This window comes from Fodinicola feengrottensis, assembly GCF_010993775.1.
Classification (GTDB): Bacteria; Actinomycetota; Actinomycetes; order Mycobacteriales; family HKI-0501; genus Fodinicola; species Fodinicola feengrottensis.
This window is the reverse complement of record NZ_WOTO01000037.1, coordinates 1-88,338: the sequence shown is the minus strand read 5'-3', so window position 1 is coordinate 88,338 and position 88,338 is coordinate 1. Positions and strand designations below refer to the sequence as shown.

The window sequence follows — 88,338 nt, the reverse complement described above, 5'->3', positions numbered from 1 at the left end:
CCGACGAAAGACAGCAGGCCGACCACAAAACCCTGCCGATATCCGTTGAGCCCGAACAGCACCATGACAGCGAGCAGCACAACGTCCACCATGCTGCCGCTCACCGATCGTCCCTCCCCGAGTCATCGCTACCGGCGGTGCACAACGGCCGAAGCCGCGCACCTGCGGGCGCTCAGACCGCGATCGTACCGACCGTGGGGGTGTTGGCAACAAACCCGGCTCACCCTGCGAGACGGTCCGGGTACGATCGGGCAGGTGGAGCTGCGCCATTTTCGCTATTTCCTGATCGTCGCCGAGGAACTGCAATTCGGTCGAGCGGCCGCCCGGCTGCACGTCTCCACTCCGACATTGAGCCAGCAAATCCGTGCCGTGGAGCGGGAAATCGGTACGCCGCTGCTGGTTCGCGGTGCACGTGAGGTGACGCTGACCGCGGCCGGCAAGGTCCTGTTGGTGGAGGCACGCAAAACCGTCCAGGCAGCCGAGGACGCCATTCGCGCTACCCGTACGGCCGCCGGAATCGTGGATCCGGTGCTGCGGTTGGGATTGCTGAACGGCTCACCGGACTGGCTGGTGTCCCGGTTGGTCGACCGTGCGGTGGCCGGCGCGCCGGGCAGTCAAGTGATTCTGGTCAGCGGCACGACGGCGGAACAGGTACGTTTGCTCGGCCGCGGCGAGGTGGACCTCGCGGTGGTGCGACTGCCCGTCGGCCTGCCGGCAGGCTGCGAGCAAGTGGAGCTGTACGACGAGGAAATCGGCATTTTTTTGATGTCGTACGAACATCCGCTCGCCGCCCAACAGGTGTTGGCGCCCGCCGATGTGGCCGGCGTCGAAGTCATCATGTATCCACGCGAGCTTGGCCCGGGCGCGTACGACGCAGTACTGGAGCGCCTGCGGTCCCTCGGCGCGGCGGTGATTGTCAGCGACAGCAAGGTAAACGCGGCTCAATGGCAGCGTGTCCTGCCGCTGCGACCAAAAGCCGTCGTGCTGAGTTCGGCCCGGGCCGCCGCCGAGCCGGAGGTGGTATGGCGCCCGCTCGCCGGCCGGCCACTGTCCATTGTGTACGCCGGAGCTTGGCGGCCCGGTAGCCGCAATCCGGTCCTGCGGGCGCTCGTCCAGCAGTTGCGGCGAAAGCCATTAGCCCAGCCCTAACGGCCGTGAGGCACTACGACATGAACAACGGCGGTCATGGGTGATTGGCTCGGGATGTCCTGGAGAACAAGGAGAAACATCCCATGGAACACCCACAGGTCGTGGTCATCGGCGGCAGTTCGGGCATCGGGCTGGGCATCGCTGGCAGGCCTGCTCGCTGACGGCGCGAACGTGACCATCGCCGCCCGGTCGGCGGACCGCCTCGCCGCCGCCGAGCGAGAACTGGGCGCCGGCGAGCGCCTGCGCACCATCGTCACCGACGTTTCCCAAGAAGGACAGGTCGAGCGGCTCTTCGCCAGCACCGGCCCGGTGGACCACATCGTCTGTACGGCCGTCGACGCCGTCGGCGCGTACCAACCGATTCGGCGCTTGGACCTCACCAGCATCCAGAAACTGGTAAATGCCAAGCTCTACGGCGCCTTGCTGATCGCCAAACACGGCACCGCCCGCGGCTCGATCACGTACACCTCCGGGATCGCCGCCTATCGGCCGGCGGCCGGCGGATCCGTGGTAGCGGCGGTAAACGGCGCGCTCGGCTCGCTCGCCGCCGCGCGCTCGCGATCGAGCTGGCCCCGGTCCGGGTGAACGCGATTTCGCCTGGCTGGGTGGACACTCCGGTCTGGGACGCCATCGCCGGCGACGCCAAGGCCGAGCTGGCTGGCTGGCGGCGATGGCGGCCCGGCTGCCGGCCGGCCGGATCGGCTCCCCCGCGGACATTGCCGAGGCGGTCCTCGCGCTGGTCCACAATGGATTCATCACCGGCACGGTGTTACATGTGGACGGTGGGCATCGGCTGGTCTGAAACAAACTCTCGCCCGGCCGTCAAGGGAAGCGACGGCCGGGCGGGTGCTCAGAGTAAGGCCTGACTGCCCATGGAGGCTACTACCCAAACAGCCCAGCGTGTCTCAACTTATCGCCGATGCAGACATTTCACTCCGGCTCGGCGGACCGGGTAGGGTTAGTCGACTTCGCTGGAGGGACAATGGATCTGGGCCTCGCCGGCAAGGCCGCCTTCGTCACCGGCGGCAGCCGCGGGATCGGCCTCGCCATCGCCCGCGGACTGGTCGCCGAGGGTGTCTCGGTGGCGGTGTGCGGCCGAGACCCGGAGAGTTTGCGCAAGTCCGGCGAATTGTTCGGCATCACCGCGGACGTGACAGATCCTGAACAGTTGGCATCGGCCGTACGAGCCGCCGCTGACCACTTTGGACGGTTGGACCTGCTGGTTGCCAACGCCGGCGGGTCCACCGGCGGCGGGCTGCTCGAATCGTCGTACGAGGACTGGGAACACACCTACCGCCTCAATGTTCTGCACGCTGCCCATGCGGTCCGCTGCGCTACCCCCGCACCTGGAGAAGGCCGGCGGCTCGGTGCTGATCGTCTCGTCGGTGACCGGCTGGAAACCCGGCCCTTCCTCGTCGTACGCGTCAGCCAAGGCCGCCGAGATCCATCTCGCCGCGACCCTCGGCCAGGAACTCGGCCGGCGCGGCATCCGGGTGAACGCGCTCAGCCCCGGCTCGACGCTGTTTCCGGGCGGTGGCTGGGAAGATTTCGGGCGCCAGCAGCCCGAGCGGATGGCCGCCTTCGCGGACGGCGAGTTCCCGACCGGGCATCTGGTGGAGGTCCAGCAGGTCGCGGACACGGCCTGTTTCCTGTTGTCGCCGCGAGCCGCCGGTATCAATGGCGCGAACATCTGTGTCGACGGCGGCCAAGGCCGCCCGACCGCCGGCCGTTTCTGGTAGTCAGGCAGGGCAAACTCGCACCTGGGCACCACTGAACAAGAGGTCTGGCTGCGGAGTCGTCGGTGTGTCGGCTGGAATAATCCGCGCCTGGGGCGCATGGTGGTGCAGCTCCTCAAGAAACGTCTGCACCGCGATCCGGGCGATCCACTGACCCGGGCAGACATGCTCGCCCTGTCCGAAGGTGAGCGGCTGCGCGCCCCTGCGATCGGGCTGAAAGTCGTTCGGGTCGGCGAAAAATCCGCGGGTCCCGGTTGGCCGCCTCGATCATCGTCAGGATCGGCCCACGCGGCAGCTTCGTCCCGCTCTTCAGCGTCACCGATTCGCGGGCACCGGCCTTCCAGCCCACCAAACCCGGATACATTCGCAGGCCCTCACGGCCGATAACCCGCGCTCTGGCCGGATCCCCGAGCTGGTTCCACTGGTCCCGAACCGGACCGGATCGGACAACAAGCCATGGACTGTCTTCTCGATCGTACCGCTGACCGTGAAAACCCCGGCCGCCAACGAATTCGCGAGCGCGGCGACCACATATCGCGGCGGAATATCCCTGGCCAGCAGATGACTGGCGAAATCATCAGCCGGCTCACGCATGCGTCGCCGGACAATCCGGTCGCTGACCGTGAAAAGGTTGCCGAGCCCGCTGACTGCCCGCGCCTGCTCCCGGAGGTTCGCGTACGTCCGGCCCAGCAGCCCGGACTGCGCGCGGCTCCAGACCTGCACCAACTCCGCACTCTCAGGCGGCAGCCCGGCCCACTGCGTCATCACCTGGGCGGAGAATTTCGGTGCCACCATCCCAGAAATGTCAATTTCTGCGGCCACGCTGCCGCTGTCAAGCGCCTCGGCGAAGTGCCGCTTCATGTCCGCCTGCGCGGCAGCCGAGTCCGGTACCCGGAAATACCCCTCCGGGCCAGCCATCGCACCCCAAATCCGGCCATGCAGCTCCGGATCGGTGTTGTTCGCGGTCGCCGGCGCCGGCGGCGGGACGAGGTGGCGTACAAACGGTGGGATGGCGAATGGATTCCGCGCGATATTGCCGTAACCGTGCAGCGGATCGAGCGAGTTCTTCTTTGTCAACCCGGAAGTTCTGGCCTCCAGCACCTCCTTCACGTCCTCGTAGCGCCATACGAACGTCAACCCGCTGCGGGAGTGGTAGTAGGTGGATTCCGCCAGCTCATGCAGCCGCTCGTAGCATCTGCTCAGCTCACCGGCCGGCACAGTGTTCGGCGTGGCCTCGGCAAAGGGAAACGGCTCACTCACGGGCTCTCCAGCGTGGGGCGATCACAGATCCCCCAAACTACTGCCTCCACGCCAGCCAAGACCAGTCCCATCGCCGATCGGCCACACCTTCAACGCAACTCGTCCAGGGAATTGGCAGCCCAGACCAGACGACATGCCTCTCGCCGATCGAGCGCGCTCAGCCGAGCGGCAATCAACACAATCCCAGGATCGGCCCCAAAAAAATGCTCCTCCAGCATGGTGACTATCATCTCGGCACGTCCCTCAGCACGTCCCTCAGCACGTACCTTGGCCACTCCCTTCGCCACTCCCTCCGCGTATACATGACGATAGATCTTTCCCTCGCTAAGGGGCCACATCTTCACCGCAGGTCGTCCAGAGATTCGGCTGCCCAGACCAGACGATATGCCTCTCGCCGATCGAGAGCGCTCAGCCGAGCAGCAATCAACACAATCCCAGGATCGCCCCCAAAACGCTCCTCCAGCATGGCGACTATCATCTCGGCGCGTTCCTCGGCACGTCCCTTGTCCTCTCCCTCCGCGTATACATGGCGATAGATCTTGCCCTCGGTCATCGGATACAGCATCGCGCTCTCCTTCCAAGCGACCTCTACCTCTTCAAAGGTGAGATATATTTCCGCCAACGTGGCGGCCATCTCGACGAGAGTTTTCCGCCGTCCCTCGTCATCAGTCGTCGAAGTCCCAAATGGCCTTCAAAACCCTGGTGAGCAGAGCCAGCCTTCCGGCGGGCTCAGCGCAGGCAAGCACCGCAAAAGGAGCGGTCGCAGGCCGGGCAAGCAAGGAATCCGGGTCCTGCTCGCGCAGCTTGTGAACCCGATAGCGCACCCGAGCGCCACCCAGCTCCCATTCCTCAGGTGGGTTCCCGTCAGCCAGGACCACTACGAACTGCTCGATGTGGTAACCGCGATGCCGTTCCTGCAATCTACCGAGGTAGCAGAACATCCGGCGGCCAAGGTCAGCAGTCGGTCGACGCTCGAACTCCACGTGCGTCAACTGACGCTTTCCGGTGTGCATTAGGTAGTCCACTCGCAGCGGGTTCGCGGCGAGATCCTCGCTGGCAACTCGCGCCAAGGACGGCACAGTCGCTCCCAACCACCGACACAGCTCTGCCCGCTCATCCGCGCTAAGAAGCTTGGTGGCGTTGTCGTACCGAGATCCGTGGCCTTTCACGTCGTCGAACTTTGGTTTTCCGGTGGTTTCCATGGTCTTCATGGCAAAATCATCTCCTTTCTACTCGCTATGGCCGGCCAATGACAAAATGCGAACGCTGATCGCTCGTCCGATGAACCGGGGTTCTCTCAGGGATGGGAAGGCGGAGAAGCTCTTCCAAGTCGCCGGCAGATTCGATAGCGGCCACCGCGTCGGCCGGAGCCAGCCGGCCGAGGTGGCGCGCTGCCCGCTCAGTTGTCGGGTCATCGGGGAACCGGGACCGCAGCATCGCCTCGAAAATGGTCTCCGCGGCCTCCACGCCACCATCGAATGCGCCGTCGTCGTACATCTGTTCCAGCAAGGTGGGACGGGACGTACGCGCGTCCTTCTCCGTACCCAGGAAATCGTCGAATTTCTCGAACCGCACGAATATCTGCGCGATCCACCGGGTCTCGTCGTCGCGGAAGCGCAGCGCGACACGGCGTGCATACGACTCGATGTCTGGCCTCGCATGCATGAAATCGCGCCCGCACCAGTTCGGTCAGCAGTTCGACTATCCCGTGGGTTCTCCCCTCGGCGAGACCTTCCAGTCGGCCGAGGGCGCGGCCACGGCTGAAAGCCTCATACATTGGGTCTGGACTCTCCCTCACGACCGACATTCCGTCTCCCCTCCCTTGACTAAGGCGATCCCCATTGAGGCACCAGCGTATCCCAATGACGTCTGCCGAACTGCCGGCAGTATCCAAAGTTTCCTGGACTTTCCTGGGAAACTCGGGCATCTATTAAGACCTACTGCTCCTCGGCCAACACCTCGCGCGGCCAGGCCGCCAGACCAGCGACAAATCCAGCCTGATCACGCGGAGAGAGCCTGTCCAAGGCACGCCACAAGGCCGCTGAGCGGAGTGCGACGAAGGCCTGGAACGGTCGGCAATATTCCGGCGCCAAGGAAACCAGGACACGCCGGCGGTTGGCCGCCGGATCCGCGTGTCGTTCGGTCACCCCGGCGCGACTGAGGTCAGAGACCAGCTCGCTCGTGGTCGACGGCGTGCCGCCGAGCCGCTTCGCGAGGTCACCGACACTGAGCGGCTCGATCCGCGTTTTCCAGCGGCGGTCGTCGCGACACAGCCACGGATCGACCGACGGCCCACGGTCGGCCTTGTCCTTCGAAACATTCCGGCCAGATTTGGCAATGACCAGACTTTCCCAGATACAGACCGGCTACATTTTCTCCATTTACATCGTGGGTACGTTTATTCACGAGTCGAAATATGGCGAATAGTCGGTTGGGAAGATCTTGCGCGCTTTGCGTTGCCTGGGTAGCTTTGCTCCCGACCGAGTGATGACGGTCACCTCGGAATTCCGGTCCGCGTCTCCCCTTTCATTTCGGTGGCCACCGCAGGGACTGCAGCCCTTGCGGGTGAGCTCCGCTGACGATGGGAAGTGTTGCGTCATGTCCACTCTCAAAGAAAAATTCGTCAAGGTCGCTGCCGTACTCGCCTTCGCGACCGCGGCCGTCGCGACCGCACCAGCGATGGCCAGCGCGCATACCACGATCGCCGCCTCGGTCATCGCCCCGAACTCCGCTGCCGACGGCACGCCGTCCGGAGCCGTGCAGTGGTATCAGAACCACATCGGCTCCACCGGCTGGGAAGGCTATTGCGAGATGGCGGCCGAAAACTCGTACGGCACCACCGGCGTGTGGGCGTCCGCCAACGCACATTGGTTCGGCGCTCCCGAACATCCCGGCGACTACAGCCCGCCGCTGGGCGCCTTTGTCTACTGGAATGTCGGCTCGTACGGGCACGTCGGCATCTCCGACGGAGCCGGCGGCTTCTACGCGAGCAGCGTGAACGGTGCCATCGGTCATATCACCAAATCCGGTGGCGGCTACGACTACTGGCGCAATGTCGCCGGCTGGAACGCGACCTACCGCGGCTGGACCCCGGGCGCCGTTCCCCACCAGTAGCCAACCCCAAAATCGGGGGACCCGGCCACCACCGGGTCCCCCGACTACTCTGACAAACAAAGTGACTCCAGCCCGATCAGTGCGGCGTCTGGCCGTATTGCCACGCTGCGGGTCTATCACCAGCCTATTTGGCTCGGAGTCCGTCGAAGGCGACCGCGCACAGGTTCTCCGCCAAATGCTCAGCGGTCAGACCGCCGCGCGGGCGATACCACTCGATCAGTGAGTTCACCAGGCCGAAAAGCAACCGCGCGGTGACGGACGGATCGATATCGGGGCGTACGTCCCCTTCCGCGGCGGCCTGCTTCACGAGGTCCGTGACGAGATGATCGAATTCCCGCCGGCGCGCCAGCGCGGCCCGCTCGACCTTCGTGTTTCCTCGTACGCGCAGTAGAAGTGTGACGAAGGGAAGCTGGTCAACCAGCACGGCCACGCTGGCGCGGACCAGTCGTTCGAGTCTCTCAATGGACGGGCCGTTGGAGCCCTCGATATCGGCGGCGGCCGCGAAGAGGCCATCCAGGGCACGGTCAAGCGCGAGCCGCAGCAGCTCCTCTTTACTGGAGACGTGATGATAGATCGCCGATTTGGTGATGCCCAGTTTGCGGGACAAGTCCTCCATGCTGGTGCCGTCATAGCCGCGCTCGTTGAAAACCCGCACGGCTACCCGCAGCAACGACTCCTGGTCGTAGCCGGGCCTTCCGCGTCGCACCGGGATGGTCGTCATGTCAGTCGACTTTACGGCGGTCGACAATGCGCTTCAGCTTGCCGACCGACCGCTCCAGCGTGTCCGGGTCGACGACCGCCACATCGACCGTCACGCCGATCCGGTCCTTGATCTGCCGGACCAGATTTTCGCTGGCTTCGCCCCGAAGGTCGGTGGACGCCTCCGGCCGCGCCTCCACTCGTACGGTCAGGTGGTCCATTCGGGCCTGGCGGCTCAAAACCAACTGGAAATGCGGCGCCAGACCAGCCATCGGAAGCACCAACTCCTCGATCTGGGTGGGAAACAGGTTCACCCCACGCAGGATGATGATCATGTCGTCCGTACGGCCAGTTATCCGCTCCATACGGCGAAACGAGGGTCGGGCAGTGCCAGGCAGCAGTCGGGTGAGGTCACGCGTACGATAGCGGATCACTGGCATCGCCTGTTTGGTCAGCGAGGTAAAGACCAACTCGCCCTCTTCGGCGATCTCGGCGGTCACCGGATCGATCACCTCGGGGTAGAAGTGGTCCTCCCAAATGTGCGGACCGTCCTTGGTTTCCACGCATTCCTGCGCGACGCCAGGGCCGACCACTTCGGACAGTCCGTAGATATCGGTGGCATCGATGCCGACCCGTTCCTCGATCTCTCTGCGCATCTCGTCGGTCCACGGCTCCGCACCGAAAATCCCCAGCCGCAGCGAGGTTTTCCGCGGATCCAGGCCGGCTCTGACAAACTCGTCGATCATGGTCAACATGTACGTGGGCGTCAGCATGATGATGTCCGGCTGGAAGTCGGTGATCAGCTGCACCTGCCGGGCGGTCATGCCACCGGACATCGGGATCACCGTGCAGCCCAGCTTTTCGGCTCCGTAGTGAGCACCCAGGCCACCGGTGAACAGCCCATACCCATACGCCACGTGGACCCGGTCGCCGGGTCGACCGCCGGCCGCCCGGATCGAGCGGGCCATCACAGTCGCCCACATGTCGATGTCCTGCGCGGTATAGCCAACCACGGTTGGCCGGCCAGTGGTGCCGCTGGACGCGTGCACCCGACTGACTTGTTCCATCGGCACCGCGAACATGCCGAACGGGTAGTTGTCTCGCAGGTCTTGCTTGCTGGTGAAGGGAAAACGCGCGAGGTCAGTGAGATCGCGACAGTCGTCCGGATGGACCCCGGCGGCGTCGAATTTGGCTTTGTACGCTGGCACGTTCTCGTACGCGTGCCGGAGCGTCCACTGTAGACGTTGGAGCTGCACAGCGCGCAACTCGTCGACCGACATCAGCTCAGCGTCATCCCAGGCTTTTGGGTCCGACGGGCTCATTTCACTTCTCCCTCACGCCGGATCGTCCGACTGCGACCACGAAACTCCGCGATAACATCCCCGTCGACACGGACCACGGTGACGTCATAGACGCCACTTCGGCCGTACGTCACCCTTTCCTGCGCGGTCGCGGTGAGCACATCGCCTTCCCGGGCCGGTGCGACGAAAAAGTGATGTCGGCGCCGGCCGCGACGGCGACCGGCCCGTACGAGTTGCAGGCGCAGGCGAAAGCTGTGTCCGCCAAGGTGAACACGAAGCCGCCGTGCGCGATCCCGTGACCGTTGACCATCGCGCTGGTGATCGTCATCCGGGCCGCGGCCCGGCCGGCGGTGACCTCCACCAGCTCGATGCCCAGGCCTGCCGATGCGCGGTCGTCGGCCAGCATCCGTCGAACGGCGTCGTTCCCGGTTCCCTCCAGCACTCGCCCAGGGTAGCATCAACTGAACGAACGGACGGTCAGTAATTCAGACACGATCGAGGCATGGGAGGCGGGTCGGATGGCGCCGCTGCGCAGCTATGTGGCCGGAAACTGGTACGAACCCACCGAGTCGGGCAGCCCGCTGCACGATGCGGTCACCGGGGAAGAAGTCGCCCGGATCACCTCGGCCGGGATCGACATGGCTGGCGCACTGGACTACGGTCGGCGGGTCGGCGGGCCGGCGCTACGCGAGCTCACGTTCCACCAGCGGGCCGCGCTGCTGAAGGCGCTCGGGTCGCACCTGCGCGAGCACCGCGAGGAGCTTTACGCACTGTCCGCGAAAACCGGCGCCACCGCCTTCGACTCGAAGTTCGATATCGACGGCGGCATCGGCGTTTTGCTTTCGTACGCCAGCAAGGGCCGCCGTGAGTTGCCGAATGACACCGTCTACGTCGACGGCGACGTCGAGCCGCTGAGCAAGGGCGGCACCTTCCTGGGCCAACACATCAGCACTTCGCTACGCGGAGTTTCGGTGCAGGTCAACGCATTCAACTTCCCGGTCTGGGGGCCGCTGGAGAAGTTCGCGCCAGCATTCCTGGCCGGCGTGCCCAGCCTGTCAAACCTGCCAGCCTGACGGCATATCTGACAGCTCGGATGATCGAGTTGGTGATCACCTCCGGGTTGCTGCCGGAAGGGTCCGTGCAGCTCGTTTCCGGCGGCGTGGGCGACCTCTTCGACCATCTGACCGAACAGGACGTGGTCGGCTTCACCGGCTCGGCGTCGACCGCCGCGCGGTTGCGGTCACATCCCTCGGTGATCCGCAACGCGGTCCGGTTCAACGCCGAGGCCGACTCACTGAACATGTCCATCCTTGGCCCGGACGCGACCCCGGGCACCGCCGAGTTCGACTTGTTCGTCAAGCAGCTCGTCACCGAGATGACCGTCAAGGCAGGGCAGAAATGCACCGCGATCCGCCGGGCGTTCGTGCCGGCCGCGATCGTCGACGACGTGGTCGCCGCGACTTCTGAGCGGCTGGCCAAGATCGTCATCGGCAACCCAGCGAGCAAAGACGTGCGGATGGGCCCGCTCGCCGGCCTGGAGCAACGCGAAGAGGTCCGGCGGTCGCTGAAATCGCTGCTGGAGGCCGGAAAGCTGGTCTTCGGCGATCCGGAGCGGACGGACGTGGTAGACGCCGACTTCGAGCGTGGCGCTTTCCTGTCGCCGCTGCTGGTGCGTTGCGATGACCCGAATGCGGCCGCCCCGCACGAGGTCGAGGCCTTCGGCCCGGTGAGTACGGTGCTGCCGTACGAAAACGTCGAGCAGGTCATCGATCTTGCCGCCCGGGGCAAGGGAAGCCTCGCCGGCTCGATCGTCACCGCCGATTCGGACTTCGCCCGCCAAGTGGTGCTGGGTGCGGCTCCATGGCACGGTCGCCTGCTGGTGCTGGACTCCACCGACGCGGCCGAATCAACCGGTCACGGCTCGCCGATGCCAGCGCTGGTGCACGGCGGACCGGGCCGGGCCGGTGGCGGCGAGGAAATGGGTGGCATCCGCGGAGTCATGCACTACCTGCAGCGCACCGCGGTCCAAGGAAGTCCCGCCCTGCTGGCAAAATCACCGGACGCTGGGTGGCTGGCAGCGACCGGTCCATCACCGACGTGCATCCCTTCCGCAAGAGCCTCGCACAGTTGCGGGTCGGGGACGCGGTGGTGGCTGGCCCTCGTACGATCACGCTGGCCGACATCGATCATTTCGCCGAATTCACCGGCGACACTTTCTATGCGCACACCGACGAACAAGCCGCCAAGGCCAACCCGTTGTTTGGCGGGATCGTCGCGCACGGCTATCTGATCGTCTCCATCGCCGCCGGACTTTTCGTCTCGCCCGAACCAGGGCCGGTGTTGGCCAACTACGGTCTGGAAAACCTGCGGTTCCTGACGCCGGTCTATCCCGGCGACGAGCTGACTGTGACGCTGACCGCCAAGCAGATCACGCCGCGGGAAAACGCTGACTACGGCGAGGTTCGCTGGGACGCGGACGTGACCAAGCAGGATGGCTCGTCGGTCGCCAAATACGACGTGCTGACTTTGGTGGCCAAGTCATGACTTCCGCGCTGCAGGAGTATTTCGACGCGACCATCGCGAACGAACAGCGGATCGAGCCGCGCGACTGGGTGCCGGACGGCTATCGCAAGACGATGGTCCGCCAGATCGCCCAGCACGCGCACTCCGAGATCATCGGCATGCAGCCGGAGGGAAACTGGATCACCCGGGCGCCTTCGTTGCGGCGCAAGGCGATCCTGCTGGCCAAGGTGCAGGACGAGGCCGGTCACGGCCTCTACTTGTACGCAGCGGCCGAGACGCTCGGCGCGGATCGTACCGAGCTGACCGAAAACCTGATCGCCGGACGGCAGAAATACTCCTCGATCTTCAACTACCCCACGCTGACGTATGCCGATGTCGGAGTGATTGGTTGGCTGGTCGACGGCGCCGCCATCTGCAACCAGGTGCCGCTGTGCCGCAGCTCGTACGGGCCGTACGCGCGGGCCATGATCCGGATCTGCAAAGAGGAGTCTTTCCACCAACGGCAGGGATACGAGCTGCTGATGACGATGATGCGCGGCACCCAAGCGCAGCGGGATATGGTTCAGGAGGCCACTAACCGCTGGTGGTGGCCGGCGCTGATGATGTTCGGGCCACCGGACGCGGATTCCACCAACACCGCGCAGTCCATGGCCTGGAAGATCAAGCGGCACACCAATGACGAGCTGCGGCAGCGGTTCGTGGACATGTCGGTGCCACAGGCGCGGGCCCTTGGCGTCAGCCTGCCGGATCCCCAGCTGCGCTGGAATCCCGAGCGCGAGCATCACGATTTCGGGGATATCGACTGGGTCGAGTTCAAGCGGGTGGTGAGCGGCCACGGGCCGTGCAATGCCGAGCGGGTCGCGATTCGCAAGGCAGCGCATGAAGAGGGCGCCTGGGTCCGCGAGGCGGCCAGCGCGTACGCGGAAAAACACGCTCGTGAGGAAGTGATGACGTGAAGAACGAGTGGCCACTGTGGGAGGTTTTCGTCCGCGGCAAGCGTGGCCTGAACCACGTCCATGTCGGATCGCTGCGCGCTTCGGACGGCGAGATGGCCGTCCGGCACGCCCGCGACCTCTACACCCGGCGCAACGAAGGCGTCAGCATCTGGGTGGTGCCGGCCGCCGCGATCGTCGCCTCCAGCCCAGATGAGAAAGACCCGTTTTTCGCCCCCTCGGCCGACAAGGTCTACCGGCACCCGACTTTCTACGACATCCCCGACAACGTTCCTCACATGTGAGCAGACCAATGGGCTTTGACAACGCGTACGAAGCGATCATCGAGGAGAACGACGAGGCTCGTTGGGCGTACGGCACCGGCTTCACCGACCCGCTCGCCGGGCTGGACACCACCGTGCCGTCCGATGTGGACGGCGGTGACCTCGCGGCGTACTGCCTGATGCTCGGCGACGACGCCCTGATCGCCTCACACCGGCTGCAGGAGTGGTGCACTCACGGCCCGGAGTTGGAGGACGAGGTCGCGCTCGCCAACATCGGGCTCGACCTGCTCGGTCAGGCCAGGTTGTTGTGACACGCGCCGGAAAAGCCGATGGCACCGATCGCGACGAGGACGCTTTCGCGTACTTCCGGGCCGAAGGCGGCTTCCGCAACACCCGCCTGGTCGAGGCGCCCAACGGTGACTTCGCCTTCTCCATGGCCCGGCTGCTGGTCTTTTCCGCCCACCGCCTGGCACTGCTGGACCGGCTCACGGATTCCCGCGACCCGGTGCTGGCCGCGGTCGCCGCCAAGGGCGTCAAAGAGGTGACCTACCACCGTGACTACGCGGCCGGCTGGGTCGTGCGGCTCGGCGACGGCACTTCCCTTTCCCATCAACGCATGCAGGACGGCCTGGCCGCGCTCTGGCCGCTGGTCGACGAACTTTTCCAGCCGCACCCGGTGGAACACCGGCTCGCCTGCGCTGGTGTCGGTGTCGATCCCAGCACGCTGCGTGCTGAGTTCGATGCCGTTCTCGCGCAGATCCTCGACAAAGCGACGTTGAACCGTCCGACCGTGGACCCGGCGCAAGCCGGTGGCCGCGACGGGCAACACAGCGAGGCACTGGGCACGCTGCTGACCGAAATGCAGAGTGTCGCCCGCGCACATCCGGAGGCGACCTGGTGAAGACCCTCACAGATCCCCGCGCAGTAGCCGAAAAAGTCACCGATCCCGAGCTGCCCATGCTGACGCTCGCCGATCTCGGTGTGCTCCGCGACGTACGAACGGCATCTGATGGCACGATTGTCGTCTCCATTACCCCGACTTATTCCGGCTGTCCGGCTATGGACGCGATGCGCGACGACCTGGTGTTCGCCCTGCACACAGAAGGCTTTACGGAGGTCGACGTGCGGGTCGTGCTGCGGCCGACCTGGAGCAGCGACTGGATCAGCGACGAAGGGCGCCGCAAGCTCTCCGCCGCCGGCATTTCTCCTCCTGGCAAGGCTAATCGGCGGGCAGCCGGCCCGATCCCACTCACTCTCGGCCCGACCGCTCGCTCGCATGGTCCGGTGCCCTCTGTGCGGGTCGCCGGACACCGAGCTGATGTCCGCTTTCGGGGCCACCGCTTGTCGGTCGCTGCACCGATGCCGGACCTGCGCCGAGCCTTTCGAGCACGTCAAGGAGATCTGACCGATGACCACAGTGGACAGCCGCCGGCCGGTGTTTCACCGCCTGACGGTGGCGGCCGTGCAAACTGTCTGCGACGATGCGGTGGCGGTGACCTTCGAGGTCCCCGCCGACCTCGCCGGCGCGTACGAGTTCCGGCCCGGTCAGTCACTAACCCTGCGCCGGAAAGTCGAAGGCCGAGAAGAGCGCCGCTCGTACTCGATTTGCTCGCCGGCCGGCAGCGCGCCACGGATCGGCGTTCGCGAAGTGCCCAACGGCCTGTTCTCTCGCTGGCTGGTCCGGGACGTGCGGCCGGGCGACGAGGTGGAAGTGCTGCCGCCGACCGGAAACTTCACCCCCGACCTCGGTGTGGCCGGCCATCACGTGCTGATCGCGGCCGGTTCGGGAATCACCCCCCCCATCCTGTCCATAGCAACGTCGTTGTTGTCTACTGTGGACACTCGGGTGACATTGCTCTACGGCAACCGCCGGACCGACACGGTAATGTTCGCCGACGACCTCGCCGACCTGAAGGACACTCATCCCACCCGGCTGGAGCTCGCGCACGTCCTTTCCCGCGAGCCAAGGGAAGCTGAATTGTTCTCCGGCCGGTTGGACGCTGAGAAGCTGCGTACGCTGCTGCCCCTTTTGTTGGACGTCACGGACGTAGACCATTGGTGGATGTGTGGCCCGTACGCGATGGTGACCGAGGCGCGGGACGTGCTCGCCGAGCTGGGCGTGACCGACGAACGCATTCACCAGGAGCTGTTTTTCGTCGAAGAGGCCCCGCCTGAGCCCGCGCGCCATCACGATCCCACGGTCGAAGGACCTGTCAGCGAGGTCACCGTATTGCTGGACGGGCGGTCGACTGTGGTGCCAGTGGCCCGAGACACACGCCTTCTCGACGGGGCGCAGCGGGTACGACCCGATCTGCCGTTTGCCTGCAAGGGCGGCGTTTGCGGCACCTGTCGAGCCCGGGTGGTCACCGGCGAGGTGGATCTGCGCCGGAACTTCGCGCTTGACCAGTCCGAGCTGGACGCTGGATTCGTGCTGACATGCCAGTCATACCCGGTGTCGGATACGCTCACGGTGGACTACGACGCCTGAGGGGATGCACGGTGACATCAAAGGAAGCGCCTGAGCTCGAGAAGATTCCCCGCAAGGCGTACGAAACCGAGCTTCTACGGCTGCAGATGGAGCTGGTACGCCTGCAGGAATGGGTGCGAACCGAGAATGCCCGGGTGGTCATTCTTTTCGAGGGCCGGGACGCCGCCGGAAAGGGCGGCGCCATCAAGAGGATCACCGAATATCTCAACCCGCGGGTCGCCCGGATCGCCGCGTTGCCGGCGCCCACCGAGCGCCAGCGCGGCCAGTGGTATTTCCAGCGATATGTGGAACATCTGCCGGCCGCCGGCGAAATCGTGCTCTTTGACCGTAGTTGGTATAACCGCGCCGGTGTCGAACACGTCATGGGCTTTTGTACGCCCAGAGAGCACCAGCGGTTCCTACACCAAGCCCCGATTTTCGAGCGAATGCTGGTCGATGACGGGGTGTTGCTGCGCAAATACTGGTTCTCGGTGAGCGAGCAGGAGCAGGAGCGCAGGCTGCGGTCGCGGCTGGACGATCCGATGCGACAGTGGAAACTCTCGCCGATGGACCTCGAATCGGTGTCGAAGTGGGAAGCGTATTCCCGCGCGAAGGACGAGATGTTCGTCCAGACCGACGTGCCGGAGTCGCCGTGGTTCGTGGTGGACAGCGAGGACAAGCGCCGCGCACGGCTCAACATCATCTCGCATCTGCTGTCCACCATTTCGTACACCGACGTTCCGCACCCAAAACTCAAGCTGCCACCGCGACCACCCTCGACGGGCTACCAGCGCCCGCCGCAGGATCTGCAGACGTACGTGCCGGATCACGCCGCCGCCGCTACTCAAGTGACCCTCGCGAACTCGACGTTTTCGTCGCCAGTATCGGCGTGTCGGCAACGAAAACGTCGAGTTCGCGATGGGTTAGGCGAGCTTGGCGCCGGTCCAGGTGGGGGTGGTCGATCGCCAGGCTTCGCCGCTGGCGAATGGGTCGTGGTTGGGATTCACGTTCGCGTTGTTCGGGTAGTAGTTGTATGGGTGTGATCGTCAGGTGCTCGCAGGCGGCGTTTGGGCTCGGCCCTCGTCGCCTGGGCTTTAGAGACACTAGGAACCCATCGCTGCCCCACCGTCGACCGGGAGCACCGCACCGGTCACGTAAGCCGCGCCGATCAGATAATGCACGGCGTCGGCGACCTCCGCGCCTCGCCCGCTCGGCCCGCCGGGATCCGCTCGGTGTATGACGCGAGCCGGACTTGCCGTTGATCATCAGGAACAAATGCCCACCAGGGTGTGTCGATGACACCAGGTGACACGGCATTTACCCGTACCGGCGCCAACTCGGCCGCGAGCGGCGGCACGATCCGTTCAATGGCCCCGTTGACCGCCGCGAGTGCCACGGTGCCAGGCATCGCGGCACGGGCGGACACGGCCGACACCATCGTGATGGATCCGGTCACCTTGGCGCGCTGAATTGCCGACAGGTAGCCGAAAAGCTTTCCTTCGAACGCCAACCGTATGTCCGCGACCCGAGTGTCAGACAGATTTCCCATGCCAACCGCGCCCGGACTGAAGGCCAGCACTAAATGGTCAATCACGCCGGCACGGTCAAAAAACGACGCCACCTCGGATTCGGATGCCCCGTCCACCTGCTCGGCGGCCGCGACCCGATCCCGGACCGCCGCCAAGCGGTCCGGATCGCGACCTGTAACGATCACGTCGGCACCGGCCGCGGTCAGCTTTTTTCCGCGCTGGCGAGGCCGATTCCGGACGTACCACCCATGATGACTACCCGCATGACAAAACTTCCATTCCAATACGCCCCGTCTCGTTATCAATCCGGCTATAGCGAGACCCAGCGTCTTGTAAAGTGGCGGGATGACTGGTGATCGACAGCCCGGACGGCCGCGCAGCGAGGCGGTCCGGCAGGCGATTCTGGCCGCTGCCGCCGACGAGCTGACAGAAAAGGGATATGCCGCGCTGACCGTCGAAGGCATCGCCGCCCGCGCGGGCGCGGGTAAAAACAGACGATTTACCGGTGGTGGCCGTCCAAGGCGGACGTCGTTCTGGACGCCCTGCTGGAGGCGGCGGCAAGCAGGATTTCGATCCCAGACAACGGCACCCTGCGAGCCGATCTGACGGCATTCCTCGCAGCCACTTTCCGCCAGCGCAGCCAACGTCCCATCCTGGTCGGGCTGATGGCCGAGGCACTGCTGGATCCGGTGTTCGCCCAGCAGTTCCGCGATCGGTTCCTGTTCGGCCGGCGGGCCGCGCTGCGCGGCATTCTGGACCGGGCCGCGCAGCGGGGCGAAATCTCAGCGGATGTACGGATCGAGCTGCTTCATCGACGTTGTCTATGGTGTGCTGTGGTATCGGTTGTTGCTCGACCACGCGCCGCTAAGCGAGGCGGCCGGCCGGGAGCTGGCCGCACTGGTCGTACGAGCCGCGGGTCAGCAGGTTTCGTAGCGATAGGCAGGATCCGCCTTCGGTGCCACGTGCCGGTCGCGGAGAATGACAGAGGCGTGCGCTCCATGGTCCTGGCAGGCCGCACGAAAGGGCGACTCACCCTGGTCGCTGTATTCAATATCGATGTAGTTGTTTCCGTACGCGGCCGCGTATTCCCCGCATTCGTGGTAATACGAGCATTCCTCGGCGATCGCGAAGTCGAACCCGACGACCGTTCGGCCGAGCCTGCCGTATTCGTGGTTCGCGTTCTTCTGTCCGACGGCCAGCCCGCGAGAATGCGCATATCGCACGAACGCGACCATGAAATCGCGGTCCGCCGCAAACGGAAAAGTCCCGTGCGAGCGATTGTACGAGTCGAGGTTGTCCGGTTCGATCGCCTGGAAGCCGGACCTTCGGCAGCCGTCTATCCACGGCTTCTCAATCTCCAGGATCTTCGCTCGTTTATCCGCGGTGGACACGTCCAGAACAGCCTCGTTCCACTCCTGGTCGATCACCGGGTGCCCATCCTGGCCTTTCACCACCAAATCCGGATGCTGGTCGGCCCACCACGACAGGGTGCCTTCCGCCGGTGCGCTGGAAGAATCATCGGGATCCGGTTGGCTCTGCAGCGCGTTCAGGTAGCAAATGTTGTATTTTCCGGAAACCGGGCTGACTAGTCGGTCGCGGTCGACGATCGCCACCGACGCGTCCGGCTGGTACGGTCCGCCGATCTGGTAGTCGAACCGGCCATGCACCGGCGGCGCGACCACCGTTGCCCGATCTGTCTGCGGCGCCGTGACTGCCGGACCTGTGGGTGGCGTGGCTGAGCATCCGGCCAGCACAACCACACCGACCAGTGTCACAAGGAGTTTTCTGGTCATGCTTAGCTAAAGACTCCTCAGTGCAGTGAGGCCGCTCTTGAGCTGCTCCAGTGCTGCCGCTATCCAGGGCAACTCTGTCGGGTGGTCGCTGCTCAGCGCGGTCCAGCGCTGCTCGTCGGTCTCACCGTAAAGCAGGCTCGTAGCGACCCGGAACCGGAATGCGCCCGGGTTGTCACCGAAGGCGGCGCCGGACAACACGCCTATTCCGTACTGGTCTAGCAAAAACTCGGCAAGGTCGTCGGAGCCCTTGACCCCGCGAGCGGCAAGAGCCGGCCGGAAACATTCCAGATCCGGATACGAGTAGAAAGCCGCGTTCGGCTTTCGTACGGCCGCCCCTGCAGCGGTCAAGATACCGTAAACAGCAAGGGAAATACGCTCGTGCAGCCGGCGGCTCGCGGCGACCTGGATCATCACCGAGTCGGGATCGTCCAGCACGTACGCGGCAACGTCCTGCATGGGCGCGGCAAGACTGGACCATAGTTCGCTGGCGATGCCGATCACCCGCTCACGAAATATCCTCACCGTGTGGGCCAACCGGGAATCGGGCGAAGCCGATCCGCCAGCCGCCCAGTGCCATCGCCTTGGAAAGCCCGTTGGTGACGAAGGTCCGGTCCGGCACGTACGAAGCCGCGCTGACCGCCTCTTGTGGACGGTGGCAGAGATCCCGGTAGATCTCGTCGGAAATAATCGCGAGGTCGTGGTTTTCGGCTATCCGGCATACCTGTTCGACCAGGGCACGGTCAGCCATAGTGCCGGTCGGATTGTCAGGCAGGGTCAGCAACAAAACGCCAGGGCGGCGGCCAGCTTTTCGGGCTTCTCGAAGGGTTTCCTCCAGAAGTGCCGGATCGGGCATGCCACCGGCCGCGGCCGGAGCCGGCACCCCGATGACGTGTTTTCCGGCGAGCGCCGCTTGCGCCGCGTACGTCAGCCATGCTGGTTGTGGCAGCACGACATCGCCAGGCAGAGCCGCGATCAGGGCGTAGAGCAGAGGTTTGCTTCCTGGCGCGAAAGCGATCTGCGCGGCATCCGTTTTTTTGAGCCCCCGCCTAGCGAAATAGCCGGCCGCGGCCGTACGAGCCGAGGGCGACCCGATCACCGGGCCATAGCCGTTGCGGCCAGCGTGCGCGGTCAGCACTTCGGCGATCTCCGGCAGCACCGGCAACCCGGCCTCGCCGAAACCGAGATGCACCACCTGCTGGCCGGCGGCCCGCATGGCCGCGAGCCGCTCGTTGACCGCCAACGTCGCCGAGTGGACAACCACAACCGTCTCCGTTCCTGGACAAATCACGTCACTGCCAGGCTCGCACATCAGGGACGGACAAACGCCTTCTGTGGCCAGCGCCTCTTCACTGGCGGGTCAAGGCAGCACCGGAAGGATCAGGCCGGACGGGCGGTCCGGATCGTGATGGATCTGGAAGCGGGTGGGTCGCATCGCCACCGCGGTGGCGGTCGGCTCGCCGAAGCCGTGGTTTCGGGGATAACGTGGGAAAGAGCCGCCCGCGACCTGCACGCGGAGCCGGTGACCGGTGCGGAAACGGTACGCCGTGGGCCACAACTGGAGGCGGACCGGCTGTTGGCCAGCTGCCATCTCCGGTGTCAGCCGAATGATGCGGTCGCAAACGTTCAGTGAACGGCCGGCCCGGTCCACATCACACAGCCGTACGACCAGATCACCGAAACCGTTGTCCGTCTGGACGAAGACCTCGGCGACGACATCACCCACCACGTCGAGCGGCTGGGTGAGCGCCGGACCGGTGAAGGTCAGCACATCGGACCGACGCTCCACTGTGGACTGGTCCTGCTGCTTCGACTTGCCGGCGAAGACCGCACCGCCCACGTTCGGCGTGGGATCTGCCGGATCGTACGTGAAAACGTCCGGCCCGCTCTGCGCTGGTACGTCCGCACCGAGGCGGCCGGCCGGCAGCAAGTGCAGCCGCCGCTCGGTGACTTCGGCCGGGGGCCATTGCTGGAGGTCGAGCCAGCGTTGTGCGCCCTGTAGGAAAATCCGAATCGGCGCGCGCCGCAGCCCGGTGGTATCCCCTTGCAAGTGAGCGGCGAGGAAGGAGATCTGGTCGTGCACCATCGTCTTGGCGCTGCCCGGATCCCCGTGGTTCCACGGCCCGACGGTCAGTCGCGGCGACCGGCCGGCGGCGGCCAACGTCTTGAAATCCGCCAGCTGCAACGGAAGGAAGATGTCCCACCAGCCCGTCACCATGCTGATCGGCGCGGTGGTGCCGGCGACCGCGGCGGAATGGTCGATGTCCGACCAAAACTCGCTGCCCGGCCCGTTGTGCTCGACGACCTCTCGCCAATAAGGCGACGGTTTTCCCAGCGACACCACGTCAGCTTCGCCCAGTGGCAGCGAACGGAGCCCGGCGTCGATCCGCCGGTTCACCAGGGGTCGGGCCAGCGGCCCCCATTTGTTGGTCTCCTGTAAGCCGGTCTGCACCGTCCACACCAGACTGGTCTGCAGGCCGAGAGTGCCGCCGTCGTACTGAGCGAGGTCGAAATTCGACCCGGTGACGCCGAGGCACATCGCCGCCGGCGGTTCTTCCAAGTACGGCGCGAAAGCCCACTGGGTGTAACCGAGATAGCTCGGGCCCGCGGTGGCGATCCGACCGTCGCACCACGGCTGGGCCCGGATCCATTCAGCGGTGGCCAACCCATCGGCCCGCTCCCGATGGAAGGCCTCAAAACGCCCACCGGAGCCAAAAGTTCCCCGCACGCTCTCTGCAGGAAGACCTGGAATCCACGGCGCGCCAACACCATCCCGAAGGCCTGCCGGGTCAGCGCACCGCGTCCGTACGGCGTCCGGACGATCACCACCGGCAGTGGTTCGTTGCCGCGCGGGCGAAATCGGTCCGCGAGCAACACGACACCGTCGGGCATCGTGGTCCGCTCCCGATGCGTTTCCACGTCTTGGGTGGTCGCCGCCGGCAGCCCGAGCAGCCGGTCGACAGCGTTATCACGCCAACTCAACGCCTTCGCGGCTACCTGACCGTCAAATCCAGGACCTCGCAACGCCTTCACCCTTGCCTCCCTCGCGGTCTCCCTTTCGAGTCTCGCCGATGAAGATCGCGATGGCGAGTCAGACTGCTAGGACGTGTTTCTGAAGTCCGGGTGGATGAGGGTCGAGATCCAAGCGTCGTCCTGCGAGTGCCGGGCGGTCGCGCTCATACCTTTGTTGTATGGGTGTGATCGTCCGGTGCTCGCAGGCGGCGTTTGGGCTCGGCCCTCGCCGCCTGGGCTTTAGAAGCGCGTCCTAGGACGCGCTCAGCCGCAGGTGGGCGGCCGGGAGCGTACGCCGACGATCGGTGACGACGACCGTGGCGACCACGCCGAGGAACAGCCACCCGAGCAACTCGGTGATGCCGGCCGCGGTGCCGCCGGTGCCGGTGGCGATGGCCCGCAATGCCTCGTTGGCCCCGTGGGTGGGCAGGATCGCCTCCACCGCCGAGAAGACCTCGGGCACGGTGGAGACGATGCCAGTGGCCAGAGTCAGTACCAGCACGGCGATCGCGGCGAATCGGCCTGGGCGCTGGAAGATCGCCACGATCGCTTGATTGATTGCGGTGAAAGTCAGCGCTGACAGCAAAGTGACCAGAAAGAACGACCCTCCGCTGGCTAACCCCAGGCCCAGGACCGGAATGAACACCACGCTCAACACCGCGGCCGCGATGACGGCCACCGCCACGCCGGGCTCCGCGGCGTGCAGAATCGTCCGCCAGGTGGGTTCTCGAGACATCAGTACGCTGGTGGGCACCGCGCGGGTGACGAGGTACGTGGCGAGCGCGCAGCACCACAGCGCGAGCGTGATGAAAAGGGCCGCGGCCGTACGACCAAAGTCGGGTGCGTCGGTGGCCTGGCCGGAAATCGGGGTAGCCGCGACGGCCTTGAGATGCGTCCGCTGTTCCGGGGTGTAGGTGGGCAGCTGGTCGCGACCAGCATCCAGGCCGGTGGCCAGTTTTTGCGCGCCAGCGTTGGCACTCGACACCCCGCCGGCCAGCTGACTGGCTCACCGCTCAAAGTCGAGCCGCCCTTGGCCAGTTGTCCAGCACCACTGGCGAGCTGGTGGGCGCCGATGTCCAGTTTCCGGGCTCCGCCGGCCGCACTCGCGATGCCACCAGCCAGTTTCCCGGACTGGCCGGCCAACTGGGCCGTGCCGTCGGCGACCTTGCCAGCGCCGGCGGCGAGCGCCTGAATGTTGTTCTTGATCGCCACCGCGGCGGCGCGGATGCTCGTACGGCTGCCATCGATGAGCTTCGCATCACTGGAGAAGCGGTTCGCCACCTGGGAAAGTTGCCCGCAGAACTGCGGGTCACCGCCATCGGCACGGCACCGGGCCGCAAGCTGTTGGAATTGCGCGGCCGCGGTCTGCGCGGACGGCAGCGTGTCGATCGCGTGAATCACCTTGTCAGCCAACGGTACGATGGCCGCGGCGAGTTGTTCGTTGCCGTTCGCGACCTGCCGGGCGCCGGCCGCGAGCTGTTGGGTGAGCGCGGGCAGGTTCGCGGTTTGCTGCTCCGCTTGGGAAAGCCCGGTGGCCAGTGTCGAGGTGCCACCGGCCAGCTGGGATGCGCCGGAAGACAGCTGGTTCGCCGCCGAGCTCAACTGCTGGGCACCGCCGGCCAGCGCATGCGCGCCAGTGGCCAGTTTTGCGGTGCCAGCGGCCAACTGGTCGTCGGCGCCGCCGGCGGCTTCTTCCAGCTGGCTGTGGATCGTCCCGAAGCCTATGTAGATGTTGTCGAGGTATGTCTGGACAATCTGGGTGTTGAGGGTCGCCATGGTGGCTTGCGCGACCTGCCGACTGGCGAGCGGATCCAGCAGTCCGGAGTGCTGCGAGGTTTCGATCCGCAGGGTGGCCTGGGTCGCCTGCAGCGGGTTCTTCTTACTGGTCGAGGTGGCTTGGGCGGAGAAGTTCGGCGGGATGGTGACCGCCGCCGCATACGTACCGTCGCTGAGGCCCTGCCGGGCGTCCGCGGCATCGGTGAGCACCCAGCTGTAGCTGGAATCCTTGCTATGGGTGAGTTTTCCGGCCAGCTCTCGGCCGATGGGGATGATCTGACCATTCACGGTGACCGGTACGTCGGTGTTGACGACGGCGGCTTTGGCCGCGCTGTGGTCGCCGAGCGGATTCCAGAAAGCCCAGGTCAGCAACCCCGCGATCACCACTGGCAGGGCGATCAGGCCGGCCCAGGTCCGCCAGGTCAGTGGGCCCGGAGTGATGGCGCGAACAGCGTACGCGAACGGCGTGTACATCAGGCGACCTCGACTGGCTGCGCCGCGAGCGCGACGGTGGTGAGTTTGTCCGGTGGCAGGATGTCCTGCAACAGCAGCGGATTCTGGCAGGTGAAGACGAAAGTAACCTGACTGGGTTGAGCGAACAGTGCGCGGAAAATCTCCCGCTGTGCGGTGTTCACCACGGTATCGAGATCGTCGAGCAGTACCAGAGTGATGCCGGCGGCCACCGCCGCGCGGGCCTGATCGGCGGCCGCGTCGGTGTCCCGGCAGGAAATCAGTGCGACCTTGGTGCGTACGGCGTGAGCATGCTGCGGAAGGACGTGGCCGAGGACCTTCAGATCACCGTCCACTCTCGACACCCGACCGGCCAGGGTGAACAGCAGCGCGGACTTCCCGGACGGCCCCGGGCCGTGCAGACCGAGCAGCTGCCCGGGTGCCACGTGCAGTTCCACACCACCGAAAACGGTACGGTCGCGGTCATCGCCAACCCGCAGTTCGCGGGCGCTAATAACCTCACCCGACCGCGGCGACGGCCAGTCGGCCAGCCGCAGCTCGTGCACCATCGCGTCGCCTTCCGCGTCGAAGATCGGAAGTTTGCGATCCAGCCAGGTCGGCAGCCACCACGCCCGATGCCCCAGCAACGCCAACACGGCCGGCACCAAAGTCATTCGTACGATAAAAGCGTCCACGAACACGCCGACCGCGAGGCTGAAAGCGATCGGCTTGATGGTCGCGCTGCCTTCGGGTACGAACGCCGCGAAAACCGCGAACATGATGATCGCCGCGCTGACCACCACCCGGGACGCGGAAACGAAACCGGACTCGATGGCGTGCCGTGGATCACGGTGATGGACGTAGTCCTCACGGATCCGGGAAACCAGGAAGACCTCATAGTCCATCGCCAGGCCAAAAAGCACGCCCATCAGGATGATGGGCAGAAAACTGATGACATTGCCGACATGCGACACATTCAGGATCCCAGCCAGATGACCCTGCACGAAAACGAACGAGGTGGCACCAAAAGCCGCACCAACGGACAACAGATAGCCCAAGGTTGCCTTGATCGGCACCGCGATCGATCGGAACACCATGGCCAGCAGGACGAGCGAAAGCCCGACCACCAGCAAGCCGAAGGGCAGCAGCGATCCGCCCAACTTGGCCGACACGTCGATGCCGACCGCGGTCAGGCCGGTGACGGCGGTCGCGGTTCCGTACGCGGCAAGGAAATGCGGCTCCAGCGCCCGCAGCCGGGTGACGAGTTGTTCGGTCTGCGGCGAATCCGGGGCCGTCGTGGGCACCACCTGGATAATCGCGGTGTCGGCCTTCGGGTTGGGCGTGGCCAGCGGGACAGCGGCCACTCCGGGAACCCGCCGGATCTCGTCGGCGATCTTGTTGGTGACTCCGATCGGGTCGGTGCTGGCGATGATATCGACGGTGACCAGCAGCGGACCGTTGAAGCCCTCGCCGAAATGTTTCGCGACCAGGTCATAGGTCGTACGGGAGGGACTGCCCGGTTCCTCGGTTCCGTTGTCCGGCAACGCGAGTCGCAGGCCGAGCGCGGGGGGATCGTACACAGCGCCAGTAAGGCCACCACGATGACAACCGTCACGGCCGGCGCTCGCGTCACCAGGGAAACCCAGCGATGGCTCCAAGATGGGCGCGTACGGCGTGGCTTCTTGCGACGTTTCGGTGCCCTGGGCCGCAACCGCTCGCCGGCGAAGCCCAACAGCGCCGGAATCAGCGTCACCGCGATGAGAACCGCGAAACACACACACGCCACCGCGGCCGCTATCCCCATCGTGGTCAGGAAGGGAATGTCTGCGACGGCGAGTCCCAGCAGCGCGATAACCACGGTCAGACCAGCGAAAATGACCGCGGATCCGGCGGTCGCGGTGGCTCGCGCGATCGACTCCTCGACGTCCAGACGTCCAGGCCCTCGGTGAGCTGATCTCGATGGCGGGACAGGATGAACAGTGCATAGTCAATACCCACCGCCAATCCCAGCATCACCGCCAAAAGCGGTGCGGTCGACGAGATCGGAGTCAGGACGGTGGCAGCGAAGATGAGTCCGACCGAGATCCCCACGCCAAGGATCGCGGTGAGCAATGGCATGCCAGCGGCGATGAACGATTTGAAGACCACCAACAACACCAGCAGCGCGACCAGGATGCCGACCGCCTCGGTGGCGCTCACTTTCGGTATATGATTGGAGAAAGCGTCACCGCCGGGATAGACACCGGCGCCTGGACCAAGCCTTTTCTGTAAGTCGGCGGCGATCCCGGACACGGTCGCCTTGGTGGTCGCGGACACGTGCGCGAGATTGACCTTGAGCAGCACCGCGACCAGGGCCGCCTGGTGGTCGCGAGAGACCGCGTTCTTCACGTTTTTCGCGAAAGGATCGACGACGGTCGCGACCTGGTCGACCTTTTTCAAGCGGGCCACCGCATCGGCGACCGCGGCCTCTGCCGCCGGGGTGTCCACCCGCTGGCCGGCTGGTACGAGCACCACCAACTGCGCGGAAGTGCCGCTCACCTCGGGAAAAACGTGCCCGAGATAGTCGAGGGCGTCCTGGGACTCCGAACCGGGGATGGCGAAAGCGTCGTCGGTGCCGCGGTTGGCCAGCAGTGCCGTCCCGCCGACGGCGACCAGCGCGACTACCCACACCACCAGCACCAGGCCACGGGCCCGTGCCGCGGCCCGGCCCAGCCGGTAGAGGAACGACGACATTGTCCACACTCCACACGCTGCATCGATACATTGTGTATGCTGATGCAGAGGGTATCGAATACACCGCGCATCGCGCCACAGGGAGTGACCGACGGCATGCCAGAGCCGAACCGTACGACCAAGCGACGAGCCGAGACCAGACGACGGCTGGTCTCGGTCGCGTACGAAGTCTTCGCCGAACACGGCATCGGGGACGCGCCGGTCGAGCTGATCTGCGAGCGCGCCGGCTTCACCCGCGGCGCCTTCTACTCCAACTTCACCAGCAAGGAAGCGCTTTTCCTGGCGGTGTACGAGGAACAGATGCAAGTACGGCTGGACCGGCTGCGGGCCGCCGTCGACGAGGTCATCGCCGATCCGGCCAGCCGCCACCCGGAGTCACTCCGCGAGACGCTCGGCCGGATCGGCGAGCGTTTCATGGCGCCGCTGATGTCCGACAAAACCTGGTATCTGGTGTGCGCGGAGTTCCGCGTACAGGCGCTGCGCCAGCCGCCGTTGCGGGCCCAAACCGAGGCCGCGCAGGAAAAGTTCCGGCAGGCCACCGCCGAGGTGTTGACCCGAGTCGTTGCGGCGACTCGGCATGACGTTGACGGTGAGCGCCCGGGACGCGGTGCTGGTCATGACCGCCACCTACGAAACCGCGCTCGAAAGAGCCATTTTCGAGGAAATGGACTCTCCTTTGGACAACCGGTTCGTCACCGAGGTGCTGCCCATCCAAATGATGGGCCTGATTACCCCGCTATAGCCGCGAGTTGCCGCCATTCCGGCAGCGGAATCCGGCCGGAGCCGGCGGTCAACACCTGCAGGCAGACGTGGTCAGCACCGGCCTCCAGATGCTCTGCTACCCGTTTTTCGATCGCCTCCAACGGATCCCGGCCGGTGTGACCGGCGACCAGAGCGTCGATCAACCGATCGCTGGCGCCGTTGGCGAAATCAGCCTCGGCGAAGCCGAACCGGCGCATGTTGTTCTGGTGGTGCCGGGCGATGGCGAAGTACGGGCCGACGTTCGTACGGGCGATGTCCCGCGCCTTCGCTCGGTCCGGCTCCACCACAACACACCCAGCTCGACCCCGAGAAAGGCGTCCGGGCCGACGATTTCTCTTGCGGCGGCGGTGTGTTCCACCGGCACCAAATACGGGTGCGCGCCCCAGCCACGCTCGGCGGCGAGCCGCAGCATGTCCGGTCCGAGGGCGGCCAACACCCTCGGAGGCCGTGCCGGCAGCGAAAAAAAAGTCTCTCGGCAGCGGATGCGGCCTCATCCATCGCGTCGAGGTAGCCGGCCATCGCCGACACCGGCTTGGGCGTACCAGACCGGTCGATCAGCCGCGGGATCACTTGCTGGTCGCTGGCGATTTTGCCGCCCAGCCCCAGCAAAAACCGGTCTGGGTACGCCTCGGCCAGCGTCAGCTGTGCATGTACGGCCGCGGCCGGCTCACGCCAGAAAACCCGCGCGATCCCGGTCGCGACGACCATCCGCTGGGTCGCGCCCAGCAGCAGAGCGGCCTGAGTGAATGCCTCCCGGCCAGCCGCCTCACCAAAAACACAACGCACCAAAACCGAGTTTTTCGATCTCCGCGGCCGATTCTCGTACGAGACCGGCCGGCTGTCCATCAAAGGCAAAGGTCCACAGTCCGACACGTCCGAGGTCCAGGCTCATTCTCCCATCACCGCCGGCGCCAGTTTTTCCAGCTCGGCAAGGGTTTCGGCCGCGAGCACCAGTCGCTCGGTCTCGGCCAGTGCGACGCCGAGCCGGGCGAACACGTCCTTCCCGCCGACTCCCTCGCCGACCCCCAGCGAGCCGTACCCGAGCCGCTCCACCCCCGCGACGAAGTGGCGTTCCTCGGCCACCGGGATCCCGCCCAGTGCCCCAGCGCCGGCACCGAACACGCCGCCGACCGGACCCAACCGGCGCCGGGTCTGCTCGACCAGCGCAGATGCAGTCATAGAGTGCCTTTCCAAAGCGCTAGGGTTAACATGAGGCTGCCTCCGATTAATATACGGAGGCTACCTCCGATTGGCCAGGAGTGCACTCATGGACACCAGGCGGCCGATGCGTGCGGACGCGCGCCGCAATTACGACCACCTGCTGGTCCAGGCCGGGGAGGCGTTCCAGGCGCATGGCGTGGACGCGTCCCTGGAGGACATCGCGCGGGCGGCCGGTGTCGGCATCGGCACGCTCTATCGGCACTTTCCGAACCGCGACGCCCTGTTGCTGGCCCTCACCGAAGAGCGTTTCGACCGGTCCCGGGCCAGCGCCGAGGCCTTGCTGGACGCGGCCGACCCAGTGGCGGCATTGACCAGCTGGCTGCGGAGGTTCATCGCCAACTCGGCCACCTACCGCGGGCTGCCGGAGTCGGTCACCTCGGTGCTGACCAACCCCGACTCCAGTCTTTATGCGACCTGCCACGCAATGCAGGACGCCGGCGGGCGGCTGCTGGCTCGCGCGCAGCAGGCCGGCGCGGTCCGGCCGGACGTGTCGGCGCGGGACGTTTTCCTGATGGCGGCGGCGATCGGCTGGGCCAACTCGCAGGTGCCGGACGACCCGGAGCGGATCGAGCGGCTGCTCAGCCTCCTGATCGACGGACTATCGAGGCCCTACGCCGGGCCGGGCCTGCCGGAAAGGGCACATATTGTCTCCTAGAAGGACACCCGCTGCAGGCTGTCCGTACGCAACACCGACTCCTGCTGGAATGCCTTCTTGTAGTCCGTACGGATGTGCTCGATCTTGCCGTTGGCAGCCCGGTCCGTCACCGGGTAGAGAATGATGATCACGTACGACGTCTCCTTCTCGATCTTGCCGGAGTCGTCCTTCCACTGCCCTCGGCCGGTCAGCAGGGTGAGCCCGTCCGGAAATGCCGGGGTGATGTCCTTGTCGACGAAGCCGTCGAACTGGGCCGGCGTGACCGATCCGCCGTTTGGCTTGCTGGAGCCAAAATAGAGCTCGGTCCTGTCATACAAATTGGTCGCGGTCTGGGCGTTCGCGGCCGGTACGGCGTCCAAAGCACTCGACGCGACCGCGGGAGCCGCCCCGCCGACTCCGAGCAGCACGGCCGCCGCGCCGACTCCCAGCAGGACATTTCTCGACTTCATGACCGGATTTCCTCTCGATGAACAAACATCAAACAGCTGAAGCGTACGTTGCAGAAAATACCGCAAATAGCCATAAAACTGGTGAGGCTAGCCATCTGGAACGATCGGTTACCCGAAAGGGAAATACCCCGCCACCGCCGGCTATGTTGGACAGGCCGCCCAGTGCGCGGCCCACACCGACCGCGCGGGGAGGCGCCGATGCAGGTCCGACTAGTACTGCAGGGCTACTCAAGCGGCGATAGCCGAGCCCAAGTGTCGTCTAGCGGCACGGCGAAACCGCCCACGTGGCGCTGCCACGCAGGGCGGCCCCGCCGCACCGCCAGACGACACTTGGATCTCGACTCTCATCCCCATGAGTAGCCCTGCAGTACTAGTCGGACGCGACGCCGAGATCGCGCTGCTCGCGACCGCCGTACGGGCCAGCGCCGAACGGGTCGGCCGGGTGGTGCTGCTGACCGGCGACCGGGCATCGGGAAGTCCCGGCTCGCCGCGCATACGCTGCGGTCCGCGGCCGATCAGGGCTTCGCCACTCTGGAAGGCACCGCGCATCCGCTGCACGCCGGCCTCGCGTACGCACCGGTCGTGCAGGCGATTCGGCGCTATCTCAGCGATTTGCCGGCGAACGACTCGGTGCCGCTGCTGTCCGGGCTGGCTGACCTCGGCCGGCTGCTGGACGATCCGCGGCTGCCGCCGGCGCCGCCGCTGGGCGACCCGGAGCTGGAACGTACCCGGATGTTCGAGGCGGTCGCGCAGTTGATCGAGCGGATCGCCGACCGGCGGCCAGTGGTGCTGTTCGTGGACGACCTGCACTGGGCCGATCGCGGCACCATCGAGCTGGTGCACTACCTCGGCCGTGGCGCGCGCACCGCCGGATCCTGGTGCTCGGCAGCTATCGCAGCGGCGAGCAGAAGTCGCCAGCGCTGCGCGCCTTCGCCGCCGCCGTCCGCCGGCACGACGTGGACACCGAGATCGCGCTCCGTCCGCTCGCCGACAGCGCTGTCGCTGAGCTGGTGAAACAGCTGGTCAACGAGCCGGTACGGGCAGACTTGCTGGCCGGTGTGACGCGTCGCGCCCGAGGCATCCCGCTGTTCGTACGAGCCCTCATGCAGAGCACCACTCGGCTGCAGGGCCCGCCGGCGGTGGTACGGGACGTGGTGCTCGGCCAGCTGGACCGGCTGGATCCACCCGCGCGTGGCCTGCTGAACGTCGTCGCGGTCGCGTCCGAAACCAGCCCGGAAGTGCTTGCCGCGGTCTGGCCGGGTGAGCTGGAGGGACCTCTTCGGGACCTGGTCGGGCACGGGTTGCTGACTGAGCAGGTCACCGGCCGGTCGGTACGCGTACGGGTCGCCCATCCGCTCTACGCCGAGGTCGCGTACGCCGAGCTCACCGCCGCCGACCGGCGCCGGCTGCATGCCCGACTGGCCGACGCGATCGAGAAGCTGACGCCCGCCGACACGCTCGCGCTGGCGCCGCACTACCTGGAGGCCGGCGACGCGATCGACTCCAACCGCGCGCCCGACGTGCTCGGCACCGCGGGCGAGCGTGCGCTCAGCATCCATGCGATCGAGGAGGCTGTACGATATTTCCGTGCCGCGCTCGCTGGCGCCGAGCCGTCCACTGACATCAACCGGCGGATGGAGTTGCTCACCGGCCTGGGCCGCGCGCTGCAGGAGAACGGGAAGCTGACGGACGCGGCCTCGGTGTGGAGTGAGGCGCTCGCGCTGGCGCAGCGGGCCGGGCTGGCCGCACAGCACGCCTCGCTGCGTTATCGGCTCGCGCTGCTGGAAACCGAGCGAGGCAATTTGTCGTTGGCTGAGCAACATTCCCGGGCCGGTGCCGAAGTGGCCCGGCCAGACGCCGGAGACGCGCAGGCTTTGGCTCTACGGCTGGTTTATTCGATGCGTTCGGGCGACGAGTCACGGATGCGCGCGGCCGCCGATCACACCGCCGCGCTGGCCGCCCCCTCGATCCGTCGCCGACCGTACAAGCCGCGGCACACATCGGCCGCAGCGTGCAGGCCTGGGTGAGCGGCGATTTTCGGTTGGCCCGCGCCGAAAGCGAGGAGGCGCTGGCGTACGCGGACCGGGCCGCCAGCCAGTCGCCGATGGTCGGCGCCACCGCGAACCGGATGCTGATCACCATGTCCACCGCGGCCGGCGACCTCCCAGCCGCCAGCCGGCACGCCCAGAGTGGGCTGGACACGCTCACCGAATACCATTTGCCGGCGGCGATGGCGTCCGCGTACTACAGCGTCGCGATGGTTCACCACCTTGCCGGCGACCTGACTGCCGCACTCGCCGCCGTCGACACCGGCCTGGAGGTGGCTCGGCGGTCCTCTGGGGCCCGCGCGATCGCCCGATTGTTGTTGTGCCGCGCCTTTTTACTGGCCGAGCAGGGTCGCGGCGGCGAGGCCGCCGACTGCATCGCGGACGCCGAGCAGACAGACCCCCACCCCGATCGGCACCGCCGGCGATGTTCCGATGACCTCGATCTGGGAGCTCAGCCGGATGGCCGTCGCCCTGCTGGTTGGCCGCCCGCAGGCCATTTTTCACCGTTGTACCACTGGACGAAGACGCGATCGTCATGTGGCAGCGCCCGGTTTTCGCCACGTACGCTCACCTTGCCACCGGTGACTTCGACGCGGCCGCCGCGATGGTCGCGAAACTCCGCGAACACGGCCCGGTCGGCCGCTATATCGACACCCTCGCCGACCGCCTCGACGGCCTGCTCGCCGGCGCCACCCACTCCCCAGACCGCGCCCGCGACCTGCTCGCCCGCGCCGCCAAGGAATTCGCCGCGATGGGCATGCCCCTGTTCGCCAGCCAGGCCCGGCTGGAATGGGCCGAACTCACCCCCGACGACCCAGCATCCGCCGACGCCGTCACCAGCTCCCTGGAAGTTTTCCAGCGCGCCGGCGCCGTCCCCTGGGTCGACCGCTGCCGCCGCATCGGCCGCACCCTGGGCCTGCGGGTCGCCACCACCCGCCGCGCCGGCGACCTCAGCAACCGCGAAACCCAGGTCGTCCACCTCGTCGCCGACGGCCTCAGTAACGGCCAAATAGCCGGCCGCCTGTTTTTGAGCGAGCGTACGGTGGAAACCCACCTGCGCAATGTCTATCTGCGGCTCGGGATCAATTCCCGGGTAGCTCTCGCCCGCTGGGCCGCCGAGAATTTGTGACTCCTTTCCCGACGCTCACCCCGCACCCAGCGTCGAGTGCGGGACTTTAACCCACACTCGACGCCCAGGGCGGAACAAAGTCCCGCACTCGACGAAAATCTCGCCCGCCCCACCCGCGAAGACCCGGCCACCCAAACCGGACAAACGGGACGCCGCCGGAGCCGCTTGCGGCGGCTCGCCTAGTGCCGTGAGATGACAGGTATGACTGTTCTGCAGAGCTTCGACCTGACCGGAAAGCGCGCGTTGGTCACCGGCGCGAACCGCGGCCTCGGCAAGGCCTTCGCGCTGGCACTGGCCGAGGCCGGCGCCAGCGTGGCCATCACCGGCCGGGACAGCGCACGAAATGCGGCCGTACTCAAGGAAATGACCGACGCCGGCCACCAGGCGGTGGCGATCACCGCGGACGTCACCCAACGCGCGGATGTGGAGCGTACGCTCGCCGAAGCCATCGACGGCCTCGGTGCGGTGGACATCCTGGTCAACAACGCCGGCCTGTGTTTTCACCAGGCGGCATTCGACGTGCCGGACGACGAGTTCGACCAGATTTTCGACCTGAACGTGCGCGGACTCTGGCTCTGCAGCACGGTTTTCGGTCGGCACATGGCCGATCGCGACGGCGGTGTCATCGTCAACGTCGGTTCCATCTCCGGGCTCATCGTGAACCGGCCGCAGTTTCAGGCGTCCTACAACGCCTCGAAAGCCGCCGTTCACCAGCTGACCAAGTCGCTTGCGGCCGAGTGGGCGCCGCACCACATCAGGGTGAACGCTTTGGCTCCAGGCTATGTGAAAACCGAGATGGCGCCGGTCGACCGGCCGGAGTTCCGCCGGATGTGGATCGAGGACTCGGCCCAGCAACGCTATGCCACACCAGCCGAAATCGCGCCCAGCGTGGTGTATCTGGCCAGTGACGCATCGGCATTCATGACCGGATCCGTCCTCGTTGTCGATGGTGGCTACACAATTTTCTAAGCTCAGTCTTATCAACGGCGGGCCTGTCTCGACGTACCGTCGGAAAAGGTTGCCTTCGTACGGCTTTCCGGTGGCAGCCGCCGACGATCGACGGGGAGACCTGAATGAAACCCGCAAGCACCGCGCTGGTCCTGGCGATTGCTGGGCTTTTCGTGGCTATGTCCGGATTTTCCCTCGCCGCTTACGCCGCCCCAGCCAGTGGCCCGAACGACCCGGCCCAACAGTCGCTCGGCTCCCCGCCGCCCGACTGCGGTTCGCTGACCGCGCTGAGCCCATCGCCGTCCGCGTCCGTCTCTCCCAGCCCACCCAGCACCCCGGCAACCCCGACGGTGTCGCCATCCACCTCCATCTCCCCAAACGCGACGCCCACCGCCACCCCGACGGCTTGTACGTCTGCGCAGCTGCAGCAGGGCGGCGCGCCACCGGCCGGACTGCCCAAGGCCGCCCCCACCGGCGACGGGCCGGGCGCCACCGTGCAGCAGCCGCCGGCCGCCGCGGCCGACCCGACCACCGCCAGTCCCACTCCTTCGACGACAACCACGACCACCGCGAGTCCCACCGGCACCCCGTCCGCGTCCGACTCGCCCACCGCCAGCCCGACCGCGAATGGCAGCCTCCCGGTCACCGGCTCGCAGAGCCTCGCGGTGGCGAGCACCGGCATCGTGATGCTGGCCGCCGGCGTACTGGCGTTGTTGCTGGTAAGGCGCCGCCGGACCGGCCAGTCCCAGTGACCTCAACCTTGGCTGACGTACGCTGGACGGTGTGACCGAACATCCGCAGATCGCGCGCGCGCGAGCTGAGCGTTGGTCAACTGGCCGAGCGCAGCGGTGTGGCCGTGTCGGCGCTGCACTTCTACGAGTCCAAAGGGCTGATCAGCAGCCGCCGGACCAGCGGGAACCAGCGCCGCTACCCGCGTGACACGCTGCGCCGGGTGGCCTTCATCAAGGTCTCGCAGCGGGTGGGGATCCCGTTGAAGACCATCCGGGAGGCGCTCGGGCGGCTGCCGGAGGAGCGCACCCCGACCCGCGCCGACTGGGCCCGGCTGTCCGCCGGCTGGCGGGAGGAGCTGGACACCCGCATCGACCAGCTCACCAAGCTGCGGGACGACCTCAGCGACTGCATCGGCTGCGGCTGCCTGTCCCTGAGTTCGTGCATGCTCCGCAACCCGTACGACGTCTACGCCGAGCAGGGCCCCGGCCCTCGCCGCCTTCTCGGAACCGGCAAAGCCCGCTCTTAAGGTAGTCAAGAGGCCGTTCACAGTCGGGTCACAGCAAGGCCGCCGACACTGTCCTTATGGCAGTTATTCGGAGCCTTGGTCCGTACGGTGGATCGCCGCTGGGTACGGGCTGGCCGTGGTGGTGTTGATCGTGTGGACCACCGGTCTCGCGATCGACATGCTGAGCCAGTCGCCGCCGGCCCGGCACGTGGTCACCTGGGTGGGCCTGGACATTGGCCTGATCTTCGCCTTCGTGGTCGCCGGTTGGCTCGCTCTTCGGCGCGACCCGCGGCTGGGGCTGGTGGCCGCCGCCTCCGGCACCGCGGTTCTGTTGGACGCGTGGTTCGACGTGACCACCGCCGGCCCGAGCTGGCTGTCCGACTCGATCCTGCTCGCGGCCACCGTCGAAATGCCGTTCGTGCTGGTCAGCGCGGCCGTCGCGGCCTGGGCCTACACCCGCCGCTATCGGTCGTCGAACACCTTCGACGAGTCCACCACCAGTGGCCTCGGCGTCGCGGACGCCAGCAGCGCGGAGGTCGCGGTGGCCAGCTCCGGTCGCGGCTGATCGGCCCCCACCAGCCACAACGGCGTCGGCTTGGGCGCCGCCCTCCCGTTGGAACAACGCTCCCGACCGCCGATGGGCCAGGTCCATCGTGCGTACGTGGGTGAACTCCTGACCGACGTAATACCGCCGGAGCCCGTCGTTGGTCTTCCAGGCATCCAGCCGCAGCCACTGGGCGTCGCGCTTGTACGCCTGCTCCTGCGCCCAATCCAGGACCTGCGCGCCGAGCCCGCGACAGCGCCGGTCGATGGCCAACTTGCTCACATAGAGCGCCGGCTCCAAGCACTCGTCCCGAGACCAGAACTCCTTGTCAGGGCTCTCGTCAAGCGTCACGGTCGCGACCGGCGTGCCGTGGTCGACCACCAGATAGGTCGACTGCTGGTCGATCGCCTCCATCAGCCGCTCCGCCGGGAACCGGTCCGGCCACTGGTCCAGGTGCTTGTCCCGGTGCAGCCAGGCGGCAGCGCCCGCGAGCAGGTCAGAGACCGCGGTCACCTCGGCCGGCCCGGCCGGGATCACCCATCTCACGCGGGGACTTCGTACACGATGCGGTGCCGGTCGCCGGGAAAGATCGAGCGGGTCCAGCGGACCGGACCATGGTCGGTGAAGCCGGTACGGTTGTGCGCCAGCACCGGGATGCCCTGGCCGATCTCCAGCCGCTGAACCTCCGGTGGGCGCGGCATCCGTACGGTCAGCTCGTCCACGTAATGCGTCTGGACATGCCCCATCTCAGCCATCAGCTTGATGACCCCCTGCGGGATGTCGCTCGGGCTCAGGATCTGACTGCCCTCCACCAACGCCAGCGGATAGTACGAGTCGGTCGTCGACCACGGCTGGCCGTCAACGTACTGCAGGCGCCTGCGGACGACGACGTTGTCCCCCTTGGAGATCTTCAACGCCGACACGATGTCCTCGTTGGCGATCACGATCTGCACCTCGATCTGCTGCGACGCCCGCCGGTTCTGCTCGGCGACATGCTGCAGGAACGCGTCGGTGTCGCTGACCTCGCGGCTACGTGTGCGGACTCGGATCGGGACGCGTGTAGATCAGCGGTTCCACCCGGCGTACCACCCGGCCACGGCCCCGACCGCCGGTGATCAGGCCTTCGTTGGTGAGCGCGCTGAGCGCCAGCCGGACGGTGTTGCGGGAGACCTTGTAGTTCTCCGACAGCTCCTTCTCGGTCGGCACGGTCTGGCCCGGCGAGAGGTCGCCGCGGGTGATGCGAGCCCGCAGGCGAGAGGCGATTTGGCGGTATTTGGGGCCGGTTTCCGGCTCGATTGTCACGTCCCACTCCCAGCCACGGTGCCCTCCTGGATGAACACCATCTAAGAATTGTACCAACAATACCCTCAGTGCCTAAAGGGTAGTGCGCGGCGTGCCGTCGTACTGTACTGTCTGCCTTGTTGGTACATAGAGTACTGACAAGCCACTTAGCACATCGTTCATCAGTTGTTTGGGGGGAGCCCGAGGGCATCGCGGCGTGGCGCGGCGCTCGGCGTGGAGTCGAGGAGAAAGTCGGGGAGGCAGATCATGAAGACCGACAAAGGCTCAGCGTTCATCGGCCGCAAGCGTCCAGTACGCGGCCAACGGGGAATTTTTCTGGTCCCCACCGTGCAACTGAGCATCAGCACCGTGGTGCTGCTGTTCATCGGCCGTGGCTTTCTGAAGCTGCTGGCCGCGATGGCCCGCCGCCCGATCGCGACGATGATCGTCGCCGTTCTGGTGGCCGGCTGGATCGCCTGGGGTCCGGTGACCCTGCTGACCGTCCTGGGCATCACCGCCCTCACCACCGTCGCCGTGGTCATGACCTGGCGTTATGCCGACCCGGTCAGCTATGGCAAGTGGTTCCGGGCACCAGTGCGATCGCGCTGGCGCCGTCGCTGGGTGTACGGCCGGAACTGGCAGCCGGCGATGGTGCTCACCGGTCTCGCCCGGACCGTCAACGACATCGAGTACGCGCCGTACGTACGCCGGGTGCACAGCTCCAACCGTCGTGATCTGGTGCAGATTTCCATGCTGGCCGGCCAACTTCCCGCGGACTACTGGCAGTCGCCGACCAACTCGCCGCCACCTTCGGCGCGGTGCGGATGACCGTACGACGCGACTCGGACCCGTCCCGCGTCTGGCTGGACTTCCACAAAACGGCCGAACTCGCGGCCCTGCCCCCGCTGGACCACCGCCCGAGGCGATCCAAAAGCTCTGTGGCGTAACTAGCGTCTGGCTATTCCGTCGGAATAACCAGACGCGACCAGGCCCTGTCTCCTTGGTCAGTTTCTATCGGGGGATCAAGGAGACAGGACCTGGTTCTTTTGTTACGAGGCCATTTCGTTAAGAGACTGCACAAAGGCCGATTTCCGGGCCTTCCCAGCGGCGCCGGAACCACCGGTCGTGGGTCGCCACCACAATGGCGCCGGGTGCCGACCGGAGCGCTTCTTCCAGCTCCTCAGCCAATTTCAGGGACAAGTGGTTGGTCGGCTCGTCCAACAGAAGGACGTGCGGCGGCCGCGCGATCAGCAAGGCCAACGCCAACCGGCGCCGTTGTCCGACCGACAGTGCGCCGACCGGACGATCCAGGTCGCGGGGTGCGACCAGGCCGAGTCCAACCAGTCGAGCGCTTTGCTCGTCACTGTTCTTGTCGTAAAGCTCCCGAGGCGTACGATCCGGCTCGGCGAACACCACATCTTGTTCCAACAGGCCAATCCGCATACCCGGTGCCAGCTGGACAATGCCGGCGTCGACCGGCAGCCGACCGGCCAGCACCGCCAACAAGGTGGACTTCCCGGACCCGTTCGGCCCGGTCACCAGCAGCCTGGTGGTGTTGAAGACATCGAGCCGGTCGATTTCCAAGCGGCCGTCCACCCGTACGTCCCGGGCCGCGATCCCCAGCAACTCCCGGCGCACCTTTCCGGTCAGGGTGCCGGAAAACTGCAGTGGCGCCGGCGGTTTCCTGATTTGGTCACGAGTCAGGTCGTCCAGTCGCTGCTGGGCGTTGCGTACGCGCCGGGAAATCTGCTTCTGGACCCGGCCGCCGTGGAAGTCGTATTCCACTTGCTGGTGTTTCCGCGGGGTTTGTGGTGACTGACGCCTTCCCGGGCCGTCACCGCGACCGAACGGCGAAGTTCTTTCAGCTCCTCCTGCTCGGCCCTCGAACTGCTCCTGCCAACGAGCCCGCTCGGCCCGTTTTTCGGCCAGGTAGTCGGTGTACGTGCCGCCGTAGCGCTGCGGCCCACCACGGGCCGGGTCCAAGTCGACGATGTCCGTACAGACGGCGTCGAGAAAAACCCGGTCATGCGACGCGACCACCACCACACCCGGCACCTGGCTGAGCTGTTTTTGCAGGAACTCCAACGCATCATCGTCGAGATGGTTGGTCGGCTCGTCCAGGATCAACGCGCTCGGCTGCCGGATCAGCAAAGCCGCCATGCCGAGCCGCGCGCGCTGGCCACCGGACATCTCGTCGAGCCGGCGGTGATGGCTGAGGTCGTCCACGCCGAGACCGGCCCGGACCAGCTCGGCACGCCGGTCGGCGTCCCACAGGTCGTGTGTGCCTGCGCCCATTCCAGCACGTCACCATACTCGTCCAGCAGGTCAGGACGGTCCGGTAGCGCGGCCGTCAGCTCATCGAGTTTCGCTTGCGCCGTACGGATTTCCGACAGCGCGTCATCGATGACCGAGGCGACTGTGGACCTCGGATCGTACGGCAGCTCCTGGGCCAGGAAGCCGTGATCCGGCGGTCGCACGACCGTGCCGGAGTCCGGCGTTTCGGCCCCGGCCAGTAGCCGGAGCAGAGTGGATTTGCCGATGCCGTTCTCGCCCACCAGGCCAAGGCGATGACCTGGGGAGGCGGTGACGGAGATACCGTTGAGGATGCGGCGGTCGCCGTACCCCTTGACGAGATCTGTGGCAATAAGGGAACTATGGAACATCGGGACACCACCGAGGAAAGTCGGTTTGGATAGTCCACCGGGCAACAGACGCCTCGGGCGCGGACTGGGTCTCGATGTCAGCTCAGCATGATGCCACGAGTTTAACCACGCACTTACAGGCTTCGTCAAGCCAACTATTGCGCCCGTCACGTGTTCGCCAATGCCGGGTTCGGCTCTCGGCGGTCCATTCGATCAGCGAGGCAGTACTGCAGAGTGTGCGCTCTTTGCAGTCTCTGCATTTCATGCGTACCATGCACTTCATGGCCGCGTAGGCCTGCCCTGAGGAGGAATCATGCGAGAGATTCAGAACTTGTTGGACGAGCTGACCAGTGCTGGCGACGAGATCGGCGTCCAGGTCGCCGCCTGTATCGACGGCGAACTGGTGGTCGACCTATGGTCCGGGGTCGCGGACGTACGCACCAGCCGCCCAGTCGACGGCGACACGGTCTTCGCCTCCGCGTCCGCGCTCAAAGGCGTCGCCGCCGCGGTCGTCGCGGTGCTGGTCGACCGCGGCGTACTCGACTACGACGCGCCGGTCGGGAAATACTGGCCGGAATTCGCACGCAACGGCAAGGAAAACACCACGGTCGGGCAGGTGATGTCGCATTCGGCCGGGTTACCGTGGGTGCCGGACGGCATCGGCGTCGATGACCTTTTCGACGTACCAGCACTGACCAGGTGGCTAGCCGAACAGCCTCCGGCCTGGGAACCGGGCACCGCCAGCGGCTATCACGGCTGGACGTACGGATTCCTGGTCGGCGAGATCGTCCGGCGGGCCAGCGGGCGGACCATCGACGAGGTCCTGCGCGATGAGGTTTGCGCTCCACTCGGAGTCGCACTGTCCTTTGGCACAGCCAGAACCGAGCGCGACGCGGTCATTTATGACGGCGGCTGGGCAGCGTGGATCCGGTCGCTGCCAGCCGAGTTCCCGCTCCTTCGGGCCGTACCAGTGGACCTGCTGGCCGAAATGGCCGAGCGGAGCATGGATTCAGCGCAGGCCAGCATCGCTTCCATCGGCTCGATGACGGCCCGTGGCGGGGCTCTTTTGTACGCTGCACTGGGGAACGGCGGCGAGCTCAACGGCGTCCGGCTGATGTCCGCGCGGACCGTCGCGGCGGCGACGGCCGTACGCACCACCGACCTCGACCGGGTGTTGCTGAGCCCAATCGCCAAGTCGTACGGTTTCTTCCTCGGGCAGCCGGGCGGATACGAGGTGGGCAGCCGAAACACGTGCTTCGGCATGAACGGATCCGGCGGCAGCCTCGCCTTCGCCGATCCGGACCTGCGATTTTCCTTCGCTTTCACGCACAATCGGCTGACTGCCGGATCGGACGACCACGCCGGCCAGCTCGTCGAGCTGGTCCGGGCCGCCCTCGGCGTACCGGATTTTTCCGATGACCGCGCCGGCCAGCCAGCAAAGTGCCCTTGACACTCTGGGGACAGGCGGCGATTCTGCTGCTCGGCGGCTTCGCGTCGATGTTCACGTCGACCGTCGGCACGGTCACGCTGGACACGGTCGCGCACCAGCTGGGCGCCCCGCTGGCCACCGCGCAGTGGACGGTCAGCGGCTACTTGATAGCGATGGCCACGATCGTACCGGCCAGCGGTTGGGCGGCGAAAAGATGCGGCGGGAAGCCGATTTGGCTGGTGGCGATCACACTCTTCGGCATTTTTTCGGCCTTCTGCGCGGTTTCCACCAGCGTTGAAATGCTCATCTTCAGTCGCGTATTGCTGGGACTGACGGCCGGCCTGCTGGTGCCCGTCGGCCAGATGATGATCGCGGTCGCCGCCGGCCCGCACCGGATGGGTCGGCTGATGTCGATCGCCAGCATCCCGCTGGTGCTCGCGCCGGTGCTCGGCAGCACAGCCGGCAGTCTTCTCACTCGCGCGTACGGCTGGCCCTGGCTGTTCTGGATCAATGTGCCGTTCGCAGCTGTCGGCCTGGTCGCCGGCCTGCGTTGGCTGAAGCCCGCGATGAAAACGTCCACCGGACCTTTGGACGTGCTCGGTTTGGCGCTCGTTCTGGTTGGCCTGCCAGCGATTGTCTACGGCGTCGAACAGTGGGCGGCCGGTGGCACCGGTGGTCTGGAGTCCACAGTGGTCGGAGTGGTGCTGCTGATCATTTCGCCGTACACGAGGTGCGTACGCGCCATCCGCTGCTGAATCTGCGCCTTTTTCTCGACCGAGCGTTTTCCTCGACAGTCGTGGTGATGTTCGGCATGGGGATGGCGTTGTTCGGCGGCATGATCGTGCTGCCGGTGTATTTTCTCCAAGTCCGACACGAGGATCTGGTCACCACCGGTCTGCTGACCGCACCCACCGCGGTCGGGACCGTGCTCGCACTGCCGTTGGTCGGCCGGTTGACCGACCGGATCGGCGGCGCCCGGATCGTCGTGGCGGGCATTGTGGTGACGATCGCGGGAACACTGCCACTCGCGTTCATCGGCACCACCGACAGTTATCTCTGGCTGGCCGCTGTCCAGTTGGTCCGCGGGCTCGGCATCGGGATGACCACCATTCCAGCCATCGCGACCGGGCTGGCCCGGCTGCCGGCCGATCAAGTGCCGGACGCCACTCCGGTCTTCAACATGATCCAGCGGATCGGCAGTTCTTTCGGCATCGCGATCCTGACCGCGTTGCTGAGCTCTCGCCTCGCTGACGGCCCGCACACCGCCGCCGCGGCCACTGGTGCGATCGGATACGTGCACGGCTGGGTTGTCGCGGCGACCGCTGTCGTTCTCATCCCCGCGTTGCTGATGCTGCGCCCCGGAATATCATTGCAACACAAAGAAGCCCCCGAAAGGACCAAGTTGTAACACTAGCATATCCGGCTGAGTAGCGATTTGTTCAGCCTTTTCTTCATTATTTGGTCGATGAGGTGCCTGCCCTGCACCCGCGGGCAATGAAACGGGCGAGCCAGCACAGCGGTCGGTAAGTTCTTCCTGCGAATACATGTCAGGAGGAATTGGTGGAGCCAGAAGTAACGATCGCGCAGGGCCGACTGCGGGGACGCACCGACGGGAATGTCACGGCATTCCTGGGGATCCCGTACGCGGCGGCACCGGTCGGACCGGCCCGGTTCGCGTTGCCGGCGCCGGCGGCGAAATGGGATGGCGTACGCGATGCGACCTCTTTCGGTCCGACCGCGCCACAGGCGCCACTGCCGCCGCCGATGGACGTGATCATCGGCAACCCGCACATCGACGGCGACGACTATCTGAATCTCTGCGTTTGGACACCCGACACCGGCGCCGCCGGACTGCCGGTCATGGTGTGGATCCACGGCGGCGGATATCACCTCGGCTCGAATGCGATGCCGGGGGCCAACGGAACCGCGTTCGCACGTGACGGGATCGTCCTGGTCAGCATCAACTACCGACTGGGGGTGCATGGTTTCGCCGTGCTGCCGGACGTACCGGCCAACCGTGGCATCAGGGACCAGCTGGCCGCTTTGCGGTGGGTGCAGGAAAACATCGCCGCCTTCGGCGGAGACCCTGCAAATGTAACGGTTTTCGGTGAGTCGGCCGGCGCGATGGCCACCTCCACCCTGCTTTCGCTGAAGGCCAGCGACGGCCTTTTCCATCGCGTCATCGCGCAAAGCGGCCACGGCCATTTGGTGGGCACGTACGAAGACACCCATCGCATGCTTGCCGAGTTGAGCGGCAGACTCGGTTCCCCGGCCACCGCCGCATCGCTCGCCAAGGTCGACGACACGGAGATCACCGCGGCACTGGATGCCATCCTGCAGGATCTCGCCGCGGATCCGGACCCGGCTCGCTGGGGCCGGTCAATCACCACCTGGACACTCCCCTTCCCGCCGGTCGTCGACGACCTGATCACCGACCGCCCAGTCGACACGGTCGCCGCCGGCGGCGGACAGCGGGTGCCGCTGATGATCGGTACGAACACCGACGAATGGCGGCTTTTCGTGGTCCCCAGCGGGATCGCCGCGTCACTCACCCGCGAGACCCTGGACGCGACCGCGGCCCAGAACGGCTGGGACCCGGCGATCGTCGACCATTACGCGACGAACCGGCCGGAGGCCCGCCCCGGCGACTTGCTGGCGGCGATCCTGACCGACTCGTACTTCCGCGCGCCCGCCGTCCGGCTCGCCGCCGACGTCCACAGCGCCACCGGTCTTCCCACGTACGTCTACGAATTCGGCTTCGGCCCGGACACCGTGGGCGCCGCCCACGGCCGTGAGATCGGCTACGTCTTTGACAATCTCCCGCCGACCGCGCCAGAACAGGCTCGGCCGGTGGCCGATGCCATGCACAAGGCGTGGATTTCCTTCGCCACCAACGGAAATCCGGGCTGGCAGCCGTACGAGTCAACCAGTCGCCCGATCATGCTCTTCGACGCCCCCGACTCCACTCTCATCCACAACCCGCGCGCCGACGAGCTCGCCCTCTGGAACAGCGCCCTCTAGCCGGACTCCTCGCGTATCATATATGAGACATCAGATGCCAGAGGGAGACGAGATGCCGAGGATGCTCGTACCGCCCGCGTCCAGGACCGAGTTTGTGCTGGTCACGATCCGGCAGCTGATCCTGTCCGGCGAGTTGGTGCCCGGCCAGCAGCAGCTGGTGGAGACCGAGCTGGCCGAGAGCTTCGGAGTGTCCAAGACGCCGGTACGCGAAGCGTTGAAGACGCTGGCCGGCACCGGGCTGGTGACGATGAGCCAGTTCAAGGGTGCGTCCGTACGGATCGTCGACGCCGACATGGCGTATGCCGTCTACGACCTGCGGCTGGCCGTCGAGCCAGCCGCAGTGCACCGGGCCGTACGCGTCGGCGCCGACCTGACCGCCGCCCGGGCTGCCCTGCGAAAGGCCGCGAAAACCCGCTCGAAGGCCGAGCTGAGCCTGGTCAACCGGGATTTCCACCGCGCGCTCTACGCCGGCTGCGGCAACCCGCTGATGGTCCAAGCGCTGGACGACTTGCGCGACCAGGCGGCCCTGATCACCGTCGCCGGCTGGGGCCTGGTGCCCAGCTGGGACGAGGAGGCGAGCGAACACGCCGCGATCCTCGCCGCCGCCGAGAAATCCGACCCGGACCTGGCCGCTTTTCTGCTCCAGCAACACATCCAGACCTTCGTCGACCGGATCGCGCGCCGGCTGCCGACCTGCCGAAAGGACAGCATGGACGCTGACCAGCTCAGAGCCGCATTGTCCACTGTGGTCGCCATTCCGGTGACGCCGTACGGCGGCGACGGGTGGGTCGACACGCAGGCTTATGCGCGCCTTCTCGAGCGGCTGGTCGACGGCGGGATCGGCGTGGTCACCCCCAATGGGAACACCAGCGAGTTCTACGCACTGACTCACGCGGAGGCCCGGTTGGCCACCGAGCTGACCGTGAAAACCGTTGGGTCCCGCGCAAAAGTGCTGGTCGGCGTCGGCCACGACGTGCCGACCGCGGTCGATGCCGCGCTGCACGCCAGCGAGATGGGCGCCGAGCTGATCATGATCCATCAGCCGGTGCACCCGCACGTGTCGCTGGCCGGTTGGATCGACTACCACGCCGCGATCGCCAACGCTGTCCCGGAAATCGGCGTCGTCCTGTACGTACGCAGCGCCCGGATCGGCGGCGCCGAGCTGCGCGAGCTCGGTGCGCGTTTGCCCCGAATGTGGTCGGCATCAAATACGCGGTGCCCGATCCGGTCCGGTTCGCCGGCACGGTGGCCGACGCCGGCGCCGACCGGTTCACCTGGATCGCCGGGCTGGCCGAGCCGTACGCACCGAGTGCCTGGAGCGCCGGTGCCCGCGGGTTCACCTCCGGGCTGGCGAACGTGGCCCCGGAGATCTCGTTGCGCATGCTGGCAGCGTTACGGGCCAACGATTTCCCGGCGGCGATGAAGGTGTGGGACTTGATCCGGCCATTCGAACAGCTGCGCGCGGCTTCGGAGAACGCGAACAATGTGAGCATCGTCAAGGAAGCGCTGGCCCAGCTCGGGCTGTGCCGCCGGGACGTACGGGCACCGAGCACGGTTCCCTCGCCGGAAGATGCGGCCGCGGTCACCGACATCCTGAAACGCTGGGCTCTGCGATGAAAAAAAAACGAAGACCTGCGCAGCCAGGCGTGGTACGGCGGAGACGGGCTGCGGTCCTTCAGCCACCGGTCGCGCAGTCGCCAGCTCGGCCTCAATCCCGAGGAACACCTGGGAAAACCGGTGATCGGGATCCTCAACACGTACAGCGGGATCAACCCGTGCCACCTGCATTTCCGGGAGCGTGCCGAGGAAGTCGCTCGGGGAGTGTGGCAGGCCGGTGGCTATCCGGTGGAGTTCCCGGTCGCCACTTTGTCGGAGACGTACCAAAAACCAACACCGATGCTCTACAGGAACCTGCTCGCGATGGAGACCGAAGAGCTGCTTCGGTCGTACCCCATCGACGGTGCCGTGCTGATGGGCGGCTGCGACAAAACCACCCCGGCGTTGCTGATGGGCGCCGCGAGTGCCGGCCTGCCGGCTATCTACTTGCCGGCGGGGCCGATGTTGCGCGGAAACTGGCGCGGCGAGGTGCTCGGCAGCGGCACGGACATGTGGAAATACTGGGACGAACGCCGAGCCGGCAACGTCAGCGACTGTGAATGGACCGAGCTGGAATCGGGCATCAACCGGTCCCCGGCCACTGTATGACGATGGGCACCGCGTCCACGATGACCTCGGCCGCCGAGGTGCTGGGGATGACGCTGCCAGGCGCTGCCTCGATCCCGGCGGTCGACTCCGGACATCACCGGCTGGCTGCCGCGACCGGGCTGCGGATCGTCGACATGGTGTGGGAAGACCTGACGATCAACGAAATTCTGACCGCGGACGCGTACGCCGACGCGGTGGCCACCGTCATCGCGCTCGGCGGCTCGACGAACGCGGTCATCCACCTGATCGCGATGGCCCGGCGCAGCGAGATCGGCCTCAGCCTCGCCGATTTTCGACCGCATCGCGCGGCAAACCCCGGTGCTGGCGAACATCCGGCCGGGTGGCGAGTTCCTGATGGAGGATTTCTATTACGCCGGCGGCCTTCCCGCTCTGCTCGGGCAAATCAAGGATCTGCTGCACCTCGACCGAGTGACGGTCACCGGGCGTACGCTCGGAGAGCACCTGGACGGCGCGATCGATCGTGCACCGCCCGGAGGTGATTCGGCCTCGGTCGAACCCATTGTCCACGGACGGCGGTTTGGCCGTGCTTTCCGGAAACCTCGCGCCGGACGGCGCGGTCATCAAACACATCGCCGCGCAGGAGAGCGGCTGCTGCAGCACACCGGACCGGCGATCGTTTTCCGGGGACTACAAAGACATGCAGAACCGGGTGAACGACCCCGACCTGAAGGTGGACGCCGATTCGGTCCTGGTGCTCCAAAACGCCGGCCCACTGGGTGGTCCCGGCATGCCCGAGTACGGGATGCTGCCGATCCCGGACGTACTGCTGAGGCAGGGCATTCGGGACATGGTCCGGATTTCCGATGCCCGGATGAGTGGCACCAGCTATGGTGCCTGCGTGCTGCACGTGGCGCCGGAATCGTTCGTCGGTGGTCCGCTCGCACTCGTACGCACCGGCGACCTGATCACTCTGGACGTGCCGGCGCGCCAGCTCACCCTCGACATCAGCGACCGGGAATGGGCCCACCAGCGCAAGGCGCAATGGCAGTCACCGCCGGACCGGTACGAACGCGGTTATGGCGCCCTCTACCAAGCACACGTCACCCAGGCCAACCATGGCTGCGACTTCGACTTCCTGGCCCGGCCGGGAAAGAATCCGGACCCTAATCCGCGGTGATGGGAGTGGCCAGCGCCGCCTCCGGGATGGCGAAGCCGTCGACGAGTATCTCGGCGGACGAGCGTAGCTCGGCGCACAACTGATTGATCAGGCGGGTGACCGATTTCGACCGGCTCGGGGTGAGCCGGCCGTGTTCCAGGAACCAGCCGCGATCGGCCTCCACAGTGCACAACACGTGCAGGTCGCAGACCTTTCCCAACAGGGCGGCCACCTCCGGGTCGGGGCAGCTTTCCATGCCGGCCACGAAAGCTTCCAACACGATGCGGTCGATGTGGGCTCGCCCGGTCGCCAACAGGTGATCCTGAGCCGCGTTGAAGACCTCGAAGGCGTTGTCCTTGCCAGCTCGGCGAAGCCGGCGCGCGACCCCGTCCAGGAGGTGGTTTTCGCGGTCCTCAAAGAGCTTCAGCTGGAAGACGCGGTCGGTCAGATCGGCGTCTCGTAAGCCTTCCCACAACGGCCGGGTGGCGGTTGCCTCGATGACGGTTTCCATCACGTGGTCGGCCACGAACCGGACCATGCCGAGCATGTCCAGGTCGCCGAGATGGTCGCGATAGCTGGTCAACAGCCCTTTCGCGGCCAGCTGCAACAAAACGGTGTTGTCGCCCTCGAAGGTGGTGAAGACATCGGTGTCCGCTTTGAGCTGCGGCAACCGGTTCTCGGACAGGTAGCCAGCGCCACCGCAGGCCTGCCGACAGGTCTGAATGGTAGTGGTCGCGTGCTCCGTGGCGACGGCCTTGATGCCGGCCGCCCGCGCTTCCAACTCACGTTGCGCGTGATCGTCGACCCGATCGGCGGCGTGCAGGTCGTGCATGGTCGACACGAGCTGTTCCTGGGCGAAATGCAACGCGTACGTTCGTCGCCAGCGCCGGCAGCAGCTTTCGCTGGTGGGCGAGGAAATCCAGGATCGGTGCGTCGAACTGGCGACGCCGCTGGCCGTACCGGATCGCGATCGCCAGCGCCATTTTGGTGGCGCTGCCGGCGGCCCCGGCCACGCTGATCCGGCCGCGGATCAGCGTACCGACCATGGTGAAGAACCGCCGGGACGGGTTCTGGATCGGGCTCCAATAGTCGCCGTCCGGCGAAACATCGCCATAACGGTTGAGAAGTGCCTCGCGGGGCACCCTTACGTGATCAAACTTCAAGCGCCCGTTGTCGACCCCGTTCAACCCGGCTTTTCGACCGCAGTCACCGATCCATACGCCGGGGACCGTCTTGCCAGCGGAATCCCGGATCGGCACCAGGAAGGCGTGTACGCCGTGCCCTTCCCCCTTGGTCGTCAACTGCGCGAAAACCACCGCCATCCGGCCGTGCATGGCAGCATTGCCGATGTAGTCCTTTCGGGCGCTCTCATCAGGTGTGTAAATCACGAATTCCCGCGAAGCGGGATCGTAAAGCGCGGTTGTCCGCAGGTTTTGTACGTCTGAGCCATGCCCCGTCTCGGTCATCGCGAAACAGCCGGGGGCAGGTCGAGGCTCATCACCGCCGGCAGGTATTCGCGGTGGTGTCGCTCGGTGCCCAGAGCCTGAATGGCGCCACCGAAAAGTCCCCATTGGACGCCGGCCTTCACCATCAGGGACAGGTCACCGTACGCGAGCATTTCGAACGACGCGACCGAACCGCCAAGGTCATCGTCGCCGCCGACCGCGGCCGGAAACGCCAGCCCGGCGTAGCCGCTGGCGGCCAACGACTTCATCCGCCGGAAAACCTGCTCGCGGTGTGCGTCCGTCTCCAGGCCGTCCGTCGGCTCGAACCGGTTGAGATGGTCGCGGGTTTTCGCGCGTACGTCCGCCCAGCGACCGTCCACCAGAGTCCGCAGGCTCCGCACGTCCACCGGCTTCATCGGCCCTCCGAAATGTTCCGCCTCGCGAAATGTGCCGTTTCCCAGCGTAAAACGATCGCACCCGGTCCGCCTGTCGCAGCGCTCACGCATAGGGTGCAGGCATGCATATCGTCAGATTCGTCGACCAGTACGGGGACGTGCGGGTCGGGCTCGCCGAGGCCCTGCAAGCCGACGCTGGACTGCGGGTTTTCCTCGACCAGCTCAAAGTCGGATCGTTGCTGCGGCTGGGCATCGATGACCTGCGCGAGCTGACCGAGCGGACGGCCAGCACCCCGGCGGTCTCCGCGGTCGGCGACGTGCAACTACTGCCGCCGGTGGACGGCCGTACCGAGATCTGGGCAGCCGGCGTGACGTACCAACGGTCCCGCGAGGCGCGCGTCCAGGAGAGCACCGAGCAGTCGGTGTACGAGAAGGTTTACGACGCCCAGCGGCCGGAGTTGTTCTTCAAGGCGCTGCCGTGGCGAGTGGTCACCGAAGGCGAGCCGATCGCCGTACGCACCGATTCCCCGCTCAACGGCCCGAACCCGAGCTCGCGCTGGTCGCCAACCGGCATGCCGAGATCGTCGGCTACCTGGTCGCCAACGACGTGAGCTCGCGCTCGATCGAGGGCGAGAACCCGCTTTACCTCCCGCAGGCCAAGGTCTATGCGGGCAGCTGTGCCATTTCCGCCGGCATCCGGCCCGCCTGGGAGCTGCCCGCGGTGCCCGACCTGACCATCCGGCTGCAAATCGACCGAGCCGGCAACTGCGTCTTCGACGAGTCGATCACCACCGCGGCCTTTCATCGCAAGCTGCCGGAACTGGTCGACTACCTGTTCCAGTGCCAGCCCTTCCCGGACGGCGCCGTGCTCTCCACCGGCACCGGCATCGTCCCGCCCATCGACTTCACCCTGACGGCCGGCGACCTCGTACGCATCTCGATCGAGGAGGTCGGCACCCTGCGCAACACCGTTGTCGCCGGCATCGACGCCCTCAACTGGCTGGTAGACGCCGCCGCCGACCCCCGCCGGCGGCCGGACATACAGCTTTCCTAAGAGCCGGCCTGCCTCTGGCAGCGGTCAGGCGAGCCCGAATGATCGATGGTGTGACGGACGGTGAGCGGGCACAATCATTCCCGTGGCCGCACCTTTCCCGCCCGCGCCGCTGGCGCCCGATTTCGCGCTGTGGCCGGCCGAGCGGTTCCTTCGCCGCTGGTACGTGTGGGTTGTGGTGGTGATGCTTGTTGTTCTGGTTGGTGCGTACGAAGTCATCCCGATCGGCTTCGACCTGGTCCACTGGGACTGGCTGTTCGTCAGCGGGATGGTCGTGCTGCTGGTGGCTTTGCGGATGGCGCTGGACCTGCCGGGACCGGGTGCAGCAGACCCTCAGCCGGCTGGCCAACCGCGGGATTCTGGTCGCCGACCCGGCCGACCCGGACGACTTCGCCGATTTCACGGACACGCTGCACAAATCCGTCCGGCGGGCAAGTGTGGTGCCGGCCGCCGGCATCGCATCGCGCTTTGTGTGCTGGGCAGCTGGCTTTTCGCCTACGGCGCGATGATCGTCACCCGACCGGCGGTCATTGTCGCGGAGGTGGCCGGTGCCGCGCTCGCCGGACTTTTCATTGGCAGGGCTGTGGGTTACGGCCGACTGGGCCGCCGGCTGGAGCACAGCGCGCTGACCGTCAAGCCCGAGCCGGACAACTTCGACGGCGCCGCCGGGCTGCGACCGATCGGCAATCTCTACTTCTTCCAGGCCGGGATTCTGGCGCTGCCGGCCAGTTTTCTGGCGATCTGGTGGCTGATCATCCCGGCGCTGGGCAAATACGCGGTGTGGCGCGGCCCGTACGCGGCCTTTCTGGCTTTAGTGTTGTTGCTTGAGGTCCTCGCGTTTGTGGTGCCATTGCTGGCTTTCCACCGGCTGATGGTCCGCGAGAAGGCGGAACTGATGGTGCAGGCGGACCGGCACAGCCAGGAAGCCGCGTCCGTACGAAGGCAGTTGTTGAGCGCGGCGCCGGACCAGCGGCTGACATTGGAGATGCGGCTGGCCTGGCTCGGCGAGCGTTATTCCGTCATCGAGACCATGACGACATGGCCAGTCAGCGCGCCGATCCGGCGCCGGTTCACGATCAACAACGCACTGTTGCTGCTGCCCATCGCCATGCAGGCCTTCGGCGTTTCTCCGAAATGGCAGGAACTACTGGAAAACCTGCACAAAGCGATGAGCTAGTGTCCCGCCGGCGAAAAATGCCGCCCCCGAACTCGAGTCTTCCCGCCGGGTGTGACAGATCCGGCGACCCGCGTACTTCGGTGGATCCTGGTAGGAAGTGATTAGTCGACCTTCACGCCGTCGACCTCGACGGTGACCTTGGAGGTGTCGAAAGCGACCGCGCCGGCGATCGGCAGCGACTCGGCGAGCGGCTGCTCGTAGAGCCACGCCACGTCGTCGATGGCGGCGGTGCGTACGTACGAAGCCGTCCCCTTGTACGGGCAGACAGTCGACGTTCTGGTCGCTGACAACACATCGTTGCGTACGTCGTCGCGCGGGATGTAGTAACGGTTCGGCAGTCCGGTTTCGGACAACACGAACGGGCGGCTGCTCTCGGCCAGCACCACATCGCCGGCCCGCACGACGACTTTGCGGCTGCTCGTACGAATGTCGACGCGGTGGTACGGGTCGCGGAGGTGGCCGAGCACTTCCTCGTCCTCATCCAGCCACTGGTCGATCTTTTCCCAGTAGAGCGCCGCATAGCCCTTCAGCCACGACGCGGTCTCGATGGGCGCCGGATAGTGCCAGACGGCGTTCTCTTCGACGCGATCGCCGACGGTGATGGTGCGGTACGAGGCGTCGCCCTTGAATGGGCAGTGCGTCGTGTGGTCGGTCGGGGTCAGCAGGGCGGCCCGCAGATCCTCTTCCGGCACGTAAAGCGTGGGCAGCAGGTTGCTCTCGTACAACAGCATGCCGCGGTCGGTGTCCACCACCGTCTCGCCGTTCAGCACCGCGCGCACCCGGCGCGGGAACGGGCGGCGGAAGAACAGTTTGTGGGCCGGTCCGTCTATCCGGTAGTTCACCGTGCTCGGTGCGTTGGCGGCCAGTGGCCCGCCGCCCAGTGTCAGACTCACGCCGATCCTCCTCGCGAGAAAAGTGTCTTCCGCGACAACATCATCGGCCGCGAGCCTGTTCCCGGCCACCGCCCATAGGCTGCCGAGTATGAAGGACCTCAGCGGATTCCGGCAGCTGGTCGCCGGCGAGCACGGCCTCGTCACGGTGACCACTCTGCGCAAGGACGGCACAATCCAGGCGTCGGTCGTCAACGCCAGCGTCGTCGACCACCCCTTGACCGGCGAGCCGGTGGTGGCTTTCGTGGCGATCGGCGGGGTGAACAAGCTCAGCAACCTGCGCGAGCGGCCCCGCGCGAACGTGGCGATCCGGGTGGGCTGGAAGTGGGCCGCGGTGGAGGGACCGGTACGGCTGATCGGGCCGGACGACCCCGCCGAAGGCGTGGATGCCGAGCGGCTGCGGCTTCTGCTGCGGGAGATCTTCACCGCGGCCGGCGGCACGCACGACGACTTCGACACGTACGACAAGGTCATGCGCGACGAGCGCCGGGTCGCCGTGTTGGTCACCCCGGAGCGATCCGTCGGGCACGTCTAAAAAGACACCTCTCCCGAACCGTGTTTCGATCACCGGCTGGCTGGGTAATCAGCGGCTGATCAGATCGGGTCGAGAGAGGGAAGGCGCTGACATGCCGAACGTGAAACTCCTGCCAGCAGCCCTGGTGTCCCAGTGGGAGTGGCAGCTGAGTGCGGCCTGCCGCGACATGGACAGCTCACTGTTCTTTCATCCCGACAACGAGCGCGGAGCGGCCCGGGCCAACCGGGCCGCCGAGGCGCAGCAGATCTGCCAAAGCTGCCCTGTCCTTGCCCAGTGCCGCAAACACGCACTGTCGGCCCAGGAGCAGTACGGCATTTGGGGCGGTCAGACCGAGGACGACCGCCGCGCGCTGGTCGCTGGCCGGCTGAACCCCTCGCGAAGGTGACGTTTTCGCCGGTCTCCTCGCCGGATCCATCCGGCGAAAACGTCACCCTCACGGAGGGTTCAGGCCGGTAACCAGCGTACGAACGAGCGGGAGGTCGACCGGCTCGGGCTCGGCGGCGAAGGTGGCCAGGAAGGCGGTCTGCAGGCAGCCGCCGAGCAGCAGCTGAGCGGCGGCCACCGGGTCGGCGTCCGGGTGCAGTCTGCCCAGTGCCTGCTCAGCGGCCAGATAGCCGGCCAATGCGGCTCGCGGGCGGTGCGGCCCAGCGCCCCTTTCCAGCAGCGCCTTACGATGCGCGGCGAGCAGTTGCGGCTCCGAGTAGAGCGAGGCCGCCATCGGGAACGTCTCGCGGTAGTACGCGATGGCCGTACGAGCGACTCGCTCCAGCACCTCGGCCAGCGGCTCGCGACCGACCAGTCCGGCCAAGCCCGCCAGCACCACCCCGAAGTCGCTCGGGACGCGCTCGTTCAGCACGGCCAGGAACAGGTCGGTCTTGTCGCGAAAGTGCTTGTAGAGCGCCGCTTCGGAGAAGCCGGCCTCCTTCGCGATCTCCTTGGTGGTGGCCCGGGCCAGGCCGCGCGTACGCATGACGTACGCCGCCGCGTCGACCATCCGGTCACGCGTACTCATGCGGATCTCCTCGCTTGACAGTTAGTGGGTGCTCACTCACTATAGTGGTTAGTGAATGCTCACTAACCACTATAGGAGACAGCCGTGAAGATCACCGTTTTCGGCGCCACCGGCGGCACCGGCCAGCAGCTCGTACGGCAGGCCTGCGCGGCCGGCCACGACGTGACCGCCGTGGTCCGCGACCCGGCCAAACTGACCGAGACCCACCCGCTGCTCACCGTCGTACGCGCCGACGTGATGGACCCTGAGTCCATCGGCTCGGCCATCGCCGGCCGGGACGCCATCGCGTCCGCGCTCGGCGGCCGCGCGCGGCGGCCCGCACCGCGTCTGCACCGACAGCGCGACCAGCATCGCCAAGGCAATGGCAGCGCAAGGCGTTCAGCGGCTGGTCGCGGTCAGCAACAGCGGCATGATCCGCGACGCCGCCGACGGCCCGATCACCCGATTCGTCGCCAAACCCATCCTCAGCCGGCTCCTTCGCGAAGGCTGGGCGGACATGGCCCGGATGGAGGACATCATCCGGGCCACCGACCTGGACTGGACGCTGATGCGGCCGCCAATGCTCACCGACGGCCCGCGCACCGGCACCTACCGCACCGCGGTCGACCACACCATCCGCGGCGGCAACCGAATCTCCCGCGCGGACCTCGCCGACGGCATCCTGCGCGTCCTGGCCGACCCCGCGTCCGTACGCACCGCGGTCGCTCTCGCGAACTAGGCCCTGTCTGGTTATTGCGACGGGCGATAGCCGAGCCCAGGAGCCGCCTGGCGGCACCGCGGAAAAGCCCCCATAGCGCTGCTATGAAGGCTTCCCCGCGGCACCACCAGCCAGCTCCTGAATCTCGACTCTCATCCCACCGCAATAACCAGACAGGACCTAGGACGACCAGAGCGCGCGTGCGGTTGCCGTACGGGAGAAGATGTGCCGATGAGGCGCAGGTTCATGCTGGTCGCCATCGCCGTCACCGCGATGATGGCCGTGGTGTTCCTGGTGCCGTTGGCGTCGCTGCTGGTCGCCACGGCGGAGCGGGCGGCCGGGTCGGCGCGGCCCGGTCGGAGGCCGAGCGCCAGGCGTACCTGATCGGCAGCGCGCTGCTGGTGACGACGGACCGTGGCACCCTCAACCGGGCCATCGCACAGACCGCGGCGGGCCGAGACCATCGGGTGGCTGTCTCGATGACGGACGGCTCGGTGCTGGGCGCCAACCTGGCCCCGGCGGCGGCCGCCGCGCTGCCGCGAGTACGAGCCGCCGGTACGCCGCTGACGGTGCCGACCGACGGCGGCGAGATCCTGCTCAGCCCCGTCTCGATGCCGCAGGGTGGGACCGCGGTGGTGGCCGTCTACGTGACCGACGCCCAGCTGCACCAGAGCCTGCCACTGGCGCTGGCGATCTGCGCGGTCAGCACGGTGTTGCTGGTCGCGGTGGCGGTCTTCGTCGCGGACCGGCTGGCCACCGGTACGGTCCGGCCGACCAAGCGGCTGGCGGCGGCCGCCCACGCGCTGGGCACCGGCGCGCTGGACACCCGGGTCCGGCCCGCCGGGCCACCGGAGATCATGGCCGCTGGTCAGGCGCTGAACGAGCTGGCGGACCGGATCGTGGCGCTGCTCGCGGCCGAGCGGGAGATGGTCGCGGACCTCTCCCACCGGCTCCGGACCCCGCTGACCGCGCTCCGGTTCAGCGCCGAGGCGCTGCCGGCGGGACCCGATCGCGAGCAGATCCTGGACGCGGCCGTGTCGTTGGAACGCGAGGTGGACGCGTTGATTGCGGAGAGCCGGCGGGCCCGTACGCCCCGGCCGCCGGCCCGTACGGACGTGGCCTCAGCGGTCGCCGACCGGACCCGGTTCTGGTCGGCGCTGGCCGAGGAACAGGGGGCCGGCACTGGGCGTTTCACCGTACGTCCGACCAGCCGGCGATCGTGGCGGTGGCGGAGAAGGACCTGGACGCGGCGCTGGACGCGCTGCTGGGCAACGTCATTCGGCACACCCCGCCGGGCGCCGCCGCGCACATCCAGGTGATCCAGGCCGCGGCCGGCGTGTCGGTGGTGTGTCGACGACGCCGGCCCGGGCATCGCGGCGCCGGCCCGGGCACTGCGCCGCGGGACCAGCGCGACCGGCTCGACCGGGCTCGGGTTGGACATCGCCCGGCGGACCGTGGAGTCAGCCGGCGGCCGGCTGGAGATCGGCCGCAGCCCGGCCGGTGGCACTCGCGTGCGGCTGGTTTTCCCGTACGCGCAGAAGCCCGGTCAGCCGGTGGCCTGAGGTGGCTCCAGTTTGATGCCGACACCGCGGACGGTGTGCAGGTAGCGCGGCGCCTGCGCGGTCTCGCCGAGCTTACGGCGCAGCCACGACAAATGCACGTCGATGGTCTGATCTGATCGTCGTCGCCGCTGGGCAGATGCCAGACCTCGCGCAGCAGCTCCCGCCGGGACACCACCTGACCGGCCCGCCGGGCCAGGTGCGCCAGCAGGTCGAACTCCTTGCGGGACAGGCTGAGCGGCTCGCCGGCCAGGCTCGCCACCCGACTGGCCAGGTCCACCTCCAGAGCGCCGACCGCGAGCGGCGCGCTCGGCGTGGACATCCCGGCCCTGCGCAGCACCGCCTCCACCCGGGCGCCCAGGTGCGGCGGCGAAAATGGCTTGATCAGGTAGTCGTCCGCGCCGGCGTGCAGCAGCCGGATCGTGGTCTCCTCGTCCGCGTGCGCTGTCACGATCAGCACCGGCGCCGAGTAGATCGCCCGGATCATCCGCAGCAGAGACTCGCCGTCCAGGTCTGGCAGGCCCAGATCCAGCACGATCAGGTCAGGTCGCCAGGACACCGTCTCGGACAGACCGGCCGATCCGGTGGCCACCGACCGTACGTCGTACTTACTGCTCCTCGTAGTCGGTGAGTAGGCGACGTACGTTCGGGTCGTCTTCGACGAGGAGGAGCTTCATGGCGGGGATGATTCCAGCAATGTTGGCGAACAGGGTGCGTTGGTCAAGTATTGTGCTGTCGTGAGCAGCGCGCGGCACTTGGGCTTGGTTTGGGTCATTTTCACCCTCCTCGCGACCGCTGCTGTCTGCTACGCAGTTAACCAGGTTCTCGGCCCGCGACCAGTCGACCGGACAATTTCCGTCACCAGCCCGGCGAGCGGCCCCGCGGGAGCGTCCGATCTGTCCCATCAGCTGGCCAATCGGGCATCCGGTGGGGTGGGCACACCGGCCGGCGGCAGCACCGGCGGGGCGGCCGCCGATCCGCCGGCCGCACCCCCCCCGACCAGCGGCAAGCCGGCCGCGGCCCATCCGGGAGTGGACGACCGTACGCTCACCGGCGCGCCGGCCACCGGACGGACGGACGTCACCTTGGGCAACTCGCCGACCTCCGCGCCCTCGTCGCGGCCCCGGACCCACCGCCGTCCCAGTACGTGACCCAGCCGACCCGGCATGTGGACGCCCGGCACGGCAGCGTCACGTTCACGTACCAGAACGGCCAGATGGGTGTGCAGGACCCGCAGCCGGAGTCGGGCTACTCGGCCACCATCACCAAGCTGCAGGCGCGCAAAGCGATCGTGCAGTTCACCAACCCGGACACCGACACCACCGAGACCGTGCTCGCGCAGGTCAGCGACACCGGCAGCTGGGTCGTCGACCTCACCGAGGCGTCCTGACCGCGGCTGGGATCGTGTTGGCCGGGGGCCGGTCGGCGCGGATGGGCCGGTCGAAAGCCGACCTGCCCTGGCACGGCTCGACACTGCTGCGGCGGACCGTGGGTGTCCTCGCGCGAGCCGTCGATGGGCCGGTGGTGGTCGTACGAGCGGCCGGCCAGTCGCTGCCGTCCCTGCCGGCCGGCGTCGAGGTCAGAGACGACGACGCGGAGGGCCTCGGTCCGCTACAAGGGGCTCGCGGTCGGGTTGGCGGCCGCCGGCACGGACGTGGCGTATGTGTCGTCGACGGACTTGCCGTTCCTGCATGTCGCGTTCGTACGCCGAGTGCTCGCCGCCTTCGACGCCGACACCGCTGGGGAGGCTGGCCCTGACGTCGTTCTGCCGATCATCGGCGGGTTCCGGCAGCCGCTCGCGGCCGGCTATCGCACCTCGCTGGCGCCGCTGGTCGCCGGCCTGGTGGCTGAGCGGCAGCTGCGGCCGGCATTCCTGTTCGAGCGCTGTCGGGTCGTACGCCTGGACGAGCCGGCGCTGCTCGCCGATCCGGTGCTCGCGGCCACCGACCCGGAGCTGGCCTCGGTGGTCAACGTCAACGAGCCGGCCGACTACCGGGCAGCGCTGGCCCAGCCGGCGCCGCTGGTCACCGTTCAACCCGGCGGTGCGCTCGTACCCGCCGCCACCCTCGCCGAGGCCGGCTTCCCGCTCGCCGACCACTTCGCCACCGTCAACGACTCGCCGCCCATTGACGACCCTTCATATCCCCTCGTCACCGGCGACACCGTCCACTTCCACCCCCGTCACTCTCCGTCCCGGCCGTGACGTCCGCATCGACGCGATGCGTGCGTTCAGCGCACGCATCGCGTCGATGCGGACAAGACAGGGTTACGGAGTGTTGTTGGCGAGGGCGAGCAGGCGAGCCTCGCTGCCGTTGAAGGTGTCGCGGTCGACGGCACCGCTGATGCCGCTGACCGAGCCGGAATCGGTGTACTGCCACATCGTGTACGCGCCGAAGCCCCGCGGCATGGTCGGGCTGGAACCGCCCCAGCTGGCCACGTCCAGCGGCGTGAGGGACGCGAAGGCGCTGCTGCCGCCGGTGCACGAGTTCCACCAGCTGGCGGACGTGTAAATCACCACGTCCCTACCGGTCTTTGCCTTGTACGTGTTGTAGAAGTCGCGGATCCAGGCGACCGAGGCGCAGGAGCCTTCAAGATCCAGCATGCCGGGCAGCGTGTGGTTGTCGGCGCTCCAGCCACCGCCGTGGGTGGCGAAGTAGGTCGCCTGGGCGGCGCCACTGGAGTCAGCGGGCCGGGCGAAGTGGTACGCGCCGCGAATGAGGCCGGCGTTGTACGCGTTCGTGTAGTTGGCGTTGAAGGTCGGGTCCTTGTAGGTCGTCGACTCGGTGGCTTTGATGTAGGCCCACTTGATGCCGGCGTTCTTGACCGAGGTCCAGTTGATGGTGCCCTGGTAGTGCGAGACGTCGATGCCGGGAACGCCGGCCACCGCTGGCTGCACGGCGTTGGACACCGCCGGCGGCGGGCCCTCCATCCCCTCGTGACCAGGCCCGCGCGGCGTCGCCGCGGAAGCCGGTGTGACGGTCACCAGGGTGACCACCAGAGCCGCGGCGGCCGACGCTGCCACGAACGCCAGTCTCTGCCATCCTCCTCGTCGAGCGCGGTCGAAACTTCCCTTCATGTTCCCTCCCTCTCTCGAAACTCCCGTGCGGGAACATACGCGAGGGATGGTGACAATCGCCATAGTTTTCGGGTGACATTTAATAATGAATTTCCCGGCAAAACAAGGCAAAAGCCGCTACCGGCGGCAGCGGCTTCGATTTACTGAAATGTCGTGTTACCACGTTTACCGAGAAGTCTTCCGACAGAATAACAACCCTCGCCGAGGCCGCCGCGCTCTCCCGTGACAGCGGCCTCGGCGAGGGTGCGGATCACGGAGTGTTGTTGGCCAGCGCCAGCAGCCGGGCGTCAGGCCCGTTGAACGTGTCCCGGTCGACGGCACCGCTGATGCCACTGACCGAACCGGAATCGGTGTACTGCCACATCGTGTACGCACCGAAGCCACCGGGCATGACCGGGCTGGAACCACCCCAGCTGGCCACGTCCAACGGAGTGAGCGACGCGAAGGCGCTGCTGCCGCCGGTGCACGAATTCCAATAGCTGGCGGACGTGTAAATCACCACGTCCCTACCGGTCTTTGCCTTGTACGTGTTGTAGAAGAAGTCCGAATCCAGGACACCGAGGCACACGTACCCTCCAGGTCCAGCATCCCCGGCAGGGTCAGGTTGTCCGCGCTCCAGCCACCCCCATGAGTGGCGAAATACGTCGCCTGCGTCGCGCCGCTGGACTGCCCCGGCTGGGCGAAGTGGTATGCGCCGCGGATAACCCCGGCGTGGTACGCATTCACGTAGTTGGCATTGAATGTCGGGTCGTAATAGGTCGTCGACTCGGTGGCCTTCATGTACGCCCACTTGATGCCGGCGTTCTTCACCGCGGTCCAGTTGATGCTGCCCTGGTAGCTCGAGACGTCAATGCCGGGCAGGCCCGCCACCGCTGGCTGCACGGCGTTGGACACCGCCGGCCGCGGGCCCGCCATACCCTCATGCCCCGGCCCGGGCGGCGCGCGCCGCGGAGGCCGGCGAGACGGTGACCAGAGTGACCACCAGAGCAGCGGCGGCCGAGGCTCCGACGATCGCAAGTGCGCGCCACCGACCTCGTCGTACCCGGTCGAAACTTCCCTTCATGTTTCCTCCCTCTCTCGAAACTCCCGTGCGGAACATACGCGAGAGACGGTGACAATTGCCATAGTTTTGGTCGACATTTAATAGTGATTTTCCGGGAACAAATCTACAAAGCGGGCTATAAACGGTAACGGGTGGTATCTAACGTTATAAAGGAATTACCATGTTTACCCGGGAGGTCTGCCTGCAGGATGACGCCTCCGGTAAGAGGCCGACGCAGGTAAGGCCGGATACCGTCATGAGAGTGCAGCTCCCCGCCCCGACGCGAGCCCGAACCGCGACTCGCCGCCGCGAGATCCGGATGCTGGTTCTGGACGCGATCACCGCGATCGCCGCGGTGATCCTGCTCGCGTACGCGACACTGGAACCACCCGGTCTCGACGAATCGCCCAAGCCGGTGTTGGTCTGTTGGCTGGCCGCGCTCGTCGTCGGCCTCCCGATCGCGGTGCGCCGGCTGTCGCCGCGGGTGGTCCTCTGCTTCGTGCTGTGCGCCGGGTCGCTGGTCACGGCGACCGCCGTGGTCAGCGAGGGAGTGGTCTTCATCGCGTACGTCCCGACCGCCCTCGCCCTTTACCTGGTCGCGCTCCGGTCGCCCCGGATCTGGTCCTTCGCGGTGCTGCCCATCTGCATCTTCGCCACGGCGATGATGATTTTCCTTTTCTACAGCCGAGCCGTCGAGCCCCAGCAGCGGTCGGACGGGTTCGGCGAGATCGCCGGCATCTGGCTGATGCTGGCGGTCGCCTGGGGGCTGGGCACGCTGATCCGCTGGCGCCGGTTCCTCGCCGACAGGATCGTCCAGGAGCGGGCCCGGGACGCGGTGGTGGACGAGCGGCTGCGGATCGCCCGCGAGCTGCACGACATCGTCGGGCACAGCATGAGCCTGATCGCGGTCAAGGCGACGGTCGCGAACCACCTCGCGGACGTACGCCCGGAGGAGACCCGGGCGGCACTCGCGATCATCGAGGAGACCAGCCGGAACGCGCTCGGCGAGATCCGCAAGGTGCTGGGCATCCTGCGTAGCGACACCGGCAGCGGCGCCGAGCTGGTCCCGGTAGTGGGCCTGTCCGATGTGCGCGAGTTGGCCGACCGGGCCGAGTCCGCCGGGGTCGAGGTCGACCTGGTGGTCCGCTCGGTCGGCCCGCTGCCGGTGGCGATGGAGCTGTCGATTTATCGGATCGTGCAGGAGGGGCTGACCAACGTGATCAGCCACGCGGCCCCGACGCATTGCCGCGTCGACGTCGACGCTGACGAGCTCGGCGTCCGCATCGAGGTGACCGACGACGGCCCCCCCAACCGCGGACGCCGGCTCGTACGTCCGGCGGCCACGGCCTGATCGGCATCAACGAGCGGGTCACCATGTTCGGCGGCACCTTCGCCGCCGGACCGCGCGGTGAGGGCGCTTTTCGGCTGTCCGCCCACCTACCGTACGAGGCATCATGACCGAGCCGATCCGGGTGCTGCTGGCCGACGACCACGTGCTGCTGCGGGACAGCTTTCGCATGCTGGTCGAGGCGACCGACGGGTTCACCATCATCGCAGAAGCCGGCACCGGCACCGAAGCCGTCGAGCTGGCCCGCGAGCACCGCCCGGACGTGGTCCTTATGGACGTACGGATGCCGGAGATGGACGGCATCGAGGCGACCCGCCACATCTGCCGCTCGGCGGAGACCGCCGACGTACGGGTGATCATCCTGACCACCTTCGACCTCGACGAATACGTCTACGCGGCGATCCGGGCCGGCGCGAGCGGGTTCCTGATCAAGGACACCACCGCGGTTGACCTGCTGGCCGCGATCCGAGTGGTCGCGGCCGGTGACGCGCTGCTCGCGCCGACCGTGACGCGCCGGCTGGTCTCCGCGTTCGCCCGCCAGCCCGACCAGCGGCTGGTCGGCTCCCGTGAGCTCGGCGGGGTCACCGACCGGGAGCGCGAGGTGCTGATGCTGGTCGCGCGCGGGCTGTCGAACGCTGAGATCGCCGACCGCCTGCAACTGGGCGTTGGGACGGTGAAGACGCACGTCGGCCGGTTGCTGAGCAAGCTGCGCGTACGAGATCGGGCGCAGCTGGTGGTCGTCACTTACGAATCCGGCCTGATCGCCCCGCCCGGACGGGCAAACTGACGGATAGCGTGACAGGCATGACTTCTCCGGACCTGATCCGCCTACGGGACACCGACGATGTGGCCATCACCCGGCGGGACCTGCCGGCCGGTAGCGAGGTGATGCCCGGCGTGACGACCCGGGAAGATGTGCCGCGTGGCCACAAAATCGCGGTCCGCGCACTTCCCGCTTCGGCGCCGGTGCATCGGTACGGACAGATTATCGGCTTCGCCGGTCGGGATATCGCCGCCGGCGAGCATGTCCACCTGCACAACCTCGAATACCGGGAATTCGAGCGGGCGTACGAATTCTGCGTCGACGCGCGCGACGAGGAAATCCTCCCGGTGGCACAGCAAGCCACCTTCGCCGGTTTCCGGCGCACACCGACGGCCGCGTCGGCACCCGCAATTTCCTGGGCGTCCTGACCAGCGTGAACTGCTCGGCCACCGCGGCCAAACAGATCGCCCGGCAGATGCAGTTTTCCGGCGTACTGGAAGATTTCCCGCACGTCGACGGAGTGGTGGCGCTGACCCACGGCACCGGTTGCGGAATGGCGCCGGACGGCGAAGGTATCGAGGTTCTGCGCCGGGTTATGCGCGGCTATCTGACCCACCCGAATTTCGCCGGTTTTCTGATCCTGGGCCTGGGATGTGAGGACAACGAGATCGTCAAGCTCACCGGCGATGTCGAGTTGCGACCCGATCTTGCGGTGGTGTCGGCCACCATTCAAGAGCTCGGCGGCACCGCTCGTACGATCCGGGAAGGCGTCGCCAGACTGACCGAAATGCTTCCGATGGCGGAAAGGTCCCGGCGGGAGCCGGTGCCGGCCAGCGAACTGGTGCTGGGCACTAACTGCGGCGGCTCCGACTCGTACTCCGGCCTGACCGCCAACCCCGCGCTGGGCGCCGCCGTCGATCTGCTGGTCCGGCATGGCGGCACCGGGATTGTTGGCGAAACCCCGGAAATCTACGGGACTGAGCACATGCTCGTCCGCCGGGCGGCCACCCGCGAGGTGGGCGAGAAACTGCTTCGCCGGATCGACTGGTGGAAGGACTACACCGCGAAAAAAAACGTGGCTCGATGGACAACAATCCCTCTCCTGGCAACAAGGCCGGCGGGCTGACCACCATCCTGGAGAAGTCGCTCGGCGCGGTCGCCAAGGGCGGCACCACCACCCTGCGGGACGTGGTCGAATACGCCGAACCGGTGACCAGCAAAGGATTCGTCTTCATGGACACTCCCGGCTACGACCCGGTGTCGGTCACCGGCATCGTCGCCGGCGGCGCGAATGTGGTGTGTTTCACCACCGGCCGCGGCTCCGCCTTCGGCTGCAAACCCGTGTGCCCAGCCTCAAACTCGCCACCAACACGCCACTTTACGAACACATGCGCGAAGACATGGACGTGAACTGCGGCGGCATCGTGGACGGCGACGACACCGTCGGCGGTCTCGGCCAGCGGATTTTCGACCAGGTGCTGCGGGTCGCTTCCGGCGAGCAGACCAAAAGCGAGGCCCTGGGCTACGGCGACGAGGAGTTCGTGCCCTGGCACCTCGGTACGGTCATGTAGTCACCGGATGATCAGGGTGTGTTCCTGACGCTCCACCAGCTCGCCGATCACCGGCGCGCCTGGAATTTCGCCCGTCAGCAGCAAACCACCGGAAGTCTGCGCATCGGCGAGCAGCAACGCCTCCGACTCGGCGACCGCGCTCGCGTCGGTGTGCGGCCCGGACCCAGTCCAGGTTCCTCCTGGTGCCGCCACTGACATAGCCGGCCGCGAGCGCGTCCCTCGCGCCGTCCAGATATGGCACCGAGGCCGCGTCGATGATCGCTGTCACGCCACTGGCCCTGGCCAGCTTGTAAAGGTGCCCGAGCAATCCAAAGCCGGTCACGTCCGTACCGCCGGCAATCCCGGCCTCGAGCGCCGCCTGGGCCGCTTTTTCGTTGAGTGTGGTCATGTTCACGATGGCCTGCTCGAACCGCTCGCCGGTTGCCTTGTGCCGGCTGTTCAAAACCCCGACACCGAGCGGTTTCGTCAACGACAACGCCATTCCCGGCCGGCCGGCGTCGTTCCGGATCAGCTTGGCCGGGTCCCCGATCCCGGTCACCGCCATCCCGTATTTCGGCTCCGGATCGTCCACACTGTGGCCGCCCGCCAGGTAGCAACCGGCCTGCCGCGCGATATCCAGGCCCCCGCGCAAAGTCTCGGCCGCCAACTCCAACGGCAACACCTCGCGCGGCCACCCCAGCAGGTTCACCGCCACCACCGGCCGGCCACCCATCGCGTACACATCGGACAACGCGTTCGCCGCCGCGATCCGCCCCCAGTCGTACGCGTCGTCGACCACCGGCGTGAAAAAGTCCGTCGTCACGATGACGGCCAGCCCATCCTGCAGCCGTACGACCGCGGCATCGTCGCCGTCATCCAGCCCGACCAGCAACTCCCCCGTCGTCTGCCCAGCCGGCACCGCGGGATCACCGATCAGCCCGGCCACCACCGCTTCCAGCTCCCCGGGCGGGATCTTGCAGGCGCACCCACCACCGTGCGCGTACTGAGTCAGCCGATACGTGGTCGAGGAAGCCGTCATCCCCCCATCCTGCCCCTGTTGTAGCGCTAACCACACCCCTTCCAGCCGCGAGGGTAACGTGGTGGGGCCAGAATGCCCATATTTGTCACCCCACAACGTCACCCTCGCGAAAATCCCACCGGGCGTGCCATGATGGGCCGATGGATCGGGGAGGTGTATCTGGCCTGGTGGCCGGCGCGGTCTTCAAAACCGTTGAGCGGCAGGAACTGTCGCTGGCGGGTTCGATTCCCGTCCGCCTCCGCCATCGGCACTGAGGGCACCCGATGACCGATCCGCGCCGGCACATCCCGCGCACAGACGCCGCCGTGCTGGCCGATCCGCGGCTGGTCAAGGCGGTGGCCAGGATTGGCTACCCGCTGGTGAAAAAAAGCGGTCGTCGACGCCCAACAACGCGCTCGTACGGGCGAAATTCCGCCGGAGTCCATTGTGGAGGCCGCGGTGGACGCCCTTCCCCGTCATGCCAGCGGGTTACGGCCGGTGCTGAACGCCACCGGCATTTTGGTGCACACCAACCTCGGCCGGGCGCCGCTTTCGGCGGCGGCCGTCGACGCGGTCGCCGCGGCGGCCGGGGTCACCAATGTCGAGTTCGACCTGCGGACCGGCCAGCGCGCGCCGCGCGCGCCGCGGCGCGCTGGAGGCGCTGGCCGCCGCCGTACCGACCGCTGGTGGCGTGCACGTGGTCAACAACAATGCGGCCGCGTTGCTGCTGGTCGCGCTCGCGCTGGCCGGCGACGGCCGGGAAATCGTCATCAGCCGCGGCGAACTGGTGGAGATCGGTGACGGGTTCCGGATCCCCGAGCTGTTGGCCTGCACTGGCGCGAAACTGCGCGAGGTCGGCGCCACCAATCGCTGCCGGCCAGACGACTACGCCGACGCGATCAACGAGCGGACCGCCTTCGTTCTGAAGGTCCACCCGTCGAACTTCCTGGTCAGCGGATTCACCCGTGAGGTCGGGGTAAGCGAGCTCGCCGGCCTGGGTGTGCCGATCGTCGCGGATGTCGGATCAGGCCTGTTGCGGCCGCATCCGCTGCTACCGGACGAGCCGGACGTGGCCACCGCGCTGGCCGAGGGCGCCGCGCTGGTGACCGCGAGCGGCGACAAGCTGCTCGGCGGCCCGCAGGCTGGCCTGTTGTTCGGCGCGGCCGATCTCGTGCACCGGCTGCGCCGGCATCCGGCCGCGCGGGCCCTGCGAGTGGACAAGCTCACCCTCGCCGCGCTGGAGGCGACGCTGCGCGGCCCGCTGCCGCCGGTGCCGGCGATGCTCATCGGCTCCCGATCGGATCTGTTCGGCAGAGCCGAAAAGCTCGCCAGCGAGCTGCGTGAGAGCGGAATTTCGGCAGTGCCGGTGCAAACCGAGGCCGCGGTCGGCGGTGGCGGCGCTCCGGGCGTACGACTGCCGAGCGCGGCGGTCAGCTTGCCGGCCCGGTTCACCGCGGCGCTGCGCGCTGGCGAGCCGCCGGTGGTCGGGCGTACGGACAAGGATCGGTGCCTGCTCGATCTGTCCACTGTGGACGCCGCGCAGGACAAGGTGGTGGCCGCGGCGGTACGGGCGGCCGCGGTCACCTGATGCACGTCATCGCCACCGCGGGCCACGTCGACCACGGAAAATCCACCCTGGTCAGGGCTTTGACCGGGATGGAGCCGGACCGGTGGGAAGAGGAACACCGGCGCGGGCTCACCATCGGGCTCGGTTTTGGCTGGACCACGCTGGCAAACGGCGAGCAGGTGGCCTTCGTCGACGTGCCGGGGCACGAAAAGTTCGTGCCGACGATGCTGGCTGGCGTCGGCGTCGGCTCGGTGCCGGCCGCGCTGCTCGTGGTGGCCGCGGACGCCGGCTGGATGCCCCAGTCTTCTGAGCATCTGTCCGCATTGGACGCCCTCGGCGTGCGACACGGGCTGCTGGTGATCAGCCGCGCCGACCTCGCCGATCCGGAGCCGGCCCGCCGACAATCTCTCGACATCGTTGCTCGCAGCGGTCTCGGCGCACTGTCCACTGTGGTCGTCAGCGCGGTCACCGGGCAGGGCCTCGACCAGCTACGCGCCGAGATTTCCCAGCTGGTCAAGGCACTTCCGGCGCCGGACCGGCAGGCCGACGTACGGCTGTGGGTCGATCGCCGCTTCACCCTGCGCGGCACCGGCACCGTGGTCACCGGCACGCTCGCGGCCGGCACTGTCCGGGTCGGCGACACCCTGTCGATCGCGGCTACCGGCCAGGTGGGCAAAGTCCGCGGCCTGCACGCGCTCGGCGAGCCGCGCGACGAGGTCACCGCGACCGCACGGGTGGCGGTCAACCTGCGCGGAGTCGACCGTGCCGACGTACGTACGGGCGATGCGCTGGTCGCGCCGGATCGTTGGCTGACAGCCACATCTCTCGACGTGGCGGTGCCCGAAGCCGATCGCCTGCCGGGCCGGCTGGTGCTGCACCTCGGTTCGGCCGCGGTGCCGGTTCAGTTGCGACCGTTGGGAAAAAACTGCCGCTCGGCTGACGCTGGAACGCCCTTTGCCAGTGCGGTACGGCGATCGGGTGCTGCTCCGCGACCCGGGCCGGCACCAGATCGCCGCTGGCGCGACCGTTCTCGCGGTCGATCCGGCGCAGTTCCGCCGCCGCGGTGCCGCCGCCAGCCGGGCCGCGGATCTCACCGTACTGGCCGCGATGTCGTCCGGCCGGCCGGCAGCGGCCAGCGAACTTACGTTGCGTCAGCACGGTTTCCGGCTCGCCGCCGAGCTGACCAGGGCCGGTCTGCCGCTCGCCGGCGAGCCGATCAGCCACTGGCGGGCCGATCCGGCCCGCCTTGCCGAGCTGGTCCCGCCGGGCACCCACCGAGGTATCGGCTTGGCAGGCCGAAAATCCGCTGTCCGCCGGCATCGCGGTGGACACTTTGCGGCAGCGGCTGGACGTACCGGACCGGGAGATCCTCACCGAGCTGCTCCGGCGAGCCGGCCTGCGAGTCGCCGAGGGTGTCGTACGACAGGAGGCCGAAACCACTCTGCCGCCGCGAGTGGCCGAAGCCGTACGAGCGGTCCGCGACGCGCTGGCGGCCAGCCCGTTTTTTTCGGCGCCAGACGCGCCAAGACTGGCCGAGCTTGGCCTGGGCAACGCCGAACTCGCGGCCGCCAGCCGGGCCGGCTACCTGCTGCGGCTGCCGGCCGGCGTCGTACTGCTGCCGGACGCACCGCACATCGCGGCCCGCGTTCTCGGGGGCCTGCCACAGCCGTTCGGTCTCAGCGAAGCCCGCCAAGCGCGCTGGGCACCACTCGGCGGGTGGCCCTGCCGCTGCTGGAATTCCTGGATCGCCTGCGCATCACCGAAAGGCTGCCAGACGACCGTCGACGGCTACGCGAAGTTGATCTTGACGATTCGACCATTCACGCCTAGAATTCGCGGCCGCCACAATATCTCTGGGACGCATGGTTCACAAAACCGAAAAGGGCGACTGCCGCACATTACCCAGTGTCGATGAATTGCCGTTCCGAAATGCATTGTTAGCAGGACCCGAAGAATAAACAACACGGTGAGTGATGACACGCCGTTCGCCGGCCGGCTTTTATGGGACTGCGGACAGATCGGCTATGGCGCCCGCGCATTGCGTGTCGCCCGGCCCGATGGTTTACTGCGTGATCGCCGGCCGACACCATAACAGCAGTGGCTGGCGCACGGGCGGGCTCTGGTTGGATGGACCGAAAGAAACGTCACAGCCGAACAACTTCGACAGCAGTACGACGTCAACAGTGCAACAGAGCCGGCCGGGATCCAGGAGGTTTGACAGGTGCGGGACTGGTGCTTGGGAAGATCCGGTGAGCAGGGGTGGTGAGCCGGTGGCGACAGCGCTGGGCACGCCGGCTGGATCCGACCCTGGTGGTGCCGCGGCCCGAGCCGGAACCCGCCGAACGGCCGGTGGACGCTTCCTGGCCGACGGTGTGCCACCAGTTCGCCCTACGAATGCTCAGCATGGTGGAGCTCCTGCGGCCGGAACTGGACCAGCTGGAGGCGGCTGAGGAGGACGCCAGCACGCTTGAACGCCTCTACCGGGTCGACCACGGCGTCACCCGGCTCCGCAGGGTCGCTGGCTACCTGCAAATCCTGGCCGGCGTGGAGGACGACCAGCCCAGCGGCTACCGGTCCTCACTGGTGGATGTCATCCGCGAAGCCGAATCGGCGATCGAGCACTACACCCGGGTGAGCATTGGCCGGGTCGCCGAGCTGGGAGTTGTCGAGTACGCGGCGAAAGACGTCGCCTGGCTGCTGGCCGCCCTGATCGACAACGCGACGTCGTACTCTCCCGCCACCGTCGTCGTCAGCGCCCATCTGCTGCTGACAACGGTGGCATCATGATGCGAATCGAGGACTCCGGCATCGGCATCGACCCGCGCCGGGTGGAAAACCTCAACGCGGTGCTGGCCGGACCGGTTCCCGAGGTGAGTGAGGACATCGCCCGGCACACCGGTTTTCCGATCATTCACCGGCTGGCGCACAAACATGGCATCCGGGTGCGGTTGGCGTCTCGGCCAGGCGCCGGCGGCGGCACCGTCGCGATGGTGCTGGTGCCGCCGGAGCTGTTGTGCGAGATGCCGTCCGGGTTCCCGGCCGCGGCCGGCCAGGGCCGGCACCGGGAAACCAGCTGGCCGCGCAATGTCGCCGCCAACGGCGATCTGAACGGCCCGAGCGGCGCACATCTTTCGTTGATCCAGCGGCCAAGCACCAGCCGGATGGCACCGCCGGAGACGGCTTTGCCGCGGCCGGATCTCACCTCACCCATCGCCGCCCGACCCGCGCCCCAGCGGATTTCCGGTGTCCCCAACGGTGTCCCCAGCGGTGTTCCCAGCGGTGTTCCCAGCGGTGGGCACGCTGGCGGACACGCGCCGGCGCGGCCAGTGGTGGACAACGATTCGCCGGTCGGGCCGCTGCCTTCGGCCGCCGTGCCAACGAATTCCAGCACCGACCAACCGGATCACCTGCCTCGGCGGGAAAGCATGAGCCTGCGGACCTCCGCGCCGCGACCGATCGGACTGCATGGCGCGCCGGTTCGAGAACCCGAGCCAGCGGCCGAAAAGGACAGGCCCGACGACGACGGGTCGATCGGCGCGCATCTCATCAACGGCCGGCCAGCGCCGCGACCCGATCCGACCGGCCCCAGCTCCTTCGCCGAAGACCTGGATTCGTTCACCGCAGGGGTAAAAGCGGCCCGCGAGCAAAACCTGGCGCGGGCCCTGCCAACCGCGGCGGCATCGGCCGTACCGGTGAAGGTCGTGCCGCTCAATGTCTCACCTCCCAGTGCCCCAGCGCTCACCATCTCGACGCTCAATGCCGTCCCATCAACGGCGGGCCACCGAACGGCATGCCGGTGAAGGTGGTGCCGGCGCCGGTCGAGGAACCACTGGCTTCGCGCGTCAAAGAGCCGCCGGTTCCCCGGGTCGAGGAACCACCAGCTATGCCCGCTGAAGCAGGGCAGGCTGAAGTGGGGCCTGACGAAGTTGACGTGCCAGAAGGCCAACCGCGGTGACAACGGTCGGGCCACGCCCCCGTAACCCGCGCGAGTTCGCCTGGCTACTGACCAATTTCGCCAGTTCGACCGCAGGGGTCTCGCACGCGCTGCTGGTGTCCTCAGACGGCCTGCCGCTGATCGCGGCCGGCCGGATGTCGCGCGATGTGGCGGATCCGCTGTCCGCCATGACCAGCGGAATGCTCAGCCTGGGCAACAACATCGCGACGCTGATCGGGCAGCACAACTGTGACCAGATCATGCTGAAGTTTCCGGCCGGGCATTTCCTCTTCATGAACATCTCCACCCTCGCGGGCCTCGCGGTGCTGCTGACCGAGGAGGGCGCCAACCTGAGCGTGGTGGCCTTCCAGATGACCCAACTGGTGGACAGCGTCGGTCACGTACTGACCCCTCAGCTGCGGGACGACCTGCGGCGGATGTCGACCGGCCAGGGAACCCATGGTTAGCAGCGAGGGAGCGAAAATGATGCCGAACCCGTGGGTGCGGCCGTACGTGCTGACCGCGGGACGGACCCGCACGAAACAGCGGCTGCTGGTGGAGACGCTGGTGTCCGTGCCGCATTACGACCCGCAGGTCGCGGCGTCGCTGCTGCCGGAGTCCCGCGCTTTGTACGAGTTGGCCGGCCGGACGATGTCGGTGGCCGAACTGTCCGCGCATTCGAAGATCGCGCTCGGCGTGACGCGGGTGCTGATCGGCGACCTCGCCGCGAACCACCTGGTGGCGGTGCACTCGACCGCGCATTCGGACCGCGACAACGTCATTCCCAGCCTGACCCTGGAGAGAATCCGCAATGGCCTCGCCGCACACTCTGACGAACCGACGCAGGTGCCGACATCCCAGGCCATCTCGGCGAAGATCGTGGTGGCCGGCGGTTTCGGCGTCGGAAAGACCACCCTGGTCGGCTCGGTCAGCGAAATTCCGCCAGTCAACACCGAAGCGTGGATGACACAGGCCGGAAAACGCGTCGACGCGCTGGAGTCGGGCAGCCAGAAAACCACCACCACGGTGGCGATGGACTTCGGCCGCATCAGCATCGACCGGGACCTGGTCCTCTATCTTTTCGGTACGCCCGGCCAACCCCGGTTCTGGTTTTTGTGGGATGACCTGTGTCGCGGGGCGATCGGAGCCCTGGTGCTGGTGGATACCCGCAATCTCGAGGTTTCCTTTCCGGCCGTCAACTACTTCGAGAACGACTCGGACCTTCCCTTCGTGGTGGGGGTCAACCTGTTCGACGGCCAACTCTGGCACGACCTCGACGCCGTACGGGAGGCGCTCGCCCTCAAACCGGAGGTGCCGATGATCACCGTCGACGACGCCCGCCATCGGCGATCTTCGGCCCAGGCGTTGATGGAAGTGGTCACTCACACCCTCAACCTGCGGAACGACGGCGCGGGCGTACCGGCCGGCCGGTAGGGTAGTTTTTTTTCCCCAAGGAAAGGGCAGAACCGATGCGCAGAGTGCTGATCGTCGGGGCCGGGCAGTGTGGGTTACAGCTGGCCCTGAGCCTGCTCGCCGAGGGCTACGACGTGACCGTGATGTCCGCCCGTACGCCGGAGGAGATCCGGGACGGCTGGCCGACCAGCACCCAAGGCATGTTCGGGTTGGCACTGCAGTCCGAACGTGACTACGGGCTCAACATCTGGGAAGACCGGGTGCCGCATATCGAAGCCCTCCATGTGGCTCTTTCGGCTCCTCCAGGCGAAAAAGCGCTGGACATCATCGCGCCGGTGGACCAGCACGCCGAAAGCACCGACCAGCGGGTGAAGATGTCCGGCTGGCTGGAACTGGTCGAGCAGCGCGGCGGGACCGTCATCATTTACCAGGGGGTGACGACCTCCGACCTGGACGGTCTTGCGGCCCTGGGCCGCTATGACCTCACCATCGTGGCCGCCGGCCGGGGCGAGCTGGGCGGACTCTTTGACCGCAATGCGTCCCGTTCTCCTTACACCACACCACAACGCGGGTTGGCGGTCGCGTATGTGCACGGCCTGGCCCCGGATCCACTGCTGCCGCGCACCAATGTCGGGTTCAACGCCATTCCGGGTTTTGGTGAGCTGTTTGTCATTCCGGCACTGACCCTCTCCGGCCCATGCGACATCTTGTTCTGGGAAGCCGTGCCAGCTGGGCCGCTGGATCTGTGGCAGGAGCGGCTGGATCCGCCGGATCATCTCAAGCGTACGCTCGAGCTGATCCGCCAGTATGTGCCGTGGGTCTACGAAAGATGCGCCAACGTCGAGTTGACCGACGCCCGTGCGACGCTGTCCGGCCGGTTCGTCCCGACCGTGCGCCACCCGGTCGGCGAGCTGCCGTCCGGCGGGGCTGGTGCTGGGCGCCGCGGACGTGGTGATCGCCAACGACCCGATCACCGGCCAGGGCAGCAACAACGCGGCGAAATGCGCGCAGGCTTATCTGCACGCCATTCTCAACCACGGTGACGCGCCATTCGACCGTGCGTGGATGGAGCAGACGTTCGAGCGGTTCTGGCAGGAGACGGCCCAGTATTCGACGGCCTGGACCAACGCCTTTCTGCAGCCGCTGCCCGAACACGTGCAACAACTTCTCGGTGCCGCCTCGCAGGATCCGCGGATCGCCCGCCGGCTCGGCAACGGGTTCTCCGACCCGACCGATTTCCAGCACTGGTTCATGAGCCCAGACGCCGCCCAGGCCTATCTCGCTTCGCTGGCACCCTGATAATGACGCCCCGCTCTTCTCTCGAGCGGGGACCGAAAATCCGCCGAACTCACCGTCACCGAAGTTGTTGATCTTGCTTAGTTGGCCCACCCAAAACGGACACATACCCGAAACGCCCGTTTCGTACGGGCCAACTAAACAAGATCAACAACAACTCGTTCCGGCTAGCGGAAATACTCGGTGTTTTGGCGTACCTATTCGAACACCGTAGAAAGACTGGTCGAATCCGTCCGGAACCTCCACAGTGGAGGTATGCGAATCAAAACCTTTTCCGTTGTGATCGGCGGCGCCCTGGTTGCCGCGACGTTGGCTCTTCCGGCCACTGCTTTCGCGGCCACTGCCCAGGCCCCTCTGGTCCCCAGCTGCACCGTGCAGTTCACCACCCCGATCTATCCGGATGCGGACAGCGGCAGCAATCCCGCGGGTCAGGCCCGCGCCGGTGACCCTTGGGTGCTGGCCGGGGTGTCCACCAGGGAGTTCACCAAGGGCGTCGATCTGGCGAACAGTGTGAGCGGCTGGATCGCCAACGCCGCCGTCAACCCGTGCGTTCATCTGTGAGCCCCTGGCCGAAAACAATCCCTGTCAGAGAACCTCGCGAGCGAACGGAAGCTTGCGGACTGGGTACCAGCGCGAAGCTGAGCGGCACGGCGATCACCGCGGCCAACGCGAAGTTGACCAGGGCCAAGTCGGTCGGTACGAGTGCGTGCATCGCGATCGTCACGCCCACCACCAGCGGTGCGTGAATGACATAGACGGTGAACGCGTGCTGCGACAGGTAGCGCCCGAAGGCACCTTCTTTGCGAGCCGTACGACGGAAAAGACTCAACAGGGCCAGGCAGATCCCGACGCAGTAGACCGCCTCGGCAAGTGCGGCGACGAAGGCCTGCACGCTCGGGCCACCGGAGCCGTGACCACCGATCAGCATCGCCAGATAGACGACCATGCCGATCAGCGCCGCCACCCCGCCGATCCGCCCCATGCCGCGGCGCGGGGTGGTGAGCCAACCGCGTCGGCTGGCCAGCAGGCCCACCACGAAAAGGCCCACATACTGCGGGAGAAACGCCGCGGACGGGAAGTCGATCACCGGCACCCAGGTGCCCTGTGGCAGGAAAATCCGCCACCCTATGTCACGACGCCCAGCACTACTACGAAGAGGCCGACTTTGGCGTAGGTCAGTGGTTCAGTCGTCTTTTCGGTACGTACGGCCGAGTTCTTGGACACCTGCCGCCAGATTGCGTAGCCAGCAGTAAAGGCGATCAGCGCCTCGGCAAACCACAGCGGACCCGCTCCGATGGTGTTGAGGTAGACCTCCCACCAAGAACCGCCCAACGACTGGCGCGCGGCGAGGCCACCGGCGATTGTCGCGATCGGGCTGAGCACAAAATAGAACGCGACCAATGGGGCGCCCAGGCGCAGCAATCGGTCTCGAAGGAATGCCTTCGGGCCTTTGCGTTCGTACGAACCCGGTACGAAAAAACCCGAGATGAGGAAGAACATCCCCATGAAGAAGGCCTGGTTGACCAGCAGCAACAGATCCAGCGGTACGCCGGATCCCGGTCGCCCGGCCAGGTGGTAATACCACAGCGGAACATCGGAATAGGTGACCGCACAGTGATGGATGACGACCAGGATGGTCAGGGCAACCCGGATGCGGTCCAGGAAGAACAGCCGTGCGGGTGCTGCCGGCGCCGCGGCCGGGCTCGGCCCGGCCGACCGACGGCAGTTCGACTGCGTGTGACATGGTCTTTTCCTTTCTGGTCTGAGTTTTTGGGCATGCTTCGCGCTGCCACCCTTGGTGGGAGCGAAAGAACTAGAACTTGACGATGCGCTGCGCCACGCCGATCGGCACCGTACGGATCGCCGCGTATGCGACAGCAATGCCGGCGGCGCAGAGGGCCACCGAGATGACGGTGGCCCATGGCCACGGCGCGGGGCTGACCCGGAGCAGCGCGTCCACTCCGGTCCCGATCCATTTGGCTCCGAAAACCGCCTCGGTCGCGATCGCCGGAATCACCGCCAGCGGCAGCAACAAGGTTCCCCACGTCGGGCCGGTCCGCCAGTATCCGAGCGCGATCAGCCACGCGGAGACCAGGTGAGCGAGGAAAACCAACCAGATCTGCACGAGCAGTGGCACCAGGTCGGCCCACGTCCGTAGCGGGTAGGACGGCATGCCCGCCAGCACCCCGCTGGCCTGATAAACGGTCCGCTCAACCACGTAGGCCACCACCAGGATCACCGCCGCCATCAGGCTGACAGCCGTCCCGAAAACCACCGTGGCCGTCATAAAATGCCGTCGGGTGACGCCAAAAGCGGCGTAGACCGGCATCAGAGTCACCAGCATGATCAGGCCATAGCTGAACAACACATATTTTGGCCCGCCCGCCCCAGCTATCTCCACAGTACTGGTGGTGACCTTGCCAGTCGCCGCGATGATGACCGCTATCACCACGTAAATCACCACGAAGATCAGCAGCATCATCAGCAGGTAACGACTCAGGCTCTGCCACATCGTCCGCGCGACGATCGGCACCGGATGGCCAACTTTGTTGCTCATGACCGCTTCTCCCGGTCCTTGGGCTCGGTGAGATGAATGAAAAGGTCCTGCAGTGCCACTGGCCCGAGGTCCAGTCCGGCGGCTCGCGCGTCCCGTCGCCGCTCGGCGCTGAGCGTTTGGTTGACGGTCGCCGACTTCGTACGACCGAGGGTTTGTTCGCTCAGCACCGGCATCCCGCCCACGAACCGGTCCACCACCTCGACCGGTCCGGTAATCGCGGTGCCACGCTCGCGCAGCTGATCGGTCTCCTCCTGCACCAGGAGTTGACCGCGGTCCATGATCAGCACCTGCTCGAACAGCGACCCGAACTCCTCGATCAGGTGCGTCGACAGAATCACCGTACGCGGATATTCCAGGTAGTCGTTCAAAACTTCTTCATAGAACCCGTAGCGGGACGGCGCGTCCATCCCGAGATACGCCTCGTCGAAGATCGTCAGCGGGCACCGACTGGCCAGCGCGATGGTGACCCGTGCCGCGGACCGTTTGCCCAGCGAAAGCTGGTTCACCCGTTTTCCCAGCGGCAACTCGAAACGCTGGACAAGCTTTTCCGCGTACGCCTGGTCCCGTTCGGTCGCAGGCTGGCTCCGAGGCCGAGGAGATCCTTGATGCGCAACAACTCGGTGCCGTCGTTGCCTTCCCGGACAAAGCAGATCTCCCGCATCAGCCGGGCATTCTCGAACGGATCCTCGCCGTCCACCCGTACGGTGCCCGAAGATGCCTGCCGGAAAGCCGAAAGCACCGCTAACAAGCTGGTCTTGCCGGCGCCGTTGCGGCCGAGCAGGCCGTAGATCTTGCCGCCCTCGAGCCGGCAACTCATGCCGTCGATCGCCGTCGACCGGCCGTACGCGACTCGCAGGTTGTCGATCTCGATGTCGAAACTCATCGCGCCCCTCCCCCACCCTGGATGCGACTCACGATGTCCGCCAGCGGAATCCCGATGACCCGCGCCTCGGCCAGCATCGGATCCAGCACCTCGGCGAAAAACCGGCGGCGCCGTTCGTCTCGCAGCGTCTCTTGGGCCTTGTCGCTCACAAACATGCCAATTCCCCGTCGCTTGTGCAGAAGAATCCCTCCTCGATCAGGAGGTGAAAGCCCTTGGCCGCGGTGGCCGGATTGATCCGGTAGAACGAGGCGTACTGATTGGTCGACATCACCTGCTCACCCCCGGCCAGGGCGCCGCTGAGGATGTCGTTCTTGATCCGGTCCGCGATCTGCTGGTAGATCGGGGCGCGGTCGTCGAACGAGGGCGTGTCCACGGTCAGCCCCCATCGCCGTCAAGCTCCATTGGTTCGTTACTCATGTAATGAACCATAGCACCAGCGAACCGGTGCCAGTCAAGCATGAACCTGTTGGACAGAATGTCCAGCTTGGACATATAGTCCATGCATGCTGGAAGTGCCACCTCTCCCTCAGTGGTCGCCGATCTGCGCCGCCATCGCACGGCTGCTCGCACCGCATGCCGAGGTGCTTCTGCACGACGTCCGGACCGACCGCGTGGTGGGCATCTGGAACCCGATGTCAGGCCGCCAGCGGGGCGACGAATCCCTGCTCAACGAGCTGGACGGCCTGCCGGCGGCGACGAGCGGCGTCTACGGCCCCTACCCGAAGCACCTGCCGGACGGCCGACAGCTTTCATCGGTCAGCGCGGTCATCCCAGGCGCCGACGGCCACCCGGAGACGGTGCTGTGCGTTAACCTCGACCGCGGCCCGTTGGAGCAGGCGGCGGCACTGCTGGCCGCCTTCGCTGCGCCGGCGGAACCGCGACCGGAGCCACTGTTCGTGGACGACTGGCGAGAGAAGATCAACGACACGGTCGGCTCGTACGTACGCGAATACGGTCGCTCGGTGGACACGCTGACCACTGGGCAGCGAATGGCCATCATCGACGAGCTCGACGCCGCCGGAATCTTCAAGATCCGCGGCGCTGCCCCGCTGGTGGCCGGCGCCTTGAGAATTTCCCGCTCCAGTCTTTACAACTACCTAACCGATGTGAGGGCAACCCGATGACGAGCCGGACCACCACCGCGCGCGCTTTCCTGCCGGATTTCAAGGTGGAGAAGCATTTTTCCCGGTGGGAGTTCACTGCCCGCTACCACCTGACCGCCTCCGATGCCGAGTCGATGCCGATGGCCGAGCTGCTGGCAATGGCCGACGACCACGATCGGCGGGCCTGGGACACGCTGGAATTGGGCTATACCGAGACTTTCGGCGATCCGGCGCTGCGGGAGGCCATCGCGCAGACGTACGAAAATGTGGACGCGGACCAGATTATTTGTTTCTCCGGCGCCGAAGAGGGCCTTTATCTGGCTATGCAGACATTGTTGGGTCCGCAAGATCACGCGATCGTGATCACGCCCAACTACCAGTCGGCCGAGACCGTCCCCCACTGTCGCTGTGCGCGGTGACCGGAGTGGCTCTCGACCCGACCGCGAACTGGGCGCTGGACGTGGACGCACTGATCGCCGCGATCCGGCCGAACACCCAGGTGGTGTCGGTGAACTTTCCCAACAATCCCACCGGAAAGGTCATCGACGCGGCCGACTTCCAGCGCATCGCACAGGTCTGCGCGCCGAACGCGATATCTGGCTCTTCAGCGATGAGGTGCACCGCGGCCTGGAACGCGATCCGGCTGGTACGCTGCCGCAGGCCGCGGACATCTCCAGCACGGCCCTGTCGTTGAACGTGATGTCCAAGTCACTGGGACTGCCGGGCCTGCGGATCGGCTGGATAGCCTGTCAGGACAGCGAAGTCCGGTCCCGGCTGGAGCGCGCCAAGCACTACACCACGATCTGCAACTCGGCGCCCAGCGAGGTGCTGGCCCGGATCGCCTTGAAAGCCCGCAAGAAAATCCTGGCCCGCAACGACGCCATCGTACGAGCGAACCTGCCGCTGTTCGACGCTTTCTTCGCCGACTTCCCCGACCTGTTCCAGTGGGCGCCACCAGAGGGCAGCTGCGTCTGCTTTCCCCGTTATTTGGGCGAAGACGGCGTGGAGAACTTCTGTGAGGCGTTGGTTCAGGAGGCCGGCGTTCTGCTGTTGCCGGCCAGCACCTTCGGCTCCGAACTCAATCCGGTCCCGGCCGACCGGTTCCGGATCGGCATCGGGCGCCGTGATCCGCAACCGGCACTGGACGTTTTCGCGCGGTGGCTCAAAAAACGCGGCTGAAGAACAGAAGCTGAGCGAGCCTTCACAAGGAATCGGTCGAGTGCGGCGTTGAACTGTGCTGGCCGTTCCAGGTTGGGCAGGTGGCCGGCGCCATCGATGACGGCCAGGGTCGCGTCCGGGATCCGCCCAGCCATCAGCTCCGCCTCGGCGACCGGTGTGAATTCGTCTTCGCTGCCCACCACAACCAGCGTCGGTACGGCGATTTTCGTTAGCATTTCAACATAGTCCGGCCGTTCGGCGCGGCCCACCAGGGCCGCCGCGGCGCCGGCCGGCGAGGTGCTTTTCATCATTCCCAGCACCTGCTCGGCGACCGCCGGCAAAGCCCCGATGTTCGCCGGCGCCATCATTTTCGGCAGCACCTGGGTCGCGTACGGCTCCATGCCCTCGGCCAGCACCCGGGCCGCGGTGTCCCGGCGCACCTGGCGAGCCGCCTCGTCGTCGGCTCGAGCGGACGAGTCCGCGATCAGCAGCCCAGCCAGTCGCCGCGCGTACAACCGGTGGAACTCCAACACGATCTGCCCACCCATCGACAATCCGCCGAGCAGCACCCGGTCGACGCCGAGGTGGTCGAGCAGATCACGCAGGTCCGTCGCGAAGACGTCCAGCGTTGTTTTGCCGCCGGTGGTGACGGGACTTTCCCCGTAGCCGCGCAGATCCGGGGTGATCACCCGGAAGCCGCGTTCGGTCAGCCACCGCACCTGGGGCCGCCACATCGACCGGTTGAAGGGGTGCCCATGCACCAGCAGCACCGGCTGGCCGGCGCCTTCATCGTCGTACGCCATCTCCATCGCTGTCGTTCCCCTTACGCTGCCCTGCGCGCCGCTGGCCTTGACGATTCGATGCTACGAAGCGAATGATCTAAGTGCAATGAAAACATTGCACTCGGAGCAATAGGGAGACGGGCAGATGGACTTCCGGGCCATCGCGGACGCGGTGGCCCACGACATCGCGACCGGTCGACTCACCGCCGGCGACCGGTTGCCGCCGCAACGCGAGTTCGCCCGCCGCCGCGGGATCGCGGGTTCCACTGCCGCCCGGGTATATGCCGAGCTGGTACGCCGTGGGCTGACGGTCGGCGAGGTCGGCCGCGGCACGTACGTACGAGCGACCCCGCCGACTGTGGAACCAGCCCTCGCCGAGCCACGAACCTTCGCCGAGCTCGGCACGGCCCGCGTCGACCTGGAACTGAACTTTCCGGTGGTGCCGGGCCAGGCCGAGCTGCTCGCTCGGAGCATGCAGAAATTGCTCCGAGGCGGCCTGCTGGAGGACGCGCTGAGACCGGTCGGCGCGGCCGGTACGCCAGCGGCCCGGCAGGCGGCGGCCGTGGCGCTGGCCCGGACCGGTTGGGCGCCCGACCCGCGGCAGCTGCTGTTCGCCGGCAACGGCCGGCAGGCGATCGCCGGTGCACATCGCGGCGTTGGTGCCGCCGGCGAGCGGCTCGGTGTCGAGGCTTTCACTTACCCGGTAGTGAAAGGCGTCGCCGCCCGGCTCGGCGTGACGCTGGTTCCGCTGGCAATGGACGACGACGGGGTGGTGCCGGCAGCACTGGCGCAGGCGCCGGTACGGGCCGTCTACCTGCAGCCCACGCTGCACAACCCGCTGGGCGTCACGATGTCCCAGCGGCGGCGCGAGGACATCGCGAAAGTCTTGGAAGACAAAGAAATTTATGCGATCGAGGACAGCATCTACGGCTTCCTGCGCAAAGATTCGACCCCCATCGCCGCGCTCGCTCCACAGTGGACGGTAGTGGTGGACAGCCTGTCCAAGCGGCTGGCACCCGGCCTGACCGTGGGATTTTGCATTCCACCAGCCACTTTGGTAGACCGGATCGGCACCGCGCTGCGGTCCGGCGGCTGGACGGCCGCGCATTTCGCGTTGGCCGCGACGACCCATTGGATGGCCGACGGGACGCTCGCGACCGTTGAGGAATCCAAGCGTACGGAGGCAAAGCGCCGGCAGGAAATAGTGGCCACCACGCTCGCCGATTTCACCGTACGGGCCGATCCGCGGGCGTACCACTGCTGGTGGGAGCTGCCCGAGCCGTGGCGCGCGGACACCTTCGTGGCGGCCGCGGCGCGCCGAGGCATCGCGGTCAGCCCGGGCGCGATCTTCGCGGTCGGTGTCGGCCAGGCACCGCATGCCGTACGACTGGCCCTCGCCGCGCCGCCGGTCGCGGATCTCGCCGCTGCCCTGGAAAGCCTGGCGGCGCTGGCCCGCGACACCCCGGACGGCGGTGTTGAATAGGGGCAAACCTTCAGTGGGGAGCCATCGTGGATCGGGAAGAGCGCAAGGAATTCGTCCGCGGCCATCGCACCGCCGTCTACGGATTCGGCCGCAAGGAACACGGACCGGCGATGTCGGTCGTCTATTACGTGATGGACGGCGACGACATCCTGGTCTGGACGATGGCCGACCGCGGCAAGGCGAAGGCCGCCCATCGCACCGGGACCGCTTCGCTTTGCGTCCTCGACGAAAAATGGCCGGTGACCTATGTGGACGTCTACTGTACGACCACCGTCGAGGACGATCTGGATGCCGCGATCGACGTCGGCATGAAGATCATGGAAGTGATGGCCGGTCAGCCGATCGGCGACGAGAAACGGCCCGAGATGATCCGGATGTGCACCGAGGAACACCGCGTGGTGGTACGCCTCAAGCCGTACATGACCTTCGAAACCCCACCTCGGCACGTGCACCAGCCCGACGACATGGACACCCTCACGCACTGGGTGGGCGAGTCACTGCCCTGGTAACCTCTGTATCGCTAAAAGAACGCCCTTGACTGGGCCAGGACGGCACCATATTGTCTGCCAACAATCGATTTCCCACGGCTGGTGGACTGAGGATCTGATGACAGCTGGCGGCAAGGCCCACCGTACGATCCGCTTCTCTTTGGTAGCCGTGGTGGCGGCGGTCTCGGTGCTGGCGGCGACGGCCCCGGGTTACCCGGACACCGCGACGACGCCGCCGCTCTACCTCGGGCTGGACAGCTATCTGCACTGGGACAAACTGCCGTATCTGGAGCTCGGTGACCGGGTCGGCGGCCAGTCCAGCGCGGATCCGGGCGGCAGCAACACCGACAACGTGAACACCTTCGGTCCGTCGCCCTTGGGCGGTCGGGTGCTGCTGGATCAGGCCGGACCGGGGGTCGTCACTTTCATGCGCTCACAAGAGGAAATCGGCGGGCCGTGGGCCATTCGCAACCCGCTCTTCCTGGCGCCGGTGAAGCCGGCCGACCTCGGTCAGACCAACCCGACAACCTCGCCGGCGAGCAAGTTCCCGTATCCGCTGTCGTTCACCACCGGACAGAGCCAGGGCAGCAGCATCGTCGCCACGTCGATTCCGTACGCGAGCACCATGCAATACATGTCCTCGGCCGCGAACGGCAATTTCTACGCGATGTACCGGAAACTGCCGGTCGATGTGCCACTGCCCACCCAAACGGACGCGACCGCGAGCCAAGTGGCCACACTACTAAAGTCCGCGGGCACGGACATCGCGCCACAGAACATCCCGACGCAGCAAGGCAGTGTGGCGTTGCCGACCGCGAACGCACCTGTACAGGTGGCCAGCATCGACGGCCCCAGTCAGCTGAGGGCGATCAAGTTTCATGTTCCGTACGGTCAGAAAGTACGGTTCGGCAACTCCCGCCTGCAGATTTACTGGGACGGCGAAACGACTCCCAGCGTCGACGCACCGATCAAATACCTGACCGGCGACGGCGCTGGCGTGTACCAACCCGCTGGGCGGCAACTGGTCGCTGGCCTGCCCGCGAACATCACCAGCGACGGCTCGACGTACATGGACTACAGCCTCTACTGGCCGATGCCTTTTGGCTCCAACGCCCGGATCGTGGTCGTCCCCAGCGCGGCGATGGATCCGGTCAGCTGGTCGGTCCGGTACGAGCCGTTCACCGATCCGCTGAGCTGGGTGGGAAAGTTCCACGCGAACTACGTCGACGTGCCCCAACCCGACCGCAGGTCAGGACATGACTTTCCTGGACTACCAAGGAAGCGGAAAGCTGGTCGGCACGGTCATCAACTTCGGTTCGATCGGCGCCACTCTGGAAGGTGACCCGCACATTTACCTGGACGGCAGCAAGACGCCACAGATCGCGGTGACCGGCACCGAGGAATGGGGCATGGGCGGCGATTACTGGCACAATGGCGTCCAAACGTCGTTGCCGATGGCCGGGCTTCCCAGCTCTACCAACAATCCGGCGGGGTCGGACATCGACGGCGCCGCCGAATACCGTTTCCTGATATCGGACAGCATTCCGTTCAACAACCACCTCACGGTGAACTGGGAACACGGTGTGGTGAACGACAATGCCCAGCGTTACAAGGCGACCATGCTCTGGTACGGGACACCCACGCCGACCGCCGTACGCACCGATCAGGTCTCGCCTGGCTCCCCCGGATATCAGTCACCCAGCGATCAGCTCTCGTCGCTGACCGCCGCGTACGAGCAGACCGTCCAGAGTCCGCTGATCACGAACACAGTGGCTCAAATGACCACCAGCAGCACCCTCACGACGATGGCGATCAACAGCGCGAATGCCGGCGCGTACCTGCGGCGTACGTTGAATTCCTGCGTCCCGAACCAGCGCGCGAACGTCTTCGTCGACGGTCAGCCGGCCGGCACCTGGTACAACGCCGGAGTGTCCCGCAAGACCGGCTACGACGGTCACGACCGGTGCTGGCGAGACGACGACTTCCCGCTCCCGAGTCAGTCACTCACCGCGGGCAAGACGTCGATCACCATCAGGCTCGACAACGACACGCTCAATCAACCGAGCCGCATCTGGACCGCGTCGACCTACCAGCTGTTCTCGTTCGGCTAGAACGCCCGAATCGAGGCCGAGCCACCGCGATCAAGTCAGCGCGAGGAGGGCGGTCGGGTCAATGTCGAAGAGATCGCGCAGCGCGGTCTCGCCGGCCGGGGTGAGTCGTACGGCCCGATCGCTGCCGATTCGCCGGACCCAGCTCTTTTCCTGGAAAATCAAGCAAATCTGTGCGCCGGCGAGGCCGGCGAGGTGGGACCGGCGCTCGGTCCAGTCCAAGCAGGCCCTGGCGATCGGGCGGGCGGTGGGACCGCAACGCGGTGCGGTCCGCGCCGAGGGTGCCGGTCAGCCAGGACAAGCCCTCGTCGGTGAGCGCGAAAAACCGGCGCTCTGGTCGAGCAGGCCAGCCGAGGTCATGCCGTCCGCGATAGCCACTCCGAGCCGGCCGGCGAGGTGGTCGTAGTAGCAGGTACGACCGCGGGCCAGCGCGGCCCGCGCGGTGACGGCCTTCAGTGTCCCGGTCGGCTCCGGCACCGGTCCGACGTACGAGGCGAGCGTCTCCACCAGCTCGGCGGCCGGTGAGCCGGCCAGCTGCACGTACCGGTGCCGGCCCTGCCGCCGCTCGACCAGCAGGCCGCCGCCGATGAGCCGGTCCAGGTGTTCGCTGGTGGTCGACGGCGCGACCTTCGCGTGCTTGGCCAGCTCGGTCGCCGTCCAGGCCCGGCCGTCCAGCAACGCCAGACAGAACGCGGCCCGGGTCCGGTCGGCCAGCAGCCCGGCCAACCCGGCCACCTCCGCACTCCTTGCAGTCATGACCCCATTCTCACCCCGGGACAGTTCGGCCGCCGCCGAACGAATCCGCGAGCCCGAGGAAGGCCGCCATCTCGGCGGTGGCGTGTTCGAAGAACTCGTCGGTGGGGTCGACAGTGCCGACGAACTGGCCGGTCAGCTCGAAGCTGATCATCCCGAACAACTGCGTCCAGACGATCACCGCGCGCGCCAGCACGGCGTCCGGCAGCTCCGGCGCGACCACGCTGAGCTGCCCGAACTGCCCGGACAGCCGACTGGACATCGCCGGCGCGTCGGCCGGCACTACCAGCCGGCCGGCCGCCCAGGCGTCCCGCAGCACTGCGAACAGCACGAACGCGCCGCGGCCGGCCGGCGCGATGGTCTCCGGCGGAGCCTGATAGCCGGGGATCGCGGAGCCGTAAATCAGCGCGTACTCCCCCGAGTGCTCGCGGGCCCAGCGCCGGATCGCCCGGCACACCGCCCGCCACCGCTGCGCCGAACCGGCCGGCCCATCAGGAACAGTCTCGGCGGCCTCGCCAATGGCGTTGTACGCGTCGATGATGAGGGCCGTCAGCAGGTCGTCCCGGCTGGGGAAATACCGGTAGAGCGCGGACGACACCAGGCCGAGCTCGCGGGCCACCCCACGCAGCGACAGTCGGTCGGCGCCGGCGCCGTCGGCAGCGAGCTGGCGGCGGGCCTCTTCCTTGATCTCCCGCGTCAACTCGATACGCGCGCGCTCGCGGGCCGTCTGACTGGCGTTCATGCGTCTCAGTGTGACACGAAGCAGAGCAGTGCACAAATACAAGAGCACTGCTCTTGACAGGCTGTACGCGCTAGTGTTCACTGATCTCAGACGAGAGCGCTGCTCTCCAAAATCGAGGAGACGACATGAACGACACCGCGCCGCGCTACGTGAAAGCCGGAGGCCAAGGACATGTGGATTCACCGGATCCTGAGCACCACGCTCAAGCTCGGCATCACGATGCGCGGAATGAAACTGCTCTACGTACGCGGACGCAAGAGCGGCGAACTGCGTACGGCCGTGGTCGGCCCGCTGCGGCACGAGGGCCAGCTCTACTTGGTGGCTCCGCGCGGCAACACCCAGTGGGTCCGCAACCTGCGGGCCGCCGGCGAGGGCCAGCTGCGGCTCGGTTTCAAGACCGAAGAGTTCACCGCGACCGAGCTCGCGGACGCCGAGAAGCCGCCCGTCCTGCGGCCATACCTGAAGATCTGGAAAGAGGACACCGGCTTCTTCAACAACACCGATCACCAGGCCCCGGAAGCCCGGCTGCTGGAAATCGCTCCGAACCACCCGGTCTTTCGGATCGAGATCGCCCAGAGGTGACAGGTGTCTCACCCGTTTGCGGGGCACCAGCCCAGGGCATTCAATGAGCGCACGGATCCGTCCCCCGCTCGGAGGGTGCTCGCCATGGCAGACTTACGTGCCGGCCGGAAACGGGTCGTGGTGATCGGGGCGGGATTCGCCGGCTACCACTGTCTTCGTACGCTCGAACGCCAGTTGCCGGCGGACGTGGCCGAGCTGGTGGTGGTGAGCCCGACCGACTACATGCTCTACATCCCGCTGCTGCCCGAGGTGGCCGGCGGGGTGCTGGAGCCGCGGCAGGTCGCCGTGCCGCTGCGGGTCAAACTGCCGCGGACCCGGCTGCAGTTGGGCATGGTCACCGCCATCGACCTGGCCGGGCGCCACCTCACCGTCGTCAACGACGAGGGCCACGCGGTCGAGCTGGCCTTCGACCACCTGGTGATCACTTCCGGCAGCGTCACCCGACTGCTGTCCATCCCGGGGGTCGCCGACTACGCCAAGGGTTTCAAGTCCGTCGCCGAGGCCATTTACCTGCGCGACCACATTCTGCGACAGCTGGAATATGCCGACCTCGCCGAAACCGAGGAAGAGCGGACTGCGCGCATGACATTCGTGGTGGTCGGCGCCGGCTACACGGGCACCGAGCTGGTCGCCCAAGGCCAGCAACTGACCAAGCAAGCGACCAAAAAAAAAAACGGCGAGGTCGGCCGGCCACCGCGGCCCGCTGGGTGTTGGTCGACACGGCGTCCCGGGTGCTGCCCGGGCTGTCCGAGCGCCTTGCCGGACCAGCGCTGAAAGTGCTGCGAAACCGCGGTGTGGACGTACGGCTGGAAACCAGCGTCTCGAAGGTCACCGCGACATCGGTGAGTCTGACCGACGGCTCGGAAATCCCCACCCGCACGGTCGCGTGGTGTGTGGGCGTACGACCCGACCCGCTCGTCGAACCGCTCGGGCTGCCGACCACCAAGGGACGGCTGAACACCGACGAATTCCTTGCGGTGCCAGGATTCCCGGACGTGTGGGCAGCCGGCGACGTGGCCGCCGTGCCGGACCTGACCAGGCCCGGCGAGATCACCGCCATGACCGCGCAGCACGCCCAGCGTCAAGGCGTCGCGCTGGCCCACAACATCGCCGCCGCTTTCGGCCGCGGCACCGCGAAGGCGTACAAACACAGCGATCTGGGTTTCGTGGTGGACCTCGCCGGCCTTCAGGCGGTCGCCGATCCGCTGCACATCCCGCTCAGCGGTTTCCCGGCCAAGGTGGTGGCTCGCGGCTATCACCTGCTGGCACTGCCGGCGAACCGGCTGCGAGTGGCCACCAGTTGGCTCACCGACCTGCTCGCGCGCCGGCAACTGGTGCACTTCGGTGTCATCCCGGAGTCCGGCGTGAGCCTCGCCGAAGCCGACGAACGACCAACTGTCACCTCCTGACCAGGTCCTATCGCCACGTCCGATTTCCGCCAGCCAAGCCAGCCGTCCCGACCGAGAATAGGAGATGTTCAAGAAGTATCACGGAAAGGACGGACCGATGACGGTCTACACCACGGCGAGCAGCCCGGCCGGCGACCTGCTGTTGGTCGGCGAGCAGTCCGCGACCGGCCTGCGGTTGACCGCTGTTTCTTTTGCTGGCAAGAACATTCAGCCTGACTGGGAACACGACCCAGCGGCTTTCGAGAAGGTGACCCGGCAGCTCGCGGAGTATTTCGCCGGCGACCGGCAGGCCTTCGAACTCGACTGCGCCGAGTCCGGCACGGAATTCCAGCGCCGGGTCTGGGCAGCGCTGGAAACCATTCCGTACGGCCAAACCGTGACCTACGGCTGGGTGACCGCACAGGTCGGCGCACCCCGCGAGCGGGTTCGCGCGGTGGCGGCCGCGATCGGCGCGAACCCGCTGCTGGTCGTACGCCCGTGCCACCGAGTGATCGGGGCAGACGGCTCGTTGACCGGCTATGCGGCTGGGTTGGAACGCAAGGAATTCCTGCTCACCCTCGAGGGAGCGCTGCAGCCGCACTGGGACTGTGATGGTCGACCGCGTGCACGCGGCGGACTGGCCCGCAATCGAAACCGAGCTGAACTCGTACGGTTGCGGGCCGGTCGGCCGGATCCTCACTTCCCAGCAGTGCCGGCAAATCTCCCGAATGTACGATCACGCGGACCATTTCCGGTCGACCATTGACATGGCCCGATATCGTTTCGGCTCCGGGCAGTACCGGTATTTCGACTACCCGCTGCCCGACCTGGTTTCCGAGCTGCGGCACGCTTTCTACCCGTACTTACTGCCGATTGCCCGCGACTGGGCGGAAAAGCTCCACAAGCCGGCGCCCTGGCCGGACGACCTGGACGAGTGGCTGGCGATGTGCCATGCCGCCGGCCAACCTCGGTCCACGCCGATCCTGTTGCGTTACATCGCAAAACGACTGAACGCAGCTGCAAAATCGCGTGCTCGTTACGGTGACCTGGTTTTCCCCCCGCTGCAGGTGGTGGATCGGCCTTGGACCGGCCGGCCTGGA

General features: G+C 66.6%; 102 protein-coding genes, 1 tRNA gene and 22 pseudogenes. 76 read left to right on the top strand and 49 right to left on the bottom strand.

Annotated elements, in window-relative coordinates:
- Positions 1-90 precede the first annotated feature (90 nt).
- The 4 genes and pseudogenes from GNX96_RS30310 to GNX96_RS65180 all read left to right on the top strand — a co-directional run bounded on the left by GNX96_RS30310 (position 91) and on the right by GNX96_RS65180 (position 2,888).
- A complete protein-coding gene (locus GNX96_RS30310; RefSeq protein ID WP_163571393.1) occupies positions 91-1,149 on the top strand; it encodes a LysR family transcriptional regulator in 1,059 nt (352 codons plus the stop codon).
- A gap of 171 nt (positions 1,150-1,320) precedes the next feature.
- A complete protein-coding gene (locus GNX96_RS56445; RefSeq protein WP_279581888.1) occupies positions 1,321-1,734 on the top strand; it encodes an SDR family oxidoreductase in 414 nt (137 codons plus the stop codon).
- 85 nt (positions 1,735-1,819) lie between these two features.
- On the top strand, positions 1,820-1,951 hold the full coding sequence (locus tag GNX96_RS56440; RefSeq protein ID WP_279581887.1) for an SDR family oxidoreductase: 132 nt from the start codon (positions 1,820-1,822) through the stop codon (positions 1,949-1,951).
- A 117-nt stretch (positions 1,952-2,068) separates the two neighbouring features.
- Positions 2,069-2,888 (top strand): annotated as a pseudogene (locus tag GNX96_RS65180) (SDR family NAD(P)-dependent oxidoreductase).
- 312 nt (positions 2,889-3,200) lie between these two features.
- On the opposite strand, the gene GNX96_RS30295 reads toward GNX96_RS65180, so the two are convergent.
- From GNX96_RS30295 to GNX96_RS30280, 4 genes are all read right to left on the bottom strand, one after another.
- Positions 3,201-4,145 carry a hypothetical protein gene (locus GNX96_RS30295; protein ID WP_163571391.1) on the bottom strand — a complete coding sequence of 315 codons (945 nt, stop codon included), beginning with the start codon at positions 4,143-4,145 and terminating at the stop codon, positions 3,201-3,203.
- A 340-nt stretch (positions 4,146-4,485) separates the two neighbouring features.
- Positions 4,486-4,779: a hypothetical protein gene (locus GNX96_RS30290; protein WP_163571389.1), complete on the bottom strand. Its 294-nt coding sequence runs from the start codon at positions 4,777-4,779 to the stop codon at positions 4,486-4,488.
- A 31-nt stretch (positions 4,780-4,810) separates the two neighbouring features.
- Positions 4,811-5,356: an RpnC/YadD family protein gene (locus GNX96_RS30285; protein WP_163571387.1), complete on the bottom strand. Its 546-nt coding sequence runs from the start codon at positions 5,354-5,356 to the stop codon at positions 4,811-4,813.
- A 25-nt stretch (positions 5,357-5,381) separates the two neighbouring features.
- Entirely contained in the window at positions 5,382-5,810 is a 429-nt protein-coding gene (locus GNX96_RS30280) for a hypothetical protein (RefSeq protein ID WP_163571385.1), read from the bottom strand.
- Positions 5,811-6,743: 933 nt separating this feature from the next.
- On the opposite strand from GNX96_RS30280, the gene GNX96_RS30270 reads away from it, so the two are divergent.
- Positions 6,744-7,259 carry a CHAP domain-containing protein gene (locus GNX96_RS30270; RefSeq protein WP_163571383.1) on the top strand — a complete coding sequence of 172 codons (516 nt, stop codon included), beginning with the start codon at positions 6,744-6,746 and terminating at the stop codon, positions 7,257-7,259.
- A 124-nt stretch (positions 7,260-7,383) separates the two neighbouring features.
- Here GNX96_RS30270 and GNX96_RS30265 read toward each other — a convergent pair whose 3' ends face one another.
- The 3 genes and pseudogenes from GNX96_RS30265 to paaI all read right to left on the bottom strand — a co-directional run bounded on the left by GNX96_RS30265 (position 7,384) and on the right by paaI (position 9,665).
- Positions 7,384-7,980, bottom strand: a complete 597-nt coding sequence (locus GNX96_RS30265) for a TetR/AcrR family transcriptional regulator (RefSeq protein WP_163571381.1) — start codon at positions 7,978-7,980, stop codon at positions 7,384-7,386.
- Position 7,981: 1 nt separating this feature from the next.
- Positions 7,982-9,280, bottom strand: coding sequence for a phenylacetate--CoA ligase PaaK (gene paaK, locus GNX96_RS30260; protein ID WP_163571379.1), 1,299 nt, complete (start codon positions 9,278-9,280; stop codon positions 7,982-7,984).
- Positions 9,277-9,665 (bottom strand): annotated as a pseudogene (gene paaI / locus GNX96_RS30255) (hydroxyphenylacetyl-CoA thioesterase PaaI). The gene paaK and the pseudogene paaI overlap by 4 nt, the downstream one beginning before the upstream one ends.
- A gap of 112 nt (positions 9,666-9,777) precedes the next feature.
- Between paaI and paaZ the strand changes: the two are divergent.
- From paaZ to ppk2, 7 genes and pseudogenes are all read left to right on the top strand, one after another.
- A pseudogene (paaZ, locus tag GNX96_RS30250) lies at positions 9,778-11,803 on the top strand (phenylacetic acid degradation bifunctional protein PaaZ).
- A complete protein-coding gene (gene paaA / locus GNX96_RS30245; protein WP_163571377.1) occupies positions 11,800-12,738 on the top strand; it encodes a 1,2-phenylacetyl-CoA epoxidase subunit PaaA in 939 nt (312 codons plus the stop codon). Before paaZ ends, paaA begins: the two are co-directional and overlap by 4 nt.
- On the top strand, positions 12,735-13,019 hold the full coding sequence (gene paaB, locus GNX96_RS30240) for a 1,2-phenylacetyl-CoA epoxidase subunit PaaB (RefSeq protein ID WP_163571375.1): 285 nt from the start codon (positions 12,735-12,737) through the stop codon (positions 13,017-13,019). Before paaA ends, paaB begins: the two co-directional genes overlap by 4 nt.
- Before the next feature lie 8 nt (positions 13,020-13,027).
- A pseudogene (gene paaC / locus GNX96_RS30235) lies at positions 13,028-13,899 on the top strand (1,2-phenylacetyl-CoA epoxidase subunit PaaC).
- Positions 13,900-13,955: 56 nt separating this feature from the next.
- Positions 13,956-14,403, top strand: a pseudogene (paaD, locus tag GNX96_RS30230) (1,2-phenylacetyl-CoA epoxidase subunit PaaD).
- A gap of 3 nt (positions 14,404-14,406) precedes the next feature.
- Positions 14,407-15,486, top strand: a complete 1,080-nt coding sequence (paaE, locus tag GNX96_RS30225; RefSeq protein WP_163571373.1) for a 1,2-phenylacetyl-CoA epoxidase subunit PaaE — start codon at positions 14,407-14,409, stop codon at positions 15,484-15,486.
- Positions 15,435-16,301: pseudogene (gene ppk2, locus GNX96_RS30220) on the top strand (polyphosphate kinase 2); the annotation flags it as partial. The gene paaE and the pseudogene ppk2, both read left to right, overlap by 52 nt.
- A gap of 332 nt (positions 16,302-16,633) precedes the next feature.
- On the opposite strand, the gene GNX96_RS30215 reads toward ppk2, so the two are convergent.
- Entirely contained in the window at positions 16,634-17,458 is an 825-nt protein-coding gene (locus GNX96_RS30215; RefSeq protein ID WP_279581884.1) for an SDR family oxidoreductase, read from the bottom strand.
- Between GNX96_RS30215 and GNX96_RS56425 the strand changes: the two genes are divergently transcribed.
- The 3 genes and pseudogenes from GNX96_RS56425 to GNX96_RS56420 all read left to right on the top strand — a co-directional run bounded on the left by GNX96_RS56425 (position 17,340) and on the right by GNX96_RS56420 (position 17,927).
- A complete protein-coding gene (locus GNX96_RS56425) occupies positions 17,340-17,600 on the top strand; it encodes a TetR/AcrR family transcriptional regulator (protein WP_279581883.1) in 261 nt (86 codons plus the stop codon). The two genes, GNX96_RS30215 and GNX96_RS56425, sit on opposite strands and share 119 nt — an antisense overlap.
- Positions 17,492-17,749, top strand: a pseudogene (locus GNX96_RS65175) (TetR-like C-terminal domain-containing protein); the annotation flags it as partial. The gene GNX96_RS56425 and the pseudogene GNX96_RS65175, both read left to right, overlap by 109 nt.
- Before the next feature lie 34 nt (positions 17,750-17,783).
- Positions 17,784-17,927, top strand: a complete 144-nt coding sequence (locus tag GNX96_RS56420) for a hypothetical protein (RefSeq protein ID WP_279581882.1) — start codon at positions 17,784-17,786, stop codon at positions 17,925-17,927.
- Here the strand turns inward: GNX96_RS56420 and GNX96_RS30205 are convergent.
- The 10 genes and pseudogenes from GNX96_RS30205 to GNX96_RS56385 form a co-directional block, all read right to left on the bottom strand.
- Entirely contained in the window at positions 17,912-18,676 is a 765-nt protein-coding gene (locus GNX96_RS30205; RefSeq protein ID WP_163571369.1) for an endo alpha-1,4 polygalactosaminidase, read from the bottom strand. The two genes, GNX96_RS56420 and GNX96_RS30205, sit on opposite strands and share 16 nt — an antisense overlap.
- Before the next feature lie 117 nt (positions 18,677-18,793).
- Positions 18,794-19,288, bottom strand: a complete 495-nt coding sequence (locus tag GNX96_RS56415) for an aminotransferase class I/II-fold pyridoxal phosphate-dependent enzyme (protein ID WP_279581881.1) — start codon at positions 19,286-19,288, stop codon at positions 18,794-18,796.
- 4 nt (positions 19,289-19,292) lie between these two features.
- Positions 19,293-20,048 carry a pyridoxal phosphate-dependent aminotransferase gene (locus GNX96_RS56410; RefSeq protein WP_279581880.1) on the bottom strand — a complete coding sequence of 252 codons (756 nt, stop codon included), beginning with the start codon at positions 20,046-20,048 and terminating at the stop codon, positions 19,293-19,295.
- Positions 20,049-20,144: 96 nt separating this feature from the next.
- Positions 20,145-21,512 (bottom strand): CocE/NonD family hydrolase, encoded by a 1,368-nt coding sequence (locus GNX96_RS30195; protein ID WP_279581879.1) that lies wholly within the window; start codon positions 21,510-21,512, stop codon positions 20,145-20,147.
- 65 nt (positions 21,513-21,577) lie between these two features.
- Positions 21,578-21,676: pseudogene (locus tag GNX96_RS65170) on the bottom strand (CocE/NonD family hydrolase); the annotation flags it as partial.
- 373 nt (positions 21,677-22,049) lie between these two features.
- Positions 22,050-22,532, bottom strand: a complete 483-nt coding sequence (locus GNX96_RS56400; RefSeq protein WP_279581878.1) for an ABC-2 transporter permease — start codon at positions 22,530-22,532, stop codon at positions 22,050-22,052.
- Positions 22,532-24,046, bottom strand: a complete 1,515-nt coding sequence (locus GNX96_RS30190; protein ID WP_279581877.1) for a YhgE/Pip domain-containing protein — start codon at positions 24,044-24,046, stop codon at positions 22,532-22,534. Before GNX96_RS30190 ends, GNX96_RS56400 begins: the two co-directional genes overlap by 1 nt.
- Positions 24,046-25,602 (bottom strand): MMPL family transporter, encoded by a 1,557-nt coding sequence (locus GNX96_RS56395; RefSeq protein WP_279581876.1) that lies wholly within the window; start codon positions 25,600-25,602, stop codon positions 24,046-24,048. Before GNX96_RS56395 ends, GNX96_RS30190 begins: the two co-directional genes overlap by 1 nt.
- Before the next feature lie 95 nt (positions 25,603-25,697).
- Positions 25,698-25,898, bottom strand: a pseudogene (locus GNX96_RS56390) (MMPL family transporter); the annotation flags it as partial.
- Positions 25,883-26,755, bottom strand: coding sequence for an MMPL family transporter (locus GNX96_RS56385; RefSeq protein ID WP_279581875.1), 873 nt, complete (start codon positions 26,753-26,755; stop codon positions 25,883-25,885). The gene GNX96_RS56385 and the pseudogene GNX96_RS56390, both read right to left, overlap by 16 nt.
- A gap of 96 nt (positions 26,756-26,851) precedes the next feature.
- Here GNX96_RS56385 and GNX96_RS30180 point away from each other — a divergent pair, with 96 nt between their 5' ends.
- Entirely contained in the window at positions 26,852-27,637 is a 786-nt protein-coding gene (locus tag GNX96_RS30180; RefSeq protein ID WP_279581874.1) for a TetR/AcrR family transcriptional regulator, read from the top strand.
- Between the two features lie 48 nt (positions 27,638-27,685).
- Here the strand turns inward: GNX96_RS30180 and GNX96_RS30175 are convergent, their stop codons facing one another.
- The 3 genes from GNX96_RS30175 to GNX96_RS30170 are packed head-to-tail and all read right to left on the bottom strand — an operon-like array spanning position 27,686 to position 28,696.
- Complete coding sequence (locus tag GNX96_RS30175; protein ID WP_279581873.1) at positions 27,686-28,303, bottom strand: LLM class flavin-dependent oxidoreductase; 618 nt, start codon at positions 28,301-28,303, stop codon at positions 27,686-27,688.
- Positions 28,284-28,409: a hypothetical protein gene (locus tag GNX96_RS56380; protein WP_279581872.1), complete on the bottom strand. Its 126-nt coding sequence runs from the start codon at positions 28,407-28,409 to the stop codon at positions 28,284-28,286. The genes GNX96_RS30175 and GNX96_RS56380 overlap by 20 nt, the downstream gene beginning before the upstream one ends.
- Positions 28,406-28,696, bottom strand: coding sequence for a hypothetical protein (locus GNX96_RS30170; protein WP_163571367.1), 291 nt, complete (start codon positions 28,694-28,696; stop codon positions 28,406-28,408). Before GNX96_RS30170 ends, GNX96_RS56380 begins: the two co-directional genes overlap by 4 nt.
- Positions 28,697-28,784: 88 nt before the next feature.
- Between GNX96_RS30170 and GNX96_RS30165 the strand changes: the two genes are divergently transcribed.
- Complete coding sequence (locus GNX96_RS30165; protein WP_163571365.1) at positions 28,785-29,393, top strand: TetR/AcrR family transcriptional regulator; 609 nt, start codon at positions 28,785-28,787, stop codon at positions 29,391-29,393.
- Here the strand turns inward: GNX96_RS30165 and GNX96_RS30160 are convergent.
- On the bottom strand, positions 29,390-29,842 hold the full coding sequence (locus GNX96_RS30160; protein ID WP_163571363.1) for a DUF3574 domain-containing protein: 453 nt from the start codon (positions 29,840-29,842) through the stop codon (positions 29,390-29,392). The two genes, GNX96_RS30165 and GNX96_RS30160, sit on opposite strands and share 4 nt — an antisense overlap.
- Before the next feature lie 468 nt (positions 29,843-30,310).
- Here GNX96_RS30160 and GNX96_RS30155 point away from each other — a divergent pair.
- Both GNX96_RS30155 and GNX96_RS30150 read left to right on the top strand, forming a co-directional pair.
- A pseudogene (locus tag GNX96_RS30155) lies at positions 30,311-30,691 on the top strand (AAA family ATPase); the annotation flags it as partial.
- A gap of 29 nt (positions 30,692-30,720) precedes the next feature.
- Positions 30,721-31,869 carry an ATP-binding protein gene (locus GNX96_RS30150; protein WP_163571361.1) on the top strand — a complete coding sequence of 383 codons (1,149 nt, stop codon included), beginning with the start codon at positions 30,721-30,723 and terminating at the stop codon, positions 31,867-31,869.
- 353 nt (positions 31,870-32,222) lie between these two features.
- Here the strand turns inward: GNX96_RS30150 and GNX96_RS30145 are convergent, their stop codons facing one another.
- Positions 32,223-32,387, bottom strand: a complete 165-nt coding sequence (locus GNX96_RS30145; protein WP_163571359.1) for a hypothetical protein — start codon at positions 32,385-32,387, stop codon at positions 32,223-32,225.
- Positions 32,388-32,425: 38 nt separating this feature from the next.
- Here GNX96_RS30145 and GNX96_RS30140 point away from each other — a divergent pair, with 38 nt between their 5' ends.
- The 5 genes from GNX96_RS30140 (at position 32,426) to GNX96_RS56375 (ending at position 35,769) form a co-directional block, all read left to right on the top strand.
- Entirely contained in the window at positions 32,426-33,019 is a 594-nt protein-coding gene (locus GNX96_RS30140) for a helix-turn-helix transcriptional regulator (protein WP_163571357.1), read from the top strand.
- 201 nt (positions 33,020-33,220) lie between these two features.
- Positions 33,221-33,988, top strand: a complete 768-nt coding sequence (locus tag GNX96_RS30135; protein ID WP_163571355.1) for an SDR family NAD(P)-dependent oxidoreductase — start codon at positions 33,221-33,223, stop codon at positions 33,986-33,988.
- A 104-nt stretch (positions 33,989-34,092) separates the two neighbouring features.
- Positions 34,093-34,719, top strand: a complete 627-nt coding sequence (locus tag GNX96_RS30130) for an LPXTG cell wall anchor domain-containing protein (RefSeq protein WP_163571353.1) — start codon at positions 34,093-34,095, stop codon at positions 34,717-34,719.
- 41 nt (positions 34,720-34,760) lie between these two features.
- Entirely contained in the window at positions 34,761-35,225 is a 465-nt protein-coding gene (soxR, locus tag GNX96_RS30125) for a redox-sensitive transcriptional activator SoxR (RefSeq protein ID WP_163571398.1), read from the top strand.
- A 115-nt stretch (positions 35,226-35,340) separates the two neighbouring features.
- Positions 35,341-35,769: a hypothetical protein gene (locus GNX96_RS56375; protein WP_279581871.1), complete on the top strand. Its 429-nt coding sequence runs from the start codon at positions 35,341-35,343 to the stop codon at positions 35,767-35,769.
- A gap of 129 nt (positions 35,770-35,898) precedes the next feature.
- On the opposite strand, the pseudogene GNX96_RS65160 reads toward GNX96_RS56375, so the two are convergent.
- The 3 genes and pseudogenes from GNX96_RS65160 to GNX96_RS30110 form a co-directional block, all read right to left on the bottom strand.
- Positions 35,899-36,261, bottom strand: a pseudogene (locus tag GNX96_RS65160) (GNAT family N-acetyltransferase); the annotation flags it as partial.
- Positions 36,262-36,290: 29 nt separating this feature from the next.
- Positions 36,291-36,707, bottom strand: coding sequence for a GntR family transcriptional regulator (locus GNX96_RS30115; protein WP_279581892.1), 417 nt, complete (start codon positions 36,705-36,707; stop codon positions 36,291-36,293).
- 70 nt (positions 36,708-36,777) lie between these two features.
- Positions 36,778-37,050 (bottom strand): GntR family transcriptional regulator, encoded by a 273-nt coding sequence (locus GNX96_RS30110; RefSeq protein ID WP_163571348.1) that lies wholly within the window; start codon positions 37,048-37,050, stop codon positions 36,778-36,780.
- Between the two features lie 246 nt (positions 37,051-37,296).
- Here GNX96_RS30110 and GNX96_RS30105 point away from each other — a divergent pair, with 246 nt between their 5' ends.
- Entirely contained in the window at positions 37,297-37,857 is a 561-nt protein-coding gene (locus tag GNX96_RS30105; RefSeq protein ID WP_163571346.1) for a hypothetical protein, read from the top strand.
- A 237-nt stretch (positions 37,858-38,094) separates the two neighbouring features.
- Here the strand turns inward: GNX96_RS30105 and GNX96_RS30100 are convergent, their stop codons facing one another.
- Together GNX96_RS30100 and GNX96_RS56370 are read right to left on the bottom strand one after the other, a co-directional pair.
- Entirely contained in the window at positions 38,095-39,255 is a 1,161-nt protein-coding gene (locus tag GNX96_RS30100; protein WP_279581870.1) for an ATP-binding cassette domain-containing protein, read from the bottom strand.
- Positions 39,174-39,692 carry an ATP-binding cassette domain-containing protein gene (locus tag GNX96_RS56370; protein WP_279581869.1) on the bottom strand — a complete coding sequence of 173 codons (519 nt, stop codon included), beginning with the start codon at positions 39,690-39,692 and terminating at the stop codon, positions 39,174-39,176. The genes GNX96_RS30100 and GNX96_RS56370 overlap by 82 nt, the downstream gene beginning before the upstream one ends.
- Before the next feature lie 292 nt (positions 39,693-39,984).
- Between GNX96_RS56370 and GNX96_RS30095 the strand changes: the two genes are divergently transcribed.
- The 9 genes and pseudogenes from GNX96_RS30095 (at position 39,985) to GNX96_RS56330 (ending at position 47,464) form a co-directional block, all read left to right on the top strand.
- Positions 39,985-41,121, top strand: a complete 1,137-nt coding sequence (locus GNX96_RS30095) for a serine hydrolase domain-containing protein (protein WP_163571344.1) — start codon at positions 39,985-39,987, stop codon at positions 41,119-41,121.
- Complete coding sequence (locus GNX96_RS56365) at positions 41,118-41,855, top strand: MFS transporter (protein ID WP_279581868.1); 738 nt, start codon at positions 41,118-41,120, stop codon at positions 41,853-41,855. Before GNX96_RS30095 ends, GNX96_RS56365 begins: the two co-directional genes overlap by 4 nt.
- On the top strand, positions 41,831-42,508 hold the full coding sequence (locus GNX96_RS56360; RefSeq protein ID WP_279581867.1) for an MFS transporter: 678 nt from the start codon (positions 41,831-41,833) through the stop codon (positions 42,506-42,508). Before GNX96_RS56365 ends, GNX96_RS56360 begins: the two co-directional genes overlap by 25 nt.
- 152 nt (positions 42,509-42,660) lie before the next feature.
- Positions 42,661-44,121: a carboxylesterase/lipase family protein gene (locus GNX96_RS30085; RefSeq protein WP_163571342.1), complete on the top strand. Its 1,461-nt coding sequence runs from the start codon at positions 42,661-42,663 to the stop codon at positions 44,119-44,121.
- A gap of 22 nt (positions 44,122-44,143) precedes the next feature.
- Positions 44,144-45,214, top strand: a pseudogene (locus tag GNX96_RS56355) (dihydrodipicolinate synthase family protein); the annotation flags it as partial.
- Between the two features lie 101 nt (positions 45,215-45,315).
- Positions 45,316-45,738 (top strand): dihydrodipicolinate synthase family protein, encoded by a 423-nt coding sequence (locus tag GNX96_RS56350; protein WP_313885821.1) that lies wholly within the window; start codon positions 45,316-45,318, stop codon positions 45,736-45,738.
- A 120-nt stretch (positions 45,739-45,858) separates the two neighbouring features.
- A pseudogene (locus GNX96_RS56345) lies at positions 45,859-46,565 on the top strand (dihydroxy-acid dehydratase domain-containing protein); the annotation flags it as partial.
- Between the two features lie 115 nt (positions 46,566-46,680).
- Positions 46,681-46,725, top strand: a pseudogene (locus GNX96_RS65155) (hypothetical protein); the annotation flags it as partial.
- Positions 46,726-46,870: 145 nt separating this feature from the next.
- The gene (locus GNX96_RS56330; RefSeq protein ID WP_279581891.1) at positions 46,871-47,464 is read left to right on the top strand and encodes an IlvD/Edd family dehydratase; all 594 of its coding nucleotides are present in this window, start codon (positions 46,871-46,873) and stop codon (positions 47,462-47,464) included.
- Here the strand turns inward: GNX96_RS56330 and GNX96_RS65150 are convergent.
- A pseudogene (locus GNX96_RS65150) lies at positions 47,451-49,304 on the bottom strand (acyl-CoA dehydrogenase family protein). The gene GNX96_RS56330 and the pseudogene GNX96_RS65150 overlap by 14 nt on opposite strands.
- A gap of 101 nt (positions 49,305-49,405) precedes the next feature.
- Between GNX96_RS65150 and GNX96_RS56325 the strand changes: the two are divergent.
- The 3 genes from GNX96_RS56325 to GNX96_RS30055 all read left to right on the top strand — a co-directional run bounded on the left by GNX96_RS56325 (position 49,406) and on the right by GNX96_RS30055 (position 51,511).
- Entirely contained in the window at positions 49,406-49,894 is a 489-nt protein-coding gene (locus tag GNX96_RS56325) for a hypothetical protein (protein WP_279581864.1), read from the top strand.
- A complete protein-coding gene (locus GNX96_RS56320) occupies positions 49,891-50,337 on the top strand; it encodes a fumarylacetoacetate hydrolase family protein (protein WP_279581863.1) in 447 nt (148 codons plus the stop codon). Before GNX96_RS56325 ends, GNX96_RS56320 begins: the two co-directional genes overlap by 4 nt.
- A gap of 82 nt (positions 50,338-50,419) precedes the next feature.
- Complete coding sequence (locus GNX96_RS30055) at positions 50,420-51,511, top strand: hypothetical protein (RefSeq protein WP_163571340.1); 1,092 nt, start codon at positions 50,420-50,422, stop codon at positions 51,509-51,511.
- A 101-nt stretch (positions 51,512-51,612) separates the two neighbouring features.
- On the opposite strand, the gene GNX96_RS30050 is transcribed toward GNX96_RS30055, so the two are convergent.
- Positions 51,613-52,404 carry a DUF427 domain-containing protein gene (locus tag GNX96_RS30050; protein WP_163571338.1) on the bottom strand — a complete coding sequence of 264 codons (792 nt, stop codon included), beginning with the start codon at positions 52,402-52,404 and terminating at the stop codon, positions 51,613-51,615.
- An 88-nt stretch (positions 52,405-52,492) separates the two neighbouring features.
- On the opposite strand from GNX96_RS30050, the gene GNX96_RS30045 reads away from it, so the two are divergent.
- Together GNX96_RS30045 and GNX96_RS30040 are read left to right on the top strand one after the other, a co-directional pair.
- Positions 52,493-52,936, top strand: coding sequence for a pyridoxamine 5'-phosphate oxidase family protein (locus GNX96_RS30045; RefSeq protein WP_163571336.1), 444 nt, complete (start codon positions 52,493-52,495; stop codon positions 52,934-52,936).
- Between the two features lie 91 nt (positions 52,937-53,027).
- The gene (locus tag GNX96_RS30040) at positions 53,028-53,321 is read left to right on the top strand and encodes a WhiB family transcriptional regulator (RefSeq protein ID WP_163571334.1); all 294 of its coding nucleotides are present in this window, start codon (positions 53,028-53,030) and stop codon (positions 53,319-53,321) included.
- Positions 53,322-53,369: 48 nt separating this feature from the next.
- Here GNX96_RS30040 and GNX96_RS30035 read toward each other — a convergent pair whose 3' ends face one another.
- On the bottom strand, positions 53,370-53,948 hold the full coding sequence (locus GNX96_RS30035) for a TetR/AcrR family transcriptional regulator (protein WP_163571332.1): 579 nt from the start codon (positions 53,946-53,948) through the stop codon (positions 53,370-53,372).
- An 84-nt stretch (positions 53,949-54,032) separates the two neighbouring features.
- Between GNX96_RS30035 and GNX96_RS65145 the strand changes: the two are divergent.
- The 5 genes and pseudogenes from GNX96_RS65145 to GNX96_RS65140 all read left to right on the top strand — a co-directional run.
- A pseudogene (locus tag GNX96_RS65145) lies at positions 54,033-54,200 on the top strand (NAD(P)-dependent oxidoreductase); the annotation flags it as partial.
- A 109-nt stretch (positions 54,201-54,309) separates the two neighbouring features.
- Positions 54,310-54,666, top strand: coding sequence for an NAD(P)-dependent oxidoreductase (locus GNX96_RS56310; RefSeq protein WP_279581861.1), 357 nt, complete (start codon positions 54,310-54,312; stop codon positions 54,664-54,666).
- Between the two features lie 210 nt (positions 54,667-54,876).
- Complete coding sequence (locus tag GNX96_RS30025; RefSeq protein WP_163571330.1) at positions 54,877-55,029, top strand: hypothetical protein; 153 nt, start codon at positions 54,877-54,879, stop codon at positions 55,027-55,029.
- A 17-nt stretch (positions 55,030-55,046) separates the two neighbouring features.
- On the top strand, positions 55,047-55,964 hold the full coding sequence (locus GNX96_RS30020) for a histidine kinase dimerization/phospho-acceptor domain-containing protein (RefSeq protein ID WP_163571329.1): 918 nt from the start codon (positions 55,047-55,049) through the stop codon (positions 55,962-55,964).
- A 114-nt stretch (positions 55,965-56,078) separates the two neighbouring features.
- On the top strand, positions 56,079-56,207 hold the full coding sequence (locus GNX96_RS65140; RefSeq protein ID WP_452124494.1) for a hypothetical protein: 129 nt from the start codon (positions 56,079-56,081) through the stop codon (positions 56,205-56,207).
- On the opposite strand, the gene GNX96_RS65135 is transcribed toward GNX96_RS65140, so the two are convergent.
- Together GNX96_RS65135 and GNX96_RS30010 are read right to left on the bottom strand one after the other, a co-directional pair.
- On the bottom strand, positions 56,192-56,305 hold the full coding sequence (locus GNX96_RS65135) for a winged helix-turn-helix domain-containing protein (RefSeq protein WP_390624173.1): 114 nt from the start codon (positions 56,303-56,305) through the stop codon (positions 56,192-56,194). The two genes, GNX96_RS65140 and GNX96_RS65135, sit on opposite strands and share 16 nt — an antisense overlap.
- A 41-nt stretch (positions 56,306-56,346) precedes the next feature.
- Positions 56,347-56,811, bottom strand: a pseudogene (locus GNX96_RS30010) (response regulator transcription factor); the annotation flags it as partial.
- A gap of 130 nt (positions 56,812-56,941) precedes the next feature.
- Here GNX96_RS30010 and GNX96_RS56305 point away from each other — a divergent pair.
- Genes GNX96_RS56305 through mobA (GNX96_RS29995) form a run of 4 tightly spaced genes read left to right on the top strand, consistent with a single transcriptional unit; the run spans position 56,942 to position 58,407 of the window.
- On the top strand, positions 56,942-57,355 hold the full coding sequence (locus tag GNX96_RS56305; RefSeq protein WP_279581860.1) for a hypothetical protein: 414 nt from the start codon (positions 56,942-56,944) through the stop codon (positions 57,353-57,355).
- Positions 57,352-57,594, top strand: a complete 243-nt coding sequence (locus GNX96_RS30000; RefSeq protein WP_163571325.1) for a hypothetical protein — start codon at positions 57,352-57,354, stop codon at positions 57,592-57,594. The genes GNX96_RS56305 and GNX96_RS30000 overlap by 4 nt, the downstream gene beginning before the upstream one ends.
- 14 nt (positions 57,595-57,608) lie before the next feature.
- On the top strand, positions 57,609-57,962 hold the full coding sequence (gene mobA, locus GNX96_RS56300) for a molybdenum cofactor guanylyltransferase (protein ID WP_279581859.1): 354 nt from the start codon (positions 57,609-57,611) through the stop codon (positions 57,960-57,962).
- Entirely contained in the window at positions 57,868-58,407 is a 540-nt protein-coding gene (gene mobA / locus GNX96_RS29995) for a molybdenum cofactor guanylyltransferase (protein ID WP_279581858.1), read from the top strand. Before mobA (GNX96_RS56300) ends, mobA (GNX96_RS29995) begins: the two co-directional genes overlap by 95 nt.
- Positions 58,408-58,470: 63 nt before the next feature.
- On the opposite strand, the gene GNX96_RS29990 is transcribed toward mobA (GNX96_RS29995), so the two are convergent.
- From GNX96_RS29990 to GNX96_RS29980, 4 genes are all read right to left on the bottom strand, one after another.
- Positions 58,471-59,280: a GH25 family lysozyme gene (locus GNX96_RS29990; protein WP_163571324.1), complete on the bottom strand. Its 810-nt coding sequence runs from the start codon at positions 59,278-59,280 to the stop codon at positions 58,471-58,473.
- A 250-nt stretch (positions 59,281-59,530) separates the two neighbouring features.
- Positions 59,531-59,779 carry a GH25 family lysozyme gene (locus GNX96_RS56295; RefSeq protein ID WP_279581857.1) on the bottom strand — a complete coding sequence of 83 codons (249 nt, stop codon included), beginning with the start codon at positions 59,777-59,779 and terminating at the stop codon, positions 59,531-59,533.
- The gene (locus GNX96_RS56290) at positions 59,776-60,195 is read right to left on the bottom strand and encodes a GH25 family lysozyme (protein WP_279581856.1); all 420 of its coding nucleotides are present in this window, start codon (positions 60,193-60,195) and stop codon (positions 59,776-59,778) included. Before GNX96_RS56290 ends, GNX96_RS56295 begins: the two co-directional genes overlap by 4 nt.
- A 4-nt stretch (positions 60,196-60,199) precedes the next feature.
- Positions 60,200-60,343, bottom strand: coding sequence for a hypothetical protein (locus GNX96_RS29980; RefSeq protein WP_163571322.1), 144 nt, complete (start codon positions 60,341-60,343; stop codon positions 60,200-60,202).
- 241 nt (positions 60,344-60,584) lie between these two features.
- On the opposite strand from GNX96_RS29980, the gene GNX96_RS29975 reads away from it, so the two are divergent.
- The 6 genes from GNX96_RS29975 to GNX96_RS56270 all read left to right on the top strand — a co-directional run bounded on the left by GNX96_RS29975 (position 60,585) and on the right by GNX96_RS56270 (position 64,004).
- Positions 60,585-61,673 (top strand): sensor histidine kinase, encoded by a 1,089-nt coding sequence (locus GNX96_RS29975; RefSeq protein WP_279581855.1) that lies wholly within the window; start codon positions 60,585-60,587, stop codon positions 61,671-61,673.
- Between the two features lie 103 nt (positions 61,674-61,776).
- Positions 61,777-62,457, top strand: coding sequence for a response regulator (locus tag GNX96_RS29970; RefSeq protein ID WP_163571318.1), 681 nt, complete (start codon positions 61,777-61,779; stop codon positions 62,455-62,457).
- A 17-nt stretch (positions 62,458-62,474) separates the two neighbouring features.
- Positions 62,475-62,861 carry a UxaA family hydrolase gene (locus tag GNX96_RS56285; RefSeq protein WP_279581854.1) on the top strand — a complete coding sequence of 129 codons (387 nt, stop codon included), beginning with the start codon at positions 62,475-62,477 and terminating at the stop codon, positions 62,859-62,861.
- Between the two features lie 5 nt (positions 62,862-62,866).
- Positions 62,867-63,559 carry a UxaA family hydrolase gene (locus GNX96_RS56280; protein WP_279581853.1) on the top strand — a complete coding sequence of 231 codons (693 nt, stop codon included), beginning with the start codon at positions 62,867-62,869 and terminating at the stop codon, positions 63,557-63,559.
- Positions 63,517-63,843 (top strand): UxaA family hydrolase, encoded by a 327-nt coding sequence (locus GNX96_RS56275; protein WP_279581852.1) that lies wholly within the window; start codon positions 63,517-63,519, stop codon positions 63,841-63,843. The genes GNX96_RS56280 and GNX96_RS56275 overlap by 43 nt, the downstream gene beginning before the upstream one ends.
- Positions 63,834-64,004, top strand: coding sequence for a UxaA family hydrolase (locus GNX96_RS56270; protein ID WP_279581851.1), 171 nt, complete (start codon positions 63,834-63,836; stop codon positions 64,002-64,004). Before GNX96_RS56275 ends, GNX96_RS56270 begins: the two co-directional genes overlap by 10 nt.
- Here GNX96_RS56270 and selD read toward each other — a convergent pair.
- Positions 64,005-65,022, bottom strand: a pseudogene (selD, locus tag GNX96_RS29960) (selenide, water dikinase SelD).
- Positions 65,023-65,171: 149 nt separating this feature from the next.
- Here selD and GNX96_RS29955 point away from each other — a divergent pair.
- The 10 genes and pseudogenes from GNX96_RS29955 (at position 65,172) to GNX96_RS29915 (ending at position 73,772) form a co-directional block, all read left to right on the top strand.
- A tRNA-Sec gene (locus GNX96_RS29955) sits at positions 65,172-65,266 on the top strand.
- Positions 65,267-65,285: 19 nt separating this feature from the next.
- Positions 65,286-66,589: pseudogene (gene selA, locus GNX96_RS29950) on the top strand (L-seryl-tRNA(Sec) selenium transferase).
- Positions 66,589-68,398: pseudogene (gene selB / locus GNX96_RS65130) on the top strand (selenocysteine-specific translation elongation factor). The pseudogenes selA and selB overlap by 1 nt, the downstream one beginning before the upstream one ends.
- Positions 68,399-68,830: 432 nt before the next feature.
- The gene (locus GNX96_RS29940) at positions 68,831-69,355 is read left to right on the top strand and encodes a histidine kinase (protein WP_163571316.1); all 525 of its coding nucleotides are present in this window, start codon (positions 68,831-68,833) and stop codon (positions 69,353-69,355) included.
- A complete protein-coding gene (locus tag GNX96_RS29935) occupies positions 69,352-70,368 on the top strand; it encodes an ATP-binding protein (RefSeq protein WP_163571315.1) in 1,017 nt (338 codons plus the stop codon). Before GNX96_RS29940 ends, GNX96_RS29935 begins: the two co-directional genes overlap by 4 nt.
- A 151-nt stretch (positions 70,369-70,519) precedes the next feature.
- Positions 70,520-70,969: a roadblock/LC7 domain-containing protein gene (locus GNX96_RS29930; protein WP_163571313.1), complete on the top strand. Its 450-nt coding sequence runs from the start codon at positions 70,520-70,522 to the stop codon at positions 70,967-70,969.
- The gene (locus tag GNX96_RS65125) at positions 70,962-71,936 is read left to right on the top strand and encodes an ATP/GTP-binding protein (RefSeq protein ID WP_390624172.1); all 975 of its coding nucleotides are present in this window, start codon (positions 70,962-70,964) and stop codon (positions 71,934-71,936) included. The genes GNX96_RS29930 and GNX96_RS65125 overlap by 8 nt, the downstream gene beginning before the upstream one ends.
- Before the next feature lie 35 nt (positions 71,937-71,971).
- On the top strand, positions 71,972-72,958 hold the full coding sequence (locus GNX96_RS29920) for a styrene monooxygenase/indole monooxygenase family protein (RefSeq protein WP_279581850.1): 987 nt from the start codon (positions 71,972-71,974) through the stop codon (positions 72,956-72,958).
- Positions 72,846-73,214, top strand: coding sequence for a hypothetical protein (locus GNX96_RS56245; RefSeq protein WP_279581894.1), 369 nt, complete (start codon positions 72,846-72,848; stop codon positions 73,212-73,214). The genes GNX96_RS29920 and GNX96_RS56245 overlap by 113 nt, the downstream gene beginning before the upstream one ends.
- 276 nt (positions 73,215-73,490) lie before the next feature.
- The gene (locus tag GNX96_RS29915) at positions 73,491-73,772 is read left to right on the top strand and encodes a hypothetical protein (protein WP_279581849.1); all 282 of its coding nucleotides are present in this window, start codon (positions 73,491-73,493) and stop codon (positions 73,770-73,772) included.
- On the opposite strand, the gene GNX96_RS29910 is transcribed toward GNX96_RS29915, so the two are convergent.
- Genes GNX96_RS29910 through GNX96_RS56225 form a run of 7 tightly spaced genes read right to left on the bottom strand, consistent with a single transcriptional unit; the run spans position 73,750 to position 77,024 of the window.
- Positions 73,750-74,304, bottom strand: coding sequence for an acyltransferase family protein (locus tag GNX96_RS29910; protein ID WP_163571307.1), 555 nt, complete (start codon positions 74,302-74,304; stop codon positions 73,750-73,752). The genes GNX96_RS29915 and GNX96_RS29910 overlap by 23 nt on opposite strands.
- Before the next feature lie 32 nt (positions 74,305-74,336).
- Positions 74,337-75,092 (bottom strand): acyltransferase family protein, encoded by a 756-nt coding sequence (locus GNX96_RS29905; RefSeq protein WP_163571305.1) that lies wholly within the window; start codon positions 75,090-75,092, stop codon positions 74,337-74,339.
- Positions 75,025-75,768: a hypothetical protein gene (locus GNX96_RS29900; protein ID WP_163571303.1), complete on the bottom strand. Its 744-nt coding sequence runs from the start codon at positions 75,766-75,768 to the stop codon at positions 75,025-75,027. The genes GNX96_RS29905 and GNX96_RS29900 overlap by 68 nt, the downstream gene beginning before the upstream one ends.
- Positions 75,765-76,274 carry a P-loop NTPase family protein gene (locus GNX96_RS56240; protein WP_279581848.1) on the bottom strand — a complete coding sequence of 170 codons (510 nt, stop codon included), beginning with the start codon at positions 76,272-76,274 and terminating at the stop codon, positions 75,765-75,767. The genes GNX96_RS29900 and GNX96_RS56240 overlap by 4 nt, the downstream gene beginning before the upstream one ends.
- A complete protein-coding gene (locus GNX96_RS56235) occupies positions 76,271-76,651 on the bottom strand; it encodes an ATP-binding cassette domain-containing protein (protein ID WP_279581847.1) in 381 nt (126 codons plus the stop codon). Before GNX96_RS56235 ends, GNX96_RS56240 begins: the two co-directional genes overlap by 4 nt.
- Positions 76,648-76,800, bottom strand: a complete 153-nt coding sequence (locus GNX96_RS56230) for a hypothetical protein (RefSeq protein ID WP_279581846.1) — start codon at positions 76,798-76,800, stop codon at positions 76,648-76,650. The genes GNX96_RS56235 and GNX96_RS56230 overlap by 4 nt, the downstream gene beginning before the upstream one ends.
- Positions 76,797-77,024, bottom strand: coding sequence for a GntR family transcriptional regulator (locus GNX96_RS56225; protein WP_279581845.1), 228 nt, complete (start codon positions 77,022-77,024; stop codon positions 76,797-76,799). Before GNX96_RS56225 ends, GNX96_RS56230 begins: the two co-directional genes overlap by 4 nt.
- Positions 77,025-77,154: 130 nt before the next feature.
- On the opposite strand from GNX96_RS56225, the gene GNX96_RS29885 reads away from it, so the two are divergent.
- From GNX96_RS29885 to GNX96_RS56210, 4 genes are read left to right on the top strand one after another with little or no spacing between them, the layout of a single operon-like run.
- A complete protein-coding gene (locus tag GNX96_RS29885) occupies positions 77,155-77,775 on the top strand; it encodes a helix-turn-helix transcriptional regulator (RefSeq protein WP_163571301.1) in 621 nt (206 codons plus the stop codon).
- Entirely contained in the window at positions 77,772-78,173 is a 402-nt protein-coding gene (locus tag GNX96_RS56220) for an aminotransferase class I/II-fold pyridoxal phosphate-dependent enzyme (protein ID WP_279581844.1), read from the top strand. Before GNX96_RS29885 ends, GNX96_RS56220 begins: the two co-directional genes overlap by 4 nt.
- On the top strand, positions 78,170-78,448 hold the full coding sequence (locus GNX96_RS56215; RefSeq protein WP_279581843.1) for an aminotransferase class I/II-fold pyridoxal phosphate-dependent enzyme: 279 nt from the start codon (positions 78,170-78,172) through the stop codon (positions 78,446-78,448). The genes GNX96_RS56220 and GNX96_RS56215 overlap by 4 nt, the downstream gene beginning before the upstream one ends.
- Positions 78,370-78,933 carry an aminotransferase class I/II-fold pyridoxal phosphate-dependent enzyme gene (locus tag GNX96_RS56210; protein WP_279581842.1) on the top strand — a complete coding sequence of 188 codons (564 nt, stop codon included), beginning with the start codon at positions 78,370-78,372 and terminating at the stop codon, positions 78,931-78,933. Before GNX96_RS56215 ends, GNX96_RS56210 begins: the two co-directional genes overlap by 79 nt.
- Positions 78,934-78,962: 29 nt before the next feature.
- Here the strand turns inward: GNX96_RS56210 and GNX96_RS29875 are convergent.
- Positions 78,963-79,715, bottom strand: a pseudogene (locus tag GNX96_RS29875) (alpha/beta fold hydrolase); the annotation flags it as partial.
- A gap of 124 nt (positions 79,716-79,839) precedes the next feature.
- Here GNX96_RS29875 and GNX96_RS29870 point away from each other — a divergent pair.
- The 3 genes and pseudogenes from GNX96_RS29870 (at position 79,840) to GNX96_RS56205 (ending at position 83,776) form a co-directional block, all read left to right on the top strand.
- Positions 79,840-81,177 (top strand): aminotransferase-like domain-containing protein, encoded by a 1,338-nt coding sequence (locus tag GNX96_RS29870; RefSeq protein ID WP_163571296.1) that lies wholly within the window; start codon positions 79,840-79,842, stop codon positions 81,175-81,177.
- 26 nt (positions 81,178-81,203) lie between these two features.
- Positions 81,204-81,686 carry a pyridoxamine 5'-phosphate oxidase family protein gene (locus tag GNX96_RS29865; protein ID WP_279581841.1) on the top strand — a complete coding sequence of 161 codons (483 nt, stop codon included), beginning with the start codon at positions 81,204-81,206 and terminating at the stop codon, positions 81,684-81,686.
- A gap of 97 nt (positions 81,687-81,783) precedes the next feature.
- Positions 81,784-83,776: pseudogene (locus GNX96_RS56205) on the top strand (DUF2961 domain-containing protein).
- A 30-nt stretch (positions 83,777-83,806) separates the two neighbouring features.
- On the opposite strand, the gene GNX96_RS56200 reads toward GNX96_RS56205, so the two are convergent.
- The 3 genes from GNX96_RS56200 to GNX96_RS29845 form a co-directional block, all read right to left on the bottom strand.
- A complete protein-coding gene (locus GNX96_RS56200; RefSeq protein ID WP_279581840.1) occupies positions 83,807-83,995 on the bottom strand; it encodes a hypothetical protein in 189 nt (62 codons plus the stop codon).
- Between the two features lie 66 nt (positions 83,996-84,061).
- Positions 84,062-84,508, bottom strand: a complete 447-nt coding sequence (locus GNX96_RS56195) for an ArsR/SmtB family transcription factor (protein ID WP_279581839.1) — start codon at positions 84,506-84,508, stop codon at positions 84,062-84,064.
- Between the two features lie 31 nt (positions 84,509-84,539).
- Positions 84,540-85,268: a TetR/AcrR family transcriptional regulator gene (locus GNX96_RS29845; protein WP_163571291.1), complete on the bottom strand. Its 729-nt coding sequence runs from the start codon at positions 85,266-85,268 to the stop codon at positions 84,540-84,542.
- Positions 85,269-85,439: 171 nt separating this feature from the next.
- Here GNX96_RS29845 and GNX96_RS29840 point away from each other — a divergent pair, with 171 nt between their 5' ends.
- From GNX96_RS29840 to GNX96_RS29825, 5 genes are all read left to right on the top strand, one after another.
- Positions 85,440-85,850, top strand: a complete 411-nt coding sequence (locus tag GNX96_RS29840) for a nitroreductase family deazaflavin-dependent oxidoreductase (protein WP_163571289.1) — start codon at positions 85,440-85,442, stop codon at positions 85,848-85,850.
- A gap of 84 nt (positions 85,851-85,934) precedes the next feature.
- Entirely contained in the window at positions 85,935-86,624 is a 690-nt protein-coding gene (locus tag GNX96_RS56190; protein ID WP_279581838.1) for an NAD(P)/FAD-dependent oxidoreductase, read from the top strand.
- On the top strand, positions 86,561-87,259 hold the full coding sequence (locus tag GNX96_RS56185; protein WP_279581837.1) for an NAD(P)/FAD-dependent oxidoreductase: 699 nt from the start codon (positions 86,561-86,563) through the stop codon (positions 87,257-87,259). Before GNX96_RS56190 ends, GNX96_RS56185 begins: the two co-directional genes overlap by 64 nt.
- A gap of 97 nt (positions 87,260-87,356) precedes the next feature.
- Positions 87,357-88,004: a methylated-DNA--[protein]-cysteine S-methyltransferase gene (locus GNX96_RS29830; protein WP_279581836.1), complete on the top strand. Its 648-nt coding sequence runs from the start codon at positions 87,357-87,359 to the stop codon at positions 88,002-88,004.
- Between the two features lies 1 nt (position 88,005).
- Positions 88,006-88,338 (top strand): 2OG-Fe(II) oxygenase (locus GNX96_RS29825; protein WP_279581835.1); only part of this gene is annotated, 333 nt, incomplete at its 3' end.

Bases quoted from the DNA above. Each gene is read 5' to 3' on its own strand.
- GNX96_RS29990 (WP_163571324.1), bottom strand. From the start codon at position 59,280: ATGAAGGGAAGTTTCGACCGCGCTCGACGAGGAGGATGGCAGAGACTG.
- GNX96_RS56290 (WP_279581856.1), bottom strand. From the start codon at position 60,195: ATGGCGGGCCCGCGGCCGGCGGTGTCCAACGCCGTGCAGCCAGCGGTG.
- GNX96_RS56425 (WP_279581883.1), top strand. From the start codon at position 17,340: ATGACTGGTGATCGACAGCCCGGACGGCCGCGCAGCGAGGCGGTCCGG.
- GNX96_RS56385 (WP_279581875.1), bottom strand. From the start codon at position 26,755: ATGTCGTCGTTCCTCTACCGGCTGGGCCGGGCCGCGGCACGGGCCCGT.
- GNX96_RS56310 (WP_279581861.1), top strand. From the start codon at position 54,310: ATGGCAGCGCAAGGCGTTCAGCGGCTGGTCGCGGTCAGCAACAGCGGC.
- GNX96_RS30215 (WP_279581884.1), bottom strand. From the start codon at position 17,458: ATGCCTTCGACGGTCAGCGCGGCATATCCCTTTTCTGTCAGCTCGTCG.
- GNX96_RS29870 (WP_163571296.1), top strand. From the start codon at position 79,840: ATGGACTTCCGGGCCATCGCGGACGCGGTGGCCCACGACATCGCGACC.
- GNX96_RS56235 (WP_279581847.1), bottom strand. From the start codon at position 76,651: ATGAGTTTCGACATCGAGATCGACAACCTGCGAGTCGCGTACGGCCGG.
- paaA (WP_163571377.1), top strand. From the start codon at position 11,800: ATGACTTCCGCGCTGCAGGAGTATTTCGACGCGACCATCGCGAACGAA.
- GNX96_RS30285 (WP_163571387.1), bottom strand. From the start codon at position 5,356: ATGAAGACCATGGAAACCACCGGAAAACCAAAGTTCGACGACGTGAAA.
- GNX96_RS30165 (WP_163571365.1), top strand. From the start codon at position 28,785: ATGGACACCAGGCGGCCGATGCGTGCGGACGCGCGCCGCAATTACGAC.
- paaE (WP_163571373.1), top strand. From the start codon at position 14,407: ATGACCACAGTGGACAGCCGCCGGCCGGTGTTTCACCGCCTGACGGTG.
- GNX96_RS30145 (WP_163571359.1), bottom strand. From the start codon at position 32,387: ATGGCCTGCGGGCGGCCAACCAGCAGGGCGACGGCCATCCGGCTGAGC.
- paaK (WP_163571379.1), bottom strand. From the start codon at position 9,280: ATGAGCCCGTCGGACCCAAAAGCCTGGGATGACGCTGAGCTGATGTCG.
- GNX96_RS30190 (WP_279581877.1), bottom strand. From the start codon at position 24,046: ATGTACACGCCGTTCGCGTACGCTGTTCGCGCCATCACTCCGGGCCCA.
- GNX96_RS29840 (WP_163571289.1), top strand. From the start codon at position 85,440: ATGTGGATTCACCGGATCCTGAGCACCACGCTCAAGCTCGGCATCACG.
- GNX96_RS30135 (WP_163571355.1), top strand. From the start codon at position 33,221: ATGACTGTTCTGCAGAGCTTCGACCTGACCGGAAAGCGCGCGTTGGTC.
- GNX96_RS30170 (WP_163571367.1), bottom strand. From the start codon at position 28,696: ATGACTGCATCTGCGCTGGTCGAGCAGACCCGGCGCCGGTTGGGTCCG.
- GNX96_RS56370 (WP_279581869.1), bottom strand. From the start codon at position 39,692: ATGTTCCATAGTTCCCTTATTGCCACAGATCTCGTCAAGGGGTACGGC.
- GNX96_RS56380 (WP_279581872.1), bottom strand. From the start codon at position 28,409: ATGAGCCTGGACCTCGGACGTGTCGGACTGTGGACCTTTGCCTTTGAT.
- GNX96_RS30290 (WP_163571389.1), bottom strand. From the start codon at position 4,779: ATGGCCGCCACGTTGGCGGAAATATATCTCACCTTTGAAGAGGTAGAG.
- GNX96_RS56220 (WP_279581844.1), top strand. From the start codon at position 77,772: ATGACGAGCCGGACCACCACCGCGCGCGCTTTCCTGCCGGATTTCAAG.
- GNX96_RS56270 (WP_279581851.1), top strand. From the start codon at position 63,834: ATGGACGTGAACTGCGGCGGCATCGTGGACGGCGACGACACCGTCGGC.
- GNX96_RS29830 (WP_279581836.1), top strand. From the start codon at position 87,357: ATGACGGTCTACACCACGGCGAGCAGCCCGGCCGGCGACCTGCTGTTG.
- GNX96_RS56325 (WP_279581864.1), top strand. From the start codon at position 49,406: ATGCATATCGTCAGATTCGTCGACCAGTACGGGGACGTGCGGGTCGGG.
- GNX96_RS30160 (WP_163571363.1), bottom strand. From the start codon at position 29,842: ATGAAGTCGAGAAATGTCCTGCTGGGAGTCGGCGCGGCGGCCGTGCTG.
- GNX96_RS29980 (WP_163571322.1), bottom strand. From the start codon at position 60,343: ATGAAGGGAAGTTTCGACCGGGTACGACGAGGTCGGTGGCGCGCACTT.
- GNX96_RS56285 (WP_279581854.1), top strand. From the start codon at position 62,475: ATGACTTCTCCGGACCTGATCCGCCTACGGGACACCGACGATGTGGCC.
- GNX96_RS30270 (WP_163571383.1), top strand. From the start codon at position 6,744: ATGTCCACTCTCAAAGAAAAATTCGTCAAGGTCGCTGCCGTACTCGCC.
- GNX96_RS30310 (WP_163571393.1), top strand. From the start codon at position 91: ATGCTGCCGCTCACCGATCGTCCCTCCCCGAGTCATCGCTACCGGCGG.
- GNX96_RS65125 (WP_390624172.1), top strand. From the start codon at position 70,962: ATGGTTAGCAGCGAGGGAGCGAAAATGATGCCGAACCCGTGGGTGCGG.
- GNX96_RS30045 (WP_163571336.1), top strand. From the start codon at position 52,493: ATGAAGGACCTCAGCGGATTCCGGCAGCTGGTCGCCGGCGAGCACGGC.
- GNX96_RS29935 (WP_163571315.1), top strand. From the start codon at position 69,352: ATGATGCGAATCGAGGACTCCGGCATCGGCATCGACCCGCGCCGGGTG.
- GNX96_RS30280 (WP_163571385.1), bottom strand. From the start codon at position 5,810: ATGCATGCGAGGCCAGACATCGAGTCGTATGCACGCCGTGTCGCGCTG.
- GNX96_RS30040 (WP_163571334.1), top strand. From the start codon at position 53,028: ATGCCGAACGTGAAACTCCTGCCAGCAGCCCTGGTGTCCCAGTGGGAG.
- GNX96_RS30180 (WP_279581874.1), top strand. From the start codon at position 26,852: ATGCCAGAGCCGAACCGTACGACCAAGCGACGAGCCGAGACCAGACGA.
- GNX96_RS56420 (WP_279581882.1), top strand. From the start codon at position 17,784: ATGTACGGATCGAGCTGCTTCATCGACGTTGTCTATGGTGTGCTGTGG.
- GNX96_RS30140 (WP_163571357.1), top strand. From the start codon at position 32,426: ATGTGGCAGCGCCCGGTTTTCGCCACGTACGCTCACCTTGCCACCGGT.
- GNX96_RS29885 (WP_163571301.1), top strand. From the start codon at position 77,155: ATGCTGGAAGTGCCACCTCTCCCTCAGTGGTCGCCGATCTGCGCCGCC.
- GNX96_RS30025 (WP_163571330.1), top strand. From the start codon at position 54,877: ATGAGGCGCAGGTTCATGCTGGTCGCCATCGCCGTCACCGCGATGATG.
- GNX96_RS29970 (WP_163571318.1), top strand. From the start codon at position 61,777: ATGACCGAGCCGATCCGGGTGCTGCTGGCCGACGACCACGTGCTGCTG.
- GNX96_RS56190 (WP_279581838.1), top strand. From the start codon at position 85,935: ATGGCAGACTTACGTGCCGGCCGGAAACGGGTCGTGGTGATCGGGGCG.
- GNX96_RS29920 (WP_279581850.1), top strand. From the start codon at position 71,972: ATGCGCAGAGTGCTGATCGTCGGGGCCGGGCAGTGTGGGTTACAGCTG.
- GNX96_RS30105 (WP_163571346.1), top strand. From the start codon at position 37,297: ATGAAGACCGACAAAGGCTCAGCGTTCATCGGCCGCAAGCGTCCAGTA.
- GNX96_RS29900 (WP_163571303.1), bottom strand. From the start codon at position 75,768: ATGAGCAACAAAGTTGGCCATCCGGTGCCGATCGTCGCGCGGACGATG.
- GNX96_RS56440 (WP_279581887.1), top strand. From the start codon at position 1,820: ATGGCGGCCCGGCTGCCGGCCGGCCGGATCGGCTCCCCCGCGGACATT.
- GNX96_RS56400 (WP_279581878.1), bottom strand. From the start codon at position 22,532: ATGTCTCGAGAACCCACCTGGCGGACGATTCTGCACGCCGCGGAGCCC.
- GNX96_RS29845 (WP_163571291.1), bottom strand. From the start codon at position 85,268: ATGAACGCCAGTCAGACGGCCCGCGAGCGCGCGCGTATCGAGTTGACG.
- GNX96_RS30265 (WP_163571381.1), bottom strand. From the start codon at position 7,980: ATGACGACCATCCCGGTGCGACGCGGAAGGCCCGGCTACGACCAGGAG.
- GNX96_RS30035 (WP_163571332.1), bottom strand. From the start codon at position 53,948: ATGAGTACGCGTGACCGGATGGTCGACGCGGCGGCGTACGTCATGCGT.
- GNX96_RS56275 (WP_279581852.1), top strand. From the start codon at position 63,517: ATGGACAACAATCCCTCTCCTGGCAACAAGGCCGGCGGGCTGACCACC.
- GNX96_RS30130 (WP_163571353.1), top strand. From the start codon at position 34,093: ATGAAACCCGCAAGCACCGCGCTGGTCCTGGCGATTGCTGGGCTTTTC.
- GNX96_RS30095 (WP_163571344.1), top strand. From the start codon at position 39,985: ATGCGAGAGATTCAGAACTTGTTGGACGAGCTGACCAGTGCTGGCGAC.